This window comes from Flexilinea flocculi (assembly GCF_001192795.1).
GTDB lineage: Bacteria > Chloroflexota > Anaerolineae > Anaerolineales > Anaerolineaceae > Flexilinea > Flexilinea flocculi.
In genome coordinates this window covers 693,028-808,370 of record NZ_DF968181.1, presented here as the reverse complement: position 1 = coordinate 808,370, position 115,343 = coordinate 693,028, and the positions used below count along the sequence as shown (strand labels likewise).

The following is a 115,343-nucleotide window of genomic DNA, read 5'->3' as shown; positions in this document are numbered from 1 at the left end:
TTTCCCAGTACCGTAATTACCGACGATTAAGACACCTTTGTTGTCTTGCGGGCGTTCAAACTGCAATTGCGGAAAAACCATATCGATCAGTTTGTTCGCCATGGCATCGGATATGACATAGGATTGCACAAGGCTTTTTGCAGTAGATTCTTTTTCGGCATCACGTAATTGGATGATTGTTTCAATCGGTGTAAATTGAACGAGATCACGATACAACATAGTGATTACTCCTTATGCGTCTGTGATTTGGTAAATTACGATTCTGGGCTGCTGCAACAGAGAATCAGAAATTTTCCAGATTCGATAATGATGATGATCAGGAATTGCGTAGGAAAGTATATCTAAAGCATATTTTCCTGGCCAGAGAACGATTAGCTGTTTTGAATGAGCGATTTGGCGTATCAATGCAAAATAATCAATTTTGAGGGAAGGATGAAATAAGAGGTCAGGATGAGAAAATAGTACGGGTTCTTTTTGTAACTCGCAAATAAGATCCTTTAACCATTCTTGAGCAAATTCACCACGTTTGTCAGTTGAGATTTTCATAAGCGCGCTGCTCAACTCCCTGCTGACATTGAAATTCCGAATACCGAAGGATTGAATTTTTTCTGAAATTTCATCTAAAATTTGGATTTGTGGATTTGTCAGGATTAAACCATCATAATTTCGTGCAAGCAATGATTCTATTGTACAGTTCACTGGTTCCCTCTCCTTAACGATATCCCCGCAAAAAAAGCATTTGTGTTTCACCACCTACGAAAGCTGGCATTTGCTCGACAGGCTGATTCTCGCTTTTAAACGATCCATTTACTCATCACTTCATCTTGGGTTAAGATTTGCTACCTTCAGGCAATCCTTTTCCTCCTGCTGCGATCGATTCATGTTTTTCACAATCGTTTGCATATGCCAGCCTTCCCATCTTCCATGATGTATACCGATTGCGTAACGCATCATCTTTTTTACGGAATTTATTCCATTTTGCAAGCAGTTATCTTTTATTTTGAATTGATTCTGTGATTATACCATTTCAATTTTTAACAATTCGAAACACAGCAATTCGAAATATGGATGGATCTGTCATTGCGATCATTGAGAAGCAATTTATTCTCGTATGTGTCAAAAGATTGCCACGCTCATACGGGGCTCGCCCCTCCAGGGTAATAACAATGACAGAAACCACATAACAAGGCGAAATATGGACATGCTTTTCGAATAAATCGGGAATATATGTAGCAGTGATGTTTTTGCGCTTTGCGTAAAAACATCACTGCTACATATATTCCTTTCCATGTATTGAATTACCGCATGAAAGCACTGGATGAAATTTTTGCCTGAAAACAGATGTATTTTCCAACGGAACATGTTTCACGGGTTTCAGGCAGGCCGCCAATTGCCAGCATTCTTTCCCCTTCAATCACCTGCCGGCAGCGTGAATAACGCTTCGAGAGTCATACCAAAGGTATTCTCAACATATTGCAGCATCAGAGCCACAGAATGTTGATATATATCCTCAATCCCGGGGTCATTGTAAGCTTTGATAAAGTATTCTTCCACAGTCATGTCTTTGTTGCTGCACCAGCCGTCTATGTGTTCCTGCGTTTCGATAAAATACGTAAAATCAGCACCGCCCTGATTGTTATCGTCTGCTCCCACCACAATCTTTTTTTCGTTATCGTAATACATCATAACAATCCGATATTCGTCACTCAGCTGCGTAAAGAAACGAAAATCATAAGCTTTCTCTCCCCATTCCGGATGATGGATTTCGATATTGACATCCTTCCCCTCCCGCTGCTCATATAAGTACACCGCATTCGCCAAGTCCGGGAAAAAGCCCAGGTTTTTGAGCGTTGGCGACTCAAATGGCATCGCATACAGCGACTTGGCGGTCCGATTAAATGTTTTTTGGATAGCCTCGTTAAAAATACGCATCGGTGCAAGCAGAACATCTTCGCCCTCCAGAACGTCCATTGCTGCGAGCAATACTTTCTCCGAATTCTCCCGTTCTCCCGTCCCGATGGTAAAGCTGTCATGTGCCATGTCATAAACGTAGTTTACGAGCATCTCGTCGTTTTTTACAATTTGGAAAACGTAGGCATCAAGATCGCCATAGAAACCCGCAAACAACTTATAATCATCCGTCAGATACGTTGAGATCCGGATGATATTCGCATCCCATTCCGCTGGCGGAGCGCCCCATTTGGAATGGTTGATTGTTATCGATGCATGCTCGCCATCATAGAACGCCTGATGGTTTTCATTATCCATTGTAAAACCCAATTCTTTAAGCGTGAACGCCAGAGTGAAATCTTTCTTCTCCAGATTCGGGTATATATTTTCCAGCAATGAATAGTCGTTAACCGGGCTGTTAGCCAGATAAAGCTGCTTCAAATTCTTCAGCGAAGTCAGTAGAGATACATCAGTGATCGTTGAATTATCAAGCTTGAGAATTTCCAAATGGATCAGTTTTACAAGTGGACTGTAGTCTTGTGCCGCACAGTTGGAAAGGATTAACACTTTTAAGCTTGTCAGCCCGGTGAGAGGTGTCAAATCATCAACCGGATTTCCACCCAGTGACAACAATGTGAGTTTTGGAAGCTCTTTCAATGGTGAAATATCGGTGATGGCATGATCGGACAAGTCGAGAGATTCAAGGTTAGTAAAGTATTCTAACCCGCTGATATCCCGAATCACATGCCCACTGGAGATATACTGCTGCCATGAATTACTGAGGTTCAATCGCGTCAACGCTTCAGCCTCCGCCATTGTGATATCGCCCTCCAATTTGCCCATCGATCCGCGAACCATCGCCTCCAATACCGGATCAACAAACTTGACAAATTTAGAATCCGAAGAAACCTCGAATGATTGTGCAATTTTTGCGGCAGATGCATCAGTGAACACAAACCTGATGGTCAACAAAACAGTCAGCAGTATGATTTGCATCTTTTTCATAGAAAAAACTCCTTGGTTCCATGAACCTTGTTTTAGATAATCAGCCATACTTTTTTGATCTATCTGCAATCAGAGATTTTAGATTGAGAAAGGAAATATGCTGTAGTGGTGATCTGTGAGATGGAAAATCAATTTTTGTATTGATTTATATTTTAATCGATTCATCGGATCACGTTTAACAATTCGAAATTTGGATTAAATTTTCAAATAAAAATACTGTTGTTCTAATGGCTTTGCACGAAGCGTAAAACCATTAGAACAACATTGAATTCTTTTCATATTTCGAATTACTGGAAATATGGAGTGGATTAGATGTAGATCTTTTGTTTACAAGATATGAATCAATAAAAAATCTACATCTTTTTCTTTTTATCTGAGTCACCAATCACAATTACAAATCACTGATCAACCTCAGCCAAGGCTGGTTTTGATTGTTTCACACCTTTGATCAGCAGCCATAGCGTCAACGAAAATTCACCGATGAAGCCGATCGTGGAGCTGATAGTAACAATCATAGTGCTCGGGAATAGGAAATACTGCAGCGGGTAAAGTAACCAACCAAAGCACTCAGCCATCAGCACGATTCCTAAAATGCGCGGGAGGAAACCGGACTTGTACACGACATAACCCAGTGGGAACAGCCAGGCACTGAAGAAAAACTGGGAGATCATAAATCCACTTTCGTGTAAGTGAATGAAGTACATCGCCATAGCTTGCAGTTGATCCGGTTGAAAGGCTTTCAGATATTCTGAACCACTTGTAAGCAAAAATGCTGCATAAAGATTCAGCGTATTTAGGCACTGAATGGTAACTCCGGCTGCATTGAGCAAAAGGAATAACAACGCGACATTTTGATTTACGGAACGTAATAACACGTATAGTGTCCACACCGCCAGCAGAAAAAGAATACCAGCGATAATATCACTCACAAAGCCGATCTTGAAATATCCACCGGATGTCTGGATGTTGATGAAAGTGGCTGATGTATCCTCCATATGGATCAGCTTCGAGCGTGTAGCATCGGCGAGGGCGAAAACAATCATGTATATCAAGTACAACGCCCCTGCAATTCTTGCGATTTTATTCTTTGAAATCATTTTTTTCCTTTGAGATTTCTTTTTACACATGCGTCTGTTTCATCGTTGTGGTAAGGAAATTACTGCGCAGCAGTATGATTCCCAGCCAGATGTACCAGAGGATCTGACCCAGACCAAAAACTCCAACGAAATTGTTCAGTACTGGGATGATCGTAAGGATGCCCACTACACCGATCACGAGCCCCAGAATGTTTAAAGGTTTAGGCAGCCCTTTGGTTTGGAATCCTGCCAGGCTGATCAGGAGCGTAAAGACGCCACCGAGGATTTCACCATTGGCATTGCCCAGTCCGCTTGTTACTGCTTCAATACTCTGCCAGGTGAACGCTGCCTGCGTCGGATCTTTCGCATAAAGCGGAACAATCGCCGCCAATCCGGCATTCGAGACCATCCCACTGGCAATGAGAGAACCTGCCCAGATAAGCCCGACCACGATTGCCGCCTGCATCACTGGAACAGCGCCAGATTTCAAACGGTCATATAAAGCCAGCAATAAGATGATCAGGGCAAAACCAAAGAAAACGTACATCAGCAGGTTGGTCGAAAAGACGATCATCTGCTTTTCGACGTTCAAAGCCACCTTTTGAGCCGGGTCAGTAATGCTGGTATAGTCCAGCACAACGAGAAAAACAACAATTCCGATCATATGGGAAATTGCCATATAGAAAGCGGCAATACCGCCAAATTTTTGTAAAGCTTTCATTGTAATATCCAATCTTAGAATAAGAATGATCAGCAGCCCAATGGTTTTCAGGCGCCATGGCCAGACTGATCTTCAGGCTGGCAGCGTTTCCATGCGTACCAGATGATGAATAGATTGATGACAATCAAGATCACGCTATAAAACAGGTAATGCAATGCAGGTGGGGTTCCTTTGTTCTTATGGTTTTGTGCGAAGCGCAAAACCATAAGAACAACACAGAATTCTTTTCATATTTCAAATTACTGGTTATTTGCTGAAACCCGTGGATTATTATGAAATGAAAATTACCAAATTTACGCTCCTTTCCAATTGGCTCATAACCATTTCGAAGTATGGAGATTTTTTTGAAAAGCCAGTCCGTATTTCATGTTGATGATTTATTGTTCAATGTCAGGTGTATTTTCCGCAAAGGATTCAACAGGTCCAACCGATATCAATGTCATCCCCAAATCACGAATTTTTTTCAGTAACCCATGCAGCGCTGCCTGATCGATCACAGGTCCCGTCAAGAGGGTAATGTCATTACCTTCCAACGTGGCGATCATGCCCTTGAACCAGTCTGACCATTCGGAATCCAGATATCCCTTGATTCTGATTTGATAGATCACAGGCTGATTTGGATTTTTTTCGGGATCGCAATTTTTTGGCATACATCTCCTGATAGGGCTGGTTTACATTGATTCGCGCACCTGCGATTCGAAATATGGGGAGAATTTCATTCGGTTGGTCCATATTTCAAATGGCTGGTAGAACGGGTCCATGCATCACTAATATACCTGCTCAAAAGTGTCATTGAACAGACACTTAAGTGTGAGCTGGGGTGTTATTTTTTATCGTTATGGTAAAAATGGGGATACTGGTGTTTACAATAAACCCAGTTCTCGGGCGCGGGCAATCGCTTCCGTTCGCCGCTGGACATGTAATTTTTCAAAAATCCGACGATTGTACCCTTTGATGGTATCAAGCGCCAGGAAAAGCCTTTCGCCAATTTCTTGATTTGAAAAGCCCTGATCGATCAACCGCAGGACTTCCAATTCGCGTACACTAAGTGTATCGACCAACGATGAAGAACCGGGTAGCGTAGCTGTAGCCTGTTTATTGCTCACTTCCGCCTCGAAGGCAGCCAAAAGCCTGTTGACATAGTCCGGACAAATACCTTGTGCAGCCGCTGCAGACAGAAGATCTGCCATCGGTTTGCCCTCATCAAGGAAGATACGGAGGAAGCCACTCGGCTCAGCCAATGAAAGTACCTCGCTGAGTACTTGAGTTGCTTTATCCTTCTCATCACACGCATAGAATGTGAGAGTTTGAAGAATCATCGCTCGAAGACGTTCATCAGCCCATCTCCGCGCTTCCATTTGCTGGCGATAAAGCTCCAGAATTGCCAATCCAGCAGACGGGTTGCCTTGTGCCAGTGCGACACGCGCCTGAGACAGAGGGATCTCATATCGCTGAACCAATGGAATTGCATCGGAGACACTGCCTTGCCGCAGCAACACGGAAACCTGGGCAGCAGCTATCTCCGGCAGCCGCAGCAGAAATTTTCTTTGCCGGGCAGTTTGTTCAATTCGGATTAATTGCCCTAAGGCATCCTCCAGATCGCCATGAGCCAACTTTAACCGTGCCAGAAACACTTCACTGACAATGAAACGGTCAATCTTACTGTCAAGCTGCAGCGCCAATTGCAGACTCTGCTGTCCATAGCGTTCGGCAGCAATTAAATCGTTCCACTCGTAGCTGATACGTGCTAATCCAAGGAGCGCAATACTGGCATTTGGCTGCGGATGATCGCCAAATAATTGCAGTACCTCATGATAAGTCTCAGCTGCCAGATTAAGCTGGTTTTCCATTTCCTGTAAGGAACCCATATTGCTTGCAGCCAGGATTTTTGAAAAAACATGTCCGGATTTTTGGCTGATCTCAATACAATCTTGATTGGCTTGTGCAGCTCCAGCACGATCTCCTTGAAACATAAAAGCTGAAGTTAATGCCCAATTAGCCGTAAAGCGATATGTCAGGTTGTCCGAATGCAAATATTCAAGAGCACGGCGAGCCTGAATGATCATTTCAGCCGGATCATAACGGAAAAGCGCCAGGGTGGCCCGGGCACAGGCTATTTGTCCGATCAAGTCCCGGATTTGGTCGCTTTCCTCAGCATGATATGATTCTTTTCGAGCAGTAAAAACGGCTTCAGCAGCCTGCAATTTTTCTTCGACACCGGTGGACAGCCCGAGCACCAATGCTGTAGTGGCAGATCGTACCCAAAGTCGAGGTCTGGTATCCAACACGGATTTCGGCAATGAGTTCAGCCAGTTCAGAACGGGTATTGCGACGCTGCGGAGATGCAAACCGATTTGCTCAGTTTCAATCAAGCGTTCAGCGCGCTCGACATCATTGGCTGCGGTCGCATGCAGAAAAGCCTCAAAAAGTGAACCGGTTTTTTCAAACCATTCACTGGCACGGATATGCAACTCAGAAATTATCTCACGGGAAAGATTTTGGCCCAACCGATTGAGCAAGAGATTTCTAAATAAATGGTGATATCGGTACCACTGCCTTTCATTGTCCTGGGGGATAATGAAAAGATTAACGCGCTCCAGATATTCCAAAGTAGCTTTACTGGAAGCAGAAGTGTCCTGCAGAATGGCATCACACAGTGATCCGCACATACGATCAAGAATGGACGTTTTTTGGAGAAAGTCTTGGATATTTTCGGGCTGTCGATGTAAGACCTCCTCTAACAAATAATCCATGACAAATCGGTTACTGTCTGTGAAGTTTTGGATGAATCTGTCAGTATCCTGTAAACCCTGCATCGAGATAGCTGCCATTTGCATCCCAGCGATCCATCCTTCAGTCCGGAGTTCCAGCAAATCGATACCCTTTTTTGAAAGGTTTAACTGCATGATGCGATTAAAAAATTCTTCTGTTTCATAATTCGAGAAACGCAGATCAGCAGCCCGTAATTCGATGCAGTGGTTTTGTGCGCGGAGACGCGCCAACGGCAGGTTCGGATCTTCGCGTGTGACAATGACCAGATGCATGCACGGCGGCTGATGGCTAATCAGGAATTCCAATGCTTGATCCACCTGCTGTGAATCAACCAAATGGTAATCCTCCAGGACAACGACAAATTTTTCCTCGATGAATGAAATTTCATTAATCAGCAGGATCAGCGTATTCTCGATCTGGAGAGGTTGCGGAGATTGAAGGATCGCCTGCAGATTCTGCCCAATTCCCGGTTTGACTTTTTGTAATGCTGCTGCCAGGTATGTAATGAAGCGTGCCGGATCATTATCCCGTTCATCCAGTGACAACCATGCAATCGGAACCTTAATTGTCTCGATCCATGAGCTGATCAATGTGGATTTTCCAAATCCGGCAGGAGCAGAAATGAGCGTAAGTTTGCAGCCTGTAAGAAGGCTATGATTCAACCGTTCAAACAGATTGTTCCTTAAGACGAGCATTCCACGGGTTGTTGGGACAAATAATTTCGTCAGCAGAATTTGTTCAGACATTTAAATCTATTATATATCGCAGTGTTGTAGCAGATGAATATGGATTTGAATCCAGCAATCTAAAATTTAAAATAGCTTTTCGAATTACTGTAGGATTGGGATTTGAACTTTTTCAAAGAACGCTCTATAATAATAACAGAGCGGCATCGTAAAGCCTGGTGACCCCGGTCACTCGGAGAGTGACCTAGCTTCCGCTGAAATGCGGCGGGAAATATTGAAATCAAGGCCCAGGGTGAGCTGCTCGGAAGATCCTCCTTTGCGGGGGATTTTTATTTACTCATTTTGAGCTTCTTTTTGACCAATTCTTACTTATAATGACTTCTTCTTGGACAATTTTTGACGCCAAAACATCTACAAATTGGTAATTATTTTTTTCACCTGAGTTTCTCACTTTTTGAAAAATAGTCCCTTTTTACGCTCAAATTTATAGATTTCAAGACATTAATTCGAGAAATTCAGAAGTTCACACATGGCAATTTGTCATTGCGAGGAGGGCGTCAGCCCGACAAAGCAATCTCTTTTCGGATGGCGCTCTGCCAACCATGTGGCAAGGAGATTGCCACGCCCCTTCGGGGCTCGCCCCTCCAGGGTAATAACAATGACATATACGCGCTGTCATTGCGATCATAGAGAAGCAATCTCTTTTCGGATGGCGCTCTGTCAACCATGCGGCGAGAAAATTGTCCAGCTTGAATATTAATAATTTATTAGAAAATGTGACCGGAGGGGAACAAAATCGAGGATTCTGTTTATAATGGTAACGGAAATACTCACGGCTGGATTGTGAAACAAGCTATTATCGAAGGATTTGCCCGCAACGTTGCATCCCGCCGTCCATCATCATCGATTACTCAATAGAGGTACGTTTATGACAAAAATTGATCCGAAAAAACAAAATGCGATTCCCTTTAAAGCAGAAACCAAACAATTATTAGATATTTTGATCAACTCCCTGTATTCCGATCGTGATATTTTCTTGCGCGAACTAATTTCGAATGCATCCGATGCCATCACGCGCATCAATTTCGAAATGCTGACCAATCACAACATTGTGGATCCGGATTTCACACCGGCTATTCACATCACAATGGACAAAGAAGCAGGGACGCTGCTGGTAACCGATAACGGCATCGGGATGAATGCCGAGGAGATGGTCGATAACCTGGGAACCATCGCTAAATCAGGCGCTCGCAGCTTCCTGGAAGCGACCAAAGACAAACCGGAAGGAACGGCGAATGATCTGATCGGTCAGTTCGGTGTTGGTTTTTATGCTGCATTTATGATTGCGGAATGGATTGATGTCACTTCCCGTTCGTATCGACCGGAAGACACGGCAGCCAAATGGCATTCGACCGGATCAGGCAGTTTTACCATCTCTGAAGCAGACAAAACCAGCCGCGGCAGTGAAATTTTGATCAAACTCAAAGAGGATGCCAAAGAGTATCTGGACGAATTCCGATTGAAAGAAATCATCCGCAAACACAGCAATTACATTCCTTATCCGATCTTTGTGGGAGATTCAAAAGAACAGGTCAATGCCGAAACCACGATCTGGCGTCAGAATCCCGCAGAAGTCAAGGATGAGGATTACGAAAAATTCTATCAGAGCTTCACCATGGACTTTGAAAAGCCCATGAATAAGCTGCATCTCTCGATTGATGCCCCATTCCAGATGTACGCGTTGCTGTATATTCCTTCCAAACCGGAACGCACCATGTTTTCGTTGCGGAAAGAGGACGGTCTGCAGCTCTTTGCACGAAAAGTATTAATCCAGGATTACTGCACCACACTGCTGCCGCGTTATTATCGTTTTGTGGAAGGGGTTATCGATTCTGAAGATATCCCGCTGAATGTCACACGGGAGACAATGCAGGCAAACCGTGTCATTCTTACGCTGAAGAAAATTTTAGCCGGAAAGATCACGGATGTTCTGAAAAAATGGGGCACCGACGATAAAGAAAAATACGCGGAATTTTGGAAGAAATTCGGTGTGTTTATCTGTGAAGGCATCGTCACGGAGCCGGATGCAAAAGACAGTCTGGTCCCGCTGTTAAGGTATCATTCTCTGAACCACGATGACGCCTATATTTCATTCGCAGACTACGTTCTTGAAATGAAACCGGGGCAGGATAAGATTTATTATGTATTAGGCGAACATCTGGATACGCTGCGCAACAGTCCGCACATCGAAAAGCTGCGGAAAAAAGGATACGATGTCTTGCTGTTGACAGATCCTTTTGATCCTTTTGTCATCACGAATCTGGAAAAATATCAGGACTTTGCGCTGGTCAATGCTGCGACTGAAAAATTCAGCGACAGTAAAGAATCCGAAACACAAGAAGAGAAAAAAGAACCCGCGCTGGAGCAATCCGTTTCCGATGAGCTGATTGCGCGTATCAAAGCAGAACTTGGCGAATTGATCTCCGATGTCAAGACCACAGATTTGTTGGTCGAATCACCTGCCAGGCTGGTGGATGCAGATGGGTCATTGTCGCCGGAGATGCAGCGCATGTATCAACTGATGCAGCAGGACTATAAAGCGCCGAAAAAGGTGCTGGAGATCAATCCGGAACATCCGCTGATCTTGCGCCTTGCCAAATTGAAAGACAACGATCTGTCCTCAAAAATCATCCATCAGATTTTCGATGGAGCGAAAATCATGGACGGAGAAACGCCGGATCAATTTGCGATGCTGAATCGTGTCCAGAGCCTGATTATCAGCCTTTTAGATCAAAAATCTAAATAAAAAAAGCAAAAAATGATGAAAAATTCCGGAAAATTCCGGAATTTTTCCTTTTTAGATGATTCAAATGTGGTAAAATTGCACTGGTATTTACATTTCTTAATAATCATGAGAAATAAAAAGAACAAATTTTATCAGGAGAATAACAAAGTGAATAAAGAAGTGTTGGATGGTCTTTTCAGACCAAAATCAGTTGCTGTGATTGGTGCATCTGCTACTCCCGGAAAGATCGGGTATTCTGTCGTTGAAGCCTTAAACAATGGAAAATATGAAGGGCCGATCTATCCGATCAACCTGAAAGCAGATGAAATTTTAGGGCATAAAGCATATCCAAGCATTCTTGATTTGACAGGGAAAGTTGATTTAGCTGTTATCACGGTTCCTGCGAAGTTTGTTCTTGGTTCTGTAGAAGAATGCGGGAAAGCAAAAGTCAAAGGTATCAGTATTATCACATCGGGTTTCGGTGAAATTGGCGACCATGAAACTGAAAACGCCATTGTGGAAACCGCCCATCGCTATGGTATGCGCGTTCTCGGTCCCAATATCATCGGTTCTCTTTCAAACTCCGATAAATTGAATGCCTCGTTCGCACCGACGCTCCCGCTTCCTGGTGATGCGTCTTTAATTTCTCAATCCGGTGCGCTTTTAATTGCCTTGGATGCCGGTACCTATCTGCGCGGCGTTGGTTTCGATAAATTGTTCTCACTCGGCAACATGGCAGATGTCGATTTTTCCGATATCATCGAATGGCTTGATCAGGATGAACGGACAAAATGTATTTCTCTATACATCGAGGGTCTGAAAGACGGCCGCCGCTTTGTTGACGTCTGCAAGAAAGCCAGCAAACCGATTATTGCTCTGAAATCCGGCGTTTCCGCTCATGGTGCCGCTGCTGCAGCCTCCCATACGGGTTCACTTGCCGGCGCAGCCAAAGTCTATGGAGCTGCTTTTGAACAGGCAGGAATTATTCAGGCACAAGACTTAAACAATCTGTTCGACCTGACACAAGCATTTGAACTGCAGCCGCCCATGAAGGGCGATCACCTGCTGATCGTCACTAATGGCGGTGGTGTCGGCGTTTTGGCAACCGATGCAGCGGAGCGTTATGGAATTCCGCTGGAATTCTGCCCGGCTGATCTGCAGGCTGAAATGAAAAATTACATGCCGGAATTTGGTTCTGCCAAGAATCCGGTTGATATCACTGGCGGCGCAGGGCTGGAAGGATATAAAAAATGTATCGCTTTCGGTCTGCAGCAGGATTGGGTGGATGGCTTGGCAGTGCTGTACTGCGAAACCGCAATGACGAATCCGATGGAAATTGCTCAGGGTATTCTGGAAGCCGTTCATCAGGCGGAAGAAAATGAAGCGTCCAAAGGCAAACCAGTCGCAGTATCGTTCGTCGGTGGCGAGCACACTGCCGAGGCGATGCGCTACCTGATTGATCATGGAATTCCAACCTATGATGATCCGGCACGTGCCGTTAATGTTTTGGGCGGATTACGCCAGTATGCACGTCTGCAGGAAGCAAAAGCGAATTCCAAAAACGAAGATGGATTTAAAGCAGACAAACAGGCCGCTTTGGCGATCATTCAGGCAGCCCGAGAGGATGGACGCGACGCATTGACTGAAATCGAGGCGAAAGATGTCTTCAGAGCTTATGGACTGGATGTCACCAGCACACGCCTGGCGAAAACCGAAGATGAAGCTGTTGCGCTTGCCAATAAAGTCGGCTATCCGATTGTCATGAAAATCGTCTCTCCGGATATTTTGCACAAATCCGATGCCAGTGGTGTCAAGGTCAACATCAAGGATGACGCATCCACACGCGAATGGTTCAACAAGATTATTGCCAATGCCAAAGCCTACAAAGCCGATGCAAACATCCACGGCGTCGCCATTCAGGAAATGGCTCCATTAGGTTCCGAAGTCATTCTCGGCTCGATCAATGACGCAGCATTCGGACCGACCGTCATGTTCGGTCTGGGCGGCATCTTTGTGGAAGTACTGAAAGACGTCACATTTGCCGTAACGCCGGTCTCCAAACAACAGGCTCTGAAGATGCAGTCAGACATCCGCGGAGCCAAAATTCTGGATGGCGCACGAGGTGAAAAACCGAGAGATAAAGAAGCCATGGCAATAACCATCGCCCGATACTCCCACATGATTCTGGATCTGCAGGATGAGATCAAGGAATCGGATGCCAATCCGGTGATGGTGTACGAAGATGGCAGCGGTTTGAAAGTCGTCGACGCCCGCATCATCCTGAAGAAGAAATAAGAATAATATCGATAGATAAAAAAACCTCCGCTAAGCGGAGGTTTTTTTGTTAAAATTCGCATTGGATTTTTAGCACAACGGGAAAGCGAAAAAAATAATCTACAAAAAGATTCTGCATTTTAGCAATTCCAAACAAGGAAAGAAACAATCATTGTTGTATTGTTTCTGTTCTGAAACAACACAACAACAAGCGTTCGCTCCTTTCCTTATTTGTAAAGAATGTTTATATTTCAATCACTGCGCTCAATCACGCAGTAAATCTCACAAATCCCTTAAATGGTAAAATCAAGAATATGACTGAGACAATTCAACCTGCTGCAAAACAAAGGAAACGCTATTCCTTTTCATATCAGGAAAAATGGATTCCATTCATCCTGCTCATATTCACCGTATTTACTTACGTTCCGCTCATCCATACGCTCGGATTCTATTGGGATGACTGGCCGATGCTGTGGTTTGATGTGACCCAAGGTCCCCAAGGTTTTGCGGATGCCTTTACTTCTGACAGGCCGTTTCTGGGGTACCTGTATCAGCTCACCGGCGCGATCATCGGCACAGAACCGCTGTATTGGCAGATCCTGACGGTTGTCTTCCGCTGGCTTGTCTCCTGTGCATTCTGGTGGATGCTCAAACTGCTCTGGCCGGAGCATAAGGAGACTTCATTTTGGACAGCTATTCTGCTGACGGTATATTCCGGTTTCAAGCAGATGCCGATCGCTTACGTCTGGGGAAATGCGCTCATCATGCTGTTTGCCTATGAGTTGTCATATGGTATGATGCTCAAGGCAATTACCTCCGCTGAAAAATCAGATTGGAAACGGTATGCCGCATGGACGATTCCAGGCGTGATCTGTTACACTTTCTGCACTATTTCCACAGAATACTATACGGGGCTGGATCTCATCCGGATTGTGATGATCTGGATTTTTCTGGACCAGATGGATTCATTCCGCAAGATGACCTTCCAGAAAAAAATCATCAAATCGCTGCTGCACTGGGTTCCATATCTGGTGCCGTTGGCGATCTTTATGTTCTGGCGGGTTTTCATTTTCCAGTTTCCATCCTATCAGCCTGTTTTGATAAGTCAACTGCAAACCGAACCAGTCAAAGCGGTTCTGGGTGTCCTGATTCGTGCGATTGGAGATGCCTATACGGCATTCTGGGGCGCCTGGACTGAATTCTTTTCTTTTCCGAAAGCAGCTGATTTTGCCACCATATCCGGAAAACTGTTCTGGATCTTCGTGGCAGCAGGTTTTGTCGTATCCATCCTGACTTTGTCAGGATTAAGATTGTCCAACGGGCTGCAACAGAATGAGGAACCGGACAGAAAAAAAAGACAGGCCAGATGGATCATCAACCTGTTTGTCTTAGGTACTGCAGCAGTGATTTTCCCCGGGGTGCCCTATTGGGTGACTTCGTTATCACCTTCGCTGGAATTTCCGAAAGAACGCTGGCTTTCCGCATACATGTTCGGCAGCTCCATCCTGATGGCCGGATTAATCACGCACTTCATTCGGACGAGGAAGCAGCAAATTGTCGTTATCAGTCTGTTCATCGCCATGGCAATCGGCGGGAATATCCTGAATGCCAACAGTTTTCGCAGAGACTGGCAAAGCCAGCGAGAATTTATCAATCAGCTGTATACCAGAATTCCCGGTTTTCAGGCTCCAATGTACCTGTTGACCGATTTCAATTCACTTTCCTATGAAACCGATAATTCACTGACAGGTATGGTCAACCTTGCTTTGGCGTCAGAGTCCTCGTCTTTGGATTTGCCGCTCAGTGTCGGATTTTATGATGTCCGGTTCAAGTCATCCAATGAGAAACTGGAAGCCGGCGAACCGATCTATCAGGGCTTCCGAAGCGCCAATTTCAGCGGCAGCGTTTCAGATGTAGTTGCCTACTTTTACTCTCCGCCAGGTTGTCTGCGCATTCTGGATCCGAAACAACATGAAGATCTGCCCATATTTCCGGACAGTTTTTATGAGTTTATCAAATACTCAAATCCGTCAAATATCTTGTCTTCCGGCAATGCGATTCCATTTGTGCAGGAAAAGATTTTTAAAAAGCCGATTGAGAAGAATTGGTGTTATTATTTTGAATTAGCAGATTTAGCCCGACAGAATGAAGACTGGGAAAAAATCGCAGCGCTTGGTGATCAGTCAATTCCATATTTTTCTGCAGGAGACGCATCCGAGTATATTCTCTTTATCGAAGCCTATGCGCATAACAATCAATGGGAAAAGGTCATTCCGCTCATTGATTTGATCCATCAGAAAGATCAGAAGCTGGATGCGCCGTTGTGCCCGATCTTACAGCGTCTATTTACAGAGAACTTGCCGGATAATTCATCCATGCGTAATAACGCCGCTGTTGCGATCAATAAAATTGGATGCAATGCATATACACAATGAAAAAACAAATTGAAACAGACAACCATCCGTTGGATTTAGATGCCGGTGCAACCGTCGTCATTCCGGTATATAACAGTGAAGGTTCGATCGAAGAACTGACCGCACGGCTGCATATCGTATTGCCGCAGTTATTTCCGGATTATGAAATCATCCTGATTAATGACGGCAGTCATGACAACAGTTGGAAAGTCATCCAGAAACTGTGTCAGCATCCAAGAGTACGCGGGTTTAACCTGATGCGTAATTTTGGACAACACAATGCGCTGCTGTGCGGAATTCGCAGTGCCAGATTCGAGACCATCATCACGATGGATGATGACTTGCAGCATCCACCGGAGCAGCTCCCGCTGCTGGTTGAAACATATAATAAAGGGTACGATGTCGTTTATGCCGTTCCCAAAAAACTACCTCATTCGTGGTGGAGGAACTTAGGCTCCAAATTGACGAAATTCACACTGAGCAAATTTATGCGAATACCGATTCAGGAAATCGGAGCCTTTCGCATATTTCGGACAGAGCTCCGCAATGCCTTTGCGGACTATCATAGTCCGGATGTGTATATCGATCCGCTTCTATCCTGGGGAACAACCAATTTCGGACATGTATTCGTAGAAGAAGATCAAAGGAAGGTCGGAACCTCCAACTATACATTTCGAAAACTGGTTCATGCCGGGTTACTGATTTTGACTGGTTACAGCACAATCCCGCTGCGCCTTGCCAGTACGCTGGGCTTTGTCTTCATGATCGTCGGTTTTCTGATTCTGATCTACGCGTTGATCATTAAACTTGCCTTTGATTCTGTTGCCGGTTTTCCATTTCTGGCATCCATCATCGCATTATTCTCCGGAGTTCAATTATTCACGTTAGGAATTATCGGGGAATATCTGGCAAGGATGTACGATCGTTCGACAGACCGCCCTCCCTACATCGTTAAAAGTGAAGTGACAGGCAGGAATGATGATCTAGAGTCCTGAAAAGCGATAATCTTTCGGAATTTGTGTTATCGTCCTGGACAAAGAGAAAAGATTTACTATCCTTCCCGTATTTTGAATTGCAGGGAAACAGAATCAAGCCTTGCTAAAAGAATAAAAGTCAATCGTTAAAATGAAATTATCAGAAATAGGATTATCCATGGTTCAACTCGATGATGTCCGCAGCTTTTTTAAGAATTGTTTTCAGGAACATGGCGAATCGGCGGAAGGCGTCGGATGGAATTCAGCCTACGCGCAGGAAGTACGCTTCGATCAATTATTAAAAATTATTAATCCTGGGGAATCGTTTACATTTCTTGAATTTGGCTGCGGTTACGGCCATTTGATTGATTATATGCGTTCCAAAGGGCTTTTCCCAACACATTTCTATGGATATGATATCCTCGAAGATGCAATCCAAAAAGGCGCACAGCATTATCAGAATGACAAGCAGGTTTCTTTTCATTCATCGCTGGAAGAAATACCTGTGACAGATTATCTATCAGCATCCGGAGTTTTCAATATCAAACTGGATCATTCCCGTGAAGAATGGACTGACCATATCCTGAAATCACTGCATGTGTTTGATAAGCATACCTCCCGTGGCTTTTCGGTAAATTTTCTGACTACTTACTCCGATCAGAATCGAATGGATGAAAGACCCGACCTTTATTATGCAGATCCGTGTTTTCTATTCGATTACTGCAAAAGGCATTTTTCAAAGAATGTGGCGCTACTGCACGACTATAAGATTTATGATTTTACGCTGTTGGTGAGAAAAGAATACGATCAATAATCCAATAAGAATTTCGTGATTGATACGGGTGAAGGTTCCGTTGTTGCTGGTTTCCATTTCCCGATGTCATATGTATCATTGCGAACGACAATAAAAAAAAAGCATCCCGATTTGAATCGAGATGCTTTTTTTATGATCAATTATATTTACTCTTCACTAACGGAAACTTCATACCCTAACGAGCGCAGTTTCTTTTTCAGATCGATTAATGATTTTTGTCCGAAGCCATGAATATCGAGAAGTCCTGCATCACCTGATTCGGATAATTTTGCCAGAACATCTGCAATTTTTACAAATCCGGCTTCCGCAAGAATTTCAGTCGGACGTTTGCCGAGATCGAGTTCAGAAATCAAACGATCAGGAGATGTTTTCGCTTCTTCACGGTTTTTCTTGTCTTCCAAAAATTCCTGGCGAGCCTGTAAACGACGGTAGAAGCGATCAACCTGTCCTTCCATATCCAGCATACGTGACTGCTGGCCAGTGAAGAATGGATGGCATGCTGAACAGACTTCTGTACGAATTTCTGCTTTAATTGAACCTGTTGTCCATGTATTTCCACATGCGCAAATCACCTTTGCTTCCGGGTAATACTTTGGATGGATATTTTTTTTCATTTTCTTTTCATTCCTTCCACAACTCGTTTCCTATTTGACTTCGGAAACGGATAAGTGATCATTACTCGGCTTCCGGCAAACTTTCAGGAGCAATGTTGACACGCTTTTGTCCTGACGGAAGTGTTTCATAGACAACCTGTCCTTCCGCTTTTGCAAACAAAGTAAAATCTTTGCCTACTCCGACGTTCAGACCCGGTTTAATTTTTGTGCCATGCTGGCGTACAAGAATGCTTCCGGCTGGAACAGTCTGTCCGCCATAGCATTTTATACCCAAACGTTGTGAATTGCTGTCGCGCCCGTTACGGCTGGAGCCGCCACCTTTTTTATGTGCCATTATCTTTTACCCCTCAATCGCTTCAATTTTTACACGTGTATAAACCTGACGATGGCCGGTCTTCACACGATAGTGTTTTTTCTGGCGATACTTGAATATAATCAACTTCGGCCCTTTTTCATCACCCACAACAGTCGCTTTAATCGTAGCGCCTTTTACAACAGGAGTTCCCACTGCTACTGAACCGTCATTGACCAGAAGCAGAACCTGATTGAGATCGATTTGCTGTCCTGGTTCGACATCCAGACGATCGATCACAACACTGGAACCTTCAACGGCTTTGTATTGTTTTCCGCCGCTTTCAAAAATTGCGTATTTCATCCTTTTTCTCCAATCTTCACTTCACCATGACAAACGCGTCATTCCGCCTTTGCAAGGGGAAGTTGGCTTTTCGTTTATTCGCTTGGATCGTATTGCGATCCAAAAATAAGCGTTGTCAATTATACCGCATGTTCGAGCGCTGTCAAACAAGACGTTACGAGTCGCCCCTCTCACAATTTCATTTCGGATAGGCTTTTCATTACTCGAAAGGCCGGTTACATGCCAATGACTCTTAGAATAATTTTCTCTCCGAACCTGCATCCATCTTCCGCAATGCAGCAACGGGATCCTGTACCTTGGAAGTCAGGATCATCGCAGCGATGATATATGGCTTATAAGACGCTTGTTTGTACAACGGAGTGATATAACGCTCAAAAACTGAGTTTTCCACCTCGCCTTCCTTGCAGGAAAGGCCGCTGATATCGGCGGGCAGACAGTGCATATACAGCGCTGTGCCATTTTTTGTGCGTTTCATGAGATCTTCAGTGCAAGTCCAATCCTTGAACTCCGCGTTCTGTGCCAGCAATTTCTTTTCCAATTGATCAATGCCATCTTTGTCGCCAGCCTGGTAAAGCCTGGTACGTTCTTCCATTGCGGCAAACGGTGCCCAGGATTTCGGATAAACAATGTCTGCATCTTCGAAAGCTTCTGCCATGGAACTGACTTTGCGGAAAGATCCGCCGGTTCCTTTTGCATTCTCCTGCGCGATTTTTTCAATATCCGGCATAATTTCATAGCCTTTGGGATGTGCCAACACAACTTCCATTCCGAAACGGGTCATCAGTCCAACCACACCTTGCGGGACAGAGAGCGGTTTCCCATATGAAGGGGAATAAGCCCAACTCATGGCGATTTTCTTGCCCTTCAGATTCTCAACACCGCCAAAGTGATGGATGATGTGATCCATGTCCGCCATGGATTGTGTCGGATGATCCACATCGCATTGCAAATTGACGAGCATCGGCCGCTGTTCCAGAATACCTTTTTCATAGCCCTCAGTCACTGCATCCATGAAAGTTTTCATATATTTATGACCTTCGCCGATGAACATGTCATCGCGAATGCCGATCACATCAGCCATGAAAGAAATCATATTGGCAGTTTCACGAACTGTTTCGCCATGAGCAATTTGCGACTTCTTTTCGTCCAGATCTTTTACATCCAATCCCAGTAAATTACAGGCAGAAGCATAGGAGAATCGAGTACGGGTTGAATTATCGCGAAATACAGAAATGCCAAGTCCGGAATCAAACACACGGCATGACCGATTTCGCTCACGCAGATCGCGCAGCGCATCCGCCACAGTAAAGATAGCAGCAATTTCATCATCCGTCTTATCCCAGGTCCAATAGAAATCACTGTTATACAAGTTTTTTATCTGAAGTTTCTCCAGTTGATTTACAAGTTCGATCGCTTTCGACATTTTCTCTTCTCCTTATTTTTCTGTCCATTACTTGATATTGTTATTCGTTTTTCCGCCGCGATATTCGCTGACATCTTCTGTTCCCTTGCCCTTATAAAGGCTTGGGACAGCTGCATACAATGCCGCACAAGTGACCAGATCCTGCTTCCAGGTAATTTCATTCGGTGCGTGCGCTTGTGATTCCGCACCCGGACCAAACCCGACACATGGAATTCCGTAGCGTCCCTGAATGGAAACGCCATTGGTAGAGAATGTCCACTTGTCAATCAGCGGACGCTTGCGCAAGTGCATCGTTTTTTCATCACCAATGCGCTCTTCACCGAACAGCTTCTTATGGGCATCTACTAACGCCTGAACATGAGGGGCGTTTTCCCGGTTGATCCATGTTGGAAAATAACATTCGGTTTTATAAACCAATCCAGTCCAAGCCGGGCGGTCATACATATACATGGAAACAACTACATCTTCACCATATTTTTTGCAAGCTGGCAGCTGACGGATTTCATCCAGACAGGAATCCCAGGTTTCACCGGCTGTCATACGACGGTCAATGGAAATCGAGCAGGAATCGGCTACTGCACAACGTGAAGGAGATGTGAAGAAAATCTCCGATACTGTGCAGGTACCGCGCCCAAGAAAGCGAGCATCTTCATAATGATCAGGGTTGTATTTCGGGTTGAGCATCTTTACCAGACCCTTGATTTCATTCTCATCGGCATCATCATTTTCATTGAGTGATCGAATATTTTGAATGATATCAGCCATCTTATAAATGGCGTTATCCCCTCGTTCCGGAGCTGAACCATGGCAGGAGACGCCGTGGACGTCCACACGGATTTCCATACGCCCGCGATGTCCGCGATAGATGCCGCCATCTGTCGGTTCGGTCGATATGACAAATTCAGGGGTGATTTTGTCCTCATTATGAATGAACTGCCAGCACAAACCGTCACAGTCCTCTTCCTGAACCGTTCCGACAACCAGAATCCTGGTATCGGCAGGAATCAAATTCATATCTTTCATGATCTTTGCACCATACACGGAGGAAACGATGCCGCCTTCCTGGTCAGAACCGCCGCGGCCTCCAATTTCAGTCTCTGTCTCAAATCCTTTGTATGGATCAAATTTCCAGTTGTTGATGTTGCCAATGCCAACTGTGTCGATATGGCTATCATAGGCGATAATCTTATCGCCATTTCCCATCCAGCCGAGCACGTTTCCTTCCGGATCAATCTCGACTTTGTCGAAACCGACTTTTTCCATTTCCATCGCAATACGCCGAATAACACCTTCCTCATCAGCGCTTTCGCTGGGAATTGCGATCAGATCTCGTAAGAATCTGGTCATATCAGTTTCGTACCCTTTTGCAGCTTTTTTAATCGCTTCAAAGTCCATGCCAAAACCTCCTGCCTTTTTTTACATGAAGATTTCTCTTGATGTGCTATATCACACAGCTATCAAAATTAATTGTCTTACAACTTGAAATTATAACAAAAATGTATGAATTTACAAGAAAGCACAGGCATGAAATACGGATAGGATTCTTTTAGTTTTTCCCGATTGATACAAATAGCAAGTCGATAATTCACAGTAATTCGAAATAAAAAAAATTCTTTGTTGTTCTTGATTGATTCGAAAAGTCAATCCATATTTCGAATTGCTGGATAATTCAAATTACTGGCGAAGAAAATAAAGTTACAATGAAGAGTAGAAAAGAAGTTGAATAGGAGAAAAAATGAATAGAAAATTTTGGATTATCCTCATGCTGGTTTTATATTTCTCGTTTCATACTATGCAAGGTTTTGCTGCATCAGAGAATCCTCTACTCTCTATGGATGGGAAACCGCTTGATTCTAAAGCGATTGTGAAAAATGGAACGCTCAGATTGCCCCTTGAGGCAGTCACCGCTGCCCTCGGCTATTCCATGGATACATCCATTCAAGATCAGCTCATTATCAAGACAACCGATGACAATGCCATCACCATTGATTTAACAGAAGCAAAAGTTTCCATTCAGAGCCATGATTATTATTTAAATGAGATCCCCGCCGTAACAAACGGCATGCATTATTTCAGCGCTGATTTTTTCTCGGATTCGCTAAACTTGCGCGTATATTGGGACAGATCAAATAACACTGTTTATCTTGGAAAAATCAAAGAAAATGAGATTGAAATTAACACCATCAAAGAGTCTTTTGAAAATGATATTCTAAAGGTATCCATTCAATATCCGGCTGTGAAAGGTTTGAAAGATCAGAAGATTCAAGATAAGCTCAATTATGAATTTAAACAATTAGCAGATCTTGCAATCCAGAAAGGCGAGAAAAACGCAAAAGAATTGGCAGATTATGCGAAGGATTTTCCCGATATGCCCAAAAAATGCGAGACATATTTCAACTATCAGATTAAATACAATCAGAATGGTCTGTTAAGTCTTATTTTCTTGGATTATCAGTTCGCAGGCGGCGCTCATGGCGGAACAATCCAAACAGCGTTTACTTTTGATTTACAAACAGGCGAACAATTTAAACTGCAAGATTTCTTTACTGATGACGCGGATTATCTGACAATTTTCAATGATCAGATTCAAACACTCTTAAGCCAACGAGGATTGTTATCACTGCTCTTTGAACCTTTTACCGGCATGAATTTGAGCCAACCATTCTACCTTTCGAAAAACGGATTTGTTGTTTTCTATCAGCAATATGAAATCCTTCCTTATTCTGAAGGAATCCAGGAATTTCAGGTAGATTACAATTTACTGGAAGACATCCTAAGAGATCCGTATACGGTCTTACTGAAAGAATAGAAAAACATAACAGTGATTTGATATGAGACCCTGTCTTTCGAAATATAAGGAAGTTTCTTTGTTGTTGTGATGTTTTTGCGCTGAGCGCAAAAGCATCACAACAACAAGTTTTCCCAGATTGATTCGAATAGCAATTAAATATTTCGAAGTACTGGAATCAATCCCAATGAAAGAAAAGACTGCAGCGAAATGCAAACCGCGACAGTCTTTTCTTTTCAAGATTCATTTTCCCTAATCAGCAGATAGTTTTCCCTGCAACTTTTTCATAGAATTTTGCGATCGCACTATGATCATTTTGCCCGCATCCATCAGAATGCAATGTTTGCAGCATTTCGAAAACAAGAGCAGTCAAAGGCAGCGGTGATCCGACAGCGTGACCGGTGTCCAGAGCATTCTTCAGATCTTTAATGTGCAGATCCACCTTGAATCCAGGTTTAAAATTATGATCAAAAATCATCGGGCTTTTCGCATTCATCACTGTTGAACCAGCCAGTCCGCCTTTGATCGCAGCAAATACCAGTTTCGGATCCACGCCCGCTCGTGCGCTGAGCATATAAGCTTCGGATAACGCAGCAATATTGCAGGCTACAATAACCTGATTAGCCAGTTTTGTCGTATTTCCAGCCCCGATTTCGCCGCAATAGACTGCGCTGCTGCCCATTTGCAGTAAAATCTCATAAACCTCATCGAATACCTGTTTTTCACCGCCCACCATGATCGACAATGTTCCATCTATTGCTTTGGGCTCTCCACCGCTGACCGGCGCGTCGATCATGCGAACGCCTTTCTCTGCGCATGCTTTACAAATTTCCTGGGAAGCCAGTGGTGCGATTGAGCTCATATCAATAAGAATTGAACCTGGTTTTGCACCTTCAAGTACTCCATTTTCACCCAATACGACTTCTTTCACTTCTGGAGAATTCGGAAGCATCGTGATAATCAGCGTAGCTGATGCAGCGACTTCTTTTGAGGAAGCAGCCTTTTTTGCTCCAGAATTCACAACCTCTTCGATGTTGGATGGAATTACGTCATAAACGACCAGTTCATGCCCGGCTTTCAATAAATTTCTCACCATGGGTTTCCCCATGATACCTAATCCAATAAAACCGATTTTCATTTTCAGATCCTTTCAAAACTTTCGATTGCTTCGATAATATGTTCTTCCGTTAAGCCATAATGAGCCAGTAATTCAGGATAATTATGACCACTGCAGCCAAATTTATCCTCAATTCCAACAAACTCAATCGGTTTGCATTCCCGTCGCAGTGCTTCAGCAATCGCACTACCGAGACCGCCAATGATCGAATGTTCTTCAGCGCAGACTACCCCTTTCATATCCCGCACAAATTCGATCACTGCTGCCCGATCTAAAGGTTTAATCGTGCTGACATTGACAACTCGAACTGAATGATTTTTAATGCTCTCAGCAGCTTTCAATGCGACAGAACACATAACACCTGTTGCGAAAATCACATAATCGGACCCATCTTTTAAAAGAGATGGTTTTCCAAGAACAAATGGATCATCTTCGCTGGTAATATTCTCCATATCGTTGCGACAGATTCGAATATAGCATGGACCTTGGACGGACGCAATCGCTCTGGTAATCTTCTCAGTTTCAATCGCATCCGCCGGGCATACAACAGTCATATTCGGAATTGCCCGCATAATGGCGATATCCTCAACTGCCTGGTGCGTTGATCCATCTCCAAAATCGGATAAACCGGCAGAAGATCCGCAAATTTTAACATTAAGGCATCCAATCGCAATCGTTTGACGAATTTGATCATAGGATCGTCCCGCTGCAAATACTGCAAAAGAATTTGTGAACGGAATAAAACCCATCTGCGCAAGCCCGGCTGCAGTAGAAGTCATATTTGCTTCTGCGATACCCATCTCAAAATGCCTCTCGGGAAAAGCTGCTTCGAATAACTTTCCCATGGTAGAAGCCGCCAGATCCGCATCCAGAACCACAATTCGATCGTTTTCTTTTCCTAATGCAACCAGCGTATTTCCGTATGCAAGTCTTTGATTTGTATAAGTCATTTCTTTCCTCCTTAGGACAGTTCTTTCAACGCTTGTTGGTATTGTTCTTCAGACAGGATTCCATTATGGAAACTGACCACATTTTCAGCGAAGCTGATACCTTTGCCTTTGATTGTATTGGCAATAATGACAGTCGGTTTATCCTTAACCGAATCCGATTTATCAAGGGCATCAATAATCTCGCCCATATTATGCCCGTCAATTTCAATAACGTTCCACCCAAATGCCTCGAATTTTTTATCAATAGGTTCAATTGGAAAACGTTCAACAATTTTTCCGGTTGCTTGCAGCCTGTTTCGATCTACAATCGCACATAAATTATCCGCTTTATGGGCAGCGCAAGCCATTGCAGCTTCCCAATTCTGACCTTCATCCAGTTCGCCGTCACCGATTAAAACATACACTTTTCGATTTTCGATTCGATCTAATTTCATGCCTAATGACATACCCAATGCGATCGATAACCCTTGCCCCAGAGAGCCTGTGCCTGCTTCAATTCCTGGTGTTTTTTGAACATCGGGATGACCTTGTAGCATTGAACCAATTTCCTTTGTATGGGCTAATTCCTCATAGGGGAAAAAACCTGCTTCAGCCAATGCAGTATATTGCAGAATTGCAACATGACCTTTACTTAAAAGGAAACGATCACGATCTTTCATTTTCGGATTTTTTGGGTCATAATGCATTTTATAAAAATATAAGGCAGAAACAATATCAGCTGATGAACACGACCCGCCAACATGTCCTGCAAGTCCGACACCGATACTGACAATCACTCCTCTGCGTAACTTTTTTGCCTTTGTTTCCAACATTGAAATTAATTCATTTCTGTCCATCAGAATGTTCTCCTTTATGCTCTTATTCGAAATTTTCTCCAAAAAACTTCAGCGTTCTCTCTGCGTCCTTGATAAAATTTGTAGAATACGCTTCGCAACTGATTCGTTCGTTGTAACCGATTTCTTTTAATACATTGATGAACGGCAAATAATTGTCTTCCTGAATACTTGCCGGATATATTCTTCCATTCGTTTGAGCAAAATGAATATGCCTTAAATACTCTTTTCCTAATTCTGCAATATGCTGGACGGGTTCATCCTCAACACGCATATGATAATAATCAACCAGAACCTTGACAGATGGATCGTTTACATCCTGTGCAAGCTGACAGCCCTCTTTAAAAGTATTAATCAGGTTGCATTCCACTTTCCTCAGAGGTTCGATGACAATCGAAATGTTGTGTCGAAAAGCAATCGGTGCAATTCGCTTTAGTAAAGAGACAATCTGCCAATATCCATCCTCAAGCGGAAATCCCTGGGGGACATTTTTCGCTCCGCCGCTGCCAAATACTACATTTTTGACATTTAATTCGGATGCCCGCCCCAATGATTTCTCTACATATAATAAAATTGCCTCCATATCGATTTCAGGTCCTGTAAGACGAACTGTTTTTGGAAAAAAATTATTACAACATTCACAACGTATATTATTTTCCTTTAACGTAGTTTTCACAAAATCAAAATCCTCGTCAGTCATAGCCGTCATTTCGGCTAAAGGTAATTCGGCATAATCAAAGCCAATTTCAGCGAGTGTTTTTATAAATTCGAAACCTGTTCCATCCGGTTTAGTCGAAACCATATTTAAGCAGCAGCCAAATCTCATTTCTGTGCCTTTCCTTGATTCTTTTTTGTTTGTAATTTTTCAGCCAGTTCGGGAAATATTCTGATTACTCTAACTGATATAGTTCAATCGTCTTCATAAGATGTTCTTTCATATATTTTCTCGCAGCTTCTCCATCTTTTTGTTCAATCGCACGAATGATTAAGGCGTGGTATTCGATACCGTTACTTGGCCCAATTTTTTTTGTCAAATTCAATATCACATCCTGTAATACGTTTCGCAACAGATAATGAACCTGTATAACGATTGAGTTTCCTGCAATGCTGCAAATCAAGCGATGAAAATGAAAATCAAGTTTTACATATTCCTCAATATTATCAATGTTGTTCATCATTTTTTCGTAACATTTCTTAAGATGATCAACATCTTCTTCAGTGGCAATTTCAGCGGCAATCCCGGCAGTTTCCACTTCAGTCATAATGCGAAATTCCATCGCATCCAGTACTGATCGGTCACTTAGGTAAAGAGCAGGAATCATTCCATTGACATAACTTGTCGCGAAAGAAAGCTCTTTTACATAAGAACCTTCTCCGATTCTTGTCTCTACAAGGCCGATCGCAACCAGTTTTTGAAGTTCCTGGCGAATTGTCATACGACTGACACCAAAGGATTCTGCAAGCACGTTTTCAGAAGGCAGTTTATCTCCGCTTTTCCAATTTCCATCGAAGATCATTTTTTGCAACTTTTCATAAACCTGATCTCCGATATTTACGCGCTTTATTTTCTCAATTTCCATTTATCTGTACCGTTCTTTTAATGATTTTTGTTTTATTGTATAAGGAAAAAGATGTTTTTTTGAATTCTAATACATAATCTTTTCCATTATGATTCTGTTTTTTTAATTTCAAAAGCATTAAGAAATCGTTGGATCAATAATAATTTTCATCAAAGATTCCGGATGGTCATGCAATCGATTGAAGGCATCTGGAGCATCAGCCAAGGAAACAATTTCTGAAATGAGCGCATCCGTTGCCAATTTGCCGGTACTCATCAAATTTACGACTTCGCCAAATTCTTCATGAGTATAGTTAAAAGATCCAATGATGTTTCTCGCCGAACATACAATATCCTGCATGTTAATCACCATTTCTTTTTGGCACATTCCAACCCACACAGCAGAACCACCAATTTTCAGTGATTTTATACTTAGGTTGGCAGTCGGCTCGATTCCGACAGCCTCAAAAGAAAAATCAATCATTTTTCCATTAGTAAGAGCACGGATTTTCTCAATCGAATCTCCTGTTGCAGTGTTGATGACATCCGAAGCGCCTAATGTAAGCGCTCTTTCTAATCGCTTGTTGTTCAGATCCGCCATGAAAATTCGGTTTGGGTTTTGCAGTTTGACATTTTGAAGGATGCATAATCCAATCATTCCTGCTCCGATGATCAAAACATCTTTCCCTTCCAAATTACCAGCTTTCTTTACACTCCCATAAGCAACGGCATAAGGCTCTGTCAAAGCACCGTCATAGTAATTGCATGAATCGGGAAGCTTGTAAAGCAATTTTTCAGGTACTGCCAAGTATTCCGCCATAGCGCCATTATCAGAAAGGACTCCAAAAAAATGCTTATTTAAACACATATTTGTAAGTCCTTTTTGACAGTTTTCGCAGGTTCCACAAAAATTGATCGGCTGAACAATTACACTATCGCCAATCTGAAATCGATTTGCTCCTGGTCCGCGTGAAATGATTTCGGCAGAGAATTCATGTCCCATTGTCATGACAGGAATTCTTCTTCCTGTCTTTCCCAAATAACCTTCCACATCGCTGCCGCAAATTCCACAGGCATGAATTTTCAGTAGAACCTCCCCTTCTTTCAATACGGGAATCGGTTCATCTTGAATTTCAAATGTTTTAATATCAACAAATTTCAAAGCTCTCATCAATTTGATCTTCTTTCGTTGTCTTTTATACCGCAGCTACTGCTCGGACAGGTGCTCCCGAAAAGCCTTTGAATTTTATCGGAAAAGCAAACAACCAGCATTTTTCATATTGATTTAATTCTTCCGGTATATTAATTTCCTCTAAAATCCAAATATGTGCAGGAAGCAGTACTTCATGACACGGCCGGCCAGTACCTTCATACCACCCGCCCATGCTCATACAATCTATGCCAACTCCCTTTACTCTTTTTTCTAATAACCATTCAGCGCCATCTTTTGCCAGATAAGGCCAGTCATGATAGTACTCCAATGAATATCCCCGTTTTTGGCTCCATCCAGTATTAAGAAGGACAATCATTCCCGAATGGATCCTGTCTGCATAGGGTTCAAGAAGATCCTTCCCGATACCCTCTTTCTCGTGGATTTTCTTCCGCAAATCAATGATTACTGCCTCACCGCAAAATGTATCAACCGAAAATTCATCAATGGTTTTTCCAGACGGATCAAAATGAAATGGAGCATCGACATGTGTCCCTGTATGACTGTTCATTGTGATTTGTTCTGCAGTATACCCATCGTTCGGATAAAAAGCCTCATATCGAAATGTTGTCATTTCATATGTCGGCCACCCGGGACATTTTTCAAAAACTGGCTGAGACAGATCAAAAAACTTTTTGAATTCAATCATGAGTCTTTCCTTTTTGATTCTTTACCGATCCTGTTCCTTTTTCAGCAACAGGATCGGTATCGATTACTTCTAACAAGAAGCTATTATCGAAAATTACTTCTCAGTTAATGCAACTTCAACCAGTGTGTCATACACATCATTGATGTTGTCTTTTGTTACTAAGAGTGTACCAAGCTGAATTTCTTTTTCAACCGTTTCACCCTTCAGAATTTTATCAACAGCCTGTGAAGCGTAACGACCCATTAAAACTGGTTGCTGCGCTGCAGTTGCGGCGATTTTGCCAGCTTTAATGGCATCAACAACTTCCGGAGAGCAGTCAAAACCAGCGATCAGTACATCAGTTCTGCCAGCTGATTCAATGGCTGACAAAGCTCCCATTGAGGGATCTTCTGAATGGCAGAAAAGTGCTTTAACTTCTGGATGAGCAGTAATCAGATCTTGTGCAAATCGTTCACCCTCTTCGCGATTGACTTTTTCCATTTGTTTGAAATCGACATCGACTAATTCATTTGATGCAATACCTGCATCAAATCCATCTTTCCGTTTCACACCATTAATTCGAGCCTGGTTCAATGTAATCTGAGCAACTTCGCTACCTTTTTCAAGTTTTGTCGCAATATATTCACCCAATTCTTTTGCGCCATCGAAGTTGTTGGTTGAAATAAAAGCTGCATAGGTACCGGAATCTGCTCCAATGTCACAGATGACGACAGGAATGCCAGCTTCTTCTGCGATGGAGAGTACTGCAACGATGGATGCGCTGTCTGTAGGAGAAATCACAATTGCATCAACTCTCTTTGTGATTGCATCCTGGGCATTTGCAAGTTGTGTACTGGCATCATTTTTAGAATCATACGTTGTTACTTCTGCGCCTGGCACAAGCTTCGTCATCTCATTTTCAACTCCAAATTTAACATAGCGCCAAAATGGGACATCGAGTGATGGAGTGAGATAGGCGATTTTTACAGTATCAGCAGCTGAAACGATGCTGACCATAGCGGTTGTCGCAAGAATTACGACGAGCAATAAAACATATATCTTCTTCATAACAAATCTCCTTTAAAAAAATCTTAACAGCTTTTTTTTTACTGCTGTTATTTCTTTATCCGTATCTGTGAAAGCTTTTCAGCCAATACAGCCACAATGATCACGGCTCCAATCGCCGTTCCCTGCCAGTATGGATTAACTCCAAGGATATTTAGCGCATTGCGTAAAAAGCCCACCAACAATACCCCAATAGCAGTTCCCATCAGAGTGCCCTTCCCACCACTCATACTGGTACCACCAATAACCGTTGCTGCGATAGCATCCATTTCATTGCCATTTCCATAGGTAGGATCACATGCCATCAATCGGGAAGTCATAATCCATGCTCCAAATCCGCAGAGTATGCCGCTGACAACATAGGCAAACATGGTACAAAGTTTTACATTGATCCCCGATAAACGAGCAGCTTCCTCATTGGATCCGATAGCATATAGGAATCTGCCAAAACGAGTCTTTGCCAGAACCCAGATGAAAATTGAAAACATCAGGATGATAAACAGAATATAAACAGGGAAGGATCCATTTATTTTTGCTTTACCCAAAAAGCTATAGGCTTCTGGAAATTTTGAAGCTGTATTGGCATTGGAAATCACATAATCGAGACTGCGGCATATTTGCATCATTCCCAATGTCACAATAAAAGCAGGCATCTTACCATAACCAATCAGAAGGCCATTGACCGCTCCAACAAAAGTTGAAATTAGAAGCGTGACTAAAATTCCCAAAAGAACATTTTGAGTTTTCATTAAAACCATACAGCCAATCATTCCGGAAAGTCCCAGGTTCGCACCGACAGAAAGATCAATTCCTGAAGTGATAATAACAACAGTCATTCCAATTGCCAGCATCGAGTTTGAAGAAATCTGGGACATTACATTCTTAATATTCTGGGGAGTAAAAAAATACTCAGAAGAAAAGCTAAGAATAATGAAAAGTACTGCGAAGATTATAAGCATACTAAATTCTGTTTTATGCTCCTTAAAAAATCTCTTCCCCGCACTTTTTCGGTATAGTGTCATATTCTCTTTTTCCACTTTTTATACTCCTTTTCCTATCGTCGAATAATATCCAATCGTTTCTTCATCAGCTTCATCCACATTCAACTTAGCCGTTATTTGACCTTCACGCATTACGTAGATTGTGTCACAAATCCCAAGCACTTCTGGTAATTCAGATGAAACAACAATTATTGCGATGCCTTTTTCTGCCAATTTCCGCATAATCTCATAGATATCAGCTTTTGCACCGATATCAACTCCGCGGGTTGGTTCATCAACAATAAGAACAACAGGATCTAATAACAACCATTTAGCAAGAAGCAATTTTTGTTGGTTACCACCGCTCAGTTTTTTTACAGGATCATCAATATCCATTACTTTAATACTGAGCTGATTAATCATCTGATCGCAATTCTTTTCATCCCGTTTTTGATCGATTAAAATTCTTTCACCTGCTGCTAAATCCACTAAACAAATATTTTTTAAGACACTGATTTCTTGCAGGATGCCATCATTTTTACGATCTTCCGTAACGAAACCTATTTTCTTTTCAACACAAGCTCGAATACTGTCAGGTTTAATTTCTTCACCGTTTAAAAATACTTTTCCCTTTGCTCGTTTATTTGCGCCAAAAATACATCGAACCAGTTCACTTCTCCCTGCTCCGACCAAACCTGAGAAACCGGCAATTTCGCCTTTGCATACTGAAAATGAGATATCCCGAACATAATGATTGATGTCTGTTAAATCTTGCACTTCAAGAACAACTTCGTTTTTATGAAATCGATGTTTGTTATTCTCACCTTTTACACCGTACAAATCATTGATTTCACGGCCAACCATCGCTTTGATCAGATCTTTTTGTTGCAATTCCTTCGTCACCACTCCGTTTAAAATGAGTAGTCCGTCCCGAAGAACAGTTATACGATCGGCAATCTCATAGATCTCACTGATCTTATGAGACACAATGATGAAACCTACACCTTCCGCTTTTAATTGACGAACCAAATTAAAAAGCATCTGAATTTCTTTATTTGAAAGAGATGCTGTTGGTTCATCAAGGATGATCGCTTTGGCTTCTGTCGAAACGGCTTTTAAAATTTCGACGACTTGCATTTGTGCAACAGATAAGTTGATTACTTTTTCATATGGATCGATAAACGATTCCATGTCAAACAATTTCAAAAGGTTATACGTTTCTGCAGCCATCGCTGTCTTGTCAGAAATGAATCCTTTTTTATAAAACCGTTTATCTGTCAGAAAAATATTCTCAGAAACAGAAAAATCAGGCAAAAGGCTGAATTCCTGAGTCACAATGGAAACTCCACCCGCAATTGCTTCTCTCGTATTGTTAAATTGAACTGGTTTCCCCTCTACAAAAACTTGTCCTTCATCAGCCTGATAAATGCCGGTAATAATTTTTGAGAGTGTTGATTTTCCTGCACCATTTTCACCCATTAATGCATGTACTTCCCCATGCAATAATTCAAATGAAACGTTCCTTAACACAGGAGCTCCTGAAAAAGCTTTTGTTATACCGATTGCTTCAATTAATTTCGATTCCAAGGATTCACTCTCCAGAATTAACCACTTTACTTAGGTTCATCGATATTCCACGGCTGTCCGCCTGCCAGGCACCCGCCATCCACATGATATAGCATTCCAGACATATAGGCAGATGCATCCGAAGCCAGTAATATGGTCATACCAATCAGATCCTGTGGAGTACCAGGCCTTGCCATTGCAATTCTGTCCAACATGTATTTTGATCGAACAGGGTCATTCCATAATGGAGCAGTTAACGGGGTAGAAATATGACCAGGAGAAATCGCATTAGATCGAATACCGTATTTTGCCCATTCGATTGCCTGAGCTCTGGTTATCGCTGCAACACCGCTTTTACTGGCTCCATAAATTCCATTACCGCCAAGCATCATGACTGCGTTATAGGAACAGACATTAATAATGCTTCCTTTTCTTCGCTGAATCATATGTTTGGCTGTTTCCTGACTCATGAAGTACATACCCTTGAGATTTACACCAATGATTCGATCGAATGTCTGCTCATCGGCATATAAACATCCCATTCTTTTATTGATTCCTGCGCAGTTGATCAAAACATCAATTTTGTCAAATCGTTCCATCGTTTTTTCAACACAGGAGTGAATGGAATCAAGATTTAACAGATCTGTCTCGATGGAGATAACTTCGCCGTCATCCTTGATGATTTCATCAGCGATTTTTTGCATTCCATTTAAATCCACATCGGATAGAGCAATTGCAGCTCCCGCCTGAGATAAGGATTTTGCCATTTCACCGCCAATGGCTCCACCGCCGCCTGTGATTAACACAACTTTATTTTCCAAACTAAAAAGCTCAAGCAATTTTTTGCTAATATCCCGTGACATTTTCATGAACCTCGATCTAGTGGGAATTTTTATTGATATCTGTATGCTGTCTACTTGTATGATATCTAACTATTTCCAATTATAGGATTGTTTTTTTGCATTGCTGTCATAATTTTTGCAACAGAACTTATGTGATAAATATCCTATTATCGAATTTTGAATCACTGGATAATCCAAATTGGAATCAGAAGTATTGAATTACTGACCATTTTTAAAATTAAGATTTATTCATAAGAAAATTGGAAATCCTATGGATTACTTAAAGGCCTTTATAAAAGATCAATACGCCGTGTTTCAAATCAGTGATTCGAATAACAAATCATTTTTTCTAATTATTGAATCTCTGAAACAACGAGAGTAATAAATTTGCTATAATAATATAAAGAAATAAACATTGATTTCAATTATTAATCAATTACGAATAGGAGGTACTATGCAATTCAGAAGATGGACAATTCTCGGAGTCATATTACTCATGCTTTTTGCAGGATTTGTCAGTGCCCAGGGTCAAGGCTTTGAAGAAACATTTGACAAGGATTTCTGGGATCGCGGTTGGGAAAAACGGGTTATCGCCGGAAATCCAGACGGTTTTTTCTACAATTTAGGAAAGAAACGCCTCTCATTTAACCTCCCCGGTCTTGAGACGAACGCGCTCGTCATCAATCCCAAAGTCACAGCTGCAGATATTAAAGTTGAAGCAACATTTGAGAATATTCATTCGACTGTCGCTTCCTATTCAGTTATTTGCAGAGCCTCTGAAGATGGCTGGTATGAATTTCGAATTTATGTTGCAGGGCCAGAAGGTGGATCTTACAAAGTTTTCAAATATGACAGTTATTTAAAGGAGCAGTTTAAAACTCCTTATGTCATTCTGCATCCCGGGATGGACCGATTTTTTACCAATGATATTAAATTGGGATTGAATAAAAAGAATAAAATTGGTCTAATTTGTGAGGGAGAATCCATCCGCATTTTTATCAACGATAAAGAACAATTCCCCGTAAAATATGCAGGAATAACCGACAGCGATTTTACTGAAGGAGGCATCGGTTTTGGCGTTCAATCCTACAGTGAAGGAATTGTAGATGTCGATATTATAAAATTTACTGCTGAGAAACCTACGGAATAATTGGTGTCCGTCATACCGAATTGATTCGAATCGGGGAAAAATTTTCCCCGATTTTATTTTTATAGAATCTGAAAGGCTGAATTTTGACAAAAAAAAATGATTATGCCTTCAACGGGAGAGGAAATCGAAATAGAATGACCGTTTTACTGTGTAAAAGAAATACAGTAATTCGAAATATTGATTCAATATTCGATTTAACCGGGGGAAATTTGTTGTTGTGATGCTTTTGCGCTTCATGTAAAACCATTACAACAACAAGGAATCCTTCACATATTTCGAATTGCTAAAATAAAAATCTTGTACTGATGGAGTCTTTGATTGATAATTTATCAAAAAAAACGTATAACCGATTTTTTTACCATTATTCAAAACAATCCAACAACCAATCAATGATTATACAATCCTTCCATGAAGAGAACTCGAATGCTTTATTGAAAATTGCAGCTGATACAGCGTTCTTTGGCAATCCAGTTGAGGCATTCTTAGAAGACAGACGCTTGTTTTGTGATTTTTTTTATCGATATTACATCACTTATCAGCCACAGAATTGCTGGGTAGCCATGGATCATCAAACTGTAATTGGATTTCTGGTTGGCTGCCTTGATTCCAGAATTCAAGCTCATCAATGGAGAAATTTGATCCTTCCTCAAATCCTTAAAAATGCAGTTCTGCGAAAATATCGAATTGGCTCGTTAACCTGGGATTTTCTCCTCCAATCATTGCAATCACGATTAACTGAAAAAAAGAACAGGATTGATTTATCGTTATATCCTGCCCATTTGCATATTAATGTGGATGCAAATTGGAGAGGCAAAGGTGTCGGGCAAGAGCTTCTAAAAAAATATATTGAGTATTTATCACAAAATCATATTCCCGGTGTTCATCTAAACACGACTGACCAAAACATTTCTGCTTGTAAATTATATGAAAAAATGGGTTTTCAACTTTTAAGCTCACATTCAACAATATTATGGTCCCACTTGATATCCAATTCCGTTGAATTACGCCTTTATGGGCTAAGACTGACCGATTCAATCAATATCGATCATACGAAATGAATCAATCAGGATGCGAAAGAATCGCAAAATGCCATGAGGTCGTGTCAATCATTGCTGAACCTCGCCACGTTTCTGCTGAAAATCCAATCACATCAGGATTTCCCATTTCATCAAGACTAAAACAAGACATAAAATAACGATCCGGCAACAAGGATGGATTCAAGTTTTCTTTTTCTTCAAATGTTCTTCCATCGGATAATTTGACGAAAATGCGGTAGGAGATCCATTTATGCAGATGCCCTCTTGTCTCTGCAATCAGGCACACCTTATCTGCCAGGCGGCCAACCTGGATTGAAACAAGATCAGCTCCTGAAATTGTGATTTTTTGAAAACCTTCCTTGACTGAATCGTAAATGGTTATGTTGTTTGTTTGTTCTAACTCAAAATCACTGATTTGTTCAAATGCCAGCAAAGGCAATTGGATCTCGGGCAATTCAAAAAATATTTCGTTTGTACGCGCAAAACTATTCAGATATTTGCTTCGTAATTTTTGTTGTGTTTTATATGTTTTTATTGCTGTCTTTTTTAATAAGAATTCATCTGCCTGGATAGCATAATTCAACCATTTTTGTCCATTATTGGATAATGCTGCCGGCGGAAGAATTGCCGAATTATTACCGGTGACTTCCGATACAGGATACCCTGGATAATGGATCAAATAACCAAAAACCCGAATCGCAGTCGAGTTTTTCGATTCATAATCAGCAACAGTAAATTGAGCAAAGTTACTGACTGCCCGATGATCGCTGTTGGTATCTTCTGGATGGGGAACGATGACCAAATCCGGCTGAAGGTCCGTTAATAGTTGGAATAAATCATGATATAAATCCACACCTTGATAAATCGACTTTTTGTTATAAGTCAGTTCATAAGGACTTTTTGAGACATGCGTAAATCTTCCATACAAGTTGGAATCAATCCAAGGACTACTCCATATACTTTGCAACGATGAATCAGGATATCCCAGGAAAAATATTTTATCTTCTGAAATTCCCAGGATAGAAAGAGCCTTTATTGTCTCTTGCTGCCTTTCGCGCCCATATTCAATGTAATCATCCGAAACAGGTAAAAGCTTATAGTTTGAAAACGTCGGTCCGGCTGAAAGCCCATCGCCATTTGTCACTACCACAACGTAAACCTCTCCCCCATTTTTCCGAACTGCCTGGATCAACCCTGCAGACCCCAGCGATTCATCATCAGGATGAGGCGCTATGATCATCATGCGATTCACATTGGTAAGATCGAACGCTGTCAAGTCGTCTGAACGGATACTTGAGACAGCTATAACGTTATCGGCTGTCAAAACCAGGGAAGAAAATAGGATCAGAATAAGGAGAAGAAATAATAGAATTGGTCGAATATCAATCATCCTTTTATTCGTTCTTTGGCAATATGATTGATGCGACCTTACAAATTTATATGATGCAAAAGAGAGTTTCGGTTGATTTTGTTTCTGTACTTGCCAATTCATATGATTCATATTCATCCATGACCATTATAATTGATTGTACGTTATGTGATTTGCAAAGAAATCCGATATAAAAATGGTTATGCAGTTATGTTGGATAAAACTGAGCCTAAATAATCCAATAAATTAAAAGAGACCGCCGTCCTGATGGATGCCGGTCTCTTTTAATGCGCCCCCGGGGGGACTCGAACCCTCAACCTTTTGATTCGAAGTCAACTACTCTGTCCATTGAGCTACGAGGGCAAATTACTCTTTGAGGACTCCTCATAGAATAACTCCAATAGTATATCACTAAATTTTAAATATATCGGGAAAAGTTATCAAAGGCAACAGTAATTCGAAATATTGACTTACAATTCGAATAAATCCGGAAGAATTTTTTCGAATTGTTGATTACTGAAGAATTACACGACGATTTCCAATTCTTTTGTTATGATTAATAGTTGCATATTCATATTATAAATTTGAAAAGAATTTTCAAAGATCATAAGCGCATGAAAACACAGACCAGCATCAAGAAACTCCTATTCCCGATTGATTATCATGAATTGATTGCAGCAATTATGGTTGCCATTTTGATGGTTTATCCATATTTAAAGCCCTCGTTAATGTATTTGGATCCGCTGTTTATCCTGATTTCCGGTCATTCATTTTCAGGAAGAGATGAGAGCATCCAGCGTTTCGTATCATGGATATTCCTAATTTTGATCATTATCATGCTTTATGCGATTCTTTTATTCATATCCAGGAATGTAACAATCACGAAAAACCGGTTTTCTCAGTTGCTTGTTTTCATCGCAGCGCTTGTTTCTCCGCTTCCGCTCTACAGTCTCTCGTTTCACATGCGTCCAATTCTGGATGATTTTAATAATATTACAGCAATTCGGGATTATTCATTAATCGATGCGATGATCAAAAATTATTCATCCTGGTCTGGCCGTTTTTCAAACGTACCCGTTACATGGGCTGCAAATCTCTTCCCCATCCGGATTTCCGTTATTGGATTTCCGATATTGATCCATTTGATGGCAATGGCAGGCATAAGCGTTCTTTTTTTTATATTCATCCGATCGTTCAGCACCGGAATTCCATCTGATAAAAATTCTCCCCGATTACTATCCATTCTCGCAGGCTGCTGTTTTGCATCTTCGATTTTTCTGATTACGCCATCCGCATTCTCTTCCTTATACTGGTTTTCCGGAGGAGTCGTATACGGCTTCGGAATAGTGATGGCGATTTTTTCTTTCATGTTCCTTTTTTTGTCAATGACGCAAAATAGGCATTCCTGCCTTTTATTCATCCTCTCATTAACCGGATTGATCGCAGCCTGCGGTTCGAATGAATTAACAGCCATCTCCTTATGTGTACTTTCGCTTTCTACGCTGATCTATGTTTTATTTTTCCCCATGGAAAAGAAAAGCCGCAAAAAATATGTGATCATATTTTTCATCATTTCAATCACTGCGACATTGGTTTCATTGATCTCCCCCGGTAATCGAATTCGCGCTTCTTATTTTCCGGAAGGATCAACCCAAATTTCCTTAACATGGGTGTTTGGAAAAATCATACCAGGGATGACGAATCTGTTTATCCTTATGATAAAAAAAATATTTGAAAAATCCGAAATCTTTCTGATTTTCACCTTTTTGTTTTTATTTATGGGGAGCAAACTGTGTTTCGATAAAAAACAGAAACGATTGGCGATTTGGGCAATTCTCACATTCATCATCGCCGCGTATTTCTGTTTTCTGCCGAACAGTATGATTCAATGGATTCCTGATCGGGCGATGGTTATACCCATATCCTGTTTTCAAACTGCGGTTTTTCTCCTGGCAATTCTGACCGGATCACTCACCCATTCGCAAAAAAATCAACACTTCAGTTTTACGAATCTGGTATTTATTCTTCTCGTCACATCTTTTGAATGTCTTGCTTTTTATAAGGAAAATATTGAATCATGCAGGAAGTTTTCTCTACAATCAGATTTCCGGGAAAAGATGATTCTGCAGCAAAAAAATACAACCGCTGTAATTGAAGCCTGCAGCGTGGATCTGCTTTTTGACGAGCTCATGGATCTAACAGATGATCCGAATTTTTATGTAAACATCGGTATGGCTGAATTCTACGATCTGGATAGAATCACAGCCATGAAGGATTGTTCAGTATTAATCGGTCCATCTGATAAGTAATAATCGGCAATCGCAGTCAGGGAAAGCAGTTGATGGACTGGTTTTTCTCTGTTATTCTCATTTCTCAAAGCAGATTATTTAACTGGGTTTCTTTTTCTGAAATATCTGACTGTTATTTAAGAAAAGGTATGTTATGAATGAGATAAATGCCGTCAGAACCATCAGAATCATCGGAGCATGTTCAACTGCTTGATGAATGATCACAAAAATTGTAAAAAAAATAGAATAGTAGAAATATTTTCGAGCTGTCTTTTTCTTTTTGGACAAGAAAAGTATCAAATAAATAATCACACCAACAAAATACAAAGAAGCAATGAGTTTTGAATAATCCGAGTTTGAAAAATAATAATATATAGCAGGTATAGCTGCTTCACTCATACAAATCAACAGCCAAATTTTTGTCAATTTTCCATATTGAAAGTCAGGCTGTTTTTCTCTACTATGAAGTTGTTCGGCATCTTTTTGATCGATTGCCTCTTGTGCAGCAAGAAGCTCCGGACTTCCAAAATCGGAAGGCAGTGCTTCCTCATCGGCTGAATGTGCATCGTTTTCTGCTGGTATCTCATCGTTCTCATTCATTTTTCCAGAGGATGAAACCACAGGAGCATTACAAAAAGGGCATTGTTCGTTTTCTTCCGAAATTTCTTTTCCGCAAAATTCACATTTCATTGGTACCCCTTTATTTGAAATCATCAGCCAAATTGGTTCCGGAGCCGTCTATAATCAGAAAATGTTCATCGATTCCAGTGTTTCAATCAGAAGATTTCTCTCGACTGTCATCTGGGTGCGATTTTCCAAATCCTTGATGGTAATTTTGCCAGCAGCCTGTTCATCCGGTCCGGAAATGATCACGGCTCTGGCATTGACACGATTTGCGTATTTCAATTGTCGATCTAACTTTACAAATTCGGGATAACACAAAGTTTTGATTCCGGCTGCTCGCAGTACGGACGCCAATGCGTAGGAATCGCTGAGACTTTCCTTGTTAAAACAGGTCACAACAACTTTGGCTGGCTGAACTGTCAAAGCAGGGATCAAACCATATTTTTCAAGAATTACCTGAATCATCACATCGCCCATCGCAAAACCGACACCAGGCAGAGAATCTCCGCCAACGTCTCCGACAAGGTTTTCATACCGCCCGCCTCCAAGCAATGCCCGGCCATCCTTTGCCGCGTCTCTCGCTTCAAAAACGGTTCCCGTGTAATACAATAAACCGCGAATCACCTGCGGATCAAAGTCAAAGTATTCCGCGCATCCCATTTTTTTGAGCAAATCAAAAATTTCGGTCAATTCCGGAGATTCTCTCCATAAATTGCGATTGTCCAACAATTCTTTCAGCGCATCCAGAATTGCCACGGTCAGACCCTGGGATAATCCGTAAGAAACCCATTCATCCGGTCGCATTTTGTCTCTGCGGTCGATCATGCGAAAGACAATCTGCTTCTGGTCTTGAGAAATACCGATTTTTTGTAACTGGCTGTCCATTAATCGACGATTGTTGATGTTGATACGCACTTTTTCCGGAGTCAGTCCAACCTGCCGAAAAAAATCGGCACAGATTGCCAGCAATTCAGCATCCGCCTGATAGCCAGCCGATCCGATCAGATCGATATTCCATTGGAAAAATTCACGGGTACGGCCTTTTTGGGGTTGTTCATAACGCCAAAAAGGTCCAAACGACCATAATCGCAGCGGATAAACTAATTCGTTTTGCTTCTGTGCAACCATTCTCGCCAAAGACGGTGTCAATTCAGGGCGCAGGGAAATTTCTGAACCGCCGCGATCCATGAAAACAAACGCCTGTTCTTTTACCAGTTCTTCACCGGACTTCGCAGCATAAAGGTCCAATTTTTCTAAAAATGGAGCATCATACTCCTGATAACCAAAACGCTCAGAAACAACCCGGATTTGCTGATGGAGCCATGTTCGAAAAGCCATATCTTCCGGATAAAAATCTCTTGTTCCCTTTACGCGTTGAATGATTTCTTTCATTACCTTCTCCTCAGTTTATTGGTCGCCCAGTTTGCTTATTTGTTCAGAAAAAAAGTTTACTACAATTTGTTTTTCCAAAAAATCAGAAGCTGCAAAACTATCAGTAAATCAAGGCTTGTTTTCAGCCTGAAAAATTTCTGACAATACAGAAAATTTCGGAATAATTCAGTAACTTGAAATATGAAAAGAAGTTATCGTTGTTCTTAATTTTTTGCGCTTCACGTAAAATCATAAGAACACGAATTTTCTTGATTGAGTCGAAAAGTAACTCCATATTTCGAATTGCTGGGAATAATTGTACCTTTGATTGAGTTATAATTCCAACATGCATGAGTTATCTGTCACAGAAAATATACTCGCCATTGCAATCGCACATGCGGAACAAAACGGAGCTGATCAGGTCAGTGCTATCTATTTGGTAATCGGAGAATTTTCCAATCTTCTTCCCAAATGTATCCAGTATTATTGGAATATCCTTGTTCAGGGGACAATCTGCGAAAAATCTGTACTTCATTTTGATCATCGGCCTGCTATCTTCCACTGCGAAAACTGCAATCATGAATATGAGATCCATCAGGAGATGACTGGCTGCCCCAATTGTCACAGCAGCAACGTTTCGTTGGTTTCAGGAAATGAATTCTGGGTGGACAGTATTGAAATAATTAAAAATCAGGAGTAATTATGACGACCGTTCGAGTACCTGTTGTTGAAAATATTCTGAACGCAAATGATTTCGTAGCCAACGAAAATCGAAAGATATTTTCGGATCATAAAATTTTTTGTATCAATATTATGGCTGCACCCGGAGCTGGAAAAACTGCTCTCATTGTAAAAACAATTGCGTTGTTGAAAAAAGAAATGCGTATCGGAGTGATCGAAGGAGATACGGCTTCAGTGACAATCGATTCCGATAAAGTCACTTTAGCCGGTGCACCTGCAGTTCAGGTTACAACCATGGGTGAATGCCATATGGACGCCATGATGGTCCGAAAAGGGATGGAACAGCTTCCGCTGGATTCCCTGGATTTAGTGATTATTGAAAATATCGGTAATCTGATTTGTCCGGCCGAATGGGATTTAGGATCCCATGCCAATGCGCTGATAGCAAGTGTTGCTGAGGGAGATGACAAACCATATAAATATCCAAATATTTATCGGAATCTGAATGTTCTTTTGGTGACAAAAACCGATCTGATCCCTTATGTCGAATATGATATAGACCGATTTCGCACTGGCGTTGAATTACTGAATCCAGGATTGATTACTTTCCCGACTTCAGCAAAAACAGGCGAAGGCTTTGAACCATGGTTGACATGGCTGAAATCAAAAGTAGCGGACGCAAAAGCCTGATCGCTGATATCCAGCAATTCAAAATTTGAAAAGAATTCATGGTTGTTCTTATGGCTTTTTGTGAAGCACAAAACCATAAGAACAACAAATCTTCTTGATTGATTCAAATAATAAAATCCATATTTCGAACTGCTGGCTGATACCTTTAATGATGTACAAACCGGAATGAACGCATCATCAAATAATTCTGACTCCAAGCTGATGCTGGGACGGCATTATCAAATCACCGGCATTGTCCAAGGAGTTGGATTTCGTCCGTTTGTGTATCAGACAGCTATAAAATATCATCTCAAAGGTGATGTCTGCAACAGCGCCAATGGGGTCATCATTAATGTTTTCGGACCCCAAAGATCCATAGATAGTTTTCATGAAATCCTGCAAACTGCTCCACCTCCACGTGCGCGTATAGATCATTTAAGTTTTTTCGAAGTGCCTTTTCAGAATGAGAAGGAGTTTCGAATCCTTCCCAGTCAGAATATCGAGACTGATTTTCTGCCTGTTTCACCGGATATTTGCATTTGTGAAGCTTGCCAAAATGAAATACTTGATTTTAACAATCGCCGCTTCCACTACCCGTTTACCAATTGCACAAATTGCGGACCGCGTTTTTCGATCATAGAAAGAATCCCTTATGATCGACCCAACACCTCCATGAAACGCTTCCCGATGTGTTCATCTTGTACCGTTGAATATGAAAATCCGCTTGACCGAAGATTTCATGCGCAGCCTGTGGCTTGCAGGGATTGCGGACCCCAACTCACTTATTTCCGCAACGGGTCAGACGGAATTTTCGGAGATCATGCATTAATAGCAGCGACAGAATCGATTAAGGACGGGGAAATTATGGCGATCAAAGGCATTGGCGGGTTTCATCTTGCCTGTGACGCGATGAATGAAACCGCATTGAAACGGTTACGCGGAATAAAACATCGCAGCAATAAACCATTTGCATTAATGGCAAAAGATATCCCGACGATTCAAAAGTATTGCATGGTCAATCCGGATGAGCGCGCGCTGCTCCAAAGCGCTGCCGCTCCGATTGTCCTGTTGAAAATGAAAGTTGGATGCATCATTCCTGAATCAGTAGCTCCGACACAAAACGAACTGGGATTCATGATTCCTTATACTCCGCTCCATATTCTCCTTTTTGAAATGTTGTCTCCGGAAATTGAAGTCCTTGTGATGACCAGCGCCAATTATTCTGAAGAACCGATTGTTTTTGGCGATTCAGAAAAGGATAGGACAATACTTGCACAATTATCAGATGGAATTCTCACCCATAACCGGCAAATCGTCACCCGGATCGATGATTCGGTCACCCGAATTGATCAAGATCATCAACGGATCATGATTCGTCGCGCGCGAGGATATGCGCCGGATCCGATTCTGGTTCAACGTCAAATGAATCAAATTCTTGCAGCAGGTCCGGAGTTGAAAAATACCTTCTGTCTGACAAGGGGTAATTACGCTTTTATCAGCCATCATATCGGAGATATGGAAAATGCGGAGACATTTCAAGCCTATCAAGAGGAAATAGCACATTACAAAACCATATTCCGGGTTACTCCGGAAGTAATCGCTTGCGATCTTCATCCCAATTACCTCTCAACGACTTATGCGGAAAAACTTTCGGAAGAGACAGGATTACCACTGATCAGAATTCAGCATCACTATGCGCATATTGCTTCCGTTTTAGCAGAGAATCATCGATTTAATGCAGAATCCGCAATCGGATTGGCATTTGACGGAACCGGATATGGAACGGATGGATTCATTTGGGGAGGTGAAGCGCTTCTATGCAACAATGCGGGTTTTGAACGGGTTTATCATCTGGATAATTTCCCGCTTCCCGGAGGAGACACAGCCATCCGAAAACCGTATCGCCAGGCGCTTGCATTGTTATATGCAAATGGCTTTTCCTGGGAAGATTCTCTCTTTCCGGTTTCTTCCATCCCTGACAGAGAAAAAGAGCTATTAAAAACACAACTGGATCATCATCTCAACTGTGTTGACACCTCATCCATGGGAAGACTTTTCGATGCAATATCCTCTTTGCTGGGAATTTGTCAGGAAGCTTCCTATGAAGGACAAGCTGCAATCGAATTAGAAAACGTAGCAGATCCCGATTGCACAGAATATTATCCATTTGAAATTCTCGAAGATAAAATCCTGCTGAAATCGGTCATCGGGAATATACTCGATGATCTGCGTCAGGGTATTCCGAAATCAGTCATTTCTGCAAAATTTCATCATGGAGTCATTCAGTTATGCCTGGAAATTTGCGTTAGAATCAGAGAAGCTGTGAATTTGAATATTCCGACGGTTTTATCCGGTGGCGTATGGCAGAATCAGATATTACTCGGCGGAGTCAGGGATTTGCTTGAAAAAAACAGTTTTAACGTTCTATTACCCAGGCAGCTTCCTTACAATGATGGATGTGTGTCTTTTGGTCAGGCAGTCATTGCAAACGAAATTAAGGACCGAATGCGCTAGACTTTATCGATCGAAATTACTATGATCTTGAATTGCGTTCAACAAGTCCAAATATGGAAACGAATCATTGAATCGCACTTCCTTCCGTTCGATGAATGACGAGCCAGCTGTACTTCATCGGACAGATGTTGTTTCCAGCAAAAAAAACAAGGAGTAAACATGTGTCTCGGAATTCCTGGGAAAATTACCAAAATTTATGATGCTGACGGTATTACCATGGGCATTGTTGAATATGACGGGGCATTGCGGGAAGCCTGTCTTTCCACAGTCAGCGATGTAGCCATCGGTGATTATGTCATGGTTCATGCCGGATTTGCCCTCTGCAAAATGGATGAAGAAGAAGCGATTGAGACTCTTCGCGCATTCGATGAAATCAATGAAATCCCGTTGTAGAATATCTCATCGGACCGGAATATACCAATGATATCAATTCTGCACAAACGATTCGAAATATGGCGAGAATTATTTATTATTGCGTTGTTTTTACACAAAGAGCAAAAACAACGCAATAATGAGTTTTCTCGATTGGTTCGAAAGGTTTGTTCATATCTCGAATTGCTGTTCACAATATGGATCGGAGTATTCGAATGAATTTCATCGAAGATTTTCGGAACTCAGACCGCGCAAAGAAATTATTGCATTCCATCCATTCAATAACACACAAAAAGTGGGTCATCATGGAAATGTGCGGAGGTCAGACGCATTCAATGATGAAATTCGGGTTGGATCAACTTCTCCCGGATCAGATTGAAATCGTGCACGGACCTGGCTGTCCTGTTTGTGTCACGGCGCTGGAGCTCATCGATAAAGCTATCCTGATTGCAAAAAACAAGAATGTGATTTTTACATCCTATGGGGATATGCTTCGCGTCCCAGGATCCAACAGCGATCTCTTTTCAGTCCGTGCTGCAGGAGGGGATATTCGTGTCGTCTATTCAGCACTGGATGCATTGCAGATTGCCAGAGAGAATCCAAGTAGAGAGGTTGTTTTTTTTGGGATTGGATTTGAAACAACAGCTCCAGCCAATGGAATCAGCATACTTCAAGCCAAGCGGTTGGGAATCCAAAATTATTCTGTCCTTGTCTCACAGGTAAGAGTACCACCGGCGATGGAACTCATTCTTTCTTCACCGAACAATCGAGTTCAGGGATTTCTGGCTGCAGGTCATGTCTGTTCCGTGATGGGCATTGAAGAATATGTGCCGATCAGTAATCGTTATCATGTCCCAATCAGCGTCACCGGATTTGAACCGGTAGACCTTTTGGCAGGAATTTTTGAAACAATTTCCATGCTGGAGACAAATTCCTGGGGTGTGAAAAATGCTTACAGCCGCAGTGTCAGTGAAAAAGGAAATATCGAAGCTCAAAAAATGCTGGATATCCTGTTTGAACCCTGTGACCGTAACTGGCGGGGAATTGGCATGATCCCGATGAGCGGTTGGAGACTGCGTTCTGAATTTCAAGAATTTGACGCTGAAGAACGGTTCCATGTAGCTGAAATTCAATCAAAAGAATCCGAACAATGTATTGCCGGCTTGATTTTGCAGGGATTAAAAAAACCTGCGGATTGCAAAGCATTCCAACGCGAATGCACACCGCAGCATCCGCTGGGTGCGACCATGGTTTCTTCTGAAGGAGCCTGTTCAGCTTATTATAAATATCGGAGATAATTCATGACCGGACATAGTCTATCGGAAGGTTTTTCATGTCCCCTGCCGTTTTCTCATCACGAAGCAATCATGCTTGGTCATGGCAGCGGCGGAGCCATGACCGCAGAGCTGATCCAGCGTGTATTCCTCAAATACTTTCACAGCGATGGTTTGCAGCAAAAAAATGATGCGGCAAATTTAGCAATACCGGATAATATTCACAGAATTGCCGTGACAACCGACTCCCATATCGTCACGCCACTCTTTTTTCCAGGCGGTGACATCGGCAGATTAGCCGTTTGCGGGACAGTGAATGATCTTTTGACTGCCGGTGCAACCCCCAAATGGCTTTCTGCAGCTTTCATTCTGGAAGAAGGTCTACCTATTGCGGTTTTGGAACAAATCCTGGAATCGATGAAAAAAAGTGCTGAAGAGGCTCAGGTAGAAATCGTCACAGGAGACACAAAAGTAGTCGAACGTGGAAAAGGGGATGGAATTTTTATCAACACCACCGGAATTGGTTATATCGCGGAAAATTTTCAACCAGGGGGAGAAAAAGCCGCGCCGGGGGATGCTGTCATTTTAAGTGGAACCATCGGAGATCACGGCATGGCAGTCTTGTGCGCGCGCGGCGAATTAGGAATACGGGCCGATATTTCATCGGATGCGGCTCCATTGAATGAGATTGTCAGAAATTTACAGCCATTCGCGCGTTCCGTTCATGTTTTACGGGATCCGACACGAGGCGGCTTAAGCACAACGCTCAATGAAATAGCAAATCAAAGTCAGGTGGGAATTGAATTGGATGAAAAATCGATTCCAATTTCAAAAGAAGTGAATGCAGTTTGTGAAATGCTGGGTTTTGATCCATATACAACTGCCAATGAAGGCAAAATGATCATCATTGTCCCGGATGAAATCAAACAAGACGTACTACTGGCAATTCGTAGATCCAAATACGGAGAGAATGCAGCCATCATCGGCCGCGTTTTTCCGAACCATTCACCAATCGTCTTGCTGCAAACCAATTTAGGTACGCATCGAATACTCGACCCTCTTCCGGGTGAATTGCTTCCCAGAATTTGCTGAGGTTAACATCACAAATGAGCAATTCGAAACATTGATGCTTGCATTAATACTCATAGGCACAACGAAAACCACGGTTGATACCTGGCGAATTTGCCTCATGTGAATCACGATAATTAAACCGGACATGAGCGACATCATCCAGATAACTTCCACCCTTGAGAATTCGTGATATGTTCTCGCTGCGATTACGAATGATTTCTGTCCAATGACCGGATTGAACAGGCGATTGGTCTGTTATCCATGCGTCAATTACCCATTCGCGTACATTTCCGGCAGTATCTAAAAGCCCATAAGGTCCGGCTCCTTTGGGAAGCCATCCGGCAGGAGTTAAAAAAGAATAAAAATTATCCAGATTTGCCATCTGATAATCTTGATTCTCCCCTTCCCACAATAAAACAAGCCCATCTGGACCGCGAGCAGCTTTTTCCCATTGGGCTTCCGTAGGAAGATGACCTCCAGCCTGTTCACAATATTCTTCTGCTTCGAGCCAGCTTACAAAAGTAACCGGCAGCCATTGGTAGATACTTTTTTGAAAGTATTTCGAATAATCATCGTGATAATGCGGCCAGCGGCAGGCGCCCTGGGAAAAGCATTCCTTGTATTCATGGATCGTGACCGGTTTCTGATCGATCCAAAATGATTCTATATATTCGGTTGTCTGATAAGGCTCTTTGCCAAGTATTGCTTCACCCGCAGGAATGAAAATCTGCAGCGATCCATTTTTCCCTGGGCGGTATTCTGTGGTCACCAATGCAGCTCCGCTTCGGAATGTGTAAGGACGCAGGAGCTGATAATGATTCGGGCGTATGTATTTTGAGAATAAAAACCATGAAAAAACAAGAATTATGAAGAAAATTCCAGAAAAAGTCAGACCGATCCATTTCTTCATATGCTTGCAATCCTTTATATTTTAAAAAGCCCCATCCTGCTGAAAACGTGCAAATGGGACTTTTAATCTACATAACATCGTTATTTATGATTTTTTTGGATTTCGCGGTTGTGTCTGCTCAATCGGAGGCGGAGTTTGACTGGATTGATCTCCGTGTGACGGTGGAAAGCCTGCCGGTGGATATTGCGGCGGAATCTGAGGATTGTTACCATAAAATCCCCCGTTCAGATTCTGTTGTCCTGAATAACCCGGCTGCTGTGACAGGTATCTGTATGGATCAACCGGAGGTACTGGCTGACCCGGATATGGATACCCTGGCGCCGGATACATGGGCTGAGGCGGTTGAGCAGGACGAAAATATTCAGGCACCGCCGGAGCCGGGGGAACCGGATAATTGCTTTGGATATTTGTCGGTAGAGGAGGTTTTGGTATATCCTGCAAGTTAGGTGGCGGAACCTGAGCTCGAGGTTGGTTTGCCGGAACATTCTGCGGTTGATAAGGAAGTGAATCAAAACCAAATGGCTTCGGTTCAGCCGTATCAGGTCTTATTGGTTCATTCGATTGAAAGATTTGCGCCTGTGGTATGATCTTAGCTGCATTTTCATAATCGGTTGAAAATGTTCTTTGTTCCTGCTGGTTTTGTCCGTTATACGTTGCACCAGGTTGCGACATGGATGGTTGACTAACAGGCGGCTGTGAAGCCTGCTGCAGTTGTTCTTTTTCCATGTCTGAAAAAGGAACATAACCGGAGGATTCATGCGGTTCTGCATTCAGATCGATTGGATTTGGAACTTCTCGACGCAAAGTTTCGAGATGATTTTGTAAAGCTTCCTCCGCGTTCTGCTCAATTGGCTCAGGCTCCGAATCGATAGGTTCACGATCTATTTCATCTGGCTCTTCTCCAGAAACTACTTCTTTCTGAGGAAGTATGGAATCTCCCCCTTTGGGTTTGACAATCAATCCGGTCAGCAAAGCCAATTCATACTCCGGATTGGAAAAAATCAAGGGAACGATATCTTCAACAATTCGGCGTTCCGCTTCCTCTCGATATTCCGGTTTCAACCGGAATCTGGCTGCAACAAATAATTTCTTTAATAATGCCCGTTTCACTTCCAGCGGAGCATAAGAGGCTAAATCAAATACATCGCTGCTTGTTTCGGTATTTACCAGCTTCGAAATTGCAGTTTTACTCAAGAAATTAATTTCTTTATTGGAAAGTTTGTGCCAATTTCGCGTTGCAGCTACCTGAGTAAAAATAGGCAGAATATCTTCTTCTTTTATTTTTGGACTCTTTACATTAAAGAGGATGATGATCATACCTAAAATGCCAAGAGAAAGTGCCGTTTTGTCATTTCCATCTTTATCAATCACATCATATGAAAAACCATCTGACTGGATCGGATAATTGGGGATATCACCTTTCCACGACCAGGTATCATTCGAAAAATCAAGCGCTTCCGGATCAATTCCATACGTGGCTCCTAATCCGGATGCATTGAGTTTGTCTTTTTTCTTTAACATCAAACCTCCGATTTGCATGTTCAGAAAAGTCTTATTAAGTCGCTTTCTATCAACATCTGAACACTTTTTAATTCGCTGTTTCCAACTGACTATGTTTTTTCACTCGTAAATTCGAATGGATCTTTCTTTCCGCAGCGATCCGAAATTTAAATTGGAATTTCGAATCAATCAAGAATTTTTGTTGTTTCGCTATTCCGATTTCAAATTTCCGTATCAATCCCATTTCTCATTGATCGAGAAATTTTTTTTATACATAGATAATTGTAACAAAGTTTTTTCAGCAATTCGAAATATGGGGAGGATTCTTTGTTGTAGTGATATTTTTTGCGAAGCGAAAAATATCACTACAACCAGTTTTTCCCATTTGATTCAAAAAGAAGTTGATACTTAAATTGCGTATCAACTGCAAATCTACGACAATTTTTCAACGGAAAATTGCAGTGTACCGCTGATGCTTTCTCCCGGATTTAAGATTAACAGATGAGATTCTTTCTCAAAACCGCGGGAATACAGATTGTGGCAGTCTGTTGAATTGGTTTGATTCTCCACACAAACAAATGGCTCCAGGAGAGGGGTATACGTTACGCTATGGGTAAAAATATCAGAAGCTTTTAATACCAGTTTCCGATTAATCGTTTGATAGATTATGGATTGAGGTTTTTTCGGATCCATGCCATACCACACTTCGTCCAGCGTCAGTCCTTTAATTGGCGTCGGAATGCTTAGATCTGCCGGTGATTTCTCCATATCAATCAGATTACCTGTGGGCAGCAGACTGATTGCTTCCATCCATTTTTTTGCCGGAACATGCAATAACGTATCAGCCTTGGATCCAAAAATATTAAAATAGGGATGAATCCCAAAGCCAAAAGGAAATCTTTTTTCTTCATCCAAATTGGTGATTTTCACGATGATTTCAATGCTGTCATTTTTTAATGTGTAGATCAAATCCAACCGGTTGGCAATGGGAAATTGCTGAAAAACCGGATGTCCAGGAAGAATTTGTAAATGCGTCGCAACAGAAATACTGTCGTCTTTTACAACTGGAATCTCATAATCAAACGGTGTGTCAGCAACCAGACAATGTAAAGATCGTCCACCATCATTATCAGGAAGATGATATTCAACACCATCAAATGTGAAGCGGCAATTGCGAACCCTGTTCGGAAATGGATAAAGAATTGGCGTACCAAAAAATTTCGTTCCGATAACCGGCATCGGTGCCTGATGCAGGTATTCCAGTCCATCTACAATAAAACTGCACAAATTCGAACCAAAGCCTGGAAGCAGCTTTGCTTCGGATCTGCGATAATGATCTTCTTCAGACCATAGACAGATCATTTTCTGATCTAATACAGGATGTTTTGCGATATTGTATCCAAACATGAGGTTTTTCCTTCATCTACTTCAATTCCGGATATACGAAAATCAGACCAGCCTTTCGAATCAATTGAGGAAATTTACGATTTTTATTACTCCGTATTAAAATTCAATCATAAATTATCCTTCCCGTATTTCGTATCGCAACGCAGCAATTTGAAATATGGATACGCTTTTCGAATAGAGAGAAAATGTAATGTTGTTGTGTTTTTACGCCTGACGTAAAAACACAACAACAATTCCTTTTTTTCCATATATCGAATCGTTGATCGCCGGGTCAGATCGTCGAGGCTTCACTGTTATAATTATACTCATGGATAATGAACGATTAAGCAATCCTGGAATAATTTCTTCCGATGACCGGATTGATATTGCTCTCAGACCGCGTCTGTTGGAAGAAGTAACCGGGCAAGATCAGGTACGTGAAAACCTTTCCATCTTATTAACCGCTGCCCGACAGCGAAAAGAACCGCTGGATCATGTTCTTTTTTATGGTCCACCGGGTCTTGGAAAAACCACGTTGGCACACGTGATGGCGAATGAGATGAACGTTAACATCAAGATCACTGCCGGTCCTGCAGTAGAACGCGCCGGAGATTTAGCTGCAATTCTCTCCAATTTGCATGAAGGTGACATCTTATTTATTGATGAAATCCACCGTCTGAACCGGGCAATTGAAGAGATACTATATCCTGCCATGGAAGATTCAGTTCTGGATATCATGGTCGGTAAAGGACCTTCAGCTCGTTCGATCCGCTTAAAACTCCCTCACTTCACCATCATAGGGGCTACCACAAGACTATCTCTGGTCAGTTCACCACTGAGAGCACGGTTTGGAGCCGTCTATCGCCTCAATTATTACGATTTGCAGTCCATGGAAAAAATCATCAAAAATGCTTCCATTAAATTAAATATCCGTGCGGATGAAAATGGTATACGCGAAATTGCCATCCGCTCCAGGGGAACGCCTCGTATCGGGCTGCGATTACTGCGCCGCGTCAGAGACTTTGCACAAGTAAGAGCCGATGGCGAAATCAATCAGACTGTATCTGTTGATGCCTTGGAATTACTCAGTATCGATAAAGCCGGACTGGATGATGTGGATCGCCGTGTTCTTGCAACGATCATCGAAAAATACCATGGGGGCCCGGTAGGTTTGGGCACCATTGCAGCTTCCATCAGTGAAGAATCCGATACCATCATGGAAGTTGTCGAACCATACCTGCTTCAGCTGGGTCTGATTGACAGAACACCACAGGGAAGATTGGCAACACGAAAAGCTTACGATCACTTGAATGTTCCCTATCCGGAAAATGGCGAGAACAGTAATGAACCGAAACAGCCCAACCTCTTCTGATTCGGAAAAATGGGAAAACCTCGTTTCTTCTGCATACCAATTTGCTGATAGATCTAAGATGTTTCGAAACCTCCTTGTTTTCTGCAAAAAATCTTTTCCAAAATTTGCGTTACGGACCTTTCATCAGGTATTCGAAATAGAGACCTCCTAATCAAATCAATCAAGTATTCCATGTGAATATGATGTGTTTCCAATTCGCACAAACACATCATATTCACATGTTTTTCCTCTTTATCCCACCAATGAGTCAATATTTCGATTTACTGTTTTTTTCATCAGATAAAAGGCAATTTGTTTTTTTGGAATACAATTACCTATTGTTTTGCAGTGATTCGAAATATTGAAGTATTATTCACTTTTTTGTTGCCATTGTGCAAAGCGCAAAGACAACATTGCAACGAATTTTCTCGCTTTTTTTGGCTTTCCAAAATTTCGAATTTCTGGCACATTTCTCAACTTGAAAGATTGAAGCATGAAAACAACCGATTTTGACTATGAACTTCCACTGGAAAGAATTGCACAGACGCCATTGGAACCCAGGGATTCTTCCAGACTTTTTGTATATGATCGAAAAACAGGAAAAATTGATCATAGCCATTTCTATAACTTGTCTGATTTTCTTTATCCTGGCGATTTGCTGGTACTGAATCAAACCCGCGTTTTACCCGCCAGAATTTATGCCCGTAAAGACGGCACCGGTGGCTTGGTCGAAGTTTTACTTCTCCGCCGGCTTGGAGAACAAAATTGGGAAGCACTTGTTGGCGGTAAAAAAGTTACCCAAGGGAAAAAACTGATCCTTTCAGACGAAATCCAGGCAGAGATCGTGGAATGTTACGAGGGATCCCGCAGATTGATTCACTTCAGCGGATCCATCGATGATTTTATGAAAAAAAACGGGCAAATGCCGCTTCCTCCGTATATTCATTCGAGATTGGACAATCCAGAAAGATATCAGACTGTCTATGCGCATGAAACGGGCTCAGCGGCTGCGCCAACAGCAGGATTGCATTTCACTGAATCGCTGATTGAAAAAATCCAAGAAAAAGGTGTCCGATTCACGTATGTCACACTTCATGTCGGTTTGGATACTTTTCAGCCAGTTACTGAGGATGATCCGGAGCAACACAAAATCCATCAAGAATGGTGTGAGCTCTCGCCTGAAACTGCCGAATTGATTGTGCAGACAAAGAAAGCAGGGCATCGTGTAATCGCCGTCGGCACAACCAGTGCAAGAACCCTGGAAAGCGCAGCGCTGGCAGCAAAAAATGCAGGATCTGATGCGTGTGTGATCCCGATTTCAGGAGATACGGGAATCTATATTCTTCCCGGATATCAATTTAAAGCAGTTGATGCGATGATTACGAATTTCCATCTGCCAAAATCCACATTAATTATGATGGTCAGCGCATTCGCAGGAAGAGAGACAATTCTGTCGCTTTATCGACAGGCAATTGACCTTCAATATCGTTTCTTTTCCTTCGGAGACGCGATGTTTCTCCAATAATCACAGACACAACTTGATCAACAGTCCTGCATAGGAAACTTATAAAAACTAGGGAGCCATACGAATGTCATGCATCACAGTCATTCGAAAAATGGATTGACTTTTCATATTTTGAACAGCAGATGAAAGAAATTACACATCTGATAATGAAAATTGAATTCTATTTTTATAGGAGTTGCTATAAGGAACCTGTCATTGCGTGGCAATCTCCCCGCCACATGTTGGGCAGAGTGCCATCCGGAAAGAGATTGCTTCGTCGGGCTGATGCCCTCCTCGCAATGACAGATCAACCAATATTTCGAACAGCAGATGAAAGAAATTACACATCCGATAATGAAAATTGAATTCAATTTTCATAGGAATTACTGCTACATCATCTATTGAGAACTCCCTTGTTATTTATGGTTGAAATATTGAATTCCCAACAGCAATTTCGATCTTATTTCCGAAAATGGTAATCTCCCTGAATGATCCATTTATAAGTAGTTAATTCCTGCAGCGCCATAGGTCCTCTGGCATGAAGCGGCTGGGTTGAAATAGCAATTTCAGCGCCCAGACCCAGCTCTGCGCCATCGGTAAAGCGAGTACTAGCATTCACATAAACACAGGCTGAGTTTACTTTTTCAATAAATTTTTGCGCATTCTCAGCATTCTCTGTCAAAATTCCATCGGAGTGTTTTGTGCTATGAAGCTGAATATGCTGGATCGCTTCATCCACATTGCAAACAACTTTTATTCCCAGAATCAGCGAAAGCCATTCTGTATCAAAATCGTTCTTTTCAGCCAGATCATACATTAGATTTGGATTTTTAGTTTCATTGAGTATCTCATACGCCGTCTGATCTACTTTAAATCGGACACCGCTTAAAGATAACACAGAGCATACTTTAGGAATAAAATCAGAAGCAATCGATTGATCCACCAGTATTGTTTCGATGGCATTGCAGACAGTCGGACGCTGGACTTTTGCATTTTGAATTACTCGGATCGATTTTTCTTGATCTGCAGTTTTATCAACAAATAAATGACAAATCCCTATACCACCTGTGATCACCGGAATTCGACTGTTTTTTCTGCAGAAATCATGCAGTCCGGCTCCGCCGCGAGGAATCAACATGTCAATAGATTCATCCATCTGCAGCAATTCCATCATGATGTTTCTGTCCGGTGTATCAATAAATTGGACGGCATCTGCCGGAATTCCGCTTTGATCCAAAGCATCTCTGACACAGGCGATAAGGACTGAATTTGTCCGGATCGTCTCTTTGCCGCCACGAAGAATCGAAGCATTCCCGGATTTAATCATCAGACAGGCAGAATCGATGGTGACATTTGGCCGCGATTCATAGATGACTGCAATCACCCCGATCGGAACGCGTTTTTTACAAATTTTCAGTCCTTCTTTGTGTTCCATAGGGCTGAAAATCTCTCCTACTGGATCGGATAACCTGGAAACGTTAAGCACATCACGAATGATCCCGTGAATTCTATCTGCAGTTAATGTCAAACGATCCACCATTGCAGGCGTCAACACATTTTTTGATGCTGAAACATCCTCTGCATTTTCAGATAGAATTTCCGACATTCTCATTTCCAGCGTTTCAGCCAGTTTGTTTAAGAAAAGATTTTTTTTCTCAGTCTGAATACCGGACAGTATATAGGAAGCCTCTCGGGCTTTTTTCCCCATCAGATTCAAATCGATCATTATTCTGCTCCGATCCTTTCTCCAAATCGAAATGCTGTAAACATCACGATACTATCAATCGCCATCCGTATATTTTGGATGAAAATATTATGCGAATTTTTTTCAAGAACAAGCAATTCTTAATATAGAACAAACTATTGTCGTTGTATTGTTTTTTTGCTCCGAGTAAAAACAGCACAACGAATTTTCTCTTTTTTCTCCAATGGGTTAATAAAATTTTTAATTATTGAATCATTGATCTACAATCATGAAATCATGGTGTATGACCTCATCCGCAAAGGTATACCCAAGAGTCCCTTCAATTTCATTTGCTTTTAATCCGATAATTTTTTGAAGATCATTTGATGCATAATTTACCATACCGACAGCGAATTCGTGTCCATCCGGTCCAATCATACGTACAGTATCGCCGCGATCAAATTCTCCGGTAACTTCTTTGATTCCGGCTGGAAGCAGACTTTTCCCCGAGAGAATTGCTTTGACCGCGCCGTTATCTACGCGGATGGATGCATTATTGGAGCGAAATCCGGTCAGTAAAAATCTCTTTTTGCTTTCCAACACGGTATTGGTCGGACGGAAAACCGTACCAAATCGTTCCCCTGCAGCAATTCGAATCAGAATATCCGGAACTTTTCCATTGGCAATCATAATGGAAGTACCCATTCTCCTGGCAATATCCGCTGCCCGGACTTTTGTGATCATTCCGCCAGTTCCCAACCCGCTTGCAGAGCCCCCGGCTGCTTCCCATACTGCAGGAGGGATTTCAACTGAATCAATTGTTTTGATCACTTTGGCTTTAGCGTCCGTCTCAGGATTTGAATCAAACAAACCATCCTGATCTGTCAATAAAACGAGCAAATCAGCTCCGATCAATCCGGATACGAAAGCGGACATTGTATCATTGTCTCCGAGACGGATTTCATCTGTAGCAATGGTGTCATTTTCATTGATGACCGGAAGTACGTTTTGACTCAGTAATCCATCCAATGTATTTCGTGCGTTCAGGTAACTTTTTCGATTAGTAAAATCACTACGTGTCAGTAAAATCTGAGAAACAACAATACCATACATGCGAAACAATTCCATGTAGATTGACATTAATCGTGGCTGACCAATTGCGGACAACATCTGTTTGCCTGGTATATGTTTTGAAAGATGCGGAAAATTCAGTATTTCTCGTCCGGCTGCTACTGCGCCGGAGGATACCAATGTAACCTGAATACCACGATGCATCATCCAACTGATCTGGCGCGTTAGATCAATCAATTTGGGCATATCCACATTCGATGATCCGTTTGTTATTGTTGATGTTCCAATTTTAATGACAATTCGATCGTAAGACATAATATCAATCCGCTGAATGGTAATTTTCAGGAAATTATAAATCATTTTCGATTGAATCATTATTTCCACAGTAATTTCAGCGATTTGAATAAATCGTAAATAACAAAAAAACTTTCGTTTTAAACAAAAACACCGGCATAAGTCGGTGTTTTATTTGGAGATGGTTTTCTTTGAGAGAATCCAATCTTTTTATGCTTTGTTGTTTAATGTCCTTGCAAGAAGATCTTGTTGTTCCTGGGAGATACTGCCTTTTTTCTTGTTTTCAGATTTATTTCTGGCTTTGGCTTTTTCCATCGCTTCACGGATAGCAATTTCCATCGCGGTCGGTTCGGCTTCTGTAGTAGTTTCATCGCTGAAGCTGAAAGAAATTCCTTCACTGTTTATTTCTTCGCGTTTTTTATTGCTTTTCTTTTGGCGGCGAGGAGCTTTGTCACCCTGTTCTGCAACTTTTCCTTCTTTGAGCTGCTGCGCTCGTGCACTGGTCGGTCGGGCAGGAACTGGTTGAATCGTTTCTTCTTTTTCTTTGACTTCCGGTTCCGGTTGTAATGCCTTCATACTGAGTTTGATCTGTTTCTTACGTCGATTTACTTCCAGTATTTGAGCTTCAATCTCATCACCTTCTTTGAGGAGATCTGATGGCTGACGAACATAGCTGTGTGCCATTTCACTGATATGGACTAAACCAGGGCGTTCTGCACCAATTTCGACAAAAACGCCAAATTTCTCCATTCGGACGACAGTTCCCTTTACAACCATGTCTTTCTTAATTTCACGCCATTCCAAATCAAGGGGTTTGATCATTGTCAGCTCAATACGGCCGTCTTTGACTTTTTTCACCCAAACATTGACTTCCTGGCCAACTTCAAGAAATTCATGAATGTTGTTTGAACTCTCTTTTCCCTCAGGACGAGGAATCTGAGAAATATGAATGACAGCGGGAATTTCTTTTCCAATATCAATTAATGCACCGGCGAGGCTTAACTTCAGAACCTTTCCAGTGAACTGTTCTTTAATCTTCACTCCGCCATTTTTGCCGTCTTCAACAGCCTCATCAGAAGTTTCTGATTCTTCGTCAAAAGAATTAATAACTTCATTCACCTCTTCAATGTTTTCTTCAAAATCTTTTTTTTCTTCAGGTGATACAGATTGTTCCATATTTTATTTACCGATCTCCAATTAATAATATTCGCAATTTTTGATTATACTCTCAATAAATTGCTATTGTCAAACGTTTTAACAGATTTAATACATTTTTTTTGCTTTGCGAGGATAATAAACTCGATTTTTTGCTGATTTTTATCACTTTTTCGGAAAACCCTTATAAAAAAAGAAAGAAAGATGGATGTTACGTCATTTATACGCTCGATGGAAAAACCACGCAACAATTTTTCATCATTCCTATATTACAAATCATTGACGCCTTATTATACCGTTTTGTGTACATATTTGATGAAAAATCGAATCTGTTTATGACATCAGCAATTCGAAATACAGATCGGTCCGAATCTCGAATTGCTGACAAATCATCCTTCCCATATTTCGAATTGCGATATTTGATTATTTATTCAGGCTACAGACTTTCCGTTTTGTCATTTTTCAGTAGATACTCAATCGCTTGATCCAATTGCGTATCAATTCCGTTTTCGATATCAGCATCAGTAATCTCGACAGGAATATCGGGTTCAATTCCAACGCCGTCAATCAACTCACCCCCAGGTGTATACCATTTTGCAATGGTAACAGAAACAGCCCCGCCATTGGATAACTTCGGTTGAATCTGCATTGAACCCTTACCATAGGTTTTCACTCCGATAAAAACAGCGCGCTCATAATACTGAAGCGCTCCAATTAAAATTTCTGAAGCCGAAGCTGTTCCTTCGTTTCCTAATACAACCATCGGAATATCCAACGCACGACCGCCATACGACTGCGTCATATAATCCGTTTCCTTACCATCGCCATCTTTCTCAGTTAATACTTTTTTCTTTTCCGGTAAAAATTCAGACGCAACATCAACACAGGTATTGACAAAACCACCGCCGTTATTCCGTAAATCCAATATCAATCCTTTGGGGTTCTTCGGAATCAAATCATCTAATGCCTGACGTAGCTCTTCTACGGTGAGATCGCCAAATTGCGTCAACTGAACATACGCAATATTTTCCTCAAGCATTTTTGAAATCACCATCGGCGTAATAATGGCTTCTCTTGCAATTGTCACATCAAAAGGATCGACACCTTCCCTTCGGATCGTCAGTGTCACTGTAGTTCCCTTTGGTCCTAATATTTTTTGCAACGCATCGCTGGGATCTATCCCGGTCATATCTTCTCCATTGATGGCGATAACAAGATCATGCGGCTTCAAACCCGCTTTTTCTGCCGGAGAACCGATCATCGGAGAAGAGATTTCGACAAATTCACCCGTGACATCAACCCAGGCACCGATGCCTTCATATTCCTCTCCGGACATGTATTCAACCTCCTTCTGATAGCTTTCCGGATCGGAATATCGGGTATGCGGATCTCCCAAAGATTCCAGCATTCCACGAATAGCTCCCTCCATTAAGCTATTTGCATCCAATGGTTGATCTACATAATAGGTAAGAACCAGATTCCATGCTTCCCAAAAAGGTTTAAATAAATCATTTTGATCGACCTCGGTCTCTGCATAAGGCGTCGCAACCTTCGTCAAAAACTCAGCAGTTCCCGTGTAATCCCGATAACTTTGAATCTTCGTGACCAAATCGGGGAATCGCTCCACAATAAAACCGCTGCAAAAGCCCATCACAAAACAACAGATAAAAATAACAACGATCGCAATGATTCGAATCACACGTTGTGTCATTCTTCGTCCTCCTGTCCATTTTCCTTTTCAATTCCGCGCATTTTATCGGAGAGTTGTTGATATTTCTCAGAATCAGTCATCCAAAATTCGTAAGAATTTATTTTCTTAATTTTCCCGAATATATTCAAGAGATTCTTCCGGTTCTTCATTTTTCTTGAGATAGCAATCAATCCCAGATTATATGACACTACAAATGCTATCAATATAAATAAACCGAAAACAATTTTCAGATTCACAATACGAATTCTTTAAACAGATCCAAATGAATCATATCTTCAATGCGGTCAATCCGTGAATCGGCAAATTTTGCCGGAGTTCTGTCGCCGACTTGAATAGCATAAAATCCCATCTCGTGGGCAACATCCACATTTTGCGGGAAATCATCAAAAAAGATACAATCCGATGCAGATTGAATACCTGTCATCCAAAGCGCTTTCTCAAAAGCCTTCGGACTGGGCTTGCAATCCGGAAAAACATCCAATACATCAATAATCCCATCGAAACAATCAAAAATCGATAGATTTTTCAATACACGAGTTGCATGAAACCGATCAGCGTTAGTGAGAATATACTTTCGCAGTGGAATCTGGTTGAGAATCTGTCTTAATTCCGGCTTAGGTGAAATGAAACCGGATATATCAATATCATGGCTGTATTTCAGGAAGTCGATTAAATCAACACCGTATTCCACAACAAGTCCTTTGGCTGTTGTTCCATACGTTCGATAGAGTCGATCTCGAAATCCTTTTACTTCACTCTCCGAAATATTTAATTTTTCGGAAATGAAATGATTCATTCTTTCGCCTAAAACATAAACAACCTTATTTCCAAACGGATATAAAGTTTCATCCAAATCAAAAAATAAAGCTCTAATTTTCATAAAAAAAAGTATATCGCATTTGAAGGCAGCGATTTGAAATATCAGTACTTCGAAATATGAAAAGAATTATCTGATCTTCTGATTATTTTGCGCGTGTCACAAAAATAAAAAGAACCATAAAGAATCCCCGTCATCATCAGAAGTGCTGCCTTTTTTCTTTGACTATGGAAAATCAGCAACTGGAAAAAAGAGAAATATGATTTGTTTGATGTATTGTTTTTTCGCACAGCGCAAAGACAATACATCAAACAAATTCCATTCTTTTCTCAAAAGGCTATGTCAAATTTCAAATTACTGATGGAAAATTGAAATGCTGACGAAGGTAACATTATTTTGGAATGATTACCGGGTAACTGTTATCATTTGGCCAAAGAATCCGCATCGGCAAATGATAGACAGCGGACAAATTTTCCTCTGTTAAAACTTCCTGCGGAAAGCCACTGATGGCAATCTTTCCATGATCTAAAATTGCGATTTCATCCGCAAATCGTGCAGCAAGATTCAAATCATGCAGCACAACCAGCATAGCAATTTTATTCTCCCGGCAAAGGCGCTGAATCGTAGTAAGAAGACCTACCTGATACGTCAGATCCAGATGCGATGTGGGTTCATCCAGGATCATCACCGGCGTATTTTGAGCCAAAGCCCTTGCAAGAATAACCCTTTGCTGCTCACCACCAGAGAGATTTTGCACATCACTATCTCGAAAACTGCCGACAGAAGTATTCTGAATCGCTGTCTCGATAAGATGATGATCTTTTTCTGTTAATCTTCCAAGCCAATCAATATGTGGGGTTCTTCCAAAAGCGACTGTGTCAAAAACAGTGAATCCGGCTGGAAGTCGTAATATTTGTGGGACAACCGAGATAATCTTTGCTCTGGCGGATTCACTAAGAGGAGTTAAATCCTCCCCGGAAAATTCAATGCTTCCAGCGGCCAATGGAATGACGCCGGTTACTCCCCGGATCAACGTCGTCTTGCCGGAGCCGTTAGGACCAATCAGCGCCATTATTTTTCCAGGAACTAAATTCAGCGAAACATCCTGAACGACCAGGTGCGACAGATAACGAATCGAAACATTCTTTATTTCAAGCATTACAAAACATCCTTGTGTTTCGAGCGCTGCAGAAGCCAAAGGAAGAATGGCGCTCCAGTAATGGCTGTAATGATTCCCACCGGTAGCTCCTGCGGCGCAATAATCCAGCGGGAGATTACATCTGCCGTTAACAAGAAAAAAGCTCCTCCAAGAATTGAGAGCGGAATCAACCTACGATAATCCGATCCGCATACCAGACGAATCGTATGTGGAACGATAAGTCCGACAAATCCGATTATGCCTGAGAAAGAAATTGCCGCGGCAGTCGTCAGTGTCGAAAAAAAGATAATCCTTCTTCGAATTTGATGAACGTTAACACCAAGCTGAGACGCCTGCTCATCGCCAAATTGAAGGATATTTAGCGGATACGCTAAACTCCATTGTCCTGCCATTCCAATCACCATAATCGGAATTACAATCATTAAAGATTCCCAACCACTCTGATAAATTCCACCTAACATCCAGGATAAAGAATGTCGAACTTCATTGCTGGAAATCAGAATCCAGGAATAGGTGATTGCAGAAGCAAAAGCATTCACTGCCACACCGGATAAAATCAGACCGGAAGTATTTAAGGATCCGCCAATCCGACCCAGATAAAACACTATAAAAACGGTGATCAACGCAAAAAGGAATGAGAGAATTGGAGTCATCCATAAACCAATGCGAAAATATGTCCAATGAACGGACATGGAAATTACGGCGCCCAGACTGGCTCCGGATGAAACCCCAATAAGGAAGGGATCAGCCAATGGATTCCGAAACAAACCCTGGTAAGATGCTCCGCTGCACGCCAACGCTGCTCCGATAAATGTCATGAGCAATGTCCGTGGAATCCGCAATGAGAATAAAATTTTTTCCAAAGAAGCCAAATTACTGGGGATCTCGTCGCCGAATAGTTTTAACTGAATAACCCGCAGAATATCTCCGAATTGAAAAGACACACTCCCGATAAAAACGCTGATAATAAAACCAGACAATAAGAAAACAGCCAGGGAAAACCCTAATATTCTGGCTCGACTGCCTTTGTCATGGTTGCTTGCGGCAAATGATCTCATTTTGAAAAACATTCGGGATGAAGGATTTTTGCAAGCTGTTCCAAACCATCAACCAGTCTGGGACCTGGTCGGGATCCCAGATCATCATTAAATTCAAATACCGCGTTGTTCTGCACCGCTTTCAACTCGTTCCACCCCGTTCGCTGTGCCACGGAATCAGCTGTAATTCCGGCTTTGCTGTCTCCAAGTATTATGAAATCCGGATCACTGATCATTAAATATTCCAGACTGATCTGCACATACAAGCCGACTAAATCCGCCGCGACATTTGTGCCTCCCGCCTTAGAGATCATATTATCAATAAATGTTCCGCTGCTTGTTGTCCAGGGTTTAATCGGATCTGTCGAATCGATTTCATAAAACACCGATGGATTACCAGCATCACAATCAGCAAGCAGATCATCAACTGCATTGATTCGTTTGTCCAATTCGTTTGCTACTATTTGCGCTTCCTCGACTTGACCGGTAATTTTCCCCACTTTTTCAATGTGAGCCGGTAAATCGTCAATACTTTCAGGATTCTGCAGGTAATAGACGGGTATCCCAAGTGCTTCGATTGATCGAATCTGATCCATGGATGTCAATTCCGCAGTCAGAACAAAATCCGGGTTTAACGAGAGAATCTTTTCCAGGTTAATCGACATATCAAAATTCGTTATTTTTTCAACCTCTTTGATTTCCTCCGGATAATCCGAAGAATAATCGACCCCGACAATGCGGTCACATAGACCGATCGCGCATAAAATTTCGGTATTGGAAGCAGCCAAAGAAACAACGGATTGAATAGGAGTTTTCACTACCACTTCCCGACCCAAATCATCCATTATGATCCTGGATTCAGTATTTGTCTGTGATGAAACTTCAGAGAATTGGACTATGAAAAGAAATACAGGAAGAAGAATTCCGAATATGATACGTTTTTTCATTTTACTCCTCGAAAATTGAAATTGAATTTGCCAGCCATCCATGCAGCAATTTGAATCAATCGGGAATAACTTGTCTGTTTGACGTGAATGACGATTACGCTTAAACAAAAAATCCCCTCCCGGGGTTTTCTGTTCTGCAATCCCAAATCCCGGGGAATAAGCTGGCGTTGCAAATCAGAGGTCTGGCTTGGATTACTCCATTACAGTTGCGGGTCAGCATCGGTATCGCACCGATTTCTCTGTTTCACAAATATTCCTATATATTATATTGCATTTCAGGAAAAATCCCTAATTCAGAAATCAGCGATTCAGCATATGGTCTGATTATTCGAATCAATCGAAAAAACTTGTTGTTGTGTCGTTTTTGCACTCCGCACGAAATCAACCGTTAAAATCTTTCTTTCAGTGAGGCATAAATGAGCTCTGGTTCAGGACAGCAAATCGAACCTAAATGAATTGATGGTTTTATTTTGCCATGAAAATCGCTGCCCGTTGTTTGCAGAAGATGATACTTTTCTGCAATCTGCCTGTAAAATGAAACGGTGTCCGCACGATGATAACTGGAGTAGACCTCAATCCCTTCCAGACCAAAATCAATCAATTCCAGCAACGGCGCCTCATCCGTTCCAATATTCGCGCCCGGATGTGCCAGAACAGGTATGCCTCCCATGGATTTGATGGCGGAAATCAGCGCTTCCGCATCGATATAGTCGATCGGAACATATGCCGGTTTCCCCTGAGAACAAAAATCCCAATAAAAATTGAGGAATGCATTTTCGGATCGTCTTCCACCTGTCCGATACTCCGTCAGGATATCCATTTGAGAATTTTGAGGATCCTGCAAAATGACTTCAGCCAGCATCTCACCGGTGATAACATCCTCAACTGCGAGTCTCCAAAGTGCTTCTTCATCCAAATGAAAACCAAGAGCTTTGATTTTTTCAATTAAAACCAGAGAAGCGTTTTTCTCTTTTTGAAGGACATCGTGTTCTATGGTCTTCAGCGAGTCAGACTGTTCATCGACCCGATATCCTAACAAATGCAGATTGATCCCGTGAAGCTGGCAATCAAATTCGATACCAGAAATACACTCGATGTCAAGCCGTGCTGCAATTTTCTTTGCTTCTTCTACGCCACGAACCGAGTTATGATCGGTTACCGCAACAAAACGCAATCCGGCAGAGACGCACATCTGCATCAGCGCGTCCGGCGAATAACTGCCGTCCGAGCTGATATTGCTGTGCATATGCAAATCAATCCAATTTTTCATTCATGTATCCGAAAACTTTATTTAGAAATGAGAGGAGGAATGACGATTTGGTGTTCTTATTTTGTTCGAAAAGTCAACCACATTACAAATAATCAATAATTCAAAAAAAATTCTTTGATGTTCTTATAGTTTTATTTAAAGCGTAAAACCATAAGAACATCAATTTTTCTCCCTTTATTCAAAAAGTCAAACACAATTATAAATCGTCAGCAATTCGAAATAAGGGAAGGATTGCTGATAGATCGTTAATTCCGGAAAATCATTCCCATTCAATCGTAGCAGGCGGTTTATCGGTAATGTCATAAACAATCCGATTGACTCCCTTTACTTCATTTGTAATACGCCTCGATATTTTCGAAAGAAGCTCATGCGGTATCGGAGCATATTCACAAGTCATAAAATCACTGGTAAGAACGGCTCTCAGAGCAATGGTGTAATCATACGTCCGCCCGTCTCCCATGACACCCACTGAGCGCAAATTCGTTAAAACTGCGAAATATTGGGAAGCGCGAATACCGGCTGATTCCAATTCATATCGAAAAATCGCATCAGCCTCACGCAGAATATCCAATTTTGCACGGGTAATCTCACCAATGACACGCACTGCCAAACCAGGGCCAGGGAAAGGCTGACGATTGACAATTTCGACCGGCAATCCAAGCTGAATACCCAGCTTCCTGACTTCATCCTTGAAAAGGCCGCGTAATGGCTCAATAATTCCAGCAAACCCGATTTCTTTCGGCAATCCGCCAACGTTATGATGCGATTTAATCGTAGCTGCACTGCCGGTCCCGCTTTCGATGACATCCGGATAGATCGTTCCCTGCGCCAGGAATTTGGCATCGCCGAATTTTTTCGCTTGTTCATAAAAAACATCCACGAACTCCGAGCCAATAATCTTCCGCTTTTTCTCCGGGTCTGTGACACCTTCCAATTTTTTCAAAAATCGATCTGATGCGTCCACACGCACGAACCGTAACGCCATGTTAGAGAAAGCCTTTTCGACGGAATCGCCTTCATCCTTCCGCATTAATCCATGATCCACTAAAATGCAGATCAATCGATCGGGAATAGCCCGTGCCAGCAATGCAGCACAAACTGCCGAATCCACTCCTCCCGAAAGTCCCAGCAATACTTTTTCCGATCCGACTTGTTCACGTACGGCTGCAATTTGTTTGTTCAGATAATCTTCTACAGAATAATCTCCTGCAGCGCCGCAAATTCGGTAAAGAAAATTTTGGATTATCTTAATTCCATTCGTGGACAATTCCACTTCAGGATGGAATTGTACGCCATAGAGTCTCTTCTCAGGTCGTGCGATTGCAGCATATTTACAGGAATCGGACATAGCGATCCCGGTAAAACCTTCCGGAAGACGCTCAATTTGATCCGTATGACTCATCAACACGGTCTGATTTATTTCCAATCCATCAAAAAGCGGATTTTCCGGATCAATCACGATTTCACGCTGACCATATTCGCTGGTTTGGCAAGGTTTAACCACTCCTCCGAAAATGTAGCTCATCAATTGAGCGCCATAACAGATACCTAAAATTGGAATACCCAGCTCAAAAAGTTTCGGATCACATTGGGGAGAATTGGATTCATAGACACTTTTAGGACCGCCTGTGAAGATGATGCCAATTGGTTTTATTTTTTGAATTTTTTCGAGGGAGATATTGGCTGGACATATCTCAGAATAAACACTGCACTCACGCACCCGGCGTGCAATTAAATCTTTGTATTGTCCACCAAAATCTAAAATCAGGATTGTTTGATCAGCCATTCAGGTAACCTTTTCCATAGAAAAACAGTAGGCAGGAATTCCGTGAATTTCCTGTTTTGTATTGAATTATCAATAAAATTGTCGGGAAATCATTTATGACTGGTTCTTAAAGACAATTTTCCCCTCGCTCATGGATTCGATGATGGCGAGGGATTCAACCCGAATGCCTTTTCCACGTAAAATGGCTCCGCCTTCTTCAAAACCTTTCTCGATTGCAATTGCACAACCGACCAATGCCGCACCGGATTGTTTAACAATGTCCACCAGTCCGAGCAAAGAATTGCCCCGCGCCAGAAAATCATCGATGATTAAAACCCGGTCTTCCGGATTTAGAAATTTTTTAGAAACAATAATGGTATAAGTAATACCATGCGTATATGATTCAACAGCAGCAGCATAAACTTCTCCATCAATATTCTTTGTCCGATTTTTTTTGGCAAACAAAGCGGGCACCTGGAATTCTTTTGCTACAACGCATGCCAATCCGATACCGGATGCTTCTATCGTCAAGATTTTTGTAATACCGCTATCTTTATACAGGCGATAGACTTCCTTACCAATTTCTTCATATAAATTGACGTCGATCTGGTGGTTCAGAAAACTATCCACCTTTAGGATATTGCCGCCTTTAACATGGCCATCTTTTAAAATTCGTTCTTCCAGAAGTTTCAAGAGTCTTCTCCGTAAATATGGATTTATTCAATTTTCCAAAGAGATGGCAGTGATTCAAAATATGGGGAAAATACCAAGTTGTAATGTTGTTTTTGTGCTCTGCCCCAAAACAACATTACAACGAACATTCTAAATTTTTAATTACTTCCCCAAATTTCAGATTACTGAATCCATGGAACTTGATTATACAAATAATTGAAAAGAATTTTACCTGTTTTCATTTGGGAATTAGAAAAATAATGTCACAGAATTAAAAACGATACCTTCCCATGCTGAAAGAAATTACAGATTAAAAACGAAGCCAACTGATGCGTTATTGTCCTTTTTCTGATCAGGGTTTTATCCTTCGGAAACCGCTTCCTTCAGCTCGTTTGGTGCGCTTCGGCAAAATGTCAATCCCCGGATTTTTACTGTACATCGGAACCTGGAACATTTGAACAATTTGACAAATTTGGAAATCAATCAAACGGCTTCGGATATTTGGATCAATTTCCTGAATCGTTAAAACGGTTGTTATAACCGTCGGCAGCTCAGCCTGATAACGATAATTCACAATTTGATATAGTTTTTCTTTCGCCCATGGGGTTGCACAAGCTGTATCCAGATGATCGAGGATCAGCAGTTGAGCATTTTTCACTTTTTCAAACTCGATGTCAAATGTGGTTGTACTGACCGGGCTGAAAGTGGCCCGTAAATGATCCAGCAAATCAGGAACAACCACAAACATGGGTTCCTCCATGAGTTGTTTCCGAAAATTTCCGATGGCAGCAGCCAGATGGGTTTTTCCAACGCCATTCGATCCGGCAAAGATAAGCCACCCGGCAGGATTTTGAGCGAAAGAAAACGCCGCTTGATAGGCACGGGAAAGCTGCTCCGAAGCTTCTTCTGACAGGTTTTCCCGAATTCTGGAATCAAACGTGTCAAATGTACGAGTACGATATAAGTGCAGTGTTGATAATGTGTTCAAATCCAATGAATTCGATGCAGGATTTCGATAATCGGGAGCTGAAATTACGACTTTCATCACCAAAGAGGGGTCTTCCAAGCGGGAAGCAATTCTGCCATCTAATTCTTTCAGTGTGTTGTTGGTCGTGATGACCGTCGGCAGCCGGTTAACATAACGGTAATTAAGAATTTGATATAGCTTTTCCTGAACCCAATCAGTTGAACTTTGTGAACCCAGATCGTCTAAAATTAATAGGGGAATGGTGCAAATTTGTTGAAACCGATCTTGATAGGATAGAGATGGACTGGTGAAAGAAGCCCGGAGCCAATCCATCAAATCGGGAACTGGCATAAAAATATTCGCTACATGATCTGCAAGCGCCACTTTCGCAATTGCTGCAGCCAAATGAGTTTTTCCTGTGCCATAATTCCCAGTCAGCAGTAACCAGCCTTTTCGTTCTTTTGCGAACTTCTGCGCATGATCTCGAGCCATCTTCAGGCACAACTCATATTCCTGACGAATTTGGCCGCGTCCTTTGACATTAAAATTTTCAAATGTCATCTCGCTGTAACTGTCTAAATTACTGTCTTGTGTCAGCTTTTCGTTTTCTTCCTGCTCAATTTTTGCTTTACGGCAGGGACATACATCCATTTTTCCAAAACCCGGTTCGCCATAAGGCACATCTCTGGCAATAAACCCGATCCCATGACATATGGGACAATTCGGATCGCCAATATCCGCTCCCAGGACATGTCGTTCTCCGGAAGTCTTCTCCTGGACACTGATTTTTTTTCGGGCACGTTCTAAAATGTCATCGATTGATTCCATTTCGACCGTTCTCCTTCCATGATTTCAAAACTGTTTCTATATACCGCCAAGTGCGCGCATTATTCACAACGGCAGTTTCGATAGCATCCGCTACCCATTCGTGGCCATATATCTTTTCACTGTCCTTTAAAATTTCTGAGATCATCGAAGTCAGCGGACCAATATTTTCTTCATAAAGCTGATAGATATTGGGACGAAACAAATTCGCTTTTTCGGATATATGCAAAAAAGAATCCGGAACCCACTGTCCTTGTTCCAATCTTTCCACAGCTAATCTGCCCTTTGGACTGTTAAGAAAATACAGGTGTGTATTTCCATAATCAACTCGCAAAAGAGTCCCACGCAGTACTGATTTTTCCAGACCATCATCCAGCAGGATTTCTGGATCATCCCCCAGTTGTTTCAATCCTTGCATAAAAGGTTCACATTCAGAAAAATCAGTGCGCAGGATATACCGCTGATCCCCCTGGTACTGATTTAGCAAATAGATGGCAAACAAAATCGTTTTCATTTCATGCAGCGTATCAATTTCGGGAAGAATCTCCGTAAAAAATTGTGATGGTACCATCTCTATCCCACTGCTGAATCCGGAAAAGGAGATCATGCATATCCTCCTATGTCAGATTTTCGAACAGCATCTTCAAATCGAGCTAATTTTTTTAAGAATACAAGATCGATTTCCCCGATCGGACCATTTCGATGCTTTGCTACGATCAATTTCATGGCGCCATCCAGACCAGCCGTTTTATCCGGATCCGAATTTGGATTATGCAGGAACATGACAATATCCGCATCCTGTTCCAGAGAACCGGATTCCCTAAGATCGGAGAGCATCGGAATCTTATCAGAACGTTGTTCAACACCACGCGAAAGTTGGGCTGCGGTTAAAACCGGAACATTTAATTCCCTCGCCAAAATCTTTAAATTTCGGGAAATATTGGACACTTCCTGAACACGATTGTCTTTTCCGGCGTCGCCGGTCATCAATTGAAGATAATCCACAATGATCATATCCAAATGATATTCAAGATGCAGCCTGCGGCATTTCGTACGCAACTGTAATGGAGAGATTGCCGGTGTATCATCCAGAAAAATTTTCGTTCCTCCCAAAACATCGACAGCTTCCACAAATAAAGGAAGTTCGTCATCAGACAATCTTCCATTGCGTAATTTCTGGCTATTGATACCTGTCTGCTGAGAAATGAGGCGTTGTACCAATTGTTCATTTGACATTTCCAAGGAAAACATCGCAACATGTTTGCGATATGTCATGGCAGCATTCTTCAGAACCGACAGCAGGAAACCTGTTTTACCCATTCCAGGCCGGCCGGCCACAATGATTAAATCAGATTTTTGCAGTCCACCGGTCAGTTTATCCAGATCTTTAAAGCCGGTCGGAATTCCGATAATTTCCTGATCCTGCTGAAACAGGACTTTAATCTGATCAAAAATAGTACTCAATACGCGTGAAATCGGCTGAACTTCTTTGCGGTCCTGCTGCTCACTGACGCTGAAAATCGCTTTTTCTGAAAGGTCTAATACTTCTTCCAGGCGTTTCTTCTCATTTAGCGCCAGATTCGTCATCTGATTTGCCGCTGTCAGTAATCTTCGGCGTGTGCTTTTTTCCAGTATGATTTGCGCGTAAGACTCAGCATGCATGGAAGATGGTGTTTTACTGACCAGAGAGTATAAGTACATCCAACCGCCAGCGTCTGCAAGCTTTCCCTGTTTGTCCAATTCATCGGAAACCGTTTGAACGTCAATATCCCGACCTTTTTCAATCAGCGTTGAAAACGCTTTCCAAATCCACTGATGGCGGTGAATATAAAAATCTTCTGCTGAGATGATCTGCCCGACATCAAAATATTTTTCAGGGTTAATAAGCACAGCGCCCAAAACGGCTTCTTCCGCGTCCCGGCTATGCGGTTCAATTCTCAGCTCAGAATCTGTGACTTCCGATGTAAAGGTTGATTCGGGTACTAATTCGTTGTTTTCCATAATCATCAGAATGGTAATAAAAGATCATTATCTGAATTGTCGGGTTCATCATTTCCACCTTCTGAATCCTCGTCTGTTTTCGGCTCAGATGGAGTAGAACCCAAATCAATGTTTTTCAAAAAATCATCAAAAACGGAAAGATTTTTTTCAAGTGATGTATCGATCTCTTCTTCAATATCCGCATGCGGACTCCTGTCTTCGGCAGGAGTCTTTGTCAGCCGCATATCTTTTTCCGGTCTGACGCCAGCAGAAAAAATCACTTCTGAATCGACAAAAATTGGAACATGACAACGAATTGCCAAAGCAATCGCATCGGACGGCCGGGAGTCAACCCTGTATTCGGTTTTGTCGTTCTCTAAAACAAGAAATGAGTAAAATGTGTCAGCCTGAATTTTTGAAAGTTCAACATGTTTCAGCCGCGCGCCTAATGCTTGAATTACATTTTTTAGAAGGTCATGTGTCTGCGGACGACTGACTTCAATTTTCTGCAATGCAACGACAATCGACTCTGATTCAAAAGTACCTATCCATATGGGTATATAAAGATCATTCTGTGTATCTTTTAAGACAATCACACGCTGCTGACTTGTTAAGCTGACTCTGAGACTATCGACAACTACTTCATGTAAATTCGCCATGGAAAAAATCCCCTATGCAATAAACTGATTAATCAATCCTGTTAAATCGTGCTTTTTAAAGCAGCTCGTACTATGGAGCGTATTCTATTCTCATGATAGAAAACTTTACGCAGAACTATAAGAATACAAATCTATTTCCTTATCAAAAAGATCAATTCATATTTCGAATGACTGTTTTTTGAACTATGATTACTCCTGGTTTTTTTAGAAGTTACTCATCCGTTGAATTCATGAAAAGAAAAAATCCAACGCTTATTTGATTATAATAGCGATTTTCTGACAAAAAACCAGTGATTCGAAATAAGGAAAGAATTATTTTTGATAGGGTTGTTTGCGCGCAGAACGTAAAAACAACCCTATGATAAGACTTCGCTCTTTATTGAATGATCGGACTAAACGTCACAAAAAAAATTCTTTTTTGGGTTTATCGATATAATTGATAGGTACAATTACATAAAAGTAATACAAATTGAATGACAAAATGGTGAATCTCAGTATATTTGAGACTCACCATTTTTTACCGTTTTTCAGTAAAATTGAAGATAGTCTATCTCAAGTTTTTGCTGAATCAAATATTCAAATTCTTCCGGAGCATTCATTGGAGCAGTGTACCCAAAAAATAATCCTTATCGAAGGGAAACAAACAAATCATCCATCCTTTTTTCTAAGTTTGAAGAAGAAAGGATACAATGTTGCAATTGCCTCAACTGGCAATGCAGCATTGGAAAAGATTAAGGAAGAACTTCCTCTTTTAGTATTACTTGATGCAGCATCCCTTCGCACTGCAGGGAACCGAATCGTGTACAGTATTAAGAAGCGGTTTCCCTCCCTGCCTGTTATAGTCATTATCGATGAATTTAAAAGCATAAAAAAATCGGATGCCGACAGGGTGATGGTGCTTCCATTTACAATTCAAAAATTAGTAAACGGAATTAAAATGTATCTCCCTGTCAACAATGAAACGTTACAGGCTGAGGGAAATATTGCTTTGGATCTGAAGAATAACAGAATTTTTGTCAACAATCATCCTTCTTCGGTAACACCGCGAGTTGCCAAACTTCTGAATCTGCTGATGGATCAACCGGGGAAAACGCTTGAGCGGAAAGAACTTTTTACGAAATTATGGGATACGAATTATGTCGAAGATATGCGATCGCTTGATGTACATATCCGATGGCTGCGTCAAGTCGTTGAAGAAGATCCCAAAAATCCAAAAATCATTCAAACCGTACGAGGAGTCGGTTATCGGTTTTCAGCCAACGGTAATCATGTCATGCATTCCGATTCCTGTCTTGACAATGAAGTTGTCGAATCTATAATTATGGAAAAATAGAAAAATAAGTCAGACGAGACTCGATTTCCGCCTTCTTTACAGAGAGCCAGTGGTTGCTGAAAACCGGCAGAATGGCTGATTTCTTTCCACCTCGTGCGAATGTTTCGCAGACTTCTTTCGAAAAGCAGCGATGCGGTAAGAAAGACGATTTAGGATCGTTAAACCCTTTTGAGGCTCAATTATTGAGCGAATGCAGGTGGTACCACGAAAGCCCCTTCGTCCTGCACGAATGGGGCTTTTTTAATACGACAAAGGAGATCGTAATATGCTGGATATCAATATGATTCGGGAAAATCCGGAAATAGTAAAAAAATCTTTGGAAATTCGCCAAATGGACACCACTCCGGTCGATCGCATTCTGCAACTCGACTTGGAAAGAAGATCCGCTCTCAATGATACTGAAACATTGAAAGCGCAGCGCAATTCTGTCTCCAAAGAGATCAGTCAGATCAAGGATGCAGAAGAACGAAAGAAAAAAATCGAAGCTATGCGTGTGGTAGGCGATCAAATTTCAGATTTGGACCAACATGTAAAGAAAATTGAAGAAGAACTAAAATCACTTCTGTTATATATTCCAAATATACCTAATCCGGAAGTACCCTATGGAATCAGCGATGCAGAAAATGTAGTTTTACGGCAGGAAGGTGAAAAGAAAGCTTTTGATTTCGAACCAATTCCCCATTGGGACATCGGTACCAACCTCGGAATCATCGATTTTGAACGCGGGGTTAAATTGACCGGAACGCGTTTTTACGTTCTGAATGGGCAGGGAGCAAGACTACAACGAGCTTTGATCGCATTTATGCTGGATCTTCACATCCGGCAAGGATATAACGAACGATATACACCGTTCATGGTAAAGAATGAGATTCTATACGGTTCCGGACAGCTTCCAAAATTTCGGGATAATTTGTATCATGATGCGGAAGAAGATTTCTGGTGGGTTCCAACAGCAGAGGTTCCTTTAACCGGGCTGTATATGAACGAAATCATTGATGAGGACAGCCTCCCAATGCGTTTTACCGCTTACACACCTTGTTTCCGCAGAGAAAAGATGAGCGCAGGCCGGGACGTACGTGGAATTAAACGCGGACATCAATTCGATAAAGTTGAAATGTATTGCTACAGTCTGCCAGAGAAGTCAAAAGATGAATTGGACCGGATGTTGAATGCCGCAGAAGAAACATGTAAAGCACTTGGATTGACCTATCATATCGTTGCCCAATGCTCCGGCGATCTTGGTTTTAACGCGCAAGTTTGCTATGACATTGAAGTATGGGCGCCAGGATGCAAAGAATGGTTGGAAGTGTCTTCCGTATCCAATGATGGCGATTTCCAATCAAGACGGGCTTCCATTCGTTACCGTGAAAAGAGCAGCGGAAAACCGCGTTTTCTGCATACCCTCAATGGATCCGGCTTAGGACTCCCGCGGACTTTAATCGCGGTGTTGGAAAACTATCAGCAGCCGGATGGATCTGTCGTCGTTCCGGATGTTTTGAAACCCTGGATGGGCGGAATTGAACGTATTACAAAAGAAGCATAACAAAAATTTCCTGCTTAATAAAAGCCAGCGGTTTGAAATCTGAAAGGATTCATTGTAACCAGGTTGTTTTGCGCTTCGTGCAAAACAACCTGGTTACAAATTATTGATATTTTTCTCAAATGATTTTTAATATGTAGCTGGATGATCGTCCACAAACAGAGACGATTTTACATAACTTCAGGAGTCTCGATTCCCAGTAACTGAAGACAATTGACAATAGCCTGTCTGCTGGCAGCAGAAATTCTCAATCGGAAATCGCGAATCTCCGGTTCTGCCTGTAAAACAGGGCATTGCCGGTAAAAGTCATTGAAAGCTTTGGCAATATCATATGCAAGATTTGCTATATATAACGGTTTGCATTCTGCTGCAGCGCGTTGAATTTCTTTCGGAACGCGTGAAATCATCTCAATCAATTCGATCTCAACAGGGGTCAAATCGTACTTGACATCCAATGCCGCAGGGATACCTTTCTCTGCTTTTCGGAGAATGCTGTTTGCCCGCACACCAGCATATTGGATATAAGGGGCTGCCTGCCCATTGAAATCAAGCGCAGCTTCCCAATCAAATGTAACGATTTTTGTATTATCCCGAGAAAGCATGGAGTATTTTAATGCCCCCAGAGCTACTTTATGCGCAATCGATTGTTTGGTTGTGACATCAAGATCCGGATTCTTTTCCTCTACGATTGCTAAAGCGCGAGCAGTCGCCTCATTTAACAGATCCTGTAAAAATACCACTGTACCATCTCGAGAAGACATCGTGACATTGCCAGGAAGATTGACAATTTCGTACGCCAGATGATAACAATTCTTTGTCCACGTATATCCCATTAATTCCAGGGTTTTAAAAATCTGCTGCATATACAAAGACTGGCGAACATCAATCACATAGATCGAACGATCCAGATGGAACTGTTCAAATTTTTTAATCGCCAATGAAAGATCTTTCGTCGCATATAAAGATGTACCGTCCGAACGTAGTACTACCAGCACACGATATTTTTCTTTGGTTCCGCAAAGATCATCCAGTTTCACTGCCACTGCGTTGTCAGGGCGTTCATCCACTGCGATGCCTTTGGACACCAATTCATCAACAATTTCTTTGCCGGAATCTTCCACTTCGCTTTCAAAATACAAGTGATCAAATTTTACGCCAAGTGTTTTGTAAATGTCCGCAAATCCATCTAAGCTCCATTGACGGGTACGTTCCCATAAAGCGGTGATATCGGGATCACGGCGGTCCCATCGTCCAAACAGCTCACGAATCTCAGCCTCTGCATCCGGTTCCTCTTCATGCCGCCTTGTTGCTTCCGCATATAAATCACCCATCCAACGGGTTATATCCCCTGAGGGTTCTTCACCAGGATGGTATTTAAGATAACACCACATCCATTTAATTACATGGAGTCCGATGTCCCCCAGATAATTGGTACGTATGACTTCGTTGCCAGCTTTTTCCAGTATGTTACAGACAGAATTTCCTAATATGACATTCCGCAAATGACCGACATGAAATGCTTTATGGGTGTTTGGCTGAGAGAATTCCACCATCACCTTTTGATGTGTGGATTCGCCAAGTCCAAAACAATCCCGTTCGGTAAGAACGGCATCAATAACTTTTTTGGAAAACGCACGGGTTGAAAAATAGATATTCAAATAACCACGAACAGCTTCAATCCGGTCAAATCCTTCCGGTAGAATCAACGCATCTGCAATAGATTGTGCAATTTCCTGAGCCCGCATTGCCACATTGATTTTCAAGCCTTTTGCTTTGGCATCTTCTGCGGTCAACTGAAAGAAAGAGACTGAAATACCCCAGTTACCGCTGAATGGAATCCATGACCAGGAGATATCTTTTTGAGGCAGATCATGTGCCGCACAATAAGCTTTTATTTGAGTTTCAAGTTGTTTTTGTTCCGATTCAAACATGCACTATTCCTTTTTTCTTAAGAACCTTATCCTAATCAGTAATACGATCATAGGTGCGTTCCTTTTTCATTCAATTTATTAAAAACTTTCGCTCTTCTTTTTATTCGAAAAACTCTTCAGGAATTCGAATTCCTGTTTTCGGTTCGAAAAACCAGCCTGCATCAGTTTTTTTATGATTCCATGCCAGTAGCAGTTTTCTCGAACTTTTTTTCACCCTGGTCATATGAAAGATTTTACCCGGTATTTTCTTTCTTTGCAGCGATTCAACGATAGACTTACGATTTGAATCAATCGGAAAAAATTATTATTATGTTGTTTGTGCACTTCGCGTAAAAACATTATAATAACAAAGAATCCTGCCCATTCCTTGAATAAAGAGAGAAAATCGCGAAGTACTGGTTCAAATAAAAAAGGGTTGATCAGTGTATAATCAACCCTTTCTGTTTTGGCATATCACTCTCAACTTAACGATTGGAAAATTCGGATGAACTTCCAATCATTGCCGCATTTAGCCTTGTTTGCTTGCTGCCAATTTCTTCATCAGGTGGCTTTTTTTACGAGCAGCATTATTTTTGTGAATAATACCCTTCTGAGCAGCTTTATCCAGTGCAATAATCGCTTTTAATACCAATTCTTCACTGTTTTCCTGTTTTTCGACAACAGCAGTTCGAGCTTTAGCAACTGCAGTACGAGTTGATCCGCGAACAACACGATTACGAAGCCGATTCGCCTCATTCTGTTTATTGCGCTTTTTTTGTGACTTAATATTTGCCATTTTAAATCCTCCAAAGATTCAATACATAACGGGCATCTGTCAGGCTGGTATTTTTATTACCATTGACTGCCTTCCATACTCCCTTGAGGGTATGTTTGGAACTTTAGAACAGATCAAATTATCTCTTAAGACATGGGTTTTGTCAAATTACAGGAATTCGAAGTTTTGCTAAGACTTGGTTGCAGTGATGTTTTTAGTCAAATTATTTGAAATGACGGCAACAACGCGAAATTTGGAATATCCATCGAATTCAAATAAGAAAATAATAAGAAACAATTGCAGCATTAAGTCTGTATACTTATTAAAAACGACATGATTCCTTCTTTCGAATGCGCAGAGTTGCGATTCAAAATACCGGAATAATTATTAGATGTTATGTTGTCTTTGTATGATGGACAAAACAACACAACATCAAGTTTTCCCTCTTTTCTTAAAAATTTTCCACAAATTTCGAAATGCTACGATCAGAGAAAAACCGATGAAAATAAAGAAAATCACGTTTAGTTTGCTGTTTTTGTATTACATCTTCTTTTCAGCCTTTTTGCCTGTGGGGCGACAGGGAAATGATCGAGATCGTGATAAAGAAGTAAGAAAATCAGCTGCATACCATGAATCGAATGACAATCATTCCGCAGCTGCCGATCATCTTTTTTCGAACAATCGTCCGGCTGAAAATGATGGGAACAATTTGCAAATACTTAAGCTGAGTCCTCAAAAAAATCAAAAAAACAAGTATGAAAACAACCTCCTGAAATCACTTTTCATTCAAAAGGATAATAAACAAAATATTCTGTATGATTGGCTTCTTTCGCTCATCGAGAATTCAGATTTTGAAAAGACGTATCAGGACTTCAAAAAATTGATCATGGATCTTGAAAATTTAACATCCTTTTGGGATTCTTTTGATTTTTCTGAAATTCAAGAAGGATTTTCCCTCCAGAATCAGAATTTTATTTTGCTTTTAGCAGATGGAAATTTTCCGGAATCAATACTCCGATCAATCGTGACCTGGGGTCAGACTGCAGGATTTTCGGATTTCAAAGAGACCGATTTAACATCACGGTTTTTCCTGCCAATTCGTTCAAAAGAATTCTTTTTTTCACCGGATTTTTCAATCAGAACCTTCGGGAATATCACAAATTTGTATGATACTTCAAAAAATAAAATCGGATCGATTACCAGGTATTTTGATGAACAAGTACCAGACCAGATACGATTCATTTTCCGGGATCATCTGACGAAACGGGAAACTGATATTATTTTTATCGGTTCCGCTTCTGAATTTCTTGTTTTGATAAATGCCAAAGAAGTGCTTAGAATCAACTTAGATTCCGTGAAAAAAGCCATTTTCATCAATGAAAATGAGGTTCCGGCAAATTTAACTATCACATTTTCTCCTGCAGCTAAGAAAATAACGCTTCAACTGGCAGAAAGCGACATGTTACAGACTGCGGAGCTTCAGCTTGATCAACTGCAACGAAATATCCGATTATTTTTGTCGGATGATGAAATGTTTTCGCTTCAATTTATAAAGAATTCTGAAGTCCATGTCAGTATACAGGGAAACCGCTACCTCATAAAATTTGATGATCGAAATCATCAGATAAAAATCTTACCCGATGATAAAAATCAACCAAAGCTTTTACTGCGCTTTGATCTGCAGAAAAATAGAATTTTAATGAGTTCTTATCAATCTCTTTGGAGCATCGAAAAAATTGCTTCCATACAGCTGAACAAACGGAATCAATCCATCGTTATCCAGGCACAAAACAACCCGGACATAAAAATACATCTCGATTCGCGAAAGCATCAAGTTATTTTTGATAACGGTTTCTATGAAAGCGAGATCGGGCCGGATATTCTGGAAGAATTGCTGTTCGGATTTCAACCTTTTTAATATTATAAATACGGCGATATTCGAAAATCGCCGTATTTATACGCAATACCGATTTTTATGAATTTCCAGAATGAAAAAATGAAATCTCTTTCCTGTGTCGGACAATCAATGCAGCGGATGCAGCCAGCGCTGTCACTGCCATAAATATTTGGTTGACATTCAATCCGCTAATTTGTGCAGTATCCAGGCGGAGGAATTCAAGTAAGAAGCGGCCGACAGGATAAATAATCAGATAGCAAAGCATAATGTCACTCTTCTTGAGGCTTTTCTCAAACTTGCGGTCAATCCAAAGCAAGACAGCCATATTCAACAAGTTGTAAATCATCTCGTAAAGAAACAAAGGATGATACGTCGCCTGATTCATAAATGGCTCCAATCGATTTTCCGGGTCAATATGGATTGCCCAGGGAAGATTGGAAGGAGCACCATACAATTCCTGATTAATATAATTTCCCCATCGTCCAATTGCATGACCGAATGCAAGCGCTGGCGCCATACTATCTGTAAAACTGCTGAATGAAAAATCATATTTACGGCAAAACAACCAGATGCCGACCAGCGCACCCAAAATTCCTCCCGGTATACCCAAACCACCATCCCAGGTTTTCAGGATTTTTATTGGATGCATCAGATAATAATGAAATATTAATCCAGATGATACTGAAGGGAAAAACACATGCCAGAGCCTTGCCCCAATAATTCCGGATATCAAAAACCAGGGAAGCGATTCCCATGCGGTCTCAGCTGCAATTCCACGTTTTTTCCCATTGATGCTGAAAAACCAGGTACCGGCAATTACGCCTGTCAGGAATAAAACGCCATAGTAGTGGACTGTTAATAGTCCTATTGAGAATCCTGTACGAAAAAATTCCACGTGATTTTCTCTTTCGTCCTGTTCATTTACATAAAAGACTGTTGTTTAATTACTAAAAAATCGATTAAGAATTTTTCTTCTGACTGGATGTTTCAGCATCAATTCGTTTAAATTCTCGATAAATATGAACGATTCTTTGAATGGCAGTAAATTGTGATCCGAGAGCAATTGCCCACATCGCGATAAAAGGTACGTTAAAGAATAAACAGGGAACCAGGAATAAATATCGCTCAAGTCGCGACATCAAACCCAACTTCATATTCAGTCCCGCAATTTCACCTTTTGCTCGTGTATAGGATACAAGGATAGAACCCATAATCGCCGCATAGGAAACAATCATCAGCAAATAATCGCCATGAACTGCATAATAATAAATTAAACCACCAAAAATCATAAATTCAGCATATCGATCTGTTGTCGAATCTAATACGGCGCCAAATTTTGTCCCTTTTCCACCGGTTGTCATCCGGGACATCGTTCCGTCAAAAAAATCTGTCACCGCGAAGAACAATAACAAAATGCCTGCCCATGTGAATTGCCCCACAGCTGCCAGATACGCGGCAAAAAGATGTCCGACACAGCCAATGATTGTCACTGCGTTTGCAGATAAACCGATTTTCAATAAAAAACGTGAACTAATATCACCAAACTGCTTAAACCAAACCCTGCATCGATCTGAAAAAGTTATCTTCTCTGTCATTTCTTATTCATCCTCCTTGAAACCTGCATCTTCACCGTAAGATTCTGCCTCATCTTCATCCCAAAGGACCTCGCGTGCTTTGCCGCCCACTTGAATCGGACCAACAACGCCGATTTTTTCCATCTGTTCCAACAATCGGCTTGCTTTTGGAAAACTGATATTCAATTTTACCTGAAGATAAGAGGCGCTGGCTTTCCTGGTTCTGCAGATCAGACGTATTGCATCCTTTAACACTTTATCATCTTTCGAAGACTCTTCATTTGCCGCTTCAATGATCAAACCTTCCCATGGAGCCAATTCCGGTTCGCCAGTCGTTTTCGGTGTCAGCTTTTTCCATAACGAGACTACTGCATCAATCTCTTCATCCGTCAGTAACGGGCCTTGAATACGAATCGGAACGTTCAAACTTGGATCAACAAAATACATATCTCCGCGCCCCAGTAATTTTTCCGCACCCTGTTTGCCCATAATGACCCGTGAATCGATTGCTGAAGCCACGTTCAATGCGATTCGTGCCGGGATGTTTGTTTTAATTTTTCCCGTAATAATTGTTGTATCCGGACGCTGCGTTGCGACCACCAAGTGCATACCGGTCGCTCGTGCGAGCGAGGCAAGCGTATCGATATATTCCTGTCCCTGCTTATCAACACCTTTGACAATTTCTGCCAATTCATCAATAAAAATCACAATATATGGTAACGGTTTCTGATGATTTTTTTCCGCATATTGATTATAGGATGAGAGTTTCCGAACTCCAACGGTCTCAAATAATTTATAACGGCTTTTCATCTCCTGAACAGCCCAACCCAGCACGGCAATGCTGCGTTCATATTCGGTCTCCACTTTTCCTAACAAGTGTGGCAGACCATTAAATCGAAAAAGTTCAACGCGCTTGGGATCGATCATCACAATCCGAAGCTGTTCCGGTGTGTTATTCATGATCAGACATACTGCCATGGATCGCAGACAAATTGATTTTCCTGAGTTGGTAGTGCCTGCAATTAAAAGATGAGGCATCTGTTCAAGATCAACGACCACTGGTGTTCCGGAAATATCACGGCCCAATGCAACACTTAAAGGAGAACTTTTTGACTGGAACTCCTGACTTTCAATCAGCGGACGAAGCCTGACTTTTAAGGCGTTCGGATTTGGCATATCAATTCCAATGAATGATTCTCCAGGAACTGGCGCCTGAATTGAGAGATTTGCCACTCCCAAACGCACAGCAAGATCTCTTTCCCGTTGAGCAACCTGAGCTACTCGGATTTTTTTCGGAATGACAGAACCTTTGCCACTTGATTTCTCCAACATTCCCGGCGTGACCTGATACTGAATTATCCCTGGACCGATACTGTATCCTATAACATCAACAGGCGTACCAAATTCTTCCATAGCAGCCTCAATATTGTGAATCGTTGATTCAACATCCGCTGTTTTTTCAATAAAACCCATCTCAGGCTCTAACAGATTCAATGGAGGGAGTTGATTATTTCTGATCATTCCTTTTTCGGATTCATCCTTGTTCTTTTTCTTTGGTTTTTTTTCGATACGTTTTTCTTCATGGTAAGTATCCGTAAAGAAACCAGTTTTTTCTTTCATAGAAATTTTTTGTCTGGCAGATTCATGCGCAATTTTTTGCGGATGATACACATGAATCTTCTGAATCTGCTTTCGAATTTGGCGAAATAAACCGGGAATTTTACGCTCCCAATGGAAAATTGCTCCGAGACAAAACAAGAACGTCAGCCCAAGAACTGCAGCCGCAAAAAAAGGTCCTGCCAGTGAAACGAGAAAGTTATCAATGATAAATCCAAAATATCCACCGGAAAATTTTTCAAAACGGTTCATCAGGCCAAAAACAGCCAAAATCAATACAATTCCAAAGAAGATTTTCAATTTTGGAACAATTAAAATTCTCGAAGAATGGTTTCGATATAGTATATAGAAACCAACTGCAAGGAGCAGAAAAGTAACCGCATATTTTCCAGAACCTAAGAAGAAGTGAATATCACCTGAAATTCTGTTTAGAAAATATCCTTCGGAGCGGCCCTGGAATCCTATCCATAATAATCCGGCGATCAGAAACATCATTAAAGCCAAAATATCGACCCAAAGAATAATACGTTGTCTGAGTCCAATGGATTTGTTTTTTTTGCCTTCTGTAAGAGTCGTCTTTTTTTCCATTTCCCGCCTAAATCATACCACGTAAGCGTTTTCCGCTCTATCATTCAAAGAATTGATTGTAATTCGAAATAGTGACTTGCTATTTGAATCAATTGGGAAACACTTGTTCTTTTGACAAAGAATTCCTCTCCATATTACGAATTGTTAAAGGATTGATTCAACAATCAAAGCAATCGAGAAAATATTTTGTTGCGTTGTTTTTATGCTGCTTATAAGAATAATGCAACCATTTTGAAAATTTTCCATCCATCGAATAACTGTTCTCTATCCCATTGTGTACCAATTAGAAATTTCGAAATTCTTTTCGAATTGCTGATTTTATTCTTTACTGTTGTCAGGACTTTTTTCGATTGTTCCATGAGAGGATTCATCCTCCATACGAATGAGCGTTTTTGCAATTTCTTCAATGGCAACTTTTTGTTTCCGATATAAATCTGCTTCTGAAATAGCCAGTTTCTGAGCAACTTCTTTTACTTTCTTGCCTTCAATAAATTTGAGCTCCAAAATATTGTATAAAATCCATTCTCCACTGATATTCCGTTCGCCGGCAGGGCGAATTCGCTCGATTGCCGCTTTCAACACCGATCGCAAGGCGTTGGTTGGGCTGTCTGCTTCATGGTTAAGTTCATTTCGAACAATTTCCAAATCCATTAAAGGATTTTCAGACAACCGTGGCCCTCCCCAGTAATGTGTCAGCGCATCTCGTACCCAGCCGCTGACATAAGTAAGGTCCAGTTTGGAGCGCGATTTTAACATCTCTGTCTGATTCAATGGGCTGACATCCCGAAATAAACCGATTTGATCACTTTCATTCACACTGCGAAGAACGCTCAATGCGCTGATGAGATACCAGCGCTGCCACAGTATAACCCTCGCTTTTTCAATCGCAAGCTGCAATGCGTTCCGATTATCATCGTCCAATTCTTCCGCAGCAGTACCGCTGATTCCAAGGATTGCAAGCAAAACAGAAGCATCATTAGAATTTTCTTTGGAAATAATTGGACAAATCACGCCGGAATCGTCCAAAATAAGTTCTTCACCTGTCTGCTTTTCTTCGAATATACGAGCAGGTATTTCGGCAATATTTTCCCAATCGGCTTCTCCGACCTGGATATAATCGTCAATTTTTCCCATCGGATCGATCACAGCAATAAATGCACCTTTTGCCTGAAATTTATCGGTGACAGCACTGATCAAAGATTCCAGATAAGTATTCAGCTCAGGTTTAAATACAACCATGTTTTCCAATCCGCTTACCAGAGAATAATCTTCATTGCCATAACCAGAAATGCTGTTTCGTTCCATCAGAGGCAGGATCAAGGTGATCAGAAATTCCAACATAACGATGGAGACAACCGTTAACAATGAGATCAAACCATCAATATTGATACCAAGGACTCCTGAGCTGCGTTTGATTAATGTTAGTATCCCCAACGTGGCGCTCGCTGTTGCCGGTCCGCGCAGCATCCATTCAAAGAGGCGCAATCGCACCACGCGATAGGACCAAGATACACAAAAAGTAGTAACCGAATATCCCAGCAGCAGCACCATAATCAGTATTACAAAATTTGCTAAATTGCTGATAATCCAAAAAAATAAAGGATGCTGAGAGACAAATCCTGATCCAAAAATTAATAACGGAAAGGTGCCTAATAAGACACCGATTGAGCTGAAAATGAGATAGGTCATCCTTCGGCGGCTGGTTCGTGTCCGGGTTCGAGAATAAGTATTTAAATAATTCAAAAACGAGGAAACTAACAAAATACCAAAGAATATCCAGAACCAGCCAGCAGTTTCAGCAGGAATCATGGTGGAACCGATGGTTTCAATTTCCCTCATTCCGGAAAATAATCGATCAGTCCAAAGCTCAATCAGGAAAAAGAGCGAGCAGCAATAAATAAAAACGATAAGAATCTTTCTCAATTTTTGCTGGGAGAAACCAGTCATTGTGAGCAAGACTTCAGAGAAATGGAAAAAGATTGCAGGCAAAAAAACGAACCCGGTCCAGTGAATTTTTTGCCAATAAAGCTGATAACTCAACAGGATTGTGGTATTTTCCAAAGCGTCCGCTGAATAAATCACTGTCAGAAAAAATAGCAAGGGTGCGAAAATTCTTGCCAATTTTTCCTTTCTTATGAAAAAAAGAATAAATAGAAATAAAGAAAATGTCGTTATGGCAACAGTTGCCGTAAGAATTTCATTTAATGTCTGTAAGAATGTTATGATCCACTTGATTGTGTTTTCCATTTTGTTTTATCGAATATTCTTTGCATAAAAAAGCGCTATTTCAAAATTTGAGAAATAGAATTCCTGATATCCGCAAAATTTGAAACCTCTATTCATCAGAAAATGAATGGCCGGATCGTTTTTGGCTTGAAGCGTAAAAACAAGTCTGGAGATGTGATTCTGTTGAGCCATTTCCTGAACTCCGGTTAAAATTGCAGTTCCGATCCCTTTTTTTCGATATTCCGGTTTCACACCACCCGTTTTAATGATGAACTGATTTTCGGTTTCATCAGTTTCGATTCTGGAAAAACCAACAATCTGATTCTCAAAGCGGGCAATTAATACTTCTTTTCGCTTTATCATATTTTCAAGTGCGGAAATGTTGTTCGCCTGAAATGGAACATGAATTGTCTTTGGTAGTTTGATTTTCTGCAAATTAATCGAATAAGAATCAAGTTCATCCATAATCTGCGATGTCCAAACAAATTCGCTGTCAAAATCCAGATCAATTTTCGTAAGCAAAGGACAATCAGACATATTTGCGATGCGTAACTCAATTTCTGCCATAGGTTTTTTCCCTTGATTGTTATTGTATCAAAAAACGCTCTTTTGATTTCCGACCTGCAATTCGAAATATGAATAGAATCCTTTGGTTTTCTGATTTTTTATTCGAAAAGTTAAACTTCATTTCGAATTGCTGATATCTGTCTAAGTGATATAAAAAAATCTGAATGATTATCGCTCTTTATTCAAGCAGTCAACTGTATTTTTCCAATTGATGGTTTCTGATGTCGCGTAAAGAAACTTTATTCTTTGTTCATAATACGTACAGCTACGTCACAGGGTGAACTTTCGACATTGTTCTTATCAACGATAATTAAACGGAGGACATAATCACCATTTGCAATTTCTGTTGTTGCCAGGACGCCCAACTGTCCTTCTAAAACGGGGAGATTTCCAGCTGAAATCGCAGTCCAGCTCTTCTGGTCATTAAGCAGCGAATACTGGTACTTATAGAAACCCATATCCTGATAATTGACAGTTGCCTTTAGCTCATACAATCCCGATATTTCTTCACCCGACTTCGGCGCAATCCACTCGATTTGTCCTGGAATGCATCCTGAAAATGTCTGATTTCCGAAAAATGGCGTTGGCGTTAGTAATGATTGATTTTCTCCAGATAACCCATTCTCACCTTGTGCAGCAATCTCCACTTTAGAATTAATTTGCATATCGGACGAAGCAGGTGAGAGAATTCCCATATCCGGGCCAACAGTCGGAACCGTTTCAGAAGAAATTTTTACCTGCGGCCATTCGGAAACTATAAAAGTCAGTGTGATAAATTCCGCAGCCAGCAGGAGCAATATCAGAAACACCATCACCAGAGAAGAATTCAACTTTGATTGTGCAGCGTCCCGCTCTAAGCCGAATATCGTAGCTCGCCATTCTCTCCAGGCACTGATGAGCCTTTTTAAATAAAGAATCCCTGTAATAATCAGAATTGAGTAGATCCATTTCTGATAGGTTGCCATGAAATTTAATAGGGATTCCATATTCACTAACCTTGAATAGATATGAAGGAATTATTTATGATTAAAACCAATACATTTCTCAAATTTGTAAGTCCTGAAAATGTTTTTCGGTGATAACGATAAGAGTTTCTATTTTATCGTATAACAATTTTAAACAGAAACGTAAAACGGCAGAATCTTAGCGACTCGAAAATCGGAAAGTTTTTTCGAAAAAAAAAAAGAGAAATTTCATTGTTTTGATGTTTTCGGCAGAACGGAAAATCACCAAAACAACAATTAATCTCTCCCATATTTTGAATTATCAGCAGAATCTGCACTCATCCCCTCCATGTATGATTATACAAGATATCCTCTGCCCCTCACGAAAAAGTAAGTCAAAATCAGTAATTTGAAAAAAAAGACTGGAAATTCGAATCAATAAAAAGATACTTCCATGAGAGAAACTATCAATCGTCGCAAATTCTATGCTGGCTAATTAAAAAGGATGAGCATAATGCTCATCCTTTACAGCTAAAATGATTCGAACGAAGAATTATATTTTTTGTTTACGCGTTTTCCTCTGGATCAATTTGATTAATTCAACAGCAGGAATCATAGAGAAAGCAAGAGCCATGGCAACAATATATTCATTGAAAGAAATCGGTTCGAATTCAAATGCTTTTGCTAATGCCGGAATAAATATGACGGTAGAGGTTAAGATTAATGACAAGATCATCGCTGCATACAGGTATTTATTGTGATATTTCATGGCAAAAATTGAATTATGCCTTGATCGCATATTGAAAGCATGGAAAATCTCCGCCATTGACATTGACAAAAATGCCATTGTCATCCCATCCGCACTCTGCGTAATTTCCCATCTGCCGCTTTCCATGAAATGTCCGATAAAGTAGGCTGCTAACGTTATGATAGTCACCAGAACACCTTGATACGCAACACCAAAGCCTACACCATCCGAAAAGATTCCTGCATTCGGATCCCTTGGTTTGCGCTTCATTAAATCTCCTTCAGCCCGTTCAATACCGAGCGCCAACGCAGGGAAACTGTCAGTAATCAAATTGATCCATAACATGTAAACCGGTTTTAGAATTTGGAATCCCATTAAAGATGCAAAGAAGACAGAGAGCACCTCAGAAGCATTTGAGGACAACAAAAATTGGATGACTTTAATGATATTGTCATAAATCCTCCGCCCTTCTTCAACAGCAGAGACAATCGTCGCGAAATTATCATCTGCCAGAACCATATCAGCAACGTTTTTCGTAACATCGGTACCCGTAATGCCCATTCCAACACCAATATCAGCGCTCTTGATGGAAGGTGCATCATTTACTCCATCACCGGTCATCGCTGTGACCATGCCCTTCTTTTTCCAGGTCTTCACAATTCGGACTTTATGTTCTGGTTGAACACGGGCATAGACACTGATTTTTTCGATATCTTTAAGGAATTGCTCATCACTGATATCGTTCAATTGACTGCCGGTAACCGCTTCTGAGGCATCTTTGATAATGCCGAGCTGCTTCGCAATCGCGACGGCTGTATCTTTGTGATCACCGGTTATCATAACTGGTGTAATACCTGCATCCCGACATTCGATAATTGCAGGGATCACCTCAGGACGGATTGGATCAATCATACCGGTTAATCCGAGGAAAATCAGATCATTTTCCATATCCGCAGCTTCAAAAGTTTCTGGAAGGCTCTCGAGGGGTTTCATTGCCGCAGCAAGGACACGCAATGCCTGTTCTGCCATTTCTTTATTCGCCAGGAAAATTTCCTGTCGGATCGTATCGGTCAGCGGTATCACTTCCCCATTGCGAAGGACTTTTGTACATTTTTTAATAACTTCATCCGGAGCGCCTTTCGTATATTGTACAAACTTGCGTTCTTCGCTATCGTGTACTGTCGACATCATCTTACGCATCGAATCAAACGGAGCTTCTCCCACTCTTGGAAATTTTTCTTTCAACTCGTTTTTATTCAATGAAAGTGATCTCGCATAATTTACCAGAGCACATTCGGTAGGCTCACCAATAGCATCACCAATGATTTCACTTTTTTCGTTCGTTGGCAATTCCGCGTCACTGCATAGAGCCATCGCTTGAGCCAATAGATGGATATCGTCGCCGTAAGAATCCACGACGGTCATTTTGTTCTGGGTTAAGGTACCTGTCTTATCCGAACAAATGACTTGCGCAGAACCCAGCGTTTCGACAGCGGAAAGTTTTCGAATAACAGCCTGTCGATGAGACATGTTGGTGACACCGATGGAAAGAACAATTGTGACAACAGCAACCAGCCCTTCCGGAATGGCTGCAACAGCAAGGCTGACAGCAATCATAAATGTATTAAGTACTGCTGCACCTGAAAAATTACCTGTTCGGATTAATGTAAAACCGAATATGAAAACGCAGATACCGATAACAAGTTTTGTCAGAATATTGCTTAATTCGCTCAATTTCTTTTGCAGAGGTGTTATTTCCGCTTCTGCTTCACTGATCGCCGTAGCAATTTTTCCCATCTCGGTTTTCATGCCAGTATGAGTGATTACAGCCAAACCGTGTCCATATACAACAGTACTTCCCATATAGCACATATTCTTGCGGTCGCCTAATGGGACATCATCACCATTCTCCAGATTTAAAATATCAATGAATTTATTAACCGGAACTGATTCTCCGGTTAAAGAAGACTCTTCAATCTTCATGCTTGCGCTAAATAATATGCGTCCATCTGCAGGGACGGCATCACCTGCTTCCAGATTGATCACATCCCCAACCACAAGATCTTCGCTGTTGACAACTTTTTGTTTTCCATCCCGCATCACTTTGGAAGTGGCGGCAGTCATTTTCTGCAGCGCTTCAATCGCCTGTTCAGCTTTATTTTCCTGATAGACGCCAAGCACAGAATTGATGATGACGACGATCATGATGATGAAGACATCAGCAAAAGATTCATCCTCCAAAGCCGCCATGACACCGGAAATAATGGCAGCTACGATCAGCATGATAATCATTGGATCTTTTAGCTGATCAAAAAAACGGCTCAATAAAGACGGTTTTTCGGCTTCAATCAGCTTATTTTTACCGTTTGCAGCAAGTCGTTTTTCAGCCTCGGCCTGACTCAGCCCGCTCCATTGACTTTCTACCTCTGAAAAAACACTATCAATATCCTGAGTATAATATTTCATTTTTACCTCTTTATAGAGCGTTTTGATATAAAAAAAGAGACTCAAAGAACCCATAACAGGTTCATGAGTCTTATTCTTTAAGAGGAACCGGGCGTAATAAGCCGTGCTGACGATTCAGTCCCGTATGGGAAACCATACGTGAATTACTCCCCCATGAAGTTGTCTCAAACGCAACCTTAATTCAATTGTAGCTGGATTTCATTCCAACATTTAATATCTTATCACGAAAATTCCAAGATGAAACAGCGATTTTTGAGCAATTCAAATTACTGTTGACAACCAAAGATCTGATTCAGATCACTCTTTTCGGTAATGTCAATAGCAGATCTGCCAATTCCTGCGGCAACGGAGCTTCAAATGTTTGAGGTTCTTTTTTCCCGGGCAGCGTAATTGTCAATTGATACGCATGGAGAAAATGGCGGTTTATTTCGAGTGAACTTTTATGATATCCATATAAAACATCCCCGACGATCGGGCATTTGATAAATGCAGCATGAACGCGAATTTGATGCGTTCGACCGGTTAGCGGATGTGCTTCAATTAATGTATGTTTTAAATAGCTCTCTTTTGTGAAATACTCTGTAACGGCATCGCGACTTTTTCCATTTGGAAGGACTGCCATTTTTTGACGGTGAATCGGATCGCGCCCTATCGGGGCATCAATTCTGCCAGTCGGAGTCGGCGGTTTCCCATCAACCAAGGCTAAATAGCGCTTGATTGTCTGACGATCTTTAAATTGTTTTTGCAGATAAATGTGCGCTTTTTCGTCTTTTGCCATCACAATGATCCCGGATGTATCCCGATCTAATCGATGCACCACTCCAGGACGAATTTCCCCGCCAAAACTCTTCAGATCATCACAATGTGCAAGCACAGCATGAACCAATGTGCCTGCCTCATGTCCGATCGATGGATGAACGACCATTCCAGCCGGTTTATTAATAATGATTGTCCGATCATCTTCATAGATGATATCCAGTGGAATCGATTCCGGGATTAATGCGACTTCTTTATCTTCAGGGAACAGTACTTGAATAGTCTGGTTAGAAGAAATGATTTGTCCGCTTTTTACAGCAGGAATACCGTCAATCATCACACGTTTTTCCTGGATAAACTGCTGAATTCGCGAACGAGAATAATCGGGCAGTTTCTGCACAAGGAACAGATCTAACCGAATCTGATCGATATCTTGTGTTTTGATTGTTTTCCGGATACCGGTCAAATCTTTGAAATCTTCAGTCTCTTTTGTCATGATTTAAAATCCGGTAGTTCAGGAATTTTCAAATCTTCGGAGTTATTTTGAAACTGGTCTTCCGTGATTTCATCATTGATCGCAATATTTTCTGCTCTGGAAGGATCATTTCCCGATGGGTTCCCGGCTGTGTGGTCCTGCAGCGTCCTTTTTGCTTCCTCATCTGCCGTCCACGTACCGATAATTAAAATGATCGCACCAATTACAATCCCCATATCCGCAAAATTAAAGACAGGGAAATTACCGATCCATATAAAATCAACTACATAACCGACATTGGGATTGATTCGGTCGATCAAATTACCGATCGCACCACCCAACTGAGCCGCGATTGCAAGTCTCCAGTAAAAATTGCTGTCAATCGTTTTCCGAAAAAAGACGAGAATCACAAATACAACCATCAGTCCAATGAGTGTAAACAACCAGCCGCGCCCTTGAAATAAACCGAAAGCAACGCCTGTGTTTTTCCAATGGATAATTCTGGCATAAGGTTCAAGCCACTCCCATGGCATCCAGGTTTCTCTTAATTGGAGATTTGTCCGAACAAGATACTTAGTAAATTGGTCTAAAACGACTATGATACCTGAAATCGCAAACATTTCCAGATAAGCCTTAATTTTTTTACTCAAAGGTTTCCTCCTCTGATTCTCATCCAAACCTTTTCGGTTTTTTATTATCGTCATAAAAACCGTTCGTTGATCATCATCGACATAAATTTTGAAATTCATTATAACAAAGGTAAATTATACGACAGCTGATCATACAAAGCGATTGGAAATAAGATAAGGATTAATTGATATTGTGTTAATTTGCGAGGAGCGGAATAGCACAATATCTAATTTTCGCTCTTTTCTCAGAAGTTTTTTCAAAAATTCGAATTACTGGAGAATATTAACAAACCATAAGTTATAATTTCTTAGAGGAGAATTATGGAACAAATACTTCCACGCATTATTTATCAATCAGATAAAGACATTAAGAAACCTTTAGAAATCAGTTATGAGAAAACTTGTGATTGCACTCCCAACAAACTGAATTGTATGACTGCAAAAGAGTGGATTAAATCTCAATTAGGTGTTTGGCAATTTACTTACGAAAAACGGGATATAAGAAACAAGGAAATACACCCCGCAACTTTCCCTATCTCACTATCGAAAAGAGTAATTGAATTGTTTTCTCACCAGGGAGAACTTATCCTTGATCCGTTTGTTGGCAGCGGGACAACACTTATAGCTGCTCAAGATTTAAACAGGAATGCCGTTGGATTTGATTTACAAGAAAAATATCTCCAAATTTGTAGTGAAAGATTAGACAATAATGCCGGACTATTTACAAATACATGGCAATTGGCAATTCAAGATGATGCACAAAATATTTCCTCATGGATTTCACCTGAGTCATTATCCCTAATTTGGACATCACCGCCTTACGCAAACCTTTTAAATAGATCAAGGAAAAATAAATCAAGAAGAAATAGAGATAACGGGCAACTTGGAAAAATTGAACAATACTCGCAAGATGAGCGCGACCTTGGAACAATGTCATTAGAGGATTATACCGTTGCTATGGGGGATATTTTTGAGAAATTGTTGCCCTTACTACAACCGAAAGCTCATTGCGTAATAAATGTTCCAGATATGTGGTGGGAAAATACAAGAATAACTATTCATGTTTCATTAATAGAAGAATTACGAAAACGTGGATATGAATTAAGGAATATCATTATTTGGGATAGGACCAATATTGTAAATCAGATAGGTATTTTTGGATGGCCTTCAAATTATATAACGATGGGGGTTACTTACGAATATTTACTTGATTTTTGGAGACCTCCGAAAGATGTCCAGTCTGAAGAAGACACAAGCACGATCGAGTCTACAACCTTATTGTAAATGAAATAAATACGAATGTAGTAAAAAAAATATTTCATTTTGAATGAAACATTTGAAAAATTGTTACATTCTTTTAATGCAATTTTGTGCATCGAAGTAACAAGTATTCAAGCAAGGCCAGTAAGTTATGAAGCGAATTCGCTTATTAAAAAAGTCAGAATTATTCTCTTCTAAGGAATATTCAGATAATTTTTGATATATCGCCATTCTAATAAACAGCGAAGGTACTTCTACCTGATCCATTTGAGGATTAATTAAAGAGGTTGTAATGCCAAAGATTTATACTAAAGAGCAACTAATCGCACGACTTCGAGAAATTCGGGATATGGGATGGGTTAAAAATGCAAGGCAGGGGAATGTCGGGGGCGTGGGAAATACTCTCGAAGATTTACTCGGAATAGAAGAAAATAACCTGCCAATACCGAACGCTTCTGAATGGGAACTTAAATGTCAACGGTCAAATACTACCAGTCTTACAACCCTATTCCATTGTGAACCATCTCCAACGGCGCTTAGAATTGTCCCATCAATCTTGCTTCTAAAGTATGGATGGAAACATGATAAAGCTGGCAAACGATATCCGTTAACGGAAATGAGTTTCCGTCAGACAATTTCAGGTGCAATACGTAGCGATAGAGGTTTTAAAGTTGTTATCGATAGAAAAGATAGGAAGATAACGATTTCTTTTGACGCAAAAGCCGTTGACCCGAGGCAAGCCGATTGGTTAGATTCAGTTTCTAACAAGGTCGGATTAGATGAACTTAATCCACAACCTTATTGGGGATTCGATGACATTTACCATAAGGCTGGAACGAAATTATTAAACACTTTCTATGTCCTTGCGGATGTAAGAAAAAATAGTGATGGAATAGAATTTTTTCATTACAATCGGATTTTAAAATTAACGAAATTTTCAATCGATGGATGGTTAGATAGTATTGAAGATGGATGTTTGTATGTGGATTTTGATGCAAGAACAGGGCATAATCACGGGACCAAATTTCGGCTAAAACAGAATGAATTGCCTCGGCTTTACAAAGCAATAGAAGAGATTTAAACTAATGCCATTCTGGTCTGTATTGTTGCTGAAAAGGACGAATTAATAATAAGGTTTCGGCGTTTGAAAACATGATAAACGCCGAAACCCAATTGAATCCACAATTCTAATGCTATTCAAACAACAGCATCAGTTTTGTTCCTTTTTACAGACTGTAAGCAAAGGACATTTCCACATCAACATTGACATTAACCAGACCTGGTTCAATGGAAGGAGAGACGGCTCCATCTCCTCCACCGCCCATTCCCATCATCGCTGAATAATCAAAACCGGATGAATTATCGCTGACTTTTATGGAATCAACGTTGCGGATCTTCACGCCAAGTTTCTCAGCGATTTTCTGGGCTTTGGATGTAGCGTCATCAATGGCCAGATTACGAGCTTCATCGTAAGCCGCTTCCCGTCCTGTAGAATCATAAGTGATTCCGGTGACATTATTTGCACCGTTATTGACACAGGCATCCAAAACAGTATTTAGTTTTGAGGCATCCCTGAGTGTGATTTCGAAGGAATAATAGACAGTATAAATATATTCGTCCGGTCCGGCAGTATTATCCCGGTAATACTTCAACGAGCTGTATAAAGAGTATGAAACGGTTTTAATATCGGTTTCAGCGATACCAATGGATAACAAAGCTGATTTCACCGATTCAACTCTCGATGTATTTTCGTTAATAGCTTCCTGGATATTCTCTTTTTCAGTATTTATCCCGATGGATATTTTTACAATATCCGGAGGCAGAGACATGACACCTCTTCCTGTAACCTGAATCAGCTGGACGCCGTCTGCAGATACCGCCGTGTTGAATCCAAGGAACATTGTCAATACAAAAACAACCAGTAAAATGGTCCGAGAATAATTCATTGTCTGCAATTTCATAAGTTCTCCATTTCTTTTTGTAATCGATTCTATTGATTAATACGATAATGAAACACTTTTGTTTCAATCGAAGGCAGATTTTTTAAATCAGACCCTATTGGGATTTTTTCCAGGTATCTGAAATAACAATTTGAACTTTAGGAAGGATAAGCTGCTGTTGTGTTGTTTTTCCCGATTGGTTCAAATAACATGATGATATTTCGAATTGCTTAAGAAGTTTTTTATTGATCTTTATTCACCTGTTATAATTGCTTTTGCCGGAAATCCGGTAGAAAAACAACCTTTCGAAATATGGAAAGATGATTTGGTATTGTGTCATTTTTACGTTCTGCGCAAAACGACACAACAACAGAATTTCTATCCTTTCTTAAAAGGGTTTTCCAAATTTCGACCTGATGATAAAAAAAATCACTATCCGGGAAAATCAGATCCCGATTGACGAAGAGGAATCATGCTTGAAAAAATAGACGCGATCGAATCACGTTATGAGGAGATTAATCATTTAATTGAACAAAACACGGATGACTTTCAAAAAACAGCGGAGTTAATGAAAGAAAGAGCAGAGATTGAGGAAATCGTGGAAAAAGGCCGGCTCTACAAACTGACTTTGGAAAGGATTGACGAAGCAAGGGAACTTGAAAAAGATCCGGAAATGTCAGAGCTTGCTGCTGCAGAATTGGAAGAATTGATTCCCAGAGTCACAGAACTCGAAAAAGAAATCCGCAATCTTCTGATTCCAAAAGATCCACGCGACTCAAAAAATGTCATCATCGAAATTCGTGCAGGAACAGGTGGCGACGAGGCAGCCATTTTTGCTTCTGATCTTTTCAGAATGTACAGCCATTATGCGGAAGCCCGCCACTGGCATCTGGAAATTCTTTCCGCAAATGAAATTGGAGTCGGCGGATATAAAGAAATCACCTTCATGGTGAAAGGCAAAGGAGCCTATTCACGACTCAAATTTGAATCCGGTACTCACCGAGTACAGCGTGTTCCGATCACTGAATCCCAGGGAAGGATACATACATCCGCTGTAACCGTAGCTGTCCTGGCAGAAGTGGAAGATTTGGACATTCAGATTCCGGAATCGGATATTAAGATAGAAGTATTCAAATCTGCCGGCGCCGGCGGGCAGAACGTTCAAAAGAACTCCACTGCAGTCCGATTAATTCACAATCCTACCGGGATGGTCATTACCTGTCAGGATGAAAGATCACAGCTCCAAAATAAAACCCGGGCGATGAGTATCCTGCGCGCAAGACTGTATGATATGGAACAGCAAAAACGTCAGGATGAGCTGGATGCAACGCGCCGTTCGATGGTTGGAACCGGCGACCGTTCTGAAAAAATTCGAACGTATAATTATCCCCAATCGCGTGTCACAGATCATCGAATCAATGTTTCTTCCTTTAATCTTTCCGGAGTAATGAATGGAGATTTGGATCTTTTTATTGATGAATTAATACTCAAAGATGAGACGGAACGGTTATCGGTATCAAATCAGGAATAGATCAAAAAATGACAATTGGCGAAGCGTTGGAGTATATCCGGCAAGCGCTGCTATCCAAGGATATCAGTGATACGCCATCGTTGGATGCTCAGGAAATCCTTGAAAAAGCAACCGGACTTCACAGACCTCTCCTTCTGTCACATCCAGACAAAAAACTTACTGAACCCGAAAAACAAAACATTCTTGAAATGACAGAGCGGCTCATAAAGCATGAGCCGCTTCCTTATATCCTTGGAGAATGGGGCTTTTTTGGAAATTCCTTCATCGTCACAGCAGATGTGCTAATCCCCCGGCCGGAAACCGAGATGCTTGTTGAAAAAGCGATCCGCTGGTTAGGAGAGAATTCAGATATAACGAACGCGGCAGACATCGGCACGGGATCCGGCTGCATAGCGTTATCGATTCTGAAATCGATGCAGAATCGGGAAATATATTTTACTTCCGTAGATCTATCCTATCATGCACTGCTGATTGCCAAAAAGAATTCTTCTCGAATGGGATTTGAAAAACAGAATCTTCTTGTCCAGGGAGATCTGTCCAGCCCATTGGGAGGATTTTTTGGTCTGGTTTGCGCGAATTTGCCCTATATTCCGACACAGCGCTGCAAAGAATTGGACGTTGCAAAAACTGAACCAATCCTTGCACTGGATGGGGGCAGCGATGGATTTGAACAATATCGAAAATTATTCAATGACATACAAAACAAACTGCTTCCGAAAGCAATGATATTATGTGAAATTGAATACTCACAAAAAAATCTTGCACTCAAAACAGCAAAAGCCTTTTTCCCAAGTGCAAAAATTGAAGTGGAAGATGATTATTCAGGCATGCCAAGAATTCTTTCGATTGAAACACAGGAGTAATTTTGAGCAAAATTATACAAATCGCATCTGAGGAGCAGCAACAGGCTGCTCTTGAATCTGCCAGTCAAATCATACTTTCAGGAGGAATTATTGCAATACCAACCGATACCGTCTATGGTATCGCCGCTTCCGCCTGGAATGCAGCTGCGATCAGCAGAATTTATCAGATAAAGGAAAGAGATACTAATAAATCAATTGCCGTTTTATTAGGTGATGCTTCTCAAGCACTGTTGATAGCAGAAAATTTTTCTCCCAAAGCCACATCGCTTGCAGCGAAATTTTGGCCGGGAGGATTGACAATCATCGTATCGAAGAAAACCAATCTTCCGCCAAATATTTCCAACAATGACAAAATCGGGCTCAGAATTCCGGATCACCCATTTATCAGAGATTTAATTCGAAAAACTGGGCCACTTGCCACTACATCAGCTAATCTTTCGGGTCATCCTGCAGCAAAAACTGTTGAAGAATTCCAACCAATCCTTGGCGATCAACTGGATCTCATCATCGATGGAGGAATGGTCAAAGGCAGTGGCATCGCGTCAACCGTAGTCGACTGCACACTTGATCCAATAAAAATCTTAAGAGAAGGGGCAATTTCATCAGAAGAAATTGATGCATGTTAAAAAATAAGCTCGTTTGGATTCTCATCGTTTTTCTGATTCTTCCATTACCCATTTTAAGCGGTTGTTCTCCAACGGTGATTCGTGATAATGTGCGAGAAAAAATCAACGACCTGTTTATTGTAAAAACGATTACCATGCCGGTCCTTGTTACAAGCAGACCTTCAAAAACATCGACAATAACGGCCACGCCAGCTCAGGCGATGTCCACTGTTTCACCCAGTTCCACAATAGCCGCAACTGAAACAATAAAACCGGTATCTACGCCGACAGAGGTTTCTGCTGACATCTCTTTGTTCCCGGAATCAGATACGGATTTTTTGGAGGTCATCACAGACGTTACTATTCCGGATGGAACTATTTTTTCTCCTAACGAAATGTTCATAAAAAGCTGGCGTCTTAAAAATGCAGGAAATCAGATTTGGAATGATGAATATCGGATCGTTATCGGATATTCAAATCCTTTCGGATCCCCTCAAATGGCACGAGCGATATTTATTCAAGAGACAGATTTGGTTGATTTTGCCATCAGTTCCTGGGGACCGCGTCAATATAATGTGCGAAATGGCGGGATAGTTGATCTTGCCATTCCGCTTCAGGCACCCGATATCCCTGGAGAATATGTCGCTGATTTTTTCCTGATCAATTCCGAAAATGAAATTGTGACGCCAAAATTTTGGATTCAGTTTAAAGTGGAATTGAATCCGGAGCAGATTGCCGAGACCAACACCGCTGCTGTACAATTAAGTCAAACTCCTGACTTGACCTTGACACCGACTGCGTCTCCGACACCTGAACTTGTTTCCTTCGATTGGACAGGCAAATGGCTCATTCGCGATCCTTTTGATCCTGTGGCAATCAATACAACATGGAGTTGGTTCACACAGACGGGAAAAGAAGTCCTTGGATTCTTTTATGATGCGCAGGGTGAACCGGTTCTGATCGAAGCAACTGTAATGGAAAACGGAAGAACACTGGAGGGGAAATTTGCCTGGCCATGGCAAAACAGAGCCGCACCATTCACTTGGCGTATGCTGGCAAATAAAAATCAGTTTTACTCAGTAACGGAAGATGGGAAAATGGCTTTTGGTAGTATATGCGGCGGAAGAAACGGAAAAAATCTACCGGAATACTGCTCCATGCCATCCGGTGACTGAAGAAAGACGATTCTTTTCAATTCAAAAATAGAGCCGGGGATTTTAATGAGAACGATTGAGGAATTATCGCAAATGATGACAGATCTCGTCAGAGCAAAAGGCTGGTTTGACGAGGATACAAAACGGAAACAAACCCCGCGTAATATGGCATGCAGCCTCAGTATTGAAGCGGCTGAAGTATTAGAACATTTTCAATGGACCGATGAAATTCTCCATAAAGATGAACTGGCATCTGAATTGGCTGATGTTTTTCTTTACCTTATGCAGTTGGCAAAAATCAGCGAGATCGATCTTGAGGATGCAGTACTCAGAAAAATTGAAGTCAATTACGGTAGAACCTGGGAAGAATAGCCCAAATTTTAAAGCTTTTTGCGAGTCGTAATGTGAAAGGAATCATTCGTTGTTGTGCGCTGATTGTGCGGAGTAAAAAAAAACACAACAACAGGCTTTCTATTTTTTTCTTATAAGGTTTTCTCAAATTTCGAATTGCTGAAGAAGTTTGCCTTCAAAAGAATTGAATTCGATATACTTAATTATCGAAACAAAGAAGAGATCGAAAAGCGAGAACATTTTTTCCAATTAAAATCGTTTGACGAATTTGCCTCATAAATACAAAGTGAACAAAAGCATAATCGACAATATTCACAGGAAGGAATCAGATGCATACTTTACCCGGCTTAATCGATATCCAAACCCATCGCTTTGGAGCAACATCAGATCAATTAGAGGACTGGACCAGCCTGACATCCGCAGCCGTTGCAGGCGGTTTTACAACGATTCTTGTTCATCCGGATTCTGAAGTCAATTTATCCGATTCTTTAAGTCTGAATTTTGAAACTAACTTTGCTGCCCGATCATCGATCTGTGAGATCGGATTCGTTGCAGCGGCTACTATGAATAATGCCCGCAACTTGGAAGAAATCGCGAACGCAGCTGCCATTTTATTGTCCGGTTCATCCACAGATAATTTGTCGATACTAAACAATATGCATGCATTAAATTCCGTATTTCGATCCTGGCCGGACGATAAACCCATCTGTGTCGATGCCAATATCAAACAACTTGGAGCCATTCTCTTTACTTCAAAAATTCACAACCAGCCAATTCACGTTCTAAATGTATCCACGAAGGAACAGATTGAACTGATTCGCGAGGCAAAAGAATTGAGAACGAATGTAACATGTTCAGCGGCGCCGCATCATCTTTTTCTGAGCCAAAAACACAGCCATAAACTATCTGCAGAAAACCTGGCGCTCATCCCAAATCTCAGAACCGAGGAAGACCGCAAAGCGATTTGGAAAAATATTCATATGATTGATTGTTTTTCTTCAGATCACCTGGGAATTGGTGTTAATGGATTGGAAGGGAAACTTGCCTGTAAGGGATATTCCGCTTTAGAAACAGCACTCTCTTTATATCTATACGCAGTAAAAGGCGGGTTCCTGACTTTGGAAGATGTCATTGCCCGCTGCTGCACGAATCCGATGCGGATCTTTAACATTCCGGAACCGACCGATTCCTGGATTGAAATCGATCTTGATCATACATGGAAGATTGATCCTGCCGTTTTCCAATCAAACGTAAAGAGGTCCCCTTTTGCCGGTTTGGAATTACCCGGAAAAGTACTTAAAACCGTAATTCAAGGCAAGACCGTCTTTGAAAATGGAGAAATCATCCAAAATCAAGAATCCGATAATGCATCGCAGAAGTTAAAGGAAGTTTGAGTCAGATGCGCTTTATTCCCAATGAAAACACAGATCCAGCAGTCAATCTGGCAATGGAGGAATATATCCTTTCCGGAATGGATCTACAGGAAAATGTGCTGTTTTTTTTTATTGACAAGCCCTCGATCATCGTTGGCCGTCATCAAAATACCCATGATGAGATCAATGAATCGTATGTGAATACACACAACATCCAGGTTGTGCGCCGCCTTTCCGGTGGAGGAGCGGTCTACCATGACTTCGGAAATTTATGCTACAGCTTCATCATCCCTCATGATCAAAAACAGATGACCGATTTTCACACTTTTACAATGCCGGTTGTAAATGCGCTGAGAAACCTTGGGGCCCCGGTAGCGCTAAGCGGTCGCAATGATCTTCTTCTGAACGGTTTAAAAATATCCGGAAATGCATATTATCACAATCAATTCGGTTCAGTTTGTCACGGGACATTATTGTTTGATTCTGATTTGTCAATACTCGCACAAGCGTTAAAGGTGCAACCGGAAAAATTTCAAAACAAAGGGATTCAGTCGGTTCGCAGCCGAGTAACAAATTTAAAACCCTTTCTGCCGCAATTTATCAATATTTACGCATTTCGAGAAGCGTTGCTCCACGAAATAATAGGGAAATCAGGGGACATTTGTAAGACCGAGTTTACGGCGTCAGACCTTCACAAAATTGATACAATCGCAAAGGAGCGATACCGAACGTGGGAATGGAATTATGGGAAATCGCCTATCTATAATATCCATTGTAAAAGACGATTTCAGATCGGAAATGTCGAAGTATTTCTGCAAACCACCGATGGAATAATTCAGGAAATCCATTTGTTTGGTGATTTTTTCACCCCGGAAGATCCTTATCAAATTGAAAAAGAATTGACAGGAATTCCGTATGAATCCGAATCTCTGTATCGCCATCTGAATAGAATCAATTTCGAAAAAATATTTTCTGGGATTTCCACGGGAGAATTTGTAAGTTTTCTGACGAAAAGCGATTTCACGTCACCCTAACAGCAGTTCGAAATTATAACCCTCGGCTATTGACACAGGCTGGCGCCTTCCTCGCAATGACAAGTTGCCATGCGAGCCCCATTGTGGTGATATTTGTCATTGCGAGCCCCGAAGGGGCGTGGCAATCTCCCTGCCCCATTATGTAACGGGTGCCACACAAAAAGAGATTGTTTCGTCGGGCTGACGCCCTCCTCGCAATGACAAATTGCAATACGAGTCCCATAGTGGTGATATTCGTCATTGCGAGCCCCGAAGGGGCGTGGCAATCTCCCTGCCCCATCGTGTTTGTGTAAACAGTAACACACGAAAAGAGATTGCTTCGTCGGGCTGACGCCCTCCTCGCAATGACAAATTGCAATACGAGTCCCATAGGGGTGATATTTGTCATTGCGAGCCCCGAAGGGGCGTGGCAATCTCCCTGCCCCATTATGTAACGGGTGCCACACAAAAAGAGATTGTTTCGTCGGGCTGACGCCCTCCTCGCAATGACAAATTGCAATACGAGTCCCATAGGGGTGATGTTTGTCATTGCGAGCCCCGAAGGGGCGTGGCAATCTCCCTGCCCCATCGTGTTTGTGTAAACAGTGACACACGAAAAGAGATTGCTTCGTCGGGCTGGCGCCTTCCTCGCAATGACAAGTTGCCATGCGAGCCCCATTGTGGTGATATTTATCTTTGCGAGCCCCGAAGGGGCATGGCAATCTCTCTGCCCCATTATGTAACGGGTGCCACACAAAAAGAGATTGATTCGTCTGGCTGACGCCACTTTCGCAATGACATGTTGCCATGTGTGTCCTCCTGAGTATCTCGAATAAGCACCTTGAAAAATTCAAATTTTAGCGTAAAAATGGACAAACCCATGCACTATGCAGTTCTCAGTCTGCATTGATTTGAGCAGCGGAGGTCCTACTTTTTGGCTGGAGTTACTTTTTTTTTCCTGCATAACAAGACATTTTTTCATTAATACGCAAAAAAGTTATCGGATCGATAACTTTTTTCCAGGATTGCTGTTGATACGTTTTCTCGATGAAAATGACGTATTATTTTTTACGGATCGGTTTAATATCTTTGTAAATCTTGATAATCTTCAAAGTGCGAATTGCTGCCTCTTTTTGAATAGCAAAATTCATTTTCGAAGTGCCGTGCGTTCGTTCTTTAAAATAAATAGGGATTTCAAATGGTTTAAAACCCAGTTTTGAAGAGACGTAATTCATTTCAACTTGAAACATATATCCATTCGCTTTAATTCGATCTAACGGCATGGCTTCCAATGTCTCACGACGCCAAATTTTAAAGCCGCCGGTTACATCCTTGATTTGTAAACCCAAAATGGTTCGGGCGTAGAAATTTCCAAAACCGGATAACCATTTGCGGTAAAAAGGCCATTTTTCATCCAGCTTTCCGCCGCGAACATAGCGTGAACCGATCACGACATCATAATTTTTCAATCTATCAACCATCTCTGGGATCTTTTCGATGGGATGCGAAAAATCGGCATCCATTTGCCCGATATAGTCAGCGCCATCGGCTATAGCGCGTTGAAATCCCTGATTATATGCAGTTCCCAATCCTAATTTTCCAGGGCGATGGAGTACCTTCACTTTTCCGTTATATTCTTTTCCAAGTTGTTCAGCCAGCTCACCTGTCCCATCCGGACTGTTATCATCCACAATCAATAACGAAATATCTTCAAGCGGCAGAGACAATACCTCTTTGACCAACCTTGGAAGATTCTCGTACTCGTTATATGTAGGCACAACCATCGTAATTTTCATTCAATAATCCTCATCAAATCCATATCCCCGGAATGAATGACATATAGAGGGATAACGCTTATTTTTTTCTTTTGATTATATCGTAGAATTTCAGCCCTTGCTGGTTCAACGATCCGAAAAATCGGAAGAATTCATTGTTATTGCGATGGTTTTATACAGAGCGATAAATTAGTAGAATAACAACGATTCTTTTTATATTTCGAATCGTTGATTTGCAGCCTGAAAATCGAAGATTCCAGAAATTCAGGTTAAAATTATCGAAAATGAGGAATCAGCACTTCAAAAAATATATCAACCTTTCGAATCAATCGAAAAACTTGTTGCAATGTTGTTATTACGTTTTGCGAAAATACAACACGGCAATCAATAATTCTCGCCATATTTCAAATTGCTGATGAGGAACAAGATACCTGTCTTTTTTCAGAAAGATTATCAATGAAAGATTTCAAAAATTTTTTTACAAGTATCATTCTTTGCGGATTTATGATATTAACAACCTTTAAATCCGGTTTGTCACAAGAGACCACTCAAATTATCAACGCCGAACCAACCGGTGCTGTTCAGCATACTCCTTCTGTTGTAGTTAGTCCAACTGCATCTGCAGAACCAACCTTGAATCCAAATAATAATTCAGACGCTATTTGTTTTCCGGATGTCTATCCAATCGATCCTGAAATCTGCAATCCGTTGGGGCCTGCACAATATTTGACCGATCTGGCAAAAAAAGGCCTAAGTTACCCATCGCTGCCATTTATTGCAGGGAAAATCGATGAAGACTTATCAAATGTCCCCTATCAATATGCAAAATTAAACGTGGAAAACGCTGAGGTTATTCCTTTATATGCTACATATGAGGATGCAGCCGCCGGAACAAATCCGATCGAATACCTTGCGGGCGGAACCATCCGTTACGTCTCTTTTCAGAACCGGATTGATGCTGACAACGGACATTTTGTTCAATCAAAAAAAGGATTTTGGCTGCGGGCATCACCTGCAGCAGTGTCTTACACCACACTCGGCAGAACCTTTAAAACCACTCCAGCACAATACTTTGGATGGGTTTTTGAAGGATTGAACCCATACATCAAACCAGATTTCAATGGCGGAATCAACACAGCGGTCTACTATAATCGCGAAGATGTTTTACCAGTATTCGATATCGTGGAAGGGAAGGATACAACCTGGTATCAAGTTGGTGAAAACCAATGGTTGGATCGAATTCATTTTCGCGCTGCATTGTTTAATACCACTCCGCCAGAAGAAATTAAAGGGGGACGTTGGATCGAAGTTGATTTATATCAGCAGGTTTTGATGGTTTACGATAACTATTCGCTGGTTTATGCCGCTTTGATCGCTTCAGGTATGAAACCATTTTATACACAGCCTGGAATTTTTCAGATCTATGAAAAGAAAGAATCGGAGGATATGACAGGCTCTTTTGAAGCAGATAAATCCGATTACTATTATTTGGAAGACGTCCCTTTCACGATGTATTTTGACCAGGCGCGCGCTTTCCATGGAGCGTACTGGCGTGCCTGGTATGGTTATGAGCAATCGCATGGCTGTATCAATATGTCAATTGGAGATGCGCATTGGCTTTTCAATTGGGCGAAGGTTGGGGATTATACCTATATCCATGATCCATCAGGAAACACCCCGACAGACCCGGCTTATTATGGGCAGGGAGGTGCATAATGGACCAGAAACGCTTTCGAATCGAGTCGGATTCACTGGGTCCAGTTCAAGTTCCAGCTGATGCCTTATATGGAGCACAGACACAGCGTGCAGTCGAAAATTTTCAAGTATCCGGCTTAAAGCCCTGGTATTCATTCATTGAATCTACAGCGTATATCAAAAAAGCAGCAGCAACAGTAAATTGCGAACTCGGTTTATTAGATCCACAGATAAAAACTGCCATTTGCCAGGCTGCAGATGAAATTTTATCCGGGAAATGGACGGATCAATTTGTGGTTGATCCTTTTCAAGCCGGTGCCGGAACCAGCCATAATATGAATCTGAATGAAGTCATCGCAAATCGCGCCAGCCAACTGGCTCAAAATCTTAAAATCAGCCCGAATGATCATGTTAACATGGCTCAATCGACAAATGATGTGATTCCGACTGCAATTCGGATTGGTTGTTTGTTAAGACTCAAAGAATTGACTGATCAGTTAGAAAATCTGGAAGCAGCATTAAGGGAAAAAGCAAAAGATTTTCAATCGATTCTGAAATCCGGCCGCACACATTTGCAGGATGCAGTTCCTATCCGATTAGGACAAGAATTTGGCGCTTACGCAGAAGCGGTCCGAAAAGACATTATCCGTATTCAACGAGCTGCAGATGATCTTCGGGAATTGGGAATCGGCGGAACGGCAGTTGGTTCCGGACTGAATGCTCACCCGGAATTCCATGAACGGATGGTCAGAGAACTTTCCAGATATACCGGTATCGAATTCCGTTGTTCGGAAAATCTGTTTGAACGGATGCAATCGATGGCCGATATGGCAGATTTTTCTGCAGCATTACGAACATCAGCGCTGACACTTATTCGCATTGCGAATGACTTTCGTCTCCTTTCATCAGGGCCGGAAACCGGTCTGAATGAAATCATACTTCCCGCACTCCAACCCGGATCCAGTATCATGCCCGGGAAAATCAACCCTGTCATGGCAGAGATGCTGGATATGGCCATGTTCCATGTGATCGGCTGCGATACAACCATCAGCCAGGCAGTTCAGGCTGGACAACTGGAACTAAACGTAATGATGCCCGTGATCGCTCATAATTTATTTGAAGCGCAGCAAATCATGATTGGTAGCATTCACGCATTTACGGATAAATGTGTAAAAGGAATTCAGGCAAATTCCGAGAAAGCAGCTCATTGGCTTGAAGCAAATCCGATTATTGTCACTGCTCTGAATCCTTTAATCGGATATTCAGCTGGCGCAGCGCTTGTAAAAGAAGCCTATCGGCGGAAAATATCCATTAAAGATCTGGCATTGGAAAAAGCGGCCAACGGGGAATTAGATAATAAAGATAGTGGAGAAAAAGTTCAAGAATCTGAAATCGAGAAGGCTTTTTCTGATCTTTATCGGATGACAGATGGAGGAATCCTGAGCTGAAAGGATGAAAAAATATCCTTGGAAAAATCAGTGATTCAAAAATATGCTCTCGCTCTTAAAAGCTTTTCCAAATTTCGAATTGCTTTGAGAAAAAAGCATTCTTCTATAAAACGGAAATAAAAAATCGAATTGAAGATCCGTTTTATCGTTATGATCCATCCACGATTTTATATCGGATGTTGTTTTCTATAGCAAATTCTTCTGCATAAGATCCGGAATTACAGCGAATGGAGAGATTCGGACAATCTTTAAATGCGCCTCCCCCGATACTGGTTACACTGTCCGGAATGTGGATAATGGTCAATCCATAGCAATATTCAAAAGCTTTTTTCCCAATACTGGCAACCCCTTCCGGTATTTTCACCTGATACATCTGGTCAAGATCTGCAAAAGCTGAATCGCCGATGCTCGTTACCGAATTTGGTATCACGATATCCACCAACATCTTACAACCTTCAAAGGCATGGTCACCAATAGCATTGACACCCTCGGGTACCATGAACCGTGTAACATTTTTCTTGCAGGGAAATGAGATCAATTTTTCGGTTTTTCGGTCGTATAAAACGCCTTCGATATCAATAAAACCGATATTATTGACTGAAACTGAAATTGCAGCCAATTGGACGCTTTCTTCGAAAGGGGCTTTCCCCATATCGGTCACGCTGTCTGGAATGGTGATTTTCGTCAAACCTTTGCAGTGAGAAAATGCGTAATCACCTATACTGGTCACACTGTTCGGAATGATCAAGCTGGTCAATCGATAACAATATGCAAAAGTACCCGTTCCAATTTTTTTCAGATTTTCGGGAAGTGTGATGCTTGTCAATCCGAAACAACCATAAAAAGTCATGTCACCAAGATCCTGAAGTGTCGATGGAAGTACAACGCTCTTTAATGCTTCAGAAGACATAAAAGCTCCGGAGCCAATGTGGAGTACACCTTCAGGAATCGTGATACTGACCAGACTATTACAGAAAGAAAATGCAGCATCTCCGATACTGACTACACGATATCCGTCGATCTCTGAAGGAATCACCAGATCAACGGGATTTCCCTGAAAGCCTGTGATAGTTACAGTCTGGTCATTTATTTCATAAGTTAAAAAATCCAGAGGATTAGATGCATCAACTACGACACCTGGAATTAGGATGAGAGAAAGAAAAGCAAATAAGAGTCCTCTTACCAAATTTTTCATAGTTATTCCAAAACTGACCTCAACATTCTTCTTGTTTCAAAAATTATTATATCGAAAAAAGAAATCTTATTTCTTGTATGAGTAATTCATTTTTCAAGAACGAATCAATCGTTCAACGATTCAATTATAATCAAACTGGAATGATTCGAATTATTAGCAGCGATTCGAATAAAGAGAGAGATAATATAATAATTCTATTGTTTCTGTGTTTTATACAAAAACAACAAAATTACAAATTAAACCCTCCTATTTCGAAACACTGTTTTTTTTATTGATTCTTGTTTTTAAGGATTTTCGATGGAAGCAGCAGTGCCATTTTTTAAAATTAAGGATTCTGAACCAATTGTAATTATCCTTTCTGGTACTTCCGGAGCAGGGAAAGATTCCGTTATAAAAGAATTATTAAAACGAGATGATTATCAGTTTCATTTTGTTGTCACCTGCAATACTCGAAAAATTCGTCCTGGAGAAGTTGACGGAGTTGATTATCACTTCATTTCAAGAGATCAATTTCAAACCATGATCGAAAATGAAGAAATGGTTGAATATTCACAAGTATATGATGATTATAAAGGCGTGCCCAAATTTGAGATGGAAAAAGGCTTAGCAGACAACCATGATGTTCTATTGCGCCTTGATATTCAGGGAACTGAAAAAGTTAAAAAGGTTTACCCCGACGCAATTTCCATTTTCATCGTACCACCTGATCCACAGACATGGTATGATCGATTAATCAATCGTGGAAGTGACTCCGAATCAGAATTATGCCATCGAATTGAAACAGCAAAATATGAGATGAAAACCATTCCTAATTTTGATTATCTGGTAATCAATGATGATTTGCAGACAACAACCGATAAAGTATTGTCCATCATTCAGGCAGAACATTGCAGAACGACCAGGACAAAAATTCTTGTAGAGTAAGAATGAACGAATTTCAAAACAATCAGAATCTTGAAGATGAAGCCCAAAATACCAATCTTCCTGGTGAAGATCTTCCGCCATCATCTGATCAATCGGCGCCTCAGCAGCCAATAACAATAAAATTTCCACCGAGAAAACCTGTGGTGACCTGGATTATTTTAGGTGTTACTGTTCTTGTATACATAGCGCAGGTACTTTCAGAAAGTCTTCTCGGAGCAGATATTCCACTGGCAGCAGGCGCAAAATTTGGACCATTCATCGATCAATATCATCAATGGTGGCGGCTGATAACACCGATTTTCCTTCATGGTTCGATTACGCACATCTTATTCAATATGTATGCGTTATACGCAATTGGACCAGATTTGGAAATGTTTTATGGACATCGAGATTTCTTATTATTCTATCTGATTACCGGTTTTGCCGGAAATGTTCTTTCCTACGTGGCTTCTCCGATGTCCTACTCGGTTGGCGCCTCAACTGCTCTATTTGGAATGATCGCAGCCCAAGGTTTTCTTATCTATAAGAATAAAAAACTGTTTCATAATTATCGCCGAGCCATCTATAATATATTATTGATCATTTTTCTTAATCTGATGATTGGAATGAACTCCAGATTTGACAATTGGGGACACCTGGGCGGATTGATCGCAGGTGCTATTATTGCCTTTTTAAGCGGACCTGTACTTGAAGTCCGTGTCAACAGTGCTCAAGATGGCCTCGAATTATTCGATTCAGTTTCCAAAAAATCACGTTATTTTGCCTATTTCGTAACAACACTTTTTTTCATAGTCGCTGCAATTACTCTGTAAAATTTCCCTTTTAGAGACAACGATATTGCATCCTTATTTTCCGGTATGAAGGAAAAGAAAATTTGATGATGCCTTGATTTGGCGTGGCACGCAAAAACATCACAACGATAAAGAATCCTCCCAAAATTTCGAATCGCAGACTTCTGTCGGTAAAAATCGATGGTTTTCTATTTTTTGACTATACTTAATCGGTGAGGATGAAAACTTCAAAGATTATCGGCATCAGATACCACAGGCAGAATCTTCATGGGAAATCCCCAGGAAGATTTCGTGGTCTATGGAAAGTGACAGCAATCGCATTCTCACTTTGTTTTATCGGTGTTGTTGTTTCACTTTCGATTGGATTTGCTGTTTTAAGTCAGAAACTTCCATCTATTGAAAATTTTGCTGCCAGCTTTGAAAGCCCAAATAATCCAACAGTCATTTACGATCGTGAGGGAATTCATCCCCTGTTGTCATTGCAATACCCTGACATCCAGGCAGAACATTTGTCCATCGATGAACCCGGAGGGAAAAACTTTTCATCGGACTTCATTCGAATTGTAATTCCCTCCCGTGATCCGGATTTTTGGAACCATTCAGGGTCTGCGGGATGGAAATATTTTTTGAACCCCGATCCTGTAACGATTGCGGAAGACCTTGTCGAGGATGTCTTCGATGATCAACTTGGAACCGGTATTCAAAAAGCAATTTTCATGCGGATACTCGCGCGTGAAATAACGGAGATTTATGGCAGAAAAGCAATTCTGACCTGGTACTTAAATTCCGCATATTTCGGACAGCTCTCATTTGGCGCCGATGCAGCCGCAAAAATATATCTTAATAAGTCAGCGACATCACTGACATTACCGGAATCCGTTCTTTTATGCGCAATTCTCAAAGCGCCGGCGCTAAATCCAATCGATTCAAAGGGCGCCGTAAAGGATTCCTATCTTTCGGAAGTAGAAACTTTAATTCGACGTAACGCGCTCACCGATGAAGAAATTGAAATTTTGAGATCAATAAATTTCATAATTTTTGAGCCGCCTGAAAAAAAATACGAGGTTCAAGACAATCCGATTATTCAAAAATCGCTTTCGGCTGCTTATGAGAAATTTGGACAAGAAAAAGTTGAAAGAGGAGGTTTTTCAATTTTTTCAACGCTTGATTATAAGTTACAGAAGGTTTTAGAGTGTCTGACCATTGCGAATCAGGATCAGGATAAACAATGCCCTTTAGCAGATTCAACGTCATTGAATGAATCGCAGTATCAAGAAATACAAAAAGTTTTATCCGGCAATCCAGTCTCTGTTACCGTCATGGATGTGAAAACCGGACAGTTATTGGCCGCCATTGACACTGATAGTTCCATTTCTTCAAATAGAACGTTTCACAATGTATTTACACCGCATGAACCAGGGAGCAGTCTGACTCCATGGATCGCGCTTGCAGCGCTGAATATGGGGTATTCGGCTTCTTCGATGCTATGGGATTTAATCGACCCGGGTTCGCCTGTTCCGCCTGGTTACCAGAATCCGGACCGGAAAATTCACGGTCCCGTCCGGTTACGGACAGCCATGACGCAGGATCTGCTTGATCCAGTCGCAGAATTGCTCTCTGCGCTGCGCCCTGAGAAAGTATGGAATCTTGCTGAAAAATTTGGCCTCAATGAGCTGCCTGTCGGCAATGCCGATCAAGTGATATTTTCCGGAGGCGCTGTAACAACTGAATCTCTGGCTGCAGCTTTGATTCCTTTTGCCAATGAAGGCAATCTGACACAAACCCAGTCAAATCAGACAACAAAAAACATATCCGTTCTGTTCGTTAACGATAAAAATGGCAAGCGTATAGATCTTCAGCCGGCGTTATCGATCCCGCTTCTCGATAAAGGACTGGCTTATCTCATTTATCACATATTTGGCGAAGAAGAACAGGCTTTTGCCTACCTGGATCGTCCGGCAGCCACAAAAATCGGCAGAATCTATGGGGAAAAGAATACCTGGATGGCAGGGTTCACGCCGCAAATTTCCACTGCTGTCTGGGTTGGGGAAAAACAGGAGACAGATTCAGCTGAGATTGTTTCACTCAGCGCCATCCATTTGTGGCAAACCATCATGGAAACCGCACACACCGGAAAACCGGTTATCGGATGGGAAATTCCAGAAAATATCTCACATCAAATTGTTTGCGTTCCCTCCGGATTGCTTCCCGGCGATGCCTGTCCGGAAACAGCCAGTGAAGTGTTTTTATCGGGCAATGAGCCTAGTCAAACGGATAACCTATTTGTCAATGTCCCGATCAATCGTGACAATCAACTGCTTGCCACATCACTGACTCCGCCCCAAAATGTGATAAGAAAAACTTTTATGAACATCCCAGCCTTTGCAAAAAACTGGGCAGAAATCAACAAAGTGGAATTAATCCCGAATGAGTACGATCCGGTCGGACAGACGGATGGAGAAGACGCGGTCTTATCGATCCTTAGTCCGCAGCCCTATGCGATATTTCGAAAAGCAGATGCCGGCACGACAAAGGCAGACATTATCATCGAACATCACATTCCGGAAGAAATTCTGTTTTATCAGATCGCACATGGCAACGGATTTTTCCCTGAGCGCTGGATTGAAGGCTTTGTCGGGAATGGTTTACAAACAGGAAGTCAGAATATCGGTTCTTTGGATATACAAGTTCTTGACCCAGGTCTTTATGATATTCGTATCTCAGTGATCACGAAATCACAAAGGTTTTACCAGGCGCATACTTTTATTACCATTCAATAGATTATTGGAATACAAGCCAGCGATTCTCTATTCGAAAAGCTTGTTCATATTTCGACTTACTGGAATACAGGCAGTACAAATTCTTCTGAAACAAGAGTGAGTGTCTGCGTCAAAGCCGATAACCATCAGGAGATGCCCTCCGCAAGGCGAGCCGGGGCATGATCAAAAGCAGCTTTATCCAGCCTGCCGCCTGCCATGTCCATTAACGTCCGATAATACAATTCATTGACCGGAACAGGAATTCCTTTTTGTTTTGCATAGCGACAGACTGCGCCATTTAAAAATTCAACCTCGCTCTGCTGTCTTCCGGCATATAGATCGATATAAAATGAAGGCATTTTTCCTCCGCGGCCTGACCCCACTGCTTTTTTCAGCAGCGGTTTGACAATCCAGGTCGGTAAATGACGCACTGCAAAGCATAATAATCGAATGGGTACACCGGGGATATCCACCGGCTGGATTCCGTATGCCCGCATCACATCCAATGTTTCCCGCAACTGACGAATTTCCAGCTTGTAACTAATAGAATCTGTAAAAATCTCAGCAGGAGTCATATTCAGAATCGCTGAAGAGGCATTCGCCAGGAGATTTGAAATCATCTTGGACCATTTCATACCTTTGGAATCCTCGATTAATTTCGGTTTCAAATTGGCTCGCTTAAATTCTGCTGCAATTCTTTTGGATAAAGGGAAAGAAGATCCAATACCAATTCCACGCAGTTTCTCCACTTTGATGCTGTTCTCTTTGCCGCGGCTGATGGCAGTACAGACAGATACCGGAATGACGCGTTTTTCGCCTAAAAACGCTGCCAGTTTCTCTTCATTTTCGACACCGTTCTGAAGACTGAGCACCGGCGGAAAAATTTCTTTCAGTTTCTGCAAGGATAAAATTAATGATTCTGTGTCAAACGATTTAATCGCAATCAACGCAAAATCAAAAGCGCCATTTTTCAGCGCTTCTTCCGCATTTCCAAAAACCTGGAAATCCGTCACATGATGACGTTTCCCGTCGATCGATTCAATCCAGATGCCGTTTTTTTTCAAATCAGAAATCAGAGAAGGCCGTTCAATAAAGACGACATCATTGCCTGCCATTTGCAGACTCCCGCCAATATAGGATCCAATCGCACCCGCACCGATACAAAGAATTTTCATAATTGCCTCATTGGAACCAGCCGCGCTTTCCAGCTAAAAATGCTTTACAATTCATCGCTTTCTTTCCCGAACATTGAATTTCATCCAAAACAAGAAATCCATCTCCCGTCATGATGGCAGGTAAGTCGTTTTTCAGACAACGTTTTCCGATTTCCATCTCCTGATCATTTTTTTCCACATGAGCCTGGTGAATTTTTATCATAACATCGTCTACATAGAAAAATGCGGAAGGCCAGGGATTAAACGCCCTCACTTTTCTTTCCAATTCTTCCGCCGACTGGGAGAAATCGAGCAATCCATCTTTTTTATCGATCAAGGACGCATAAGTAATTCCACTTTCTGATTGGGGGGTTGGAATCACTGTCCCGTTCAGATAGCCAGGCAGCGTCGCTAATAACAAGTCAGCACCAAGTATCGCTATCTTCTCCGAAAGTGTTGCAGCAGTGTCATTCGGATCAATCGCCAATGTCTGTGTATTCAATACCGGTCCAGTATCCATCCCTGCATCCATTTTCATAATCGTCACGCCTGTTTGAGAATCTCCGGCTAATAGCGCAGACTGTATCGGAGATGCACCCCTCCAACGCGGAAGCAGAGAGGCATGAACATTGATACATCCAAAGCGAGGCAGCTCCAACACATTCTTTCGTAAAATTTGACCA

94 protein-coding genes, 1 tRNA gene and 1 riboswitch (2 of these 96 only partly in view) are annotated in these 115,343 nt (G+C 41.4%); of the genes, 34 read left to right on the top strand and 61 right to left on the bottom strand.

From position 1 onward, the window contains the following. From ATC1_RS08435 to ATC1_RS08405, 7 genes are all read right to left on the bottom strand, one after another. Nucleotides 1–219, bottom strand: the 5' end (the start) of a protein-coding gene (locus tag ATC1_RS08435) for a DUF6079 family protein (protein ID WP_062280357.1). The gene continues 3,558 nt to the left of window position 1, outside the view; only the first 219 of its 3,777 coding nucleotides appear in the window; it begins with the start codon at nucleotides 217–219; its stop codon lies beyond the left edge, outside the window. Nucleotides 220–231: 12 nt separating this feature from the next. Further along, entirely contained in the window at nucleotides 232–699 is a 468-nt protein-coding gene (brxF, locus tag ATC1_RS08430; protein WP_062280354.1) for a BREX-3 system P-loop-containing protein BrxF, read from the bottom strand. Between the two features lie 711 nt (nucleotides 700–1,410). Then, nucleotides 1,411–2,955 carry a leucine-rich repeat domain-containing protein gene (locus tag ATC1_RS08425; RefSeq protein WP_062280351.1) on the bottom strand — a complete coding sequence of 515 codons (1,545 nt, stop codon included), beginning with the start codon at nucleotides 2,953–2,955 and terminating at the stop codon, nucleotides 1,411–1,413. Between the two features lie 398 nt (nucleotides 2,956–3,353). Continuing rightward, nucleotides 3,354–4,052 (bottom strand): DUF4386 domain-containing protein, encoded by a 699-nt coding sequence (locus ATC1_RS08420; RefSeq protein ID WP_172667742.1) that lies wholly within the window; start codon nucleotides 4,050–4,052, stop codon nucleotides 3,354–3,356. A 22-nt stretch (nucleotides 4,053–4,074) separates the two neighbouring features. Then, a complete protein-coding gene (locus tag ATC1_RS08415) occupies nucleotides 4,075–4,752 on the bottom strand; it encodes a DUF4386 family protein (RefSeq protein ID WP_062280344.1) in 678 nt (225 codons plus the stop codon). 377 nt (nucleotides 4,753–5,129) lie between these two features. Further along, nucleotides 5,130–5,402: a hypothetical protein gene (locus ATC1_RS08410; protein WP_062280340.1), complete on the bottom strand. Its 273-nt coding sequence runs from the start codon at nucleotides 5,400–5,402 to the stop codon at nucleotides 5,130–5,132. Nucleotides 5,403–5,615: 213 nt separating this feature from the next. Next, the gene (locus ATC1_RS08405) at nucleotides 5,616–8,270 is read right to left on the bottom strand and encodes a LuxR C-terminal-related transcriptional regulator (protein WP_062280337.1); all 2,655 of its coding nucleotides are present in this window, start codon (nucleotides 8,268–8,270) and stop codon (nucleotides 5,616–5,618) included. Nucleotides 8,271–9,138: 868 nt separating this feature from the next. On the opposite strand from ATC1_RS08405, the gene htpG reads away from it, so the two are divergent. The 5 genes from htpG to ATC1_RS08380 all read left to right on the top strand — a co-directional run bounded on the left by htpG (nucleotide 9,139) and on the right by ATC1_RS08380 (nucleotide 17,471). Beyond that, nucleotides 9,139–11,016, top strand: coding sequence for a molecular chaperone HtpG (htpG, locus tag ATC1_RS08400; RefSeq protein ID WP_062280334.1), 1,878 nt, complete (start codon nucleotides 9,139–9,141; stop codon nucleotides 11,014–11,016). Between the two features lie 147 nt (nucleotides 11,017–11,163). Continuing rightward, nucleotides 11,164–13,290: an acetate--CoA ligase family protein gene (locus tag ATC1_RS15115; RefSeq protein WP_201777264.1), complete on the top strand. Its 2,127-nt coding sequence runs from the start codon at nucleotides 11,164–11,166 to the stop codon at nucleotides 13,288–13,290. Nucleotides 13,291–13,583: 293 nt separating this feature from the next. Next, nucleotides 13,584–15,704 carry a hypothetical protein gene (locus ATC1_RS08390; RefSeq protein ID WP_062280331.1) on the top strand — a complete coding sequence of 707 codons (2,121 nt, stop codon included), beginning with the start codon at nucleotides 13,584–13,586 and terminating at the stop codon, nucleotides 15,702–15,704. After that, nucleotides 15,701–16,678 (top strand): glycosyltransferase family 2 protein, encoded by a 978-nt coding sequence (locus ATC1_RS08385; protein ID WP_062280327.1) that lies wholly within the window; start codon nucleotides 15,701–15,703, stop codon nucleotides 16,676–16,678. The genes ATC1_RS08390 and ATC1_RS08385 overlap by 4 nt, the downstream gene beginning before the upstream one ends. 157 nt (nucleotides 16,679–16,835) lie before the next feature. Next, entirely contained in the window at nucleotides 16,836–17,471 is a 636-nt protein-coding gene (locus ATC1_RS08380) for a methyltransferase domain-containing protein (RefSeq protein WP_062280324.1), read from the top strand. 146 nt (nucleotides 17,472–17,617) lie between these two features. On the opposite strand, the gene rpmE is transcribed toward ATC1_RS08380, so the two are convergent. The 5 genes from rpmE to ATC1_RS08355 form a co-directional block, all read right to left on the bottom strand. Further along, nucleotides 17,618–18,085, bottom strand: coding sequence for a 50S ribosomal protein L31 (gene rpmE / locus ATC1_RS14605; protein WP_082174715.1), 468 nt, complete (start codon nucleotides 18,083–18,085; stop codon nucleotides 17,618–17,620). A gap of 61 nt (nucleotides 18,086–18,146) precedes the next feature. Next, nucleotides 18,147–18,419: a 50S ribosomal protein L27 gene (rpmA, locus tag ATC1_RS08370; RefSeq protein WP_062280321.1), complete on the bottom strand. Its 273-nt coding sequence runs from the start codon at nucleotides 18,417–18,419 to the stop codon at nucleotides 18,147–18,149. 6 nt (nucleotides 18,420–18,425) lie between these two features. Then, nucleotides 18,426–18,740 carry a 50S ribosomal protein L21 gene (rplU, locus tag ATC1_RS08365; RefSeq protein WP_062280318.1) on the bottom strand — a complete coding sequence of 105 codons (315 nt, stop codon included), beginning with the start codon at nucleotides 18,738–18,740 and terminating at the stop codon, nucleotides 18,426–18,428. 232 nt (nucleotides 18,741–18,972) lie between these two features. Continuing rightward, nucleotides 18,973–20,163, bottom strand: coding sequence for a knotted carbamoyltransferase YgeW (gene ygeW, locus ATC1_RS08360; RefSeq protein ID WP_062280315.1), 1,191 nt, complete (start codon nucleotides 20,161–20,163; stop codon nucleotides 18,973–18,975). 27 nt (nucleotides 20,164–20,190) lie between these two features. Then, the gene (locus tag ATC1_RS08355; protein ID WP_062280312.1) at nucleotides 20,191–21,558 is read right to left on the bottom strand and encodes a YgeY family selenium metabolism-linked hydrolase; all 1,368 of its coding nucleotides are present in this window, start codon (nucleotides 21,556–21,558) and stop codon (nucleotides 20,191–20,193) included. Nucleotides 21,559–21,898: 340 nt separating this feature from the next. Here ATC1_RS08355 and ATC1_RS08350 point away from each other — a divergent pair, with 340 nt between their 5' ends. Next, nucleotides 21,899–22,972 carry a PdaC/SigV domain-containing protein gene (locus ATC1_RS08350; protein ID WP_062280308.1) on the top strand — a complete coding sequence of 358 codons (1,074 nt, stop codon included), beginning with the start codon at nucleotides 21,899–21,901 and terminating at the stop codon, nucleotides 22,970–22,972. Between the two features lie 235 nt (nucleotides 22,973–23,207). On the opposite strand, the gene garR is transcribed toward ATC1_RS08350, so the two are convergent. The 11 genes from garR to ATC1_RS08290 form a co-directional block, all read right to left on the bottom strand. Further along, entirely contained in the window at nucleotides 23,208–24,089 is an 882-nt protein-coding gene (garR, locus tag ATC1_RS08340; RefSeq protein WP_062280302.1) for a 2-hydroxy-3-oxopropionate reductase, read from the bottom strand. 2 nt (nucleotides 24,090–24,091) lie between these two features. After that, nucleotides 24,092–25,018: a transketolase family protein gene (locus ATC1_RS08335; protein WP_062280298.1), complete on the bottom strand. Its 927-nt coding sequence runs from the start codon at nucleotides 25,016–25,018 to the stop codon at nucleotides 24,092–24,094. Nucleotides 25,019–25,029: 11 nt separating this feature from the next. Next, entirely contained in the window at nucleotides 25,030–25,854 is an 825-nt protein-coding gene (locus ATC1_RS08330; RefSeq protein ID WP_062280295.1) for a transketolase, read from the bottom strand. A gap of 22 nt (nucleotides 25,855–25,876) precedes the next feature. Then, on the bottom strand, nucleotides 25,877–26,677 hold the full coding sequence (locus ATC1_RS08325) for a sugar phosphate isomerase/epimerase family protein (protein WP_062280291.1): 801 nt from the start codon (nucleotides 26,675–26,677) through the stop codon (nucleotides 25,877–25,879). A 64-nt stretch (nucleotides 26,678–26,741) separates the two neighbouring features. Beyond that, nucleotides 26,742–27,431, bottom strand: coding sequence for a FadR/GntR family transcriptional regulator (locus ATC1_RS08320; protein WP_062280287.1), 690 nt, complete (start codon nucleotides 27,429–27,431; stop codon nucleotides 26,742–26,744). A 117-nt stretch (nucleotides 27,432–27,548) separates the two neighbouring features. Then, nucleotides 27,549–28,580 (bottom strand): zinc-dependent alcohol dehydrogenase, encoded by a 1,032-nt coding sequence (locus ATC1_RS08315; protein ID WP_062280285.1) that lies wholly within the window; start codon nucleotides 28,578–28,580, stop codon nucleotides 27,549–27,551. A 25-nt stretch (nucleotides 28,581–28,605) separates the two neighbouring features. After that, the gene (locus ATC1_RS08310) at nucleotides 28,606–29,268 is read right to left on the bottom strand and encodes a cyclase family protein (protein ID WP_062280282.1); all 663 of its coding nucleotides are present in this window, start codon (nucleotides 29,266–29,268) and stop codon (nucleotides 28,606–28,608) included. 93 nt (nucleotides 29,269–29,361) lie between these two features. Further along, nucleotides 29,362–30,315, bottom strand: a complete 954-nt coding sequence (locus tag ATC1_RS08305) for a substrate-binding domain-containing protein (RefSeq protein WP_062280279.1) — start codon at nucleotides 30,313–30,315, stop codon at nucleotides 29,362–29,364. Nucleotides 30,316–30,362: 47 nt separating this feature from the next. Continuing rightward, entirely contained in the window at nucleotides 30,363–31,187 is an 825-nt protein-coding gene (locus ATC1_RS08300) for an ABC transporter permease (protein WP_201777263.1), read from the bottom strand. Nucleotides 31,188–31,352: 165 nt separating this feature from the next. Then, complete coding sequence (locus ATC1_RS08295; RefSeq protein WP_201777262.1) at nucleotides 31,353–32,822, bottom strand: sugar ABC transporter ATP-binding protein; 1,470 nt, start codon at nucleotides 32,820–32,822, stop codon at nucleotides 31,353–31,355. Nucleotides 32,823–32,905: 83 nt separating this feature from the next. Continuing rightward, entirely contained in the window at nucleotides 32,906–33,721 is an 816-nt protein-coding gene (locus ATC1_RS08290; protein ID WP_172667741.1) for an SDR family NAD(P)-dependent oxidoreductase, read from the bottom strand. A gap of 433 nt (nucleotides 33,722–34,154) precedes the next feature. On the opposite strand from ATC1_RS08290, the gene ATC1_RS08285 reads away from it, so the two are divergent. Next, a complete protein-coding gene (locus ATC1_RS08285; RefSeq protein WP_062280269.1) occupies nucleotides 34,155–34,850 on the top strand; it encodes a hypothetical protein in 696 nt (231 codons plus the stop codon). 389 nt (nucleotides 34,851–35,239) lie between these two features. Beyond that, entirely contained in the window at nucleotides 35,240–35,908 is a 669-nt protein-coding gene (locus tag ATC1_RS08280) for a GNAT family N-acetyltransferase (RefSeq protein ID WP_172667740.1), read from the top strand. Nucleotide 35,909: 1 nt separating this feature from the next. Here the strand turns inward: ATC1_RS08280 and ATC1_RS08275 are convergent, their stop codons facing one another. Then, nucleotides 35,910–37,277 (bottom strand): PIG-L deacetylase family protein, encoded by a 1,368-nt coding sequence (locus ATC1_RS08275; protein ID WP_062280261.1) that lies wholly within the window; start codon nucleotides 37,275–37,277, stop codon nucleotides 35,910–35,912. A 269-nt stretch (nucleotides 37,278–37,546) separates the two neighbouring features. Further along, nucleotides 37,547–37,619: transfer RNA gene (locus tag ATC1_RS08265), tRNA-Arg, on the bottom strand. Nucleotides 37,620–37,870: 251 nt separating this feature from the next. Between ATC1_RS08265 and ATC1_RS08260 the strand changes: the two genes are divergently transcribed. Further along, the gene (locus tag ATC1_RS08260) at nucleotides 37,871–39,565 is read left to right on the top strand and encodes a DUF6056 family protein (protein WP_062280254.1); all 1,695 of its coding nucleotides are present in this window, start codon (nucleotides 37,871–37,873) and stop codon (nucleotides 39,563–39,565) included. A 78-nt stretch (nucleotides 39,566–39,643) separates the two neighbouring features. Here ATC1_RS08260 and ATC1_RS08255 read toward each other — a convergent pair whose 3' ends face one another. After that, the gene (locus ATC1_RS08255) at nucleotides 39,644–40,234 is read right to left on the bottom strand and encodes a zinc ribbon domain-containing protein (protein ID WP_152024270.1); all 591 of its coding nucleotides are present in this window, start codon (nucleotides 40,232–40,234) and stop codon (nucleotides 39,644–39,646) included. A 54-nt stretch (nucleotides 40,235–40,288) separates the two neighbouring features. Beyond that, nucleotides 40,289–41,560 carry a histidine--tRNA ligase gene (gene hisS / locus ATC1_RS08250; RefSeq protein ID WP_062280247.1) on the bottom strand — a complete coding sequence of 424 codons (1,272 nt, stop codon included), beginning with the start codon at nucleotides 41,558–41,560 and terminating at the stop codon, nucleotides 40,289–40,291. 325 nt (nucleotides 41,561–41,885) lie between these two features. On the opposite strand from hisS, the gene hypA reads away from it, so the two are divergent. The 6 genes from hypA to hypE all read left to right on the top strand — a co-directional run bounded on the left by hypA (nucleotide 41,886) and on the right by hypE (nucleotide 48,141). After that, nucleotides 41,886–42,239, top strand: coding sequence for a hydrogenase maturation nickel metallochaperone HypA (gene hypA / locus ATC1_RS08240; RefSeq protein WP_062280240.1), 354 nt, complete (start codon nucleotides 41,886–41,888; stop codon nucleotides 42,237–42,239). A 2-nt stretch (nucleotides 42,240–42,241) separates the two neighbouring features. Continuing rightward, nucleotides 42,242–42,910: a hydrogenase nickel incorporation protein HypB gene (gene hypB / locus ATC1_RS08235; protein WP_062280235.1), complete on the top strand. Its 669-nt coding sequence runs from the start codon at nucleotides 42,242–42,244 to the stop codon at nucleotides 42,908–42,910. A gap of 165 nt (nucleotides 42,911–43,075) precedes the next feature. Continuing rightward, nucleotides 43,076–45,403: a carbamoyltransferase HypF gene (hypF, locus tag ATC1_RS08230; RefSeq protein ID WP_062280231.1), complete on the top strand. Its 2,328-nt coding sequence runs from the start codon at nucleotides 43,076–43,078 to the stop codon at nucleotides 45,401–45,403. Between the two features lie 159 nt (nucleotides 45,404–45,562). Beyond that, a complete protein-coding gene (locus ATC1_RS08225) occupies nucleotides 45,563–45,796 on the top strand; it encodes a HypC/HybG/HupF family hydrogenase formation chaperone (RefSeq protein WP_062280228.1) in 234 nt (77 codons plus the stop codon). 194 nt (nucleotides 45,797–45,990) lie between these two features. Continuing rightward, nucleotides 45,991–47,073, top strand: coding sequence for a hydrogenase formation protein HypD (gene hypD, locus ATC1_RS08220; RefSeq protein ID WP_062280225.1), 1,083 nt, complete (start codon nucleotides 45,991–45,993; stop codon nucleotides 47,071–47,073). A gap of 3 nt (nucleotides 47,074–47,076) precedes the next feature. Then, nucleotides 47,077–48,141: a hydrogenase expression/formation protein HypE gene (gene hypE / locus ATC1_RS08215; protein WP_082174712.1), complete on the top strand. Its 1,065-nt coding sequence runs from the start codon at nucleotides 47,077–47,079 to the stop codon at nucleotides 48,139–48,141. 43 nt (nucleotides 48,142–48,184) lie between these two features. Here the strand turns inward: hypE and ATC1_RS08210 are convergent, their stop codons facing one another. From ATC1_RS08210 to ATC1_RS08195, 3 genes are all read right to left on the bottom strand, one after another. Beyond that, nucleotides 48,185–49,030 carry a formylglycine-generating enzyme family protein gene (locus tag ATC1_RS08210; protein WP_062280221.1) on the bottom strand — a complete coding sequence of 282 codons (846 nt, stop codon included), beginning with the start codon at nucleotides 49,028–49,030 and terminating at the stop codon, nucleotides 48,185–48,187. 84 nt (nucleotides 49,031–49,114) lie between these two features. After that, on the bottom strand, nucleotides 49,115–50,551 hold the full coding sequence (locus ATC1_RS08205; protein ID WP_062280218.1) for a hypothetical protein: 1,437 nt from the start codon (nucleotides 50,549–50,551) through the stop codon (nucleotides 49,115–49,117). Between the two features lie 411 nt (nucleotides 50,552–50,962). Beyond that, nucleotides 50,963–51,937 (bottom strand): aldose 1-epimerase, encoded by a 975-nt coding sequence (locus ATC1_RS08195; protein WP_062280209.1) that lies wholly within the window; start codon nucleotides 51,935–51,937, stop codon nucleotides 50,963–50,965. Between the two features lie 307 nt (nucleotides 51,938–52,244). On the opposite strand from ATC1_RS08195, the gene ruvB reads away from it, so the two are divergent. Together ruvB and queA are read left to right on the top strand one after the other, a co-directional pair. Then, nucleotides 52,245–53,288 (top strand): Holliday junction branch migration DNA helicase RuvB, encoded by a 1,044-nt coding sequence (gene ruvB / locus ATC1_RS08190; RefSeq protein ID WP_062280206.1) that lies wholly within the window; start codon nucleotides 52,245–52,247, stop codon nucleotides 53,286–53,288. A gap of 472 nt (nucleotides 53,289–53,760) precedes the next feature. Beyond that, complete coding sequence (gene queA / locus ATC1_RS08185; protein ID WP_062280204.1) at nucleotides 53,761–54,792, top strand: tRNA preQ1(34) S-adenosylmethionine ribosyltransferase-isomerase QueA; 1,032 nt, start codon at nucleotides 53,761–53,763, stop codon at nucleotides 54,790–54,792. Between the two features lie 439 nt (nucleotides 54,793–55,231). Here the strand turns inward: queA and ATC1_RS08180 are convergent, their stop codons facing one another. The 15 genes from ATC1_RS08180 to ATC1_RS08100 all read right to left on the bottom strand — a co-directional run bounded on the left by ATC1_RS08180 (nucleotide 55,232) and on the right by ATC1_RS08100 (nucleotide 72,784). Further along, nucleotides 55,232–56,497: a glutamate-5-semialdehyde dehydrogenase gene (locus ATC1_RS08180; protein ID WP_062280201.1), complete on the bottom strand. Its 1,266-nt coding sequence runs from the start codon at nucleotides 56,495–56,497 to the stop codon at nucleotides 55,232–55,234. Nucleotides 56,498–56,728: 231 nt separating this feature from the next. Further along, nucleotides 56,729–57,841 carry a glutamate 5-kinase gene (gene proB / locus ATC1_RS08175; protein WP_062284029.1) on the bottom strand — a complete coding sequence of 371 codons (1,113 nt, stop codon included), beginning with the start codon at nucleotides 57,839–57,841 and terminating at the stop codon, nucleotides 56,729–56,731. A 189-nt stretch (nucleotides 57,842–58,030) separates the two neighbouring features. Continuing rightward, nucleotides 58,031–58,996, bottom strand: coding sequence for a S1 RNA-binding domain-containing protein (locus tag ATC1_RS08170; RefSeq protein WP_062280197.1), 966 nt, complete (start codon nucleotides 58,994–58,996; stop codon nucleotides 58,031–58,033). A 415-nt stretch (nucleotides 58,997–59,411) separates the two neighbouring features. After that, nucleotides 59,412–60,686 carry a S41 family peptidase gene (locus tag ATC1_RS08165; protein ID WP_062280194.1) on the bottom strand — a complete coding sequence of 425 codons (1,275 nt, stop codon included), beginning with the start codon at nucleotides 60,684–60,686 and terminating at the stop codon, nucleotides 59,412–59,414. Nucleotides 60,687–60,918: 232 nt separating this feature from the next. Then, nucleotides 60,919–61,566: a pyrimidine 5'-nucleotidase gene (locus ATC1_RS08155; protein WP_062280189.1), complete on the bottom strand. Its 648-nt coding sequence runs from the start codon at nucleotides 61,564–61,566 to the stop codon at nucleotides 60,919–60,921. A 328-nt stretch (nucleotides 61,567–61,894) separates the two neighbouring features. Next, the gene (locus ATC1_RS08145; RefSeq protein WP_062280183.1) at nucleotides 61,895–62,662 is read right to left on the bottom strand and encodes an ABC transporter ATP-binding protein; all 768 of its coding nucleotides are present in this window, start codon (nucleotides 62,660–62,662) and stop codon (nucleotides 61,895–61,897) included. Beyond that, on the bottom strand, nucleotides 62,662–63,720 hold the full coding sequence (locus ATC1_RS08140; RefSeq protein ID WP_172667739.1) for a FecCD family ABC transporter permease: 1,059 nt from the start codon (nucleotides 63,718–63,720) through the stop codon (nucleotides 62,662–62,664). Before ATC1_RS08140 ends, ATC1_RS08145 begins: the two co-directional genes overlap by 1 nt. Further along, nucleotides 63,717–64,646, bottom strand: a complete 930-nt coding sequence (locus ATC1_RS08135; protein WP_062280177.1) for an ABC transporter substrate-binding protein — start codon at nucleotides 64,644–64,646, stop codon at nucleotides 63,717–63,719. The genes ATC1_RS08140 and ATC1_RS08135 overlap by 4 nt, the downstream gene beginning before the upstream one ends. 156 nt (nucleotides 64,647–64,802) lie before the next feature. Continuing rightward, a riboswitch (cobalamin riboswitch) is annotated at nucleotides 64,803–64,932 on the bottom strand. A 102-nt stretch (nucleotides 64,933–65,034) separates the two neighbouring features. Continuing rightward, complete coding sequence (locus ATC1_RS08130; RefSeq protein WP_062280174.1) at nucleotides 65,035–65,916, bottom strand: PHP domain-containing protein; 882 nt, start codon at nucleotides 65,914–65,916, stop codon at nucleotides 65,035–65,037. A 259-nt stretch (nucleotides 65,917–66,175) separates the two neighbouring features. Further along, on the bottom strand, nucleotides 66,176–67,702 hold the full coding sequence (gene guaA / locus ATC1_RS08125) for a glutamine-hydrolyzing GMP synthase (RefSeq protein ID WP_062280171.1): 1,527 nt from the start codon (nucleotides 67,700–67,702) through the stop codon (nucleotides 66,176–66,178). 93 nt (nucleotides 67,703–67,795) lie between these two features. Next, nucleotides 67,796–68,374 (bottom strand): xanthine phosphoribosyltransferase, encoded by a 579-nt coding sequence (locus ATC1_RS08120; RefSeq protein WP_062280168.1) that lies wholly within the window; start codon nucleotides 68,372–68,374, stop codon nucleotides 67,796–67,798. Between the two features lie 331 nt (nucleotides 68,375–68,705). Beyond that, entirely contained in the window at nucleotides 68,706–70,148 is a 1,443-nt protein-coding gene (locus ATC1_RS08115) for an ATP-binding protein (RefSeq protein ID WP_062280165.1), read from the bottom strand. Next, on the bottom strand, nucleotides 70,132–70,752 hold the full coding sequence (locus ATC1_RS08110; RefSeq protein ID WP_062280162.1) for a DnaD domain-containing protein: 621 nt from the start codon (nucleotides 70,750–70,752) through the stop codon (nucleotides 70,132–70,134). Before ATC1_RS08110 ends, ATC1_RS08115 begins: the two co-directional genes overlap by 17 nt. Further along, nucleotides 70,749–72,146 (bottom strand): replicative DNA helicase, encoded by a 1,398-nt coding sequence (gene dnaB, locus ATC1_RS08105; protein WP_062284027.1) that lies wholly within the window; start codon nucleotides 72,144–72,146, stop codon nucleotides 70,749–70,751. The genes ATC1_RS08110 and dnaB overlap by 4 nt, the downstream gene beginning before the upstream one ends. 5 nt (nucleotides 72,147–72,151) lie before the next feature. Beyond that, nucleotides 72,152–72,784 (bottom strand): bifunctional nuclease family protein, encoded by a 633-nt coding sequence (locus tag ATC1_RS08100; RefSeq protein ID WP_062280159.1) that lies wholly within the window; start codon nucleotides 72,782–72,784, stop codon nucleotides 72,152–72,154. A 481-nt stretch (nucleotides 72,785–73,265) separates the two neighbouring features. Between ATC1_RS08100 and ATC1_RS08095 the strand changes: the two genes are divergently transcribed. Then, the gene (locus ATC1_RS08095) at nucleotides 73,266–74,117 is read left to right on the top strand and encodes a response regulator transcription factor (RefSeq protein WP_062280155.1); all 852 of its coding nucleotides are present in this window, start codon (nucleotides 73,266–73,268) and stop codon (nucleotides 74,115–74,117) included. Nucleotides 74,118–74,382: 265 nt separating this feature from the next. After that, the gene (gene serS, locus ATC1_RS08090; RefSeq protein WP_062280151.1) at nucleotides 74,383–75,660 is read left to right on the top strand and encodes a serine--tRNA ligase; all 1,278 of its coding nucleotides are present in this window, start codon (nucleotides 74,383–74,385) and stop codon (nucleotides 75,658–75,660) included. Between the two features lie 167 nt (nucleotides 75,661–75,827). Here the strand turns inward: serS and argS are convergent, their stop codons facing one another. Together argS and rpsT are read right to left on the bottom strand one after the other, a co-directional pair. Continuing rightward, a complete protein-coding gene (gene argS, locus ATC1_RS08085; RefSeq protein WP_062280148.1) occupies nucleotides 75,828–77,588 on the bottom strand; it encodes an arginine--tRNA ligase in 1,761 nt (586 codons plus the stop codon). A 508-nt stretch (nucleotides 77,589–78,096) separates the two neighbouring features. Further along, a complete protein-coding gene (gene rpsT / locus ATC1_RS08080; protein WP_062280144.1) occupies nucleotides 78,097–78,363 on the bottom strand; it encodes a 30S ribosomal protein S20 in 267 nt (88 codons plus the stop codon). A 478-nt stretch (nucleotides 78,364–78,841) separates the two neighbouring features. On the opposite strand from rpsT, the gene ATC1_RS08075 reads away from it, so the two are divergent. Continuing rightward, a complete protein-coding gene (locus tag ATC1_RS08075) occupies nucleotides 78,842–80,260 on the top strand; it encodes a hypothetical protein (RefSeq protein WP_152024268.1) in 1,419 nt (472 codons plus the stop codon). Between the two features lie 55 nt (nucleotides 80,261–80,315). On the opposite strand, the gene lgt is transcribed toward ATC1_RS08075, so the two are convergent. The 9 genes from lgt to lspA form a co-directional block, all read right to left on the bottom strand. After that, complete coding sequence (gene lgt / locus ATC1_RS08070; RefSeq protein ID WP_062280139.1) at nucleotides 80,316–81,134, bottom strand: prolipoprotein diacylglyceryl transferase; 819 nt, start codon at nucleotides 81,132–81,134, stop codon at nucleotides 80,316–80,318. Nucleotides 81,135–81,198: 64 nt separating this feature from the next. Next, nucleotides 81,199–81,834: a CDP-alcohol phosphatidyltransferase family protein gene (locus tag ATC1_RS08065; RefSeq protein WP_062280136.1), complete on the bottom strand. Its 636-nt coding sequence runs from the start codon at nucleotides 81,832–81,834 to the stop codon at nucleotides 81,199–81,201. A gap of 3 nt (nucleotides 81,835–81,837) precedes the next feature. Beyond that, entirely contained in the window at nucleotides 81,838–84,018 is a 2,181-nt protein-coding gene (locus tag ATC1_RS08060) for a DNA translocase FtsK (protein ID WP_062280134.1), read from the bottom strand. Between the two features lie 318 nt (nucleotides 84,019–84,336). Beyond that, a complete protein-coding gene (locus tag ATC1_RS08055) occupies nucleotides 84,337–86,265 on the bottom strand; it encodes a hypothetical protein (RefSeq protein ID WP_062280132.1) in 1,929 nt (642 codons plus the stop codon). A gap of 6 nt (nucleotides 86,266–86,271) precedes the next feature. Continuing rightward, on the bottom strand, nucleotides 86,272–86,811 hold the full coding sequence (locus tag ATC1_RS08050) for a GNAT family N-acetyltransferase (RefSeq protein ID WP_062280129.1): 540 nt from the start codon (nucleotides 86,809–86,811) through the stop codon (nucleotides 86,272–86,274). A 239-nt stretch (nucleotides 86,812–87,050) separates the two neighbouring features. After that, nucleotides 87,051–87,797: a hypothetical protein gene (locus ATC1_RS08045; RefSeq protein ID WP_152024267.1), complete on the bottom strand. Its 747-nt coding sequence runs from the start codon at nucleotides 87,795–87,797 to the stop codon at nucleotides 87,051–87,053. A 511-nt stretch (nucleotides 87,798–88,308) separates the two neighbouring features. After that, nucleotides 88,309–90,969 carry a cation-translocating P-type ATPase gene (locus ATC1_RS08035; RefSeq protein WP_062280120.1) on the bottom strand — a complete coding sequence of 887 codons (2,661 nt, stop codon included), beginning with the start codon at nucleotides 90,967–90,969 and terminating at the stop codon, nucleotides 88,309–88,311. A gap of 292 nt (nucleotides 90,970–91,261) precedes the next feature. Further along, complete coding sequence (locus ATC1_RS08030; RefSeq protein WP_082174711.1) at nucleotides 91,262–92,221, bottom strand: RluA family pseudouridine synthase; 960 nt, start codon at nucleotides 92,219–92,221, stop codon at nucleotides 91,262–91,264. Further along, nucleotides 92,218–92,850 carry a signal peptidase II gene (gene lspA, locus ATC1_RS08025; protein WP_201777261.1) on the bottom strand — a complete coding sequence of 211 codons (633 nt, stop codon included), beginning with the start codon at nucleotides 92,848–92,850 and terminating at the stop codon, nucleotides 92,218–92,220. The genes ATC1_RS08030 and lspA overlap by 4 nt, the downstream gene beginning before the upstream one ends. A 300-nt stretch (nucleotides 92,851–93,150) precedes the next feature. Between lspA and ATC1_RS08020 the strand changes: the two genes are divergently transcribed. After that, nucleotides 93,151–94,113, top strand: coding sequence for a DNA methyltransferase (locus ATC1_RS08020; RefSeq protein ID WP_062280114.1), 963 nt, complete (start codon nucleotides 93,151–93,153; stop codon nucleotides 94,111–94,113). A 268-nt stretch (nucleotides 94,114–94,381) separates the two neighbouring features. After that, on the top strand, nucleotides 94,382–95,170 hold the full coding sequence (locus ATC1_RS08015) for an MvaI/BcnI family restriction endonuclease (protein WP_172667737.1): 789 nt from the start codon (nucleotides 94,382–94,384) through the stop codon (nucleotides 95,168–95,170). 145 nt (nucleotides 95,171–95,315) lie between these two features. On the opposite strand, the gene ATC1_RS08010 is transcribed toward ATC1_RS08015, so the two are convergent. Beyond that, the gene (locus ATC1_RS08010; RefSeq protein WP_062280108.1) at nucleotides 95,316–96,050 is read right to left on the bottom strand and encodes an SIMPL domain-containing protein; all 735 of its coding nucleotides are present in this window, start codon (nucleotides 96,048–96,050) and stop codon (nucleotides 95,316–95,318) included. 451 nt (nucleotides 96,051–96,501) lie between these two features. On the opposite strand from ATC1_RS08010, the gene prfA reads away from it, so the two are divergent. The 7 genes from prfA (at nucleotide 96,502) to ATC1_RS07965 (ending at nucleotide 102,940) form a co-directional block, all read left to right on the top strand. Next, entirely contained in the window at nucleotides 96,502–97,560 is a 1,059-nt protein-coding gene (prfA, locus tag ATC1_RS08000) for a peptide chain release factor 1 (RefSeq protein ID WP_062280102.1), read from the top strand. 8 nt (nucleotides 97,561–97,568) lie between these two features. Continuing rightward, entirely contained in the window at nucleotides 97,569–98,423 is an 855-nt protein-coding gene (prmC, locus tag ATC1_RS07995; RefSeq protein WP_062280099.1) for a peptide chain release factor N(5)-glutamine methyltransferase, read from the top strand. Nucleotides 98,424–98,425: 2 nt separating this feature from the next. Further along, on the top strand, nucleotides 98,426–99,049 hold the full coding sequence (locus ATC1_RS07990) for an L-threonylcarbamoyladenylate synthase (protein WP_062280095.1): 624 nt from the start codon (nucleotides 98,426–98,428) through the stop codon (nucleotides 99,047–99,049). Beyond that, on the top strand, nucleotides 99,043–100,203 hold the full coding sequence (locus ATC1_RS07985; RefSeq protein ID WP_062280092.1) for an NBR1-Ig-like domain-containing protein: 1,161 nt from the start codon (nucleotides 99,043–99,045) through the stop codon (nucleotides 100,201–100,203). The genes ATC1_RS07990 and ATC1_RS07985 overlap by 7 nt, the downstream gene beginning before the upstream one ends. A 45-nt stretch (nucleotides 100,204–100,248) precedes the next feature. Beyond that, nucleotides 100,249–100,554, top strand: a complete 306-nt coding sequence (locus tag ATC1_RS07980; RefSeq protein ID WP_062280089.1) for a MazG-like family protein — start codon at nucleotides 100,249–100,251, stop codon at nucleotides 100,552–100,554. A 308-nt stretch (nucleotides 100,555–100,862) separates the two neighbouring features. Continuing rightward, nucleotides 100,863–101,927, top strand: a complete 1,065-nt coding sequence (locus ATC1_RS07970) for an amidohydrolase family protein (protein WP_062280083.1) — start codon at nucleotides 100,863–100,865, stop codon at nucleotides 101,925–101,927. Between the two features lie 5 nt (nucleotides 101,928–101,932). After that, on the top strand, nucleotides 101,933–102,940 hold the full coding sequence (locus tag ATC1_RS07965; RefSeq protein WP_062280080.1) for a lipoate--protein ligase: 1,008 nt from the start codon (nucleotides 101,933–101,935) through the stop codon (nucleotides 102,938–102,940). 1,040 nt (nucleotides 102,941–103,980) lie between these two features. Here the strand turns inward: ATC1_RS07965 and ATC1_RS07955 are convergent. Continuing rightward, entirely contained in the window at nucleotides 103,981–104,715 is a 735-nt protein-coding gene (locus ATC1_RS07955) for a polyprenol monophosphomannose synthase (RefSeq protein WP_062280074.1), read from the bottom strand. A gap of 435 nt (nucleotides 104,716–105,150) precedes the next feature. Here ATC1_RS07955 and ATC1_RS07950 point away from each other — a divergent pair, with 435 nt between their 5' ends. Then, nucleotides 105,151–106,410 carry a L,D-transpeptidase gene (locus ATC1_RS07950; RefSeq protein WP_062280071.1) on the top strand — a complete coding sequence of 420 codons (1,260 nt, stop codon included), beginning with the start codon at nucleotides 105,151–105,153 and terminating at the stop codon, nucleotides 106,408–106,410. After that, complete coding sequence (locus ATC1_RS07945; RefSeq protein WP_062280067.1) at nucleotides 106,410–107,837, top strand: aspartate ammonia-lyase; 1,428 nt, start codon at nucleotides 106,410–106,412, stop codon at nucleotides 107,835–107,837. Before ATC1_RS07950 ends, ATC1_RS07945 begins: the two co-directional genes overlap by 1 nt. 148 nt (nucleotides 107,838–107,985) lie before the next feature. Here ATC1_RS07945 and ATC1_RS07940 read toward each other — a convergent pair whose 3' ends face one another. Beyond that, nucleotides 107,986–109,032, bottom strand: a complete 1,047-nt coding sequence (locus ATC1_RS07940) for a leucine-rich repeat domain-containing protein (RefSeq protein WP_062280063.1) — start codon at nucleotides 109,030–109,032, stop codon at nucleotides 107,986–107,988. Between the two features lie 297 nt (nucleotides 109,033–109,329). Here ATC1_RS07940 and gmk point away from each other — a divergent pair, with 297 nt between their 5' ends. The 3 genes from gmk to ATC1_RS07925 all read left to right on the top strand — a co-directional run bounded on the left by gmk (nucleotide 109,330) and on the right by ATC1_RS07925 (nucleotide 113,527). Beyond that, entirely contained in the window at nucleotides 109,330–109,956 is a 627-nt protein-coding gene (gmk, locus tag ATC1_RS07935; RefSeq protein WP_062280060.1) for a guanylate kinase, read from the top strand. Between the two features lie 2 nt (nucleotides 109,957–109,958). Further along, nucleotides 109,959–110,768: a rhomboid family intramembrane serine protease gene (locus ATC1_RS07930; protein WP_062280057.1), complete on the top strand. Its 810-nt coding sequence runs from the start codon at nucleotides 109,959–109,961 to the stop codon at nucleotides 110,766–110,768. Between the two features lie 197 nt (nucleotides 110,769–110,965). Next, nucleotides 110,966–113,527: a transglycosylase domain-containing protein gene (locus tag ATC1_RS07925; protein ID WP_062280054.1), complete on the top strand. Its 2,562-nt coding sequence runs from the start codon at nucleotides 110,966–110,968 to the stop codon at nucleotides 113,525–113,527. Nucleotides 113,528–113,652: 125 nt separating this feature from the next. Here ATC1_RS07925 and ATC1_RS07920 read toward each other — a convergent pair whose 3' ends face one another. Next, nucleotides 113,653–114,681, bottom strand: a complete 1,029-nt coding sequence (locus ATC1_RS07920; protein ID WP_062280051.1) for a ketopantoate reductase family protein — start codon at nucleotides 114,679–114,681, stop codon at nucleotides 113,653–113,655. 7 nt (nucleotides 114,682–114,688) lie between these two features. After that, nucleotides 114,689–115,343: the 3' portion of a methionyl-tRNA formyltransferase gene (fmt, locus tag ATC1_RS07915; protein WP_062280048.1), read on the bottom strand. 272 nt of this gene lie beyond the right edge of the window; the window shows 655 of its 927 coding nt (coding positions 273–927); its start codon lies beyond the right edge, outside the window; it ends in the stop codon at nucleotides 114,689–114,691.

What these genes read in the sequence shown, in the direction of transcription:
- ATC1_RS08425 (WP_062280351.1), bottom strand. Translation starts at nt 2,955, where the DNA reads ATGAAAAAGATGCAAATCATACTGCTGACTGTTTTGTTGACCATCAGG.
- ATC1_RS08420 (WP_172667742.1), bottom strand. Translation starts at nt 4,052, where the DNA reads ATGATTTCAAAGAATAAAATCGCAAGAATTGCAGGGGCGTTGTACTTG.
- ATC1_RS08415 (WP_062280344.1), bottom strand. Translation starts at nt 4,752, where the DNA reads ATGAAAGCTTTACAAAAATTTGGCGGTATTGCCGCTTTCTATATGGCA.
- ATC1_RS08410 (WP_062280340.1), bottom strand. Translation starts at nt 5,402, where the DNA reads ATGCCAAAAAATTGCGATCCCGAAAAAAATCCAAATCAGCCTGTGATC.
- ATC1_RS08405 (WP_062280337.1), bottom strand. Translation starts at nt 8,270, where the DNA reads ATGTCTGAACAAATTCTGCTGACGAAATTATTTGTCCCAACAACCCGT.
- htpG (WP_062280334.1), top strand. Translation starts at nt 9,139, where the DNA reads ATGACAAAAATTGATCCGAAAAAACAAAATGCGATTCCCTTTAAAGCA.
- ATC1_RS08390 (WP_062280331.1), top strand. Translation starts at nt 13,584, where the DNA reads ATGACTGAGACAATTCAACCTGCTGCAAAACAAAGGAAACGCTATTCC.
- ATC1_RS08385 (WP_062280327.1), top strand. Translation starts at nt 15,701, where the DNA reads ATGAAAAAACAAATTGAAACAGACAACCATCCGTTGGATTTAGATGCC.
- ATC1_RS08380 (WP_062280324.1), top strand. Translation starts at nt 16,836, where the DNA reads ATGGTTCAACTCGATGATGTCCGCAGCTTTTTTAAGAATTGTTTTCAG.
- rpmE (WP_082174715.1), bottom strand. Translation starts at nt 18,085, where the DNA reads ATGAAAAAAAATATCCATCCAAAGTATTACCCGGAAGCAAAGGTGATT.
- rpmA (WP_062280321.1), bottom strand. Translation starts at nt 18,419, where the DNA reads ATGGCACATAAAAAAGGTGGCGGCTCCAGCCGTAACGGGCGCGACAGC.
- rplU (WP_062280318.1), bottom strand. Translation starts at nt 18,740, where the DNA reads ATGAAATACGCAATTTTTGAAAGCGGCGGAAAACAATACAAAGCCGTT.
- ygeW (WP_062280315.1), bottom strand. Translation starts at nt 20,163, where the DNA reads ATGTCGAAAGCGATCGAACTTGTAAATCAACTGGAGAAACTTCAGATA.
- ATC1_RS08355 (WP_062280312.1), bottom strand. Translation starts at nt 21,558, where the DNA reads ATGGACTTTGAAGCGATTAAAAAAGCTGCAAAAGGGTACGAAACTGAT.
- ATC1_RS08350 (WP_062280308.1), top strand. Translation starts at nt 21,899, where the DNA reads ATGAATAGAAAATTTTGGATTATCCTCATGCTGGTTTTATATTTCTCG.
- garR (WP_062280302.1), bottom strand. Translation starts at nt 24,089, where the DNA reads ATGAAAATCGGTTTTATTGGATTAGGTATCATGGGGAAACCCATGGTG.
- ATC1_RS08335 (WP_062280298.1), bottom strand. Translation starts at nt 25,018, where the DNA reads ATGACTTATACAAATCAAAGACTTGCATACGGAAATACGCTGGTTGCA.
- ATC1_RS08330 (WP_062280295.1), bottom strand. Translation starts at nt 25,854, where the DNA reads ATGGACAGAAATGAATTAATTTCAATGTTGGAAACAAAGGCAAAAAAG.
- ATC1_RS08325 (WP_062280291.1), bottom strand. Translation starts at nt 26,677, where the DNA reads ATGAGATTTGGCTGCTGCTTAAATATGGTTTCGACTAAACCGGATGGA.
- ATC1_RS08320 (WP_062280287.1), bottom strand. Translation starts at nt 27,431, where the DNA reads ATGGAAATTGAGAAAATAAAGCGCGTAAATATCGGAGATCAGGTTTAT.
- ATC1_RS08315 (WP_062280285.1), bottom strand. Translation starts at nt 28,580, where the DNA reads ATGAGAGCTTTGAAATTTGTTGATATTAAAACATTTGAAATTCAAGAT.
- ATC1_RS08310 (WP_062280282.1), bottom strand. Translation starts at nt 29,268, where the DNA reads ATGATTGAATTCAAAAAGTTTTTTGATCTGTCTCAGCCAGTTTTTGAA.
- ATC1_RS08305 (WP_062280279.1), bottom strand. Translation starts at nt 30,315, where the DNA reads ATGAAGAAGATATATGTTTTATTGCTCGTCGTAATTCTTGCGACAACC.
- ATC1_RS08300 (WP_201777263.1), bottom strand. Translation starts at nt 31,187, where the DNA reads ATGTCCCAGATTTCTTCAAACTCGATGCTGGCAATTGGAATGACTGTT.
- ATC1_RS08290 (WP_172667741.1), bottom strand. Translation starts at nt 33,721, where the DNA reads ATGTCACGGGATATTAGCAAAAAATTGCTTGAGCTTTTTAGTTTGGAA.
- ATC1_RS08285 (WP_062280269.1), top strand. Translation starts at nt 34,155, where the DNA reads ATGCAATTCAGAAGATGGACAATTCTCGGAGTCATATTACTCATGCTT.
- ATC1_RS08280 (WP_172667740.1), top strand. Translation starts at nt 35,240, where the DNA reads ATGATTATACAATCCTTCCATGAAGAGAACTCGAATGCTTTATTGAAA.
- ATC1_RS08275 (WP_062280261.1), bottom strand. Translation starts at nt 37,277, where the DNA reads ATGATTGATATTCGACCAATTCTATTATTTCTTCTCCTTATTCTGATC.
- ATC1_RS08260 (WP_062280254.1), top strand. Translation starts at nt 37,871, where the DNA reads ATGAAAACACAGACCAGCATCAAGAAACTCCTATTCCCGATTGATTAT.
- ATC1_RS08255 (WP_152024270.1), bottom strand. Translation starts at nt 40,234, where the DNA reads ATGAAATGTGAATTTTGCGGAAAAGAAATTTCGGAAGAAAACGAACAA.
- hisS (WP_062280247.1), bottom strand. Translation starts at nt 41,560, where the DNA reads ATGAAAGAAATCATTCAACGCGTAAAGGGAACAAGAGATTTTTATCCG.
- hypA (WP_062280240.1), top strand. Translation starts at nt 41,886, where the DNA reads ATGCATGAGTTATCTGTCACAGAAAATATACTCGCCATTGCAATCGCA.
- hypB (WP_062280235.1), top strand. Translation starts at nt 42,242, where the DNA reads ATGACGACCGTTCGAGTACCTGTTGTTGAAAATATTCTGAACGCAAAT.
- hypF (WP_062280231.1), top strand. Translation starts at nt 43,076, where the DNA reads ATGAACGCATCATCAAATAATTCTGACTCCAAGCTGATGCTGGGACGG.
- ATC1_RS08225 (WP_062280228.1), top strand. Translation starts at nt 45,563, where the DNA reads ATGTGTCTCGGAATTCCTGGGAAAATTACCAAAATTTATGATGCTGAC.
- hypD (WP_062280225.1), top strand. Translation starts at nt 45,991, where the DNA reads ATGAATTTCATCGAAGATTTTCGGAACTCAGACCGCGCAAAGAAATTA.
- hypE (WP_082174712.1), top strand. Translation starts at nt 47,077, where the DNA reads ATGACCGGACATAGTCTATCGGAAGGTTTTTCATGTCCCCTGCCGTTT.
- ATC1_RS08210 (WP_062280221.1), bottom strand. Translation starts at nt 49,030, where the DNA reads ATGAAGAAATGGATCGGTCTGACTTTTTCTGGAATTTTCTTCATAATT.
- ATC1_RS08205 (WP_062280218.1), bottom strand. Translation starts at nt 50,551, where the DNA reads ATGTTAAAGAAAAAAGACAAACTCAATGCATCCGGATTAGGAGCCACG.
- ATC1_RS08195 (WP_062280209.1), bottom strand. Translation starts at nt 51,937, where the DNA reads ATGTTTGGATACAATATCGCAAAACATCCTGTATTAGATCAGAAAATG.
- ruvB (WP_062280206.1), top strand. Translation starts at nt 52,245, where the DNA reads ATGGATAATGAACGATTAAGCAATCCTGGAATAATTTCTTCCGATGAC.
- queA (WP_062280204.1), top strand. Translation starts at nt 53,761, where the DNA reads ATGAAAACAACCGATTTTGACTATGAACTTCCACTGGAAAGAATTGCA.
- ATC1_RS08180 (WP_062280201.1), bottom strand. Translation starts at nt 56,497, where the DNA reads ATGATCGATTTGAATCTGATGGGGAAAAAAGCCCGAGAGGCTTCCTAT.
- proB (WP_062284029.1), bottom strand. Translation starts at nt 57,841, where the DNA reads ATGTCTTACGATCGAATTGTCATTAAAATTGGAACATCAACAATAACA.
- ATC1_RS08170 (WP_062280197.1), bottom strand. Translation starts at nt 58,996, where the DNA reads ATGGAACAATCTGTATCACCTGAAGAAAAAAAAGATTTTGAAGAAAAC.
- ATC1_RS08165 (WP_062280194.1), bottom strand. Translation starts at nt 60,686, where the DNA reads ATGACACAACGTGTGATTCGAATCATTGCGATCGTTGTTATTTTTATC.
- ATC1_RS08155 (WP_062280189.1), bottom strand. Translation starts at nt 61,566, where the DNA reads ATGAAAATTAGAGCTTTATTTTTTGATTTGGATGAAACTTTATATCCG.
- ATC1_RS08145 (WP_062280183.1), bottom strand. Translation starts at nt 62,662, where the DNA reads ATGCTTGAAATAAAGAATGTTTCGATTCGTTATCTGTCGCACCTGGTC.
- ATC1_RS08140 (WP_172667739.1), bottom strand. Translation starts at nt 63,720, where the DNA reads ATGAGATCATTTGCCGCAAGCAACCATGACAAAGGCAGTCGAGCCAGA.
- ATC1_RS08135 (WP_062280177.1), bottom strand. Translation starts at nt 64,646, where the DNA reads ATGAAAAAACGTATCATATTCGGAATTCTTCTTCCTGTATTTCTTTTC.
- ATC1_RS08130 (WP_062280174.1), bottom strand. Translation starts at nt 65,916, where the DNA reads ATGAAAAATTGGATTGATTTGCATATGCACAGCAATATCAGCTCGGAC.
- guaA (WP_062280171.1), bottom strand. Translation starts at nt 67,702, where the DNA reads ATGGCTGATCAAACAATCCTGATTTTAGATTTTGGTGGACAATACAAA.
- ATC1_RS08115 (WP_062280165.1), bottom strand. Translation starts at nt 70,148, where the DNA reads ATGGAATCAATCGATGACATTTTAGAACGTGCCCGAAAAAAAATCAGT.
- ATC1_RS08110 (WP_062280162.1), bottom strand. Translation starts at nt 70,752, where the DNA reads ATGATCTCCTTTTCCGGATTCAGCAGTGGGATAGAGATGGTACCATCA.
- dnaB (WP_062284027.1), bottom strand. Translation starts at nt 72,146, where the DNA reads ATGGAAAACAACGAATTAGTACCCGAATCAACCTTTACATCGGAAGTC.
- ATC1_RS08100 (WP_062280159.1), bottom strand. Translation starts at nt 72,784, where the DNA reads ATGGCGAATTTACATGAAGTAGTTGTCGATAGTCTCAGAGTCAGCTTA.
- ATC1_RS08095 (WP_062280155.1), top strand. Translation starts at nt 73,266, where the DNA reads ATGGTGAATCTCAGTATATTTGAGACTCACCATTTTTTACCGTTTTTC.
- serS (WP_062280151.1), top strand. Translation starts at nt 74,383, where the DNA reads ATGCTGGATATCAATATGATTCGGGAAAATCCGGAAATAGTAAAAAAA.
- argS (WP_062280148.1), bottom strand. Translation starts at nt 77,588, where the DNA reads ATGTTTGAATCGGAACAAAAACAACTTGAAACTCAAATAAAAGCTTAT.
- rpsT (WP_062280144.1), bottom strand. Translation starts at nt 78,363, where the DNA reads ATGGCAAATATTAAGTCACAAAAAAAGCGCAATAAACAGAATGAGGCG.
- ATC1_RS08075 (WP_152024268.1), top strand. Translation starts at nt 78,842, where the DNA reads ATGAAAATAAAGAAAATCACGTTTAGTTTGCTGTTTTTGTATTACATC.
- ATC1_RS08065 (WP_062280136.1), bottom strand. Translation starts at nt 81,834, where the DNA reads ATGACAGAGAAGATAACTTTTTCAGATCGATGCAGGGTTTGGTTTAAG.
- ATC1_RS08060 (WP_062280134.1), bottom strand. Translation starts at nt 84,018, where the DNA reads ATGGAAAAAAAGACGACTCTTACAGAAGGCAAAAAAAACAAATCCATT.
- ATC1_RS08055 (WP_062280132.1), bottom strand. Translation starts at nt 86,265, where the DNA reads ATGGAAAACACAATCAAGTGGATCATAACATTCTTACAGACATTAAAT.
- ATC1_RS08050 (WP_062280129.1), bottom strand. Translation starts at nt 86,811, where the DNA reads ATGGCAGAAATTGAGTTACGCATCGCAAATATGTCTGATTGTCCTTTG.
- ATC1_RS08045 (WP_152024267.1), bottom strand. Translation starts at nt 87,797, where the DNA reads ATGGAATCCCTATTAAATTTCATGGCAACCTATCAGAAATGGATCTAC.
- ATC1_RS08035 (WP_062280120.1), bottom strand. Translation starts at nt 90,969, where the DNA reads ATGAAATATTATACTCAGGATATTGATAGTGTTTTTTCAGAGGTAGAA.
- ATC1_RS08030 (WP_082174711.1), bottom strand. Translation starts at nt 92,221, where the DNA reads ATGACAAAAGAGACTGAAGATTTCAAAGATTTGACCGGTATCCGGAAA.
- ATC1_RS08020 (WP_062280114.1), top strand. Translation starts at nt 93,151, where the DNA reads ATGGAACAAATACTTCCACGCATTATTTATCAATCAGATAAAGACATT.
- ATC1_RS08015 (WP_172667737.1), top strand. Translation starts at nt 94,382, where the DNA reads ATGCCAAAGATTTATACTAAAGAGCAACTAATCGCACGACTTCGAGAA.
- ATC1_RS08010 (WP_062280108.1), bottom strand. Translation starts at nt 96,050, where the DNA reads ATGAAATTGCAGACAATGAATTATTCTCGGACCATTTTACTGGTTGTT.
- prfA (WP_062280102.1), top strand. Translation starts at nt 96,502, where the DNA reads ATGCTTGAAAAAATAGACGCGATCGAATCACGTTATGAGGAGATTAAT.
- prmC (WP_062280099.1), top strand. Translation starts at nt 97,569, where the DNA reads ATGACAATTGGCGAAGCGTTGGAGTATATCCGGCAAGCGCTGCTATCC.
- ATC1_RS07985 (WP_062280092.1), top strand. Translation starts at nt 99,043, where the DNA reads ATGTTAAAAAATAAGCTCGTTTGGATTCTCATCGTTTTTCTGATTCTT.
- ATC1_RS07980 (WP_062280089.1), top strand. Translation starts at nt 100,249, where the DNA reads ATGAGAACGATTGAGGAATTATCGCAAATGATGACAGATCTCGTCAGA.
- ATC1_RS07970 (WP_062280083.1), top strand. Translation starts at nt 100,863, where the DNA reads ATGCATACTTTACCCGGCTTAATCGATATCCAAACCCATCGCTTTGGA.
- ATC1_RS07965 (WP_062280080.1), top strand. Translation starts at nt 101,933, where the DNA reads ATGCGCTTTATTCCCAATGAAAACACAGATCCAGCAGTCAATCTGGCA.
- ATC1_RS07955 (WP_062280074.1), bottom strand. Translation starts at nt 104,715, where the DNA reads ATGAAAATTACGATGGTTGTGCCTACATATAACGAGTACGAGAATCTT.
- ATC1_RS07950 (WP_062280071.1), top strand. Translation starts at nt 105,151, where the DNA reads ATGAAAGATTTCAAAAATTTTTTTACAAGTATCATTCTTTGCGGATTT.
- ATC1_RS07945 (WP_062280067.1), top strand. Translation starts at nt 106,410, where the DNA reads ATGGACCAGAAACGCTTTCGAATCGAGTCGGATTCACTGGGTCCAGTT.
- ATC1_RS07940 (WP_062280063.1), bottom strand. Translation starts at nt 109,032, where the DNA reads ATGAAAAATTTGGTAAGAGGACTCTTATTTGCTTTTCTTTCTCTCATC.
- gmk (WP_062280060.1), top strand. Translation starts at nt 109,330, where the DNA reads ATGGAAGCAGCAGTGCCATTTTTTAAAATTAAGGATTCTGAACCAATT.
- ATC1_RS07930 (WP_062280057.1), top strand. Translation starts at nt 109,959, where the DNA reads ATGAACGAATTTCAAAACAATCAGAATCTTGAAGATGAAGCCCAAAAT.
- ATC1_RS07925 (WP_062280054.1), top strand. Translation starts at nt 110,966, where the DNA reads ATGAAAACTTCAAAGATTATCGGCATCAGATACCACAGGCAGAATCTT.
- ATC1_RS07920 (WP_062280051.1), bottom strand. Translation starts at nt 114,681, where the DNA reads ATGAAAATTCTTTGTATCGGTGCGGGTGCGATTGGATCCTATATTGGC.